Below are 115343 nucleotides of genomic sequence, written 5' to 3'. Positions count from 1 at the left end.
AGAGTACTGAAAATAACTCTTGATAGCAGACGTCAAACGCCAAAGATGCGTACTGCAGCACATTTGTGCAAAAATCAATGTCTGTGTTCGTCAATTGGTCAGAAAGCAGGTTGGCCATATTTTTATGTTCGAGCAGCACACCCTTCGGTTTCCCTGTCGTTCCCGATGTATAAATCATATAAAGGAGGTCGTCTGCCGTATTAATGGATTGCACATTGCTTCCGTCCGCTTCCGTCCCGGCCTCTTCTATGTATGTAACTTGCAGCGCTTGTTCCACGGGGACGGACTGATGCCGCTCTGTTACAACATGGACGCAGCCGCTGTTTTCAATAACATATCGGATACGCTCCTTTGGACTGCCCGGATCTATCGGGACAAAGGCGCCGCCCGCTTTTAAAATACCGAGAACGGCCGCCGCTAAAGAAGGGGAACGGCCAAGCATGACGCCTACCGGTTCCTCCCGCTTTAAACCGCGCTTTTTCAGCAGGCGGGCCAGCTTATTAGCCGATTCGTTCAGTTCTTTGTACGTCACTGACTCACATTCATACCGAATTGCGATTTGATTCGGCGTTTTTGCGGCCTGCCTTTCAAACATCGCATGAACCGTGTCATATTCAGGTTTTTCGGTCTCTTCAGAAATCGGCGCAAGCAGCTGCGCTTTTTCCCCTGGAGTGATGATTTCAAGCTTGTCCGGCGTGATGTCCGGTTTGTCGAGAACCTGGGAGACGATGTGTGCCAAATGGCCTTTGATATTTTCGATAAATTGGCGGTCATACACGCTTGAATCGTATCTCATTTTCAAATGAATCTCGTCACCCGGCGCCACCATCAGGTAAAAACTGTAGTTGGTTTCGTCTTCCATGCTGAAATCATGGATGTGAAAAAGGTCTTTCGTGTCTCCCTTGCTGTTCAGCACATCAAGCTCCTGTTCAACCGGATAATTCTCAAAGACGAGAATGTGGTCAATTAAGCCTTGTTTTACCTGTGAATTCGCCTGTATGTCATAAAGCGGGTGATAGCTGTATGCCTGTCCTTTCAAAGCGTCCTTTTGCACGTTTTTGATCAGCTTTTGAAACGGGATGTCCGCCCCGCTGATCCGGACAGGCACGGTATTAATAAACAGGCCGATCATTCGCTCGATGCCTTCGATTTCAGACGGCCTTCCCGAAATGACAGAACCAAAAACCGCATCTTCTGTCTGGTTATACGCCTGAAGCAAAATGCCCCAGAGCGTGTGGAAAATGGTGCTCAGCGTGACCTCTTCTTTCACGGCCAGCTCTTTCAGCTTAGCCGTGTCCTCTTTTGAAAAGGAAAACGTCACTTCCTCTTGTCTGCTTTCGCCGGCTTTTTTCTGCTTCGGCAGAACAGTCTGCTGCTCAAAGCCTTCAAGGTATCGCTCCCAGTACGAAGCGGCTTTTTCTTTATCTTGCTCCATCAGCCACTTGATGTAGGTCCCGTACGGCACAGCGGGCTCAAGCGTTAACGGTGTCCGGCGGAGCCGCGAGGCGTATATCTGGAAGAACTCTTTCAGCACGATTCCGAGACACCAGCCATCCATAATGATGTGATGGAAACTCCATATGCACGTATATTCACATTCACCGGTTTGAAGCAGCGTCACCCGCATCAGCATGTCTTTTTGCAGATGAAACCCTTTCTCACGGTCTCTTCGTTTGGCTTCTTCAATATACTTGATTTGATCAGCCTTATTTAAATTAGTGAGATTTTCCTCAATAATGCTGACGTTCCGCTCTTTTAATACGACCTGCTGCGGCACTGACACGTTCTGGCTGATAAAGATCGTTCTGAAAATATCATGTCTTTCGAAAAGGGCATGAACGCTCTCTTCAAACACGCGGGTGTCAACCTTCCCCGTTATTGAAAAGGAGGCCTGCTCGGCGTAAGCCTGTGATTCCTTTTGCAGGAGGGAATGAAAAAGCATTCCTTCCTGCATATAAGACAGCGGATAAATATCCTGAATTGCATTCTTTTTTGTCATGTTATAATCTCCCTGTCGCCTTTTTCTACAGTTCCTCGACAAAACTCGCTATGCTGTCCAAATCATCAGATGTTAACGTTTTGCTGCTAAAATCACTAACGGTTTTTTCTGCTTCCTCTTTCCCTGTGCAGTGCGCCATAATATCACGCAAATATTGCTGTAAGGTTTGCAGCAGCTGTTCCATCGTTTCTTTGCGGAAGCGGCTCGGCGGATAGCTCAAACTGAAGTGAAGTTTGTTTTGTGCGGCCATCGCGCTCATTTCCACCGCTTGTTCCCGCTGCCATGTCGGCGTGATGTCGTGCCCGCTTGCAAGACCGGACAGACTGAACGTGTGCTGATCTTCTGTATCATTGAATTGCCCTAAATAGTTAAAGCTGATTTCAGGCGCTTGTCTGAAGCGGATTGTTTTTTGTTCAGGCGGTGTCATGTATTTTAAAATGCCGTAGCCTATTCCTTTATCCGGTATTCTTCCGAGTGTGTCTTTGACCGTTTTTACCGCCGTTCCAAGCTCAGCGCCTGCTGTGTTCAAGTCAATGAGCACCGGATACATGGAGGTAAACCAGCCTACGGTGCGGCTGATGTCGAGCTCCGGCATGATGTGCTCTCTCCCGTGCCCTTCCATCGCGATGCGCAATCTGCCGCCCCCTGTCCAGTCCCGTAAAGCCAAAGCTGCGGCAGTCAGAAGAATATCTTGCGTATCGGTATGGTAGGCCCGGTTGACCTGCTGAAGCAAAACGGACGTTTCTTCTTCTGTAAGCGTAAAGCTTACCGTTTGCCGAATGCTGTCGGCTCCCGTCTGATGCTGCGGTTTTTCATAAGGAAGTTCGGCGGCTGTTTCTTCTTCAATAAAACGCCAATATTCTTCTTCATGCATCAGCTTGCTGCTTTTTGCGTATTCTGAAAGCCTTACGGCGTATTGTTTAAACGAATCGGTCTTTGGCGGAAGCTGGACCGGCTGACCTTTTACGGCTTGAGTGTAAGCGGCAGATAAATCCTCCAGCAGAATACGCCATGACACTCCGTCAACCGCCAGGTGATGTACGGTGATGAATAAATAATCCCCGGACCGGGTTTTGAACCAGCCGGCTTTTAATAACGGCCCTTTTTCAATATCCATCCGCTGTTGGAGCGCAGCCACTTCAGTTTCTATTTCTCTTTCCCAAGTATCTGTCTCAGACAGATCCCAAATGTCCAAGCTGTACAGTTCAGCATTTTGAATACCGTGATTGATTTGTCTGAAACTTTCGTTTTCTGCACTGACGGTGATCCGGAGTGCATCATGATGAATGACAAGATGCTTCAAGGCTTCTTTGAGCGGCTGTTTATGCAATGCGTCAGAGCTGAACATCATGACGGACTGATTGAAATGATTTCTGTTTTCCATCCGCTGTGATAAAAACCAGTGCTGAACGGGTGTCCAAGGTATGTCTCCTTCTACCGGCCGCTGATCGCTGACTCTTTCCGCTTTCCGGATAAGAGGCGCGAGCTCCTTAATGGACGGGTGCCGGAATAAGTCACTTGCCGTCATTTTCCACCCATAGCGTCCGAGCCGTGCGGAAACTTGCAGCGCTTTGATTGAATCGCCGCCCAACTCAAAAAATGAGTCCTCAATCCCGACTTGTTTTGTGCCGAGCACTTCCTGCCAGATCACGGAAAGCTGTTCTTCAAGCTCATTGCGGGGAGCTGTGTACGCGGTTTGAAGCGCGAGCTCCGGTTCGGGCAGATTTTTCCGATCCAATTTACCGTTCGGCGTAAGCGGCAGCTTCTCAAGTTCCATCATATAGGCCGGAACCATGTAATTCGGCAGTTGCCGAGAAAGTAAAGAACGCACTTTTTCTGTATCCATGTCCGCCTGCAGACTCATATATGCGATCAGTTCTTTATTGCCGGACTGCCCGGTTCTGACTGACACGGCAGCTTCTTTCACGCCGTCCAGGCTCCTCAGTGCGGCTTCAATCTCTCCCAGCTCGACCCGATAACCGCGGATTTTCACTTGATCATCCATCCGCCCGGCATATTCGATCGTTCCGTCCGGCAGCCAGCGGGCTAAATCTCCGGTGCGGTACATCCGTTCTCCGGGAACAAAAGGATTAGGGACAAATTTTTCTTCCGTCAGCTCAGGGCGGCCGAAGTATCCTCTTGCCACACCGTCTCCTCCAGTGCATAATTCGCCGATGACGCCAATCGGCTGCGGTGTTCCCCTGCTGTTTATGATATATGCGGTTGAATTTCCGACTGGGCGGCCGATCGGGATTGAATGATCGTATGATTGTTCAATCAAAAAGCAAGTCGAGAACGTCGTGTTTTCAGTCGGTCCGTATCCATTCCATACTGAGAGATGCGGCAGCGCACTCCGAACCCGGTTTACATGGCTCGGGGACAGTGCTTCCCCGCCGATAATCAATCGGGATAATCCGGAAAACACGTGTTCATTTTGTTCTGATAAATGGTTGAACAGAGACGATGTCAGCCACAGTGTCGTAATGCCGTTTTGCTGTATAAATGTTTCCAGAACATCAGAGTCGAGATAGGTTTCCTGGTCACTTACATATAAAGAAGCGCCGTTTAAAAGCGGACCGAATATTTCAAATGTCGTAACGTCAAATCCTAATGATGAAGTAAACAACAGTCTATCTTCCGGCGTAAAATCAATATAATTGCTGTTTTTCACAAGGCGGATCACGCTTCGCTGTTCAATCATGACGCCTTTTGGCGCACCTGTTGACCCGGACGTATAAATCATGTAGGCCAACGATTCAGGTCCGCCGAGCGGTTCGGGATTTTCCGAACTCAATCCGGCCTTTGTTTGAATATCCTCTATGAATAAACGTTTTCCTGAAAGCGGCAGACCGTCAAGTTTATCAGATTGGAGAAGAATATCAGCTTTACAGTCTTTAAGCATCCATTCAGCCCGTTCCCGCGGCACATCGTCACCGATAGGCAAGTAGGCGCCCCCCGCTTTTAATATTCCGAGGATTCCGGAGGCAAGCTCTGTTGTGCGGCCGGTTAATAAGGCGACAACGCTTTCCGGACCGACGCCATTTGATCGGAGAGCCGCCGCTATTCTGTTAGCCCGTTCGTTCAGCTCACGGTATGTCAAGATTTGTCCATCATAAACAACTGCCCGGGCATCGGGAGTTTCTTTTGCCTGCCGCTCAAATAAACGGCTGATGGTTTCGTGTCTTGGGTAATCGCTTTTCGTCTGATTAAACTGATAAATGACGCGATTTGTTTCAGCATTATCCAGTACGTGAATGTCACCAAGCGGTATCGCTTGGTTTTCAATTACTTTTGTAAGAATACGGGTAAAATAAGATAGCCATTTTTCAATTGTCTGTTTTTGATAGATATCTGTATTGAATTCAAAATCAAAGCTGATGGAACCGTCAGACCCTTCTGACGCGTAAAGCGTGGCATCAAACTTTGCGGTTTTATGACTTGTATCCGCAGCTTGAGCCAAATGCAGCTTATTTAACACCAGGGATTCACGCTCCATATTTTGGAGCACAAACATAACGTCAAACAGCGGATTTCGGCTCATGTCCCGCTGTACGCCGAGCCGTTCCACCAGCTCTTCAAACGGGTAGTCTTGATGCTCATACGCCTCAAGCGCCGCCTGGCGGACTTCCGCCAAGTAATCGGTAAACCGTTTGTCTCCTTTCGGCTCCGTTCTGATGGCCAGCGTGTTGACGAACATGCCGAGAATCGGTTCAAGGTCTTTGTGCGGACGCCCGGCAATCGGTGAGCCGACGATGATGTCTTCCTGCCCGCTCAGGCGCGCGAGTAACGTATTGTACGCGGCGAGAAGCACCATATACAAAGTAGAGCCGTGATCCCGGGCGATGCGGTGAAGGCCGGATGCCGTTTCAGCGTCAAGCGTGCACGATACGCTGCCGCCCGCAAAGCTTCTGACCGCCGGACGGGGCTTGTCAGCCGGAAGCTCAAGCACCGGGAGCTCTCCTTCTAGCCGCTTCAGCCAATACGCTTCCTGTTTCTGGTACCCTTCTTTCTCCTGAAACGACCGCTGCCAGACGGCATAGTCTTTATATTGAAGGCGCATCGGCGCAAGCGAACGGCCTGCGTACAGCTCGCCGAATTCTTTTATCAAGGTGTTGACGGACACACCGTCAGAAATAATATGATGCATATCCGTTAATAAAAGATGACGTTCGTCGGATTCTTTCACGAGAGCCGCACGGAAGAGCGGCGCTTCCTCCAGACAAAACGGCCGGACGAATGCGTCAGCTGACTCGGCCTCATCCAGCTGAAACGGTACGCTGTCATGGATGCGCTGCACCGGTTCGCCGTCAGGCCCCGTTTCAAAGGACGTTCTGAGCGACTCATGCCGCTCCACAAGCTGCCGGAACGTCTCCTCCAGCCGGCTGCGGTCAAGCGGGCCCGTCAGTTCCAGCACAGCCGGCATATTGTAGCCGACACCGCCATCTTCAAGCTGCTGGAGCACATACATCCGTTTCTGCGCCGAAGACACCGGATAGGTGTCCTGTTTTTTCGCAGGCTGAATCGCTTCATACGGGCTCTCTTCCAAGTCCTGAATAACCGAAGCAAGCTCTTCCACCGTCGGCCGGGCGAAGATGTCCTGTAACGGCACCTGAACACCGAACTCTTTGGCGATGCGGGAGACGAGAGCCGTCGCTTTTAACGAATGGCCGCCCCGCTCAAAAAAGTGATCCCGGATGCCGACGGGGCCGTTTTTTAGCACCTCTTCCCAAAGAGCGCAAAGCTTCATTTCCGTGACGTTCCGCGGGGCGGTGTCTGCCGCTCCGCCGGGAGCCGGCAGCGCGCGGCGGTCAAGCTTTCCGCTCGGCGTGACCGGCCATTCGCTCATCTTTATGAACTGAGCCGGCATCATGTAGGCCGGAAGGCGTGTCGCAAGCTCTGCCCGCACGTCATCGCTTTCCCGTCCTTCGATATAGGCGTAAAGCGCGGTTTCGCCGTGTTCGGTCCGGGGGGTGACCGCCGCCTCACGAATGCCGTCGATGCGCCGGATCGCCGCTTCGATTTCTCCCGGTTCAATCCGGTAGCCGCGGACTTTCACCTGTCCGTCTGAACGGCCGAGCCATTCAACAAGGCCGTCTTCTGTCCAGCGTGCGATATCACCCGTCTGATACATGCGTTCTCCCGGGTAAAACGGATCATCGAGAAAACGCTCCTCTGTCAGCTCAGGCCGGTTCAGATAGCCCCGGGCCACGCCGGTCCCCGCGATGTACAGCTCTCCTGCCACGCCCGCAGGCTGGATGGTTCCCCCGCTATCTAATACATACAGACGGGCACCCGGAACGGGTTTTCCGATCGGAAGCCTTGTCCGTCCGCTGTCCCGTTTTCGGTCACAGACGTAAAACGCCGCATCAACCGTCGCTTCCGTCGGTCCATAGCCGTGAATAAGCATCGTCTCCGGCAACAGATCTGCAAACCGGGCAGCCGTAAGCGGGGAAAGAGCTTCGCCTCCGGCAAACACGCGTGTCAGTGTTCTGCCGAGGCGTGTTCTTGTTTCCTCAGGCTCCGTTTCCAGCGCGTCTAAAAAGCTGTTGACCATTGCCGGAATAAAATGCGCGGTCGTCACCTTTTCTGAGGCAAACGCTTCAATCATCCGCACAGGATCTTTCTCCCAGCCGGCAGGAAGCAGATACACGGAGGCGCCTGACATCGTCCACCAAAACAATTGCCAGATAGAGGCGTCGAATGAAAAGGATGATTTCAGCACGATAACATCCTCTTCCGTTAACGGAAACTGCCCTTGCATCCCTGATAAAAAGGCGGCGGCCTGACGGTGTTCAACAGCCACTCCCTTCGGTGTTCCCGTCGAACCGGACGTATAAATGATATAAGCGAGCGAAGCGCTATCCGCTTCTTCAGAGACAGCCCCTGTCTCCGTCTCGCCTGTCAGAGCAGAAAGAGACACTTCTAGCGTTTCTCCGGAAAAACCGGAAACGGATAATCCCGGCTGTGCAAGCAGAAGACAAGCGCCGCAGTCGTCGAGCATATAGCGCAGCCTGTCCTCAGGATAGTCAGGGTCAAGCGGCACGTAGGCGCCGCCCGCTTTTAACACGGCAAGCACTGAAACCACCATCTCCGGCGAGCGTTCAGCGAGTACGCCGACCATGCTTTCTTTGCGGATGCCTTTTTGGCGGAGCCGAACGGCGAGCCTGTCTGTGTACTGGTCGAGCTCAGCGTACGTCAGCATGCCGCCCGGAAAACGGAGCGCCGGACGATGCGGCGAAAGCGCGGCGCGGCGGGCAAACAGCCCGTGAAGCGTCGGAGCCGGCGGTTCAACCGTTTCTGTACGGTTAAACGCATCCAGCATATTTCTGGCTTCACACGCATCCAGCAATGCGATCTCGGAGGCGCTCATTTCAGGGTCGGAAATGACTGACTTCATCATATGCCGTAAAAATGTTTCAATATTCTTCATAAAAACACGATCGTATATACCGGTATCAAAGTTTAAGCGGATATAAAGAGAATTTTCCGGAATCACCTTTATGCTGCATCCGTAGTTTGTGACTTCCTCCATCGTGAAATCTTCTACCGCAAAATCAAATGAACCGGCCTGACTCACATTTTCAATTTCACGCTGGGCCGGCACATTTTCAAACACGATAATGTGGTCAAACAGCGCTTGCTTCAGAGGGCTTTGCGCCTGAATGTCATACAGCGGATAATAGCTGTACGCTTCTGCTTGCAGCGTCTCCTGCTGCAAATGCCTGACGAGCTCCAGAAAAGAAAATGAACCGCTTTTCACCCGCACGGGAATCGTATTGATAAACAGTCCTACCATTTTTTCCACGCCTGCGAGATCCGACGGCCGGCCGGAAACGACAGAACCGAAAACGGCGTCATCACAGCGGCTGACACGCTGCAGCAACATGCCCCACAGTGCCTGGAACACTGTATTCAGCGTTGCTCCCGCCCTTGCCGCAATGTTCTTCAGCCCATTTGTCTGCTCTTCCGAAATGGTGAAAACCGCCTGCTCAAGTTCGCCATTTGGTTCCGCGGATTTTTTCGGAAGAGACGCCGATTGCTCAAGATCGGCAAGTCTCATATTCCAAAAAATCTCGGCTTCTTTACGATCCTGCTTCATGAGCCATTTAATATACTTTCCATATGGCTGAACAGGCTCGAGAGACGGGAGCCGTCCGTCTCCGAGAGATTGATAGATCATCAGAAATTCCTTCATGACAATTCCGAAGCACCAGCCGTCCATGACGATATGATGATGGCTCCATATACAAACATAGCGTTCAGGCGCTTTTTTCAAAATGGAGACTCTCATGAGAGGGTCTGATTGCAAATCAAAGCCTTTATCTTTATCTTCTTTTCTGAACCGGTCGGCATATTTGTCTTGTGCCTTCTCGTCCAAATGAGAAATATCATGAAACTGAACGCGGCTTGGTCTGTTTTTCAACACGACTTGGCGGGGCTTCGCCACATTCTTATGAATAAATGTCGTACGGAAAATATCGTATCGTTCAAAAACAGCATCTATACTTTTTTGGAATCGTTCCCGGTCAAGCTGTCCGTTGATCGTAAACACCGCTTGTTCGAAGTAGGCTCTTGAGTCATGATCCAACAGAGAATGAAAAAGCATGCCCTCCTGCATAAAAGATAAAGGATATATATCTTGTATTTCCGGTTGCTGCCCCATTGCGCCACTCCTTTTCTATAGTTTGTTGACGGCTCCCATAATGTCACTCAGATCTTCCAGCGTTAACTCCTCGTCACTGAAATCAGCGGCGCTCCATTCACGCTCCTCTTTGCCTGTGCAATGCGTGATGATCTGCTTGAGAAAGGCATGAAAATGTCCCGTCAAAACTTCAATCGTTTCTTTTTGATACTGAAAACGGTTGTACACGACATGCATGCTGAGACATTCCGACGATACGGAGCCGCTGATATCAAGTGTGTACGGACGTTCCCAGTCCGGGCTGACTTCATTTCCCGCTTTTACGGGAGAAACACCGAAGCCGCTGGAACGGATTTCCCGGTCGAACTGCCCCAGATAGTTAAAACTGATTTCAGGAGCATCAGATTCAGTCTCTTCCCAGAGTTTGCTTATATACTTCAGCACCCCGTATCCCGCTCCTTTATGCGGAATGCGGCGCATCATGTCTTTTGTCCGCTTAATGTGATAGCCGAGCTGCTCGCCGTCATCAGTCTGATCTTGAAAACTTGCGTCAACCAATACCGGATAAATTGACGTAAACCAGCCGATGGTTCTGCTGATATCAAGATGCTCCAGATGCTCTTCCCTTCCATGGCCTTCCATGCTGATTTTGAATGTCTCGTTTCCAGTCCATCTGTTCAGCGCAAGGCTTAACGCGGCAAGCAATAATTCACCCGTCTCTGTTGTGTATGCTCTGTTCGCTTCCGTTAACAGCTGCTCAGTCTCCTGTTTTGTCAATGTAACGGTCATCACATCTGTATCTTTCAGAAGATTGGAAGAGATGCGGGCATCTTTCGGAAGCGGTTCGACCGCCGCTTTTTCTCTTTCGGACCAGTAGTCTGCTTCCTGTAACAGCCGGCGGCTTTTTGCATAATCAGAGATTTGCTTCGCGTAAGTCTGATAGGAATCGGTTTTTGCCGGAAGCGCGGTTTCTTTTCCTTCGAGCGCCTGCCTGTAGCATGCGGTGAGATCTTCAAATAAAATCCGCCATGACACCCCGTCAATGACAAGGTGATGAATGGAAAGCAGCAGATGATCGCCATCATTAGCGTGAAATAATCCGACAGCTACGAGCGGACCCGTCTCCAGCCGAATGGAAGTTTGAATAAGGGCGGCCGCCTGTTCAATTGCGGCGTGCTCCTCTTGTAATGACCCTTTCCCTCTCACGTCATGCGTTTCAAACATAAAGAGTTCTTCTTCAGAAAGGTTTTCCGCTCTGTTATATTGAATCACCGATCCGTTTTGCGTGCCGCATACCATCCGTAATGCGTCATGATGAACCGCGAGCTGTGCCAGCGCTTTTCTCATAGCAGATTCATTGATTCTGTCCGCACTGCGGAGCATAACCGACTGATTAAAATGATCATGCGGCAATGATTGCGACAAGAACCAATGCTGGATCGGCGTCAGCGGCACGTCTCCCGTGACGGGAGCCTGATCAATCACGCGGCGGACTTTCCGGAGCCGCATCGATACTTCTCCCAGTGTCTGATGCTCGAACAGCTCGCGGACGGTCGTTTCATAGCCCTGCTGTTTCAGCCTCGCACATACTTGCAGCGCTTTAATCGAATCCCCGCCGAGATGGAAGAAATGAGCATTGGGGCCGAGTCCTTCAACACCTAAGAGTTCTTCCCAGATGTCAGCCATCATTTCTTCAGTTTCATTTCTCAGGCTGATATCATCTCCAAGGCTATCATTTAATTCAGGCTGCGGGAGCGCCTTCTCGTCCAGCTTCCCATTCGCCGTCAAAGGCAGTTCATCAAGCTCTATCAAGCGGGCGGGAATCATATATTCCGGCAGAAAAGCTCTGAGAGAGGCCTGAATCTCTGCTTCTTTTATCTTTTCGTTTCCGTGTAAGACCGCGTATGCGTAAATGGAGTGCTGACCATGCTGATCAGCACGTGTGATCACGGCGGCCTCTTTCACGGAGGAAAGCTCTTGCAGCGCTGATTTAATTTCTCCCAGCTCAATTCTGTGGCCTCTGACTTTTACTTGCGCATCTTTACGCCCGACATATTCCAGCTCGCCATTTGAGAGCCTTTTGGCGATATCGCCCGTCCGGTAGAGCCGCATGCCGTGCGGATTCGTGATGAAACGGGAGGCGGTTAAATCATCCCTGTTTACATACCCCCTCGCGACGCCTTCCCCGCCGATATAAAGCTCACCGGGAATTCCGATCGGCTGCAGATTCATATAGGCGTCCATGACAAAAGCATGAAGGGTTCCCAGCGGTCTGCCGATATTGCTTTTGTTTCTCTCAATATCATCCATATTCAGTTTTTTGCATGTGACGTGAACCGTGGTTTCCGTAATGCCGTACATATTAACAAGCTCCGTCTCCGGGTACTTTTCTTTCCAGCTTTTCAGCATGCCGGGCTGAAGCGCCTCTCCGCCGAAAATGACATATCGAAGCTGTAGCCTGTCCGTATGCCCGGCCTCTTCATGAATGAGTCCTGAAAAAGCCGTCGGCGTTTGGTTCAGCACCGTTACGCCTTCACTTTGCAGCAGCTGCCGGTACAAATGCGGATCACGGGCAGTTTCTTTCGGCACGATAACTACCTTTCCGCCGTATAAGAGCGCGCCGAATATTTCCCATACAGAAAAATCAAAGCAATAGGAGTGGAACAGCGTCCAGACGTCTCCAGAGCCGAAATCAAACGGCAGTCCTTTATGTGTGATAAGGCTGATGACATTGCGGTGTTCCGTCATAACGCCTTTCGGTTTTCCTGTTGTGCCCGATGTGTAAATCACGTAAGCCGGCTGTTCAGGCGTTATCATTTCTTTCGTTCTGTCTGCTGAAACGGATTCAGGCTTATCGATGTATAAAACCGGCAGCCCGTCCATTCCGGATATCCCAAGACCCGATTGCGTCAACAGAACACGCGCGCCGCTGTCAGTCAGCATAAATGAAATCCGCTCGTCAGGATAGTCAGGATCGATCGGCAGATAAGCTCCTCCCGCTTTTAAAATACCGAGAATCCCAATCAGCATATCCGGAGATCGATCGGTCATAATTCCGACAATCTGTCCGGAGCGGATGCCATTTTCCGACAGCATATCGGCGATTCGATCCGCCTTTTCATTGAGCTCGCGGTAGGTGAGACGCTCATCAGACATGACGGCTGCAATTTGATCCGGCATTTTTTCCGCCTGTGCTTCAAATAAACTGACGATCGTTTCATGCCTCGGATACTCCGCCGTTTGATTTCCCGCTTGAAGAAGCATCTGCCGCTCGTTTGTGTCCAGCAAATGAATGTCAGACAGCTTCCGCTCATCATCCGATGCGATTTGTCCTAAAAGCTCTTTAAAATGACCGGCCCACCGTTCGATCGTATCCTTTTCAAACAAGGCGGTACTGTATTCAAAATGAAAATCCAGTGAGCCATCCGGCCGTTCCTCGGCATGAAGCGTCAAGTCGAATTTTGAAATGTCATGCTTCACTGCATGTGAAGAAACGGATAAGCCCGGAAGGTTCACTTCGAAATCATCACTGTTTTGCAAAACGAGCATGGCATCAAACAGCGGATTGCGATTGACTTCCCGGTGTGTATCAAGCTTTTGGGCAAGTTCTTCAAACGGGAAGTCCTGATGTTCGGCCGCGCCGAGGGCGAGCATTTTCACCTCTTCTAAATAAGCGCGGAATGTCTTATCCCCTTTCGGCCTGCTTCTCATTGCCACGGTATTTACAAACATGCCGATGACCCCGTCAAGCTCAGCGCGGCTTCTGCCGGCCGCAGGTGAACCGACGACAATGTCTTCCTGCCCGCTCAATTTAGAAAGGAACAAGGAGTAGCTTGCCAAAAGAATCATATACAGCGTCGAACCTGTCTCATCCATGAGCCGGCGCAAATTCTCCGCCGATTCCTTTTGAAGGCGCGTTCGAACAACGGACCCGCTGAAATCAGGAAGCTGCGGGCGCTTTTTATCGAGCGGCAGATCAAGTACGGGAATGTTTTCCCCGATCGTCTCCAGCCAATAACGCTCATGTCTTTTGAATTCTTCAGCGGCAAACCGCTCATGCTGCCAGACGGAAAAATCTTTGTACTGGAGTTTTAACGGCTGCAACTCCTTTCCTCTGTATAAATCCGTCAATTCTTGAATCAGAACGCTCATTGACACACCGTCTGCGATAAGATGATGCATATCAAGCAGCAGAAAATGACGTTCTTCAGTGACTTTGGCTAAAGTCACTCTCAAAAGCGGCGCTTTTTCCACATCAAACGGTTTGACGAAAGTTTCCATCACCTCTTGAAGAAGGTTCCCGGATGGCATGTGAATCTCTGTGAGGTCAAGATCGACATGTGAATGTATGTGCTGCATCGGCTCCCCGTTTCGTAAAACAAATGAAGTGCGTAACGCTTCATGCCTTTGTAACAGCGCTGAAAAGGCTTCGTGCAGCCGATCCCGGTTGAGTCTGCCGCTCAGTTCCAGACAAGCGGGCATATGATAGCCTGTACTGTCCGCTGCAAGCTGATGAAGGGCATAGAGCCTTTTTTGCGCAAAAGATAGCGGGTACAAGTCCTTTGCCACAGCAGGCGTGATTTCTGCATATTCTCCTCTTTTCCTCTGTTCAAGGAAGCGGGCCATGCTCTCGATGGTCGGATGTTCAAAAACATGGCGGACGGCAAGTTCAATTTGGAGCCGTTTATGTATGTTTGAAACAAGCGACGCGGCTTTCAGCGACTGTCCGCCGATTTGGAAGAAATCATCTCTCATACTGATATGTTCCCGTTTCAGCACTTCTTGCCAAATAGACAGCAGCTCGGTCTCAAGCATTGTGCGCGGAGCTTGATAATCACCGGTTCTCTCAGCTTCTTTCGGCTCAGGAAGTGCGGCCCGATCAAGTTTTCCGCTCACAGACAGCGGCATTTCCGTCAATTTCGTAAAGCTTCCCGGTATCATATAAGCAGGTAATCTCCCGGCCAATTCGGCATGAGGGTCAAATGTCACACCCGCGTTTTGCAGTACGACATAAGCTGCAAGCTCCTGTTCCCCGTCCGCCGTTTTGCGCACGGTGACTGCCGCCTCTTTTACCCCGGACAGACTTCTGAGTGCCGTTTCGATTTCTCCTAATTCAATTCTGTAACCTCTTACCTTGACCTGATCGTCAAAGCGTCCCATATATTCAATCGTTCCATCCGGTAAAAATCGGGCTGCATCTCCCGTTCTGTACAGCCGTTCACCTTCACGAAACGGATGAGGGGTAAAGACTTTGTCCGTCAGCTCTTTTTGCTGAAAATATCCGTCCGCCAGACCTTTTCCGGAAATACACAGTTCACCGACGGCTCCGACCGGCTGCAGCCGATCTCCGTGCATCATATAGACAGAAGTGTTGGCAATCGGGCGCCCGATCGTAATCCGGCTGCTTTTTTGCAGGTTGCGCAGAATCGTCGTGGCCACACTGTTTTCCGTCGGGCCGTATTCATTCAGCAGCTCGGCATTCGGGCATATGTTGCGGCTCGCTTCCACGATATCAGGGGTGGCCGCTTCCCCGGCAAATGTCACCGCCCGAAGCGTCTGCGCATCCTTTTTCGTCAGCGAATCAAGCAGAACGCGATACAGAGACGGAACGATCAGAAGATGGCTCACTCCGTGGCGGGTGATTTTCTGTTTTATTGAAAGGACGTCTTTCGCATCATCTTCATCAGTTAACAATACACAGGCGCCCGACAGAAGCGGAGTGAAAAGACTCGTTAATGACCCGTCAAATACGTATGAAAAAAGATGAAGCGCTATGTCCCCTTCTGTCATCCCGTATTCTTCACGCCGCCATTGCAATGTATTGCTGATCGCTTTGTGTTGTACAAGCACCCCTTTCGGCCGGCCTGTCGTTCCGGAGGTGTAAATGACATACGCCCAATTTCCGCTGTCAGAGACCGGCGGAAGCGGTGCGGTCTGCTGGGAAACCGTTTCCTCCATGATGACGACGCTGCCTTTAAAATGCGGCGGGATGAGGGGGAGCAGGTCTTTTTCAGTCACGAGCAGTGAGGCTTCACTGTCTCTCAGTAAAAATGAAATCCGTTCAGGCGGAAATTCCGCATCAATCGGCATATAGGCGCTGCCCGACTTCCAAATTCCGAGCAGAGCGGCAACCGTACTCATTGATCGGCGCAGCATAACAGCGGTGATCTGGTCGGGGCGTGCGCCTTTTTCCCTTAACGCATGCGCAATCTGATTCGCCCGCTGATTTAATTTCTTGTAGCTCCAGCATACCCCGTTATATCTCAACGCCTCTTGGTCAGGCGTTTTTGCCGCCTGTTCTTCAAACAGCCCATGAACGGTTGTCTCAGGGTACGGACGGTTCGTTTCGTTAAACGAATGAATCAAGGCTTCTTCCTCCGGAGGCACGAGACTGATGCTTGATAAAAGCCTGTCCGGATCTTCCGTTACACAGGAGATGACCTCCAGAATATGCCCTTTGATCCGTTTCATCTCTTCCCGATCGTAGATGCCCGCATTGTAGCTGAATTTTACATAAAACTCTTCTCCCGGAACGATGACGACGTTAAGATCGTAATTGGTTTCCTCCGCCATCGAAAAGTTTTCAAGTGAGAGCGCACTGCTTTCCGTTTGCTGCCAGCCGTTTACCGCAGCCTGCATCTGAACCGGATAATTCTCAAAAACCAGGATATGGTTCAAGAGATCTTTTTGCAGACCGCTCTCGTTTTGAATGTCATAAAGCGGATAATAGCTGTGCTCTTCCGCAGCGAGTGACTCTTTTTGCACCTTTTTGAGAAGAGAAGAAAAAGTCATATCCCCAGCCGCGCGCACCCTTACCGGCACGGTATTGATAAACAGTCCAGCCATGGATTCAATGCCGCTGATAGCAGACGGCCTGCCGGAAACAACCGAACCGAAGACCGCATCTTCAGTGCCGTTGTAACGATGGAGAAGCAACCCCCAAATGCCCGTAAATAAAGTATTCAGCGTGACCCCGGTGCTTCGGGCAATGTCTGTCAGTTTTTGTACGGTTTCAGGCTCAAGGGAAAATTGAAAATGCTCAGATGCATAACCGTTTTGCGCCGGCTTATGCTTCGTTTGCGGAACGGAAACGACTTCTCCGTAATCTTCCAAGCAGCGCGACCAGAACGCTGACGTTTCTTCTTTATTCCGGCTTCGGAGCCATTTGATATAAGAGCTGTACGGAGCCGGACTGCCGAGGTTTACAGGCCGCCCGTTCCGGATCGCATAATACATGCTGAAGAAATCTTTCAGCACAATGCCCAAGCTCCAGCCGTCCATCATAATGTGATGGTGAGTCCAAACGCACGTATGGCGGTTTTCTCCCGTTTGAAAAAGAGTCAGGCGCATTAAGGGGCCTTTTTGCAGATCAAACCCCTTATGCCGGTCGGTTTCCTTGAATTCCTCAATGATGCTTTGCTGCCGTTCTTCCGAATAGTCTGAAATGTTCTCAGTCTGTACGGCTGTGTCACGGCGTGAAAGGACAACCTGCTGCGGACCTTCAAGGTCAGGCACTTCTTTTATGAAAATCGTTCTGAAAATATCATAGCGGCTGACAAGCATATCCAGACTTTTTTGGAATGTATCAATGCATAAATCCCCGCTGACTGTAAACGAAATCTGCTCGACATATGCGTTTGATCCGGAATCCAGAAGCGAATGAAACAGCATGCCTTCCTGCATATATGATAAAGGGTAAATATCTTGAATTTCTGTCGCTTGTGTCACGAATGCCACACACCTTTTTATGAAATTAAAGTCCTTTTACGAGATCTTCAATGCTCGATAGTGCTTGAGCGGTCAATTCTGTATGGCTGTAATCCGTTAATGTTTTTTCCCGCTCTTTTTTGCCGGAACAGTGGGCGATGATGTCCTCGAGGTGAGTATGGAAACGATTCATGAAGAACTCGATTGCCCCCGGTGCAAATACATCGGTATAAACGGCTTTTACCTCCAGTTGCCCGGCCGCCACCATCGCGTTAATATCCAGATCAAACTCGCGGATGCGCCCGGCCGCTATATCATGCTGCGGCTTGAACGGTGACATCTTCAGCGTTCCTTCAAGACCGTCAAACGCACCGAGATAGTTAAAGCTTATTTCTGGGTCTTTATAAAGAATGTTTCGCGAATATCTCAGCAGCCCGTAGCCGGTTCCGTGGTGAGGAACCCGTCGCATCATGTCTTTTACCGTCTTTATGCGGTGCGCGGTTGTTTCGCCTGAGCCGTCCGGCACTCTCATATCCAAAAGCACCGGGTAAACAGATGTAAACCAGCCTGCCGTTCTTGACATATCAATGTCAGGTATATGCCCCTGGCGACCGTGCCCCTCAGTGCTGATAAGCATCTGTTCAGAACCCGTCCACTCATGAAGCGCCATTCCAAGCGCCGTTAAAAGCAATTCATGAACATCCGTTCCGTATGCCTGCTGTGTTTCCAACAGCAGCTGTTTCGTGACTTCGCTGCTTAATATCCACGATGCAGTGCACGCGTTTTCCTGCAATCGTCCGGCGTTTTCATCAGTTATTTTCGGCAGCGGCGCTGTTTCACTAGACATCACGCTGTCCCAGTATGCGGCTTCCTCCAGCAATGCTTTGCTTTTGGAAATGTCAAAAAGTTCTTCGGCATACTTTATATAAGAATCGCTTTTCGGCGGCAGTTCGATTTGTTTGCCGTCCAATGCCTGCTGATAAGCTGTCTGCAGATCTTCAAGCAATATCCTCCATGACACGCCGTCCACGATAAGGTGATGAATCGTTATAAGCAGATGGTCGGCTTCCTTCTGCCTGAACACTCCGAGATGAAGCAGAGGCCCCTGATCAAGACGCATAGCCTGCTGTATTTCTTTTTCCTCAGCGGCTATCCGTTTTTCGGGCTGCGTTTCTTCTGAAATATCTATGACGTTAAGCGTAAAGATTTCTTCATACTGCTTTGTGATTCCGCGATTATATTGAACCGTTTCCCCATGCTCATTTTCAGTGAAGGTCATTCGCAGCGCATCATGATGTTCTGTCAGCGCGCAAACCGCCTGATACAGCGCATCTATTTCGAGGCTGTCTTCACTGCACAGCATGACCGCTTGGTTATAATGAAGCTCAAACGCACCCGGCTCCTCAAAAAATCTCTGCTGGATCGGTGTCAGCGGAGCGCTTCCTTCTATCGGCCCCTGATCAGCCGTTGCAACAGCCGGCGTGAGGTGCTTTGCGAGTTCTGCAATCGTTGGGAATTGAAACAAATCGCGGATCGACATGTTCCAGCCTTCTCCGGCGAGTCGGGCTGACACTTGAAGCGCCTTAATGGAATCTCCCCCAAGCTCAAAGAAAGAGTGATGAATTCCCGCTTTCTGAACATGAAGCACATCTTCCCAAATCCGGCATAACATCTCCTGTTTTTCATCGCCGGGCGCGACAAATGCCTGTGATGAATGTATCTCTTCTGCCGGCAGTGCCGATTTATCAAGTTTGCCGTTCAGTGTCAGGGGCATGCTGTCTAAGCCGATAATATGAGACGGCATCATATAAGCCGGGAGCTCCTGCATAAGAGACTGGCGAAGTGATGAGATATCGGCCTCTTTAGGAACGATGTATGCCGCTAATCGGGCTTGTCCTTCAGCATCTTTCATCACGGTAACAGCCGCTTCTTTGACTTGATCGTGTTTCAAAAGCACACTTTCTATTTCTCCCGTCTCAATTCTGTATCCTCTGATCTTCACCTGCTTATCGATCCGCCCTTTAAAACGAAGAGTTCCATCCGGAAGCCAGCAAGCCTGATCTCCAGTTCTGTAAAGCGTTTCTCCCGTTTGTAACGGGTCACTGAATGCGCCCTTTGTCAGCTCAGGCTGTCCCCAATATCCTTTGGCGACGCCGGCGCCCCCGATATACAGCTCTCCGAAAACACCGATCGGCTGGACCTGTTTGTCTTTGTTTAAGACGTACATTTGCACATTCGGAAGCGGAACACCGATCGGCACATCATCTTCCCGCGGCTCTTCGCTCATTTTAGCTTCATAATACGAAGAATCAATTGTCGCTTCTGTTACACCGTAGCTGTTAATGATCCGCATTTCTTTTCCGAAGCGTTCTTGAAGCGTATAAAAATCCTGCGACTTGATCATATCTGAACCCAGTACAAGTATTTTTACACTTTGCAGCGCGAGCTTCCGGCGATATATATATTCCATAAACGGAACAATCAGCGCGGGTGTCGACTCCATAAACGTGATACGGTGCTGATCAATGAGCTGATAAAGCTGTTGTGGCTCAAGCCGGACGTCATCCGGACAAATGACAAGCGTTCCTCCGTTTAGCAGGGCGCGTGCAAGATCCCCTGAAAATACATCAAATGAGAAACTCGCCATCTGCAGCACTCGGACTGGTTTACGATCAAGCTCATAAATTTTCCGCCATGCAAGTGCTGCATGCGTAAAGCTGAGATTTCTGACTTCGACTCCCTTCGGCGTTCCCGTTGTTCCCGAAGTATATATGATATATGCAGTATCATCCGGAGACGCTGCCGGCTGAATATTCTTTGCACAAATATCGTATTGATCTTCATGATCGAGCTGAATGAGAAATAAATTGTGATCCGTCAGCTGTGAAGCAAGTTCTTTGTATTCTGACTGCACCATCAAGACGGATGCCGCGCTGTCTTTTAATAAATAGCGAATCCGTTCTTCGGGATAATGGGAGTCAACCGGTATATACGCCCCTCCCGATTTCATGACGGCAAGAACGCTGACGATCGCTTCAATCGAACGGTTTGCCAATATAGCTGCTCTTTTTCCCGGACCGAATCCATTTTTGTGTAATGTTCGCGCAAGCCGATTTGCCCGCTCGTTAAGCTGCGAATAGCTGATCTGTTGTGTTCCTTCAATAACAGCGGTCTGATGAGGCGTTTCTTCTGCTTTCTCTTCAAACAACTGGTGAAACAGTTTGTGTTTTTCCATGAATTCGGTTTGTGTGTTATTAAACTCAATCAGTAACTTTTGTTTTTCTTCTTCATTCAAAATGTCAGTTTTCGATAGTGTGACTTCCGGTTCGGCGGCAACATGGCGCAAGAGATTCAGTAAGTGGCCCATCCAGCGTTCAATCGTTTCTTTCTTAAAAAGCTCGGTGCTGAATTCCATTTCAAAGCGGATGTTTCCATCGGATTCAGCCGCTGATAAGGTCAGGTCAAAACTTGATACATCATGTTCGGTATGCTCTGATCGTGACGCCTTCAGACCGGCCAGATTTATCTCCTCTCGCTCCATATTCTGAAGAATAAACATCGCATCAAACAGCGGATTGCGGCTCATGTCCCGCTGCACGCCGAGCCGTTCCACAAGCTCCTCAAACGGATAGTCCTGATGCTCATACGCCTCAAGCGCCGCCTGGCGGACTTCCGCCAAGTAATCGGTAAACCGTTTGTCTCCTTTCGGCTCCGTTCTGATGGCCAGCGTGTTGACGAACATGCCGAGAATCGGTTCAAGGTCTTTGTGCGGACGCCCGGCAATCGGCGAGCCGACGATGATGTCTTCCTGCCCGCTCAATCTCGCGAGTAACGTATTGTACGCGGCGAGAAGCACCATATACAAAGTGGAGCCGTGATCCCGGGCGATGCGGTGAAGGCCGGATGCCGTTTCAGCGTCAAGCGTGCACGATACGCTGCCGCCCGCAAAGCTTCTGACAGCCGGACGGGGCTTGTCAGCCGGGAGCTCAAGCACCGGGAGCTCTCCTTCTAGCCGCTTCAGCCAATACGCTTCCTGTTTCTGGTACCCTTCTTTCTCCTGAAACGACCGCTGCCAGACGGCATAGTCTTTATATTGAAGGCGCATCGGCGCAAGCGAACGGCCTGCGTACAGCTCGCCGAATTCTTTTATCAAGGTGTTGACGGACACACCGTCAGAAATAATATGATGCATATCCGTTAATAAAAGATGGTGTTCGTCGGATTCTTTCACGAGGGCCGCACGGAAGAGCGGCGCTTCCTCCAGACAAAACGGCCGGACGAATGCGTCAGCTGACTCGGCCTCATCGAGCTGAAACGGTACGCTGTCATGGATGCGCTGCACCGGTTCGCCGTCAGGCCCCGTTTCAAAGGACGTTCTGAGCGACTCGTGCCGCTCCACAAGCTGCCGGAACGTCTCCTCCAGCCGGCCGCGGTCAAGCGGGCCCGTCAGTTCCAGCACAGCCGGCATATTGTAGCCGACACCGCCGTCTTCAAGCTGTTGGAGCACATACATCCGTTTCTGCGCCGAAGACACCGGGTAGGTGTCCTGTTTTTGCGCAGGCTGAATTGCTTCATACGGGCTCTCTTCCAAGTCCTGAATAACCGAAGCGAGTTCTTCCACCGTCGGCCGGGCGAAGATGTCTTGTAACGGCACCTGAACACCGAACTCTTTGGCAATGCGGGAGACGAGAGCCGTCGCTTTTAACGAATGGCCGCCCCGCTCAAAAAAGTGATCTCGGATGCCGACGGGGCCGTTTTTCAGCACCTCTTCCCAAAGACCGCAAAGCTTCATTTCCGTGACGTTCCGCGGGGCGGTGTACGCCCGTCTGTCTGCCGCTCCGCCGGGAGCCGGCAGCGCGCGGCGGTCAAGCTTTCCGCTCGGCGTGACCGGCCACTCGGTCATCTCTATAAACTGAGCCGGCATCATGTAAGCCGGAAGGCGTGTCGCAAGCTCCGCCCGCACGTCATCGCTTTCCCGTCCTTCGATATAGGCGTAAAGCGCGGTTTCGCCGTGTTCGGTCCGGGCGGTGACCGCCGCCTCACGAATGCCGTCGATGCGCCGGATCGCCGCTTCGATTTCCCCCGGTTCAATCCGGTAGCCGCGGACTTTCACCTGTCCGTCTGAACGGCCGAGCCATTCGACAAGGCCGTCTTCTGTCCAGCGTGCGATATCGCCTGTCTGATACATGCGTTCTCCCGGATAAAACGGATCATCGAGAAAACGCTCCTCCGTCAGCTCAGGTCGGTTCAGATAGCCGCGGGCCACCCCTGTCCCAGCGATGTACAGCTCTCCTGCCACGCCCGCAGGCTGGATGGTTCCTCCGCTATCTAATACATACAGACGGGCACCCGGAACGGGTTTTCCGATCGGAAGCCTTGTCCGTCCGCTGTCCCGTTTTCGGTCACAGACGTAAAACGCCGCATCAACCGTCGCTTCCGTCGGTCCATAGCCGTGAATAAGCATCGTCTCCGGCAACAGATCGGCAAACCGGGCAGCCGTAAGCGGTGAAAGAGCTTCGCCTCCGGCAAACACGCGTGTCAGTGTTCTGCCGAGGCGTGTTCTTGTTTCCTCAGGCTCCGTTTCCAGCGCGTCTAAAAAGCTGTTGACCATTGCCGGAATAAAATGCGCGGTCGTCACCTTTTCTGAGGCAAATGCTTCAATCATCCGCACAGGATCTTTCTCCCAGCCGGCAGGAAGCAGATACACGGAGGCGCCTGACATCGTCCACCAAAACAATTGCCAGATAGAGGCGTCGAATGAAAAGGATGATTTCAGCACGATAACATCCTCTTCCGTTAACGGAAACTGCCCTTGCATCCCTGATAAAAAGGCGGCGGCCTGACGGTGTTCAACAGCTACTCCCTTCGGTGTTCCCGTCGAACCGGACGTATAAATGATATAAGCGAGCGAATCAGCATCCGCTTCTTCAGAGACAGCCCCTGTCTCCGTCTCGCCTGTCAGAGAAGAAAGAGACACTTCTAGCGTTTCTCCGGAAAAACCGGAAACGGATAATCCCGGCTGTGCAAGCAGAAGACAAGCGCCGCAGTCATCGAGCATATAGCGCAGCCTGTCCTCAGGATACTCCGGGTCAAGCGGCACGTAGGCGCCGCCCGCTTTTAACACGGCAAGCACTGAAACCACCATCTCCGGCGAGCGTTCAGCGAGTACGCCGACCATGCTTTCTTTGCGGATGCCTTTTTGGCGGAGCCGAACGGCGAGCCTGTCCGTGTACTGATCAAGCTCGGCGTACGTCAGCATACCGCCCGGAAAACGGAGCGCCGGACGATGCGGCGAAAGCTCGGCGCGGCGGGTAAACAGCCCGTGAAGCGTCGGGGCCGGCGGTTCAGCCGTTTCTGTACGGTTAAACGCAGTTAACACCCGTTTCTTTTCTTTTTCATCCGCCATATCAATATGCCGAATCAGCCGGTTTGGATTTCTAACGGCATTTTCAACGATCGTCAGCAAATGAGTTTGAATTCGTTTAATCGATGTTTTAGTAAATAAAGCGGATTGATAATCAAAATTCAGCTCAATCAATCCCGTATCTGTCCGCTCCTTAATTAAAATGGACAGCTCATTTGCCGTATGCCCGCTGAAAAACATCGCCGTTTCATAATCGAAACCTTCTGCCTGACGCCACGCGAGAGGCTGGTATTGCATCGAAATCCCGATGATATTTTGCAGGTCGTGATGAATCTGCCTTAATTCATTGACAAAAAGATTGTAAGGATATTTCTGGTGCCGCATAACAGACAGCTGCTCTTTTCCTACGCTGCGGACAAAGGACAGGAACTCCGCATCAGGATCTGCCGTCATTCTGATCGGCAGTGTGCTGACGAACATGCCGAGCATATCCTTTTCGAGCCTGGAGCCCCGGTTTCCGTAATAAGTACCGATGGCAATATCCTTTTTAGCCGTCAGACGGCTGATGCATATGTATAACGAAGCCATAAACAGAGAGATGATGCTGACATTATGATCTTTGCAAAAACGCCGGATTGATTGTTCTAAGGAGTGGGAAAGAGTGATTGTATCTCTTGAAGCCGCAGTGCTTTGTCTAAGATGAGAGGTTCGTTCCGCCAGTGAAAGGTGTTCCGGAACGGTTCGGTATGTTTCAGTCCAAAATGAACGGTCTTTTTGAAAACGGGAAGACTGTAAGTATTGCTGTTCTTTTTCCATGTAGCTGAGATAGGAAGGGCTTTGGTGTTCGGCCAAATCCTCGCTTCGCATGATTTTTTGGTAGATTTCAATGAGCTGATTGCCAAGCAGATTGAGCGAGATGCCGTCCATAATAATATGGTGAAATTTTGAATAAAGCCAAACTTCTTCGTCTGACATGACAAGCAGAGTAAATTGATACAGCGGTGAATGAAACAGCTTGAACGGAACACGCGTCTGTTTGTCAATCCATGCCTCCCGCTCTGATTGATCAATATGAGTAAAATCAACGGTCTCTAAAGAAATCGGCCGATGCCCGGCCAGATACAGCTGGGGTTCTGAGCCGTCCCCTTCCGTCAGTTGAAACCTGAGCGAATCATTTTGCAAGATAGAGAAATCTAAAGCACGGCGCAATACGTCAAAGTCGATATTCCCCCTGAATTTGACGCACGCCGCGAGATTGCAGATACTTGTGCCCGGCTCGAGCAGCTCTGTAAACCAGACTCTTCTTTGGGCGTGAGTTAAAGAATAAACAGTGTTCTTCAATGGAATCCCTCCATTTCAATTTAAGAGGATAAGAAAGTGAAATAATTACAATTAAAATTCGACAGCATATGACTAAATCATCCATATAGCATTATTTTAAAACATATTTTAGAAATCACAATAAAAAATTAAATTTTCTCTAACATTTTTTAGAATATAGTATATATTCCTCACTTCATTTATTCATTTCTATAATCTTTATACCATGTAAAACGGTATGTATGCACACTGTAAACTGGTTCTTAAACACTATAATAAGGAATAAAATGTATAATTAATTGCACTTTTAAAAAGGTTTTGCCTTCTGAAAAGAAGTTTTACGTTTAAAAATGAAAAATCAGTGCCATGTAAAAAAAGGAAGTATATTGCCGTATTACTTTTTGAAAAGATTGATTCATAATCGCAATATAATGTTTTACAGACATCAAAAAAGCCGAATCCTCTAAGGATTCGGCCCTTCTTATTGATTTGCCAGCACGACTGCGATTTTGTCTTCAATGTCTTTTCCGTCATCTTCGTCAAGCAGCCCGTTTTGAAGCACGGAAAAAATAAGCGTATCTCCTGTTTTTGTGTCTGCATAGCCGGCAATCGAACTGACAGACGTTAATGACCCGGTTTTCGCTTTGATTTTGCCCTCCGCCGGGGTGCCCTTCAGCCGATTCCGGAGGGTTCCTCCCGTCATTCTGTCACTTGCGCCCGCGACAGGGAGCGAACGAAGGAAAGCCGGGTACCACTTTTCTTTCTGAACCGCATACAAAAGCTCTCCGATTTGGCCGGCGGATACGCCGTTAACATGAGAAACGCCGGATCCGTCTCTTGCAATCAATTCATCCGGATTCAGCCCGAACGATTTGAGCTCCGATTTCATCACGTCCGAGCCCTTTTCCCAGCTTCCCTCTCCTTTTTTCACTTTTCCCATTTCCTTGATCAGAATTTCGGCGTGCCCGTTGTTGCTCAGTTTCATAAACGGGATCAATAATTCTGAAAGAGGCATGGATGTCCGTGATGTGACAAGCTGGGTGCGGTGCGGCATTCGCCCTGTTCTGATTTTCCCTTTTACAGTTATACCCTGTTTAGTAAGCGCTTGTTTCCATAAATCTAAAGCATAGGACGACGGATCCCACACCGCCGCCCATTCTTTTGCCTGTGCCGAGCCGGCAGGTATAGTTCCCTTTATCGTAATCACATTGCCACCGTGCTCCCGTTCAACCGTCAATTCTTTCTTTTCATCAGAAGCGACGGTTTTCACTTCATTTTTCACACGAACGACGTCCGTATGGGGAGAAATCGAAATGCGCGGCTTTTTACCGGGCTGTTTTGCCGGGCTGATTTCCGCAATCACCGTTCCGGTATCATAATCCTCATTTGGGGAAGCGGTAAGAGCTGATACTTGCGCGCCATAATATTGGCCTTCATCGCTCCACGGAAGATCAACTGAATACCTGGTATCGTCATACCACGAGTCATCCCCGACCAGATCTCCTTTAATGACATGGATGCCTCTGGCTTTGACCTGTTTAGCCATCTTCTCAAAATCAGAAGCCAATAGGGTCGGATCGCCTTTTCCCCTGAGATAAAGGTTTCCGCGCAGCTGTTTTCCTTTCACGGCGCCGTCTGCCCGTACTTCTGTCTTAAAGGTGTAATCTTCTCCGAGAACGGAAAGCGCCGCAGATGCCGTCAGCAGCTTCATCAGTGATGCAGGCCTAAGCCGCATATCTTCCCGGCTGCCGAACAGCACCTCCCCTGTTTTTGCTGACCGGACACTGACGCCCGCTGAAGCTCCCTTTAAAGCAGGTTCTTCATCCAGAATGTGTTCCAGCTCTTTTTGCAAAGTATTTTTTTGTTCAGCCGCCTTAGCCGCATCATCAATATAAGGAACTGCGGCAATGATCAAAAGCAGAATCACCGCGCTCAAGCGTTTCACATATGTTTTCAATGTTATCCCGCCTCTTTCCTATTCTTCGTCATGCAAAATGGTGATCCTGGATGACGCAGCCGCTTCTTCGCCCGGTTTCAGAATCTGAAGCCCTGTCAGTGATGCAGGCTGATTCAGATTAAATGCATCTGTAACGGAAGTATAAGGCTCAAGACTGACAAACCCCTGCTTTCCGTCACCGTTATATACCACCCAATGCTTGAAAGACGTGTCTGCCTGATACAAAACGGATAATTTCTCATCCGGATGATAAATAACAGCTTCGTTATTGCCGCCGTTCCGTCCGGAAGAAAGAAAAACATCGTCAAACTGTTTATTTTTCAAAGACATCCCATGACGGAACGCTTCTTTATCAGGCACATCCAATAAACGGCCCGTCGGCACGAAACGTTCATTTAATTCCCACATGCGGTCAGCCGTCAAAAATAGACGGGATCGCTCTTCATTGAAAACAAAAGTTGAATGATAGCCGAGCCCCCAAGGAAAAGCCTCCGTTCCCTTGTTGATAATCAGCGCCCGCTGCGTAAACACATTGTCTTTTAATGTATAGGTCATCCGGACAATGACATCGTGCGGAAATTGTTTGTGAACACGGGGAATCTTTGAAAGATCAATTTCTGTTTCGACTTTCATTCCATCCCCCTCTTCTTTCGCTGCCGCCGCTTTCCAATGCTGATTGTGAAGAAAGCCGTGAATATGATTATGTTTATCCTCTTCGTTTATCTCAAATTGATACGCGCGGCCGTCAAAACGAAACGTCCCATCCGTAATCCGGTTCGGCGGGAATAAAACGGGAATGCCGTACAGCATCGGTTTTGCGCGGAATTGCTCCGCAGTTTCCGGTTCTCTAAGAAGCCGCATACCGGTTCTTTTATCCCGAAGCGATATGACATTTGATCCCCACTCCGGCACAATGATGCATTCAGCCTGATCAGTCTCCGCTTTAATGGCTGAAACCCCTAAATAAGTCGTATGTTCAATCGTCATAAGCACCTGCCCTTTCCTTGTTTTCTAGCATGTATAGGAATTCCATTTTCTAAACTCATTTTCCTTCTCTAAAAAAACATCGCCCGTATGAACTGAGCGATGTGCGGTAAAACCTTATTGAATCAGCCGGGTAATCTGTTTTTTCTTCCATACAAACCGGTAATATCCGTATTGCAGCAGCAGGCTGACGACAAAAGCCGCCGGATAACCGACCCAAATGCCTAGAATGCCGAGATTCGTATAATGAGAAAGAATAAAGGCCACAGGCACTTCAATTCCCCAAATCGCAAAAATGCTGATAATCGTCGGCCATAACACCGTACCGCTCGCCCGCATTGTTGCTGAAACAATCTGAGCGTGACCGAAAATCAGATAGCTCCAAAGGGTAATCATAATCAGATTGCGGGCAATGTGGAGTGTATCCTGATCTGTTAAAAACAAAGCCAGTATCTGCCGGGAGAAGGTATAAATCAGCACAATCAAAACCCCGCCGATCAAATAATTCAGGCCGATGCCGACTTTGATGACCTGCTTCAGCCGGCCGAATTGATTGGCGCCAATGGATTGGGCGGCAAAAATTGAAACGGCGATACCGAGGCTTACCGCCGGCATCTGCACATAACTCGCCACTTGGTTGACGACCCCGTAAGCAGCCGTCGCGTTTGATCCGTAATGATTGACAAATGAAATGACCGCAATTTCAGAAAGTGAAACGAGAATCATATTGATGCTCGACGGAATACCGAGACGGAGTAAAAGCGCAAGCAGCTTTTTGTCCATTTTAAGAGAACGGAGCGCAGTCCGGTCAAATGCCAATGGATGTTTCCTTTTCCGCAAATAAACCATGAGTACGATAAATGTCACGATGTTTGAAATTACGGTTGCATACGCCGAACCGTAAATGCCGAACTTCGGAAGTCCGAAAAGCCCGAGAATCAATAAGGGCAAAAGCCCGATGTTTATGACTGTACTGACGATTAACGTATAAAACGGAGTCTTTGAATCTCCCGTTCCGCGTAAAAATGTCGTATACGCAAAATATAAAAACATCAGCGGCATTGCGCAAAACAAAATGCGCGCATATCGGACACTGACATCTATTACGTTTTCCGGCGTTCCCATCAGCCGCAGAATATCAAGCGTAAACACACTGCCGACAACTGCCAGAACAACACCGATCATAAAGGTAAAAGTCAGTGTAGTGCCGACAATCGCCTTCATCCTCTCTTCGTTTTTCGCGCCGTAAGCCTGCCCGATCAGAATGGAACTTCCCGAACCGATTCCGATCGTAAAGGAGATCAGCAGAAAAAACAGCGGAAAAAAAGACGATACGGCGGCAAGCGCATCGACTCCGAGCCACCTTCCGACAAATACCATTCCGACCAATTGGCCGACAGATTGCAATACATTGCTTAAAAGCAGCGGCACTAAAAACAGTGACATCGATCGCCAGACAGACTGGCCGCGGCCTTCCGCTGTTTCTAAATGATCTTGTACTTCCATATGTAGGACTCCTTTTTTGATTTTCTTCCATTTTATTATTCAGCAGACAGCTTGTAAAAACCTTTTGTTCAATGAAACTCTTTATCTTTTTCTCACGTCTTACATGGAAATAAACCATAAAAATAAAAAGTCCGGAAAATATTTCTGAAAAGGTATTGTAATCTTACCGTAATTATTGTAACATTTGTAACATAAGAGAAAGAGATTGATTGAAGGAGAGATTATATCATGAAAAAATGGCTATTATTCCTCACTACTATTACATTGATTCTGTCATTGGGCACTGCGGCGACCGCAAAAAATGCACCTAATGACCTTACACAAAAACAAGCACTTCAGCTGGCCCTGTCAGCGAGAGAACATTTCTGGAACACAATGAGCGGCGGTGCTCTTAAATCAAACACAAATTGCACATCTGAACCGTTTGAATATCAAAATCTGCAATATGTATTTATGTGCAAAGACCTCGGAACAAAAGCGAAAGCCGTAAAATATCTGACACCCGCTTTTACAAAGCAAGCGATTGACAAAGGGTTCAAAGATTACCACTTCACTGTAAAAGACGGCAAATTGGCTGTTCCTGTCGGCGACGGAGATAACCTCCTGAATTGGAAAAAAGCAAAAATGACTCTTCTTTCTAAAAAAGGAAGCGCTCAAACATACCGCTTCACTGTACCGACTCTTGACGGTTCTCCGTCAGCAAAACGCGATGTAACATTCGTAAAAGAAAACAACGTTTGGAAAGTCAATCAATTTGATGCTGTCATATAAGAAAAAGCCCGCTTGCTTACAGCGGGCTTTTTTCACATCATTTCCACCAGGTTCTCACAAAATATTCAACTCAAAACCCCCTTGTATAACAAGGGGGTTTTGTTTTACCGACATTATTAAGCTGCGCCTATCTCATACAAAAAACGCTCTAGGAGAGATTCGAACTCCCGACCTGCAGTTTAGGAAACTGCTGCACTATCCGCTGTGCTACTAGAGCCTGCTTCTATTATAGTAACGCTGGCGGCCGTTTTTTTCAAGTCTACAGCCCTCCGAACACTTTATAGGCGGCTCTCGTCGTATCTTCATCTATTCCGATATAACGCATTGTAATAGACGGAGAAGAATGATTCAAAATCCTCTGCAGTTCAGCAATGTCTTTTGTCCTCTGATAAAAATGATACCCGAACGTCTTTCTAAGCGTATGCGTCCCGATTTCCTCCAACCCGCAAGCGGCAGCCGCTTCCTTTAATATTCTGTATGCCTGAATCCGGGATATGGGCTTATTCGTACGTTTCGATTTAAACAAATAGTCATCCTCTTTCATGTCTTTTGTATAAGCGTATATGTCGGCCTTTAAAGACTCCAGTATCAGAATTTTTCTTTTCTTTCTCGTTTTGCTTTCGGTTGCCCACACATGATCTTTGTTCCTGACATCCCTCACGCGAAGCGGCAGAACATCAGAAATCCGCAGTGCGCTGTTCATGCCGAAAATAAATAAAAAATAATCACGATCACTTTTCTTCATTAAATACTGTTTGACTTCCTGGATCTTCTCCAAACTTCGGATCGGCTGTACGATATGCATTAAAAAACCCCTTATAATTGGTAAAGTAACATATTGAGAGTTATGTTACTATTATAGCCGAAACCCGTTGAATGATAAAGGGTAAAGGGTCTTATGTAACATAATATACATAGTGTTACATAAGGTGAATCAGATACACAGTTTCAACAAATTACTCAAAAACATCATTTTCAGACCGATGACAAGCTTTTAAACAAATCGATACTTTAGGTATTAAAAAATGAAAACAACAGCCTTAAAATGAAATCTGAGCATCCGTTTTTTTGTGAGCAACCGAAAAAATGCAAAAAAAAGACACAATATGAAATTGTGTCCTAGTCTTCATCTTTTACATCAATGTCTTCAGGAAGCGGCTCATTTAAAAACTCTTGAATCATTTCCTTATATTTTTCCAGCTGTTCGAGATGGGTTTGAAATTGTTCCTTGTTGATTAAATATTGCTGTCCGTCATGGACGGCCCTTATTTTATTCGTCAAAACAAGATTGTGCACATATTCTTCAGGAAGACTGGTAAACTCAGCTGTCTCTTTGATCGTTAAATACATGGCTCACGTTCCTTTCATATGTCATGTGAGTGAATTCTGTTTTGTTTATTGTAGCTTATTTTTTGTCTTTATGCTTGTTTCACAGCTTTTTCAGTCCGGTTTCCCATTTAGCCTATTTGCGACTGATTACATTCACACAGAAACCCCAACTTTTTGCACACCGGACTATTCCGTTTGTCACTTGTGAAAACAGCACATTTTACTTACTCTATAATTGTAAGCGGAAAACAAAGGAGGCAGACTATGAAAAAGAAAAAGTTTATGAATCTCTGTTTTATCGTTCTGCTCAGTACTTTGCTCGCGGCCGGAAGCATCCCTTATCACGCTCAGGCTAAGAAACACCCGTTTTCCTATGACGACTACAAACAGGTAGATGTCGGCAAAGACGGCATGGTTGCCACCGCCCATCCTCTCGCTTCACAAATCGGTGCCGACGTGCTGAAAAAAGGCGGCAATGCAGTTGACGCCGCGGTTGCCATTCAATTCGCATTAAACGTAACTGAACCTATGATGTCGGGAATCGGCGGCGGCGGATTTATGATGGTTTATGATGCGAAGACGAAAGACACCACCATTATCGACAGCCGGGAACGCGCACCGGCAGGCGCAACGCCGGATATGTTCCTTGACGAAAACGGCAAAGCCATTCCTTTCTCCGAACGCGTTACGAAAGGGACTGCAGTCGGTGTTCCGGGAACATTAAAAGGACTTGAAAAAGCGCTCGACAAATGGGGCACACGCTCCATGAAACAACTCATCACCCCTTCCATTAAACTTGCCTCAAAAGGCTTTCCGATTGATTCGGTTTTAGCTGATGCCATCTCAGATTATAAAGACAAATTATCACACACTGCTGCAAAAGACGTGTTTCTTCCGGACGGAGAACCTCTGAAAGAAGGAGACACACTCATCCAAAAAGACTTAGCCAAAACATTTACAGCTATTAAGTACAAAGGCACAAAAGCATTCTATGACGGTGCATTCTCCAAAAAGCTTGCGGAAACAGTGCAGGAATTCGGCGGCTCAATGACAGAAAAAGACATTAAAAACTTCAATGTGACAATTGACGAACCGATCTGGGGAGATTACCAGGGCTATCATATCGCAACTGCTCCTCCTCCAAGCTCGGGCGGTGTTTTCCTGTTGCAAATGCTGAACCTCTTGGATGATTTTAAGCTTTCTCAATATGATATCCGTTCTTGGCAAAAATATCAGCTTCTCGCAGAAACGATGCATTTGGCTTATGCTGACCGCGCCGCATTTGCCGGGGACCCAGAATTCGTCAACGTCCCTCTCAAAGGTCTCTTGAATCCAGATTATATCAATGCCCGCAGACAGCTGATAGATATTGATAAAGTCAATAAAAAACCGAAAGCCGGCGATCCTTGGGCCTATCAGGAAGGTTCTGCAAACTATAAACAAGTGGAGCAGCCGACTGACAAACAAGAAGGCCAAACGACTCACTTCACGGTAACTGATCGCTTCGGCAATGTCGTATCTTATACGACAACAATTGAACAGCTGTTCGGTTCCGGCATTATGGTTCCCGGATACGGCGTTGTGTTGAATAATGAGTTAACAGACTTCGATGCGGTGCCTGGCGGCGCAAATGAAGTGCAGCCGAATAAACGTCCGCTCAGCAGCATGACTCCGACTATTTTATTCAAAAATAACGAACCCGTCCTGACTGTCGGCTCCCCCGGCGGAGCAACGATTATTTCTTCCGTCCTGCAAACGATCCTGAACAAAGTTGAGTATGGCATGGATCTGAAAGCGGCGGTCGAAGAGCCGAGAATTTACACAAACAGCATGACATCCTATCGATATGAAAAAGGAGTGCCGGAAGAAGCCCGCACAAAACTGAACGAAATGGGGCATAAATTCGGCAGCAGCCCGGTTGATATCGGGAATGTGCAAAGCATCCTGATCGACCGTGAAAACGGCACCTTCACCGGAGTTGCCGACTCAAGCCGAAACGGAGCCGCAATCGGCGTAAACTTGAAAAAATAACTAGACAAAAAGCCTCGTTTCTCAAGCTGAGAAATGAGGCTTTTGTTTATTCTGCACTGTATTCAGTTGAGGTTTTTTCAGACGTTAATGACGCAAGCGAAAGCACGCCGCACATCGCGATGACAACACCCGCTGATCCGATCCATGTCACTGACGCAAGAGACAGATGAGTGACAACAATGCCCCCGATGCCCGCCCCGGCTGCCATAGCCAGCTGCATCACAGACTGGTTGAGGCCAAGTAATACACCCGATGATTCAGGCTCCATCGTTGCCAAATGATACTGCTGAGCAGGTCCTGATGACCAGGCGGCGAAGGACCAAAAAATAAGCACTGCCGCCGCTCCAAAAGCAGAATGTGTCACAAACGGCAATAACATGAGCATGATAGCATGAAGCGCCATTCCGCCGGTTAATGTCATACGCGCCCCCCATTTGTCTGCGCTGAAACCGCCTGCTTTAGAACCGGCAAGACTTGCAATACCGAAAATAAGCAGCAATGTACTCAGTATTCCGCTGCCGATATGAGTGACGTTCAGTAAATACGGAGAAAGGTACGTATACGCAACCGAATAGCCTCCGAGCCAAAAAAACGTAATGGCCAGCCCGACAGCCACCTTTCGTTTCTTCAAAAGAGAAAATTGCTGAATGAGCGGCACCGGTTTATCTCCTTTTATCTCAGGCAACGCGAAACGTATAATAAGCATGGCAATGATCCCGATTGCCGCAATTCCGGCGAAAACCACTTTCCAGCCGAAAGCTTCAGACACAGTTCTTCCCATCGGAACACCGATAATGAGCGCCGCCGTAAACCCCATAATGACGGTTGCGAGAGAACTTGCCTGTTTTCCCGGGGGAGCGATTTTTGCTGCGATCGTAAGCGCGGTGACCACCACGGTTCCTGCTCCAAGCGCCATAATCACCCGTGCTCCCGCAAATAAGCCGAATCCCTGCACAAGGAAAGAAATGATATTCCCGATAACAAACAGCCCCAGAGCATAGATCATGAGCTTCCTTCTGTCCAGTTTTGCTGTAAGGGCCATCATGACAGGCGTTCCGATTGCATAAACAAGCGAAAAAATCGTAATCAGCTGCCCTGCCGCTGCCACAGTAACTCCCAAGGAACCTGCAATTTTATCAAGCATCCCTGATATCACATATTCAGACGTCCCCACTAAAAAACTGATAATTGCCAAAATGTAAATCTTCCAGGTATTTTGCACCTGACACACTCCTTCATTGATGATTTATATAAAGATATATTGTGATATATCGATATAAAGAGTTGAACAAACAGAAACAAATCGCAATATGTCGATGTGTAGTCGGAAAAAGAAACTGAATCCCTCTTCTAAAGGATTCAGCCCTACATTTCGCGCTGAAAATAATCGGCCATCGCCTTTATCGCGTCTTCATCTCTTTTATAATAGGTGTATTTGCCAATCCGTTTTGTTTGGATAAGGCCCGCCCGCTGAAGGATGGAAAGATATTGAGACGCCGTTGACTGTGTCATCTGAAGCTTATCGGTGATCTGGCTGACACACACTCCGATCTCATTCATATCAATGCCATCATGCGGTGCGAAGTGACGGTCCGGCTCTTTCAGCCATTGTAAAATCTCAAGCCGTGACTCATTAGACAACGCTTTAAAAACATCAATAGGTTTCATACGCTTTATTATATCGTGATTTTACGATATGTCAATGTTGTTTTTATTAAATCTCTATTTTTTGTTTTGCCTCTCTTATGATCCGGGAAATAAAATCACTCACATTCTCTTCAAATGTGTCTTCCCGCCCGTATTGCCGTACATGTACAGATTGATGGCGGCACTCTTGATCCCCCACAACCGCAATATACGGTATTTTTTTCATTTGTGCTTCTCTGATTTTATAGCCGAGTTTTTCATCGCGCTGATCGAGCTCAGCCCGGATACCCGCTTTCTTCATTTGCAGGTGCACCTGTTCTGCGCAGTCCCGGTGTGCGGTGTTTGATACTGGGATGATTTTTGCCTGTACCGGTGCAAGCCATAAAGGGAACGCTCCCCCGAAATGTTCTGTAATGATTCCGAGAAATCTGTCGAGAGATCCGAATACCGCCCGGTGAATGACAACAGGACGGACTTTTTGGTTTTTTTCATCAATATATGTTAAATCAAATTTTTCCGGCATTTGAAAATCCAGTTGGACAGTGGCGCATTGATGGCTCCGGTTCAGCGCATCTTTTATATGAATATCAATTTTCGGTCCATAAAATGCACCATCTCCCCGATTAAACCGAAAACGATATCCCTGTTCTTTTAATACTTTTTCTAATGCGCTCTCAGCCCTGTCGCACAAGTGTTCGCTTCCCATGTAATCTTCCGGTCTTGTTGACAGCTCAATATCATAGGAAAAACCAAATGCGGTGTACACCTCGTGAATCAGCTGCAGCGCCGAAGCGATCTCACTCTCGATCTGATCCTGCGTTACAAAAATGTGTGCGTCATCCTGGCAAAAAGATCTGACGCGGAGCAGGCCATTAAGCCCCCCGCTGAATTCGTGACGGTGCACCTGACCGAACTCAGCCATCCGAATCGGAAGATCACGATAAGAACGAAGCTTTTCTTTAAATATGAGCATGTGGCCGGGGCAGTTCATCGGCTTTAACGCGAAGCGCTGATGATCAGCTTCTGAGAAATACATATTCTCTTTATAATGATCCCAGTGGCCGGATTGCTCCCAAAGACGCTGGTTCATCATCATAGGGGTGCGCACTTCCTGATAATCATAGTCATCCTGCTTTGAACGCAGAAATGATTCAAGCGTGTTTCGGATAAACTGACCGTTCGCCAGATAAAAAGGCATACCCGGCGCTTCTTCCGAAAACATAAAAAGTTGTAACTCCGCTCCCAATTTCCGATGATTTCTCATCTCCGCCTCTTTCAACACCTGAAAATGTCTGTTCAGCCCCTTTTCTGAGGAAAATGCTTTTCCATAGATGCGCTGGAGCATTTTTTGGTTGCTGTCGCCGCGCCAATAAGCCCCTGATACATGAGTGAGCGAAAAAGCTTTTATCTGTCCGGCAGACGCCAAGTGCGGACCCCGGCATAAATCAATGAATTCGCTCTGGCGGTATATACTGATTGTATCAGTCTGCGAAATACCCGCTAAGAGCTCAAGCTTCAGCGGTTCATGAGCAAACAGCTGCTCTGCCTCTTCTCTGGAGATTTCTTCTCTGATAATTTCCGGATTTTCCGAAATGATTCGGTTCATCTCTTTTTCAATGACTGCCAGGTCTTTTTCAGTAATTGTTTCATCCATATCAAAATCATAATAAAAGCCATTGTCAATAACGGGTCCGATCCCTAAACAAACCTTCGGATACAGACGTTTTACCGCTTGCGCCAATACGTGTGCTGCTGTGTGTCTCATCACTTCCAGTCCCGCTTCAGACTGAAAACTGCACAGTTCAATCGCCGCATCCTTATGAATGCTTCTTCTAAGGTCATATAACGATCCGTTTACCTTTCCGGCGGCAGACGTCTTTTTCAGACTCGGACTGATTGATTGAGCGATCTCTTCTAACGTAACGCCTTTCCGGTATTTTTTTTGTTTTCCATCAGGAAAAGTAATCACAATGTGTGGCTTCTTCACGGTCTGATCTCTCCTTTATTTTTAATAAAATAAAAAACACACTCATCCCAAAGCAAGGGACGAGTGTGTGTCAGACCCGCGGTTCCACCCAAATTCCCGCCACTTCAAGTGACGGCTCATTTTTGCCGTAACGCGGCTATACGGTATCGGCTGCTTTCGTTCACCGATACAGCTCAAAAGGCGGTAAGCTCATTCTTCGTGCCGGGAAGGTCTCAGCCGCGCCCTCCCTCTCTGTATGGCCGGTTAAAATGTCTCATGTCCTTATCATTGCCATTTTTCTTATATAAACATAAAAACACACTCATCCCAAAAGAAGGGACGAGTGTGTGTCAGACCCGCGGTTCCACCCAAATTCCCGCCACTTCAAGTGACGGCTCATTTTTGCCGTAACGCGGCTATACGGTATCGGCTGCTTTCGTTCACCAATACAGCTCAAAAGGCGGTAAGCTCATTCTTCGTGCCGGGAAGGTCTCAGCCGTGCCTTCCCTCTCTGTATGGCCGGTTAAAATGTCTCATGTCCTTATCATTGCAGATACTTTATCCGAAAAACTTTCTTTTATTATACATAAATTTTCCGAAAAAGAAAGTTTTTTTAAGAAAAACCAGAACGAAAAAAATTGGCGTACACAGCTGTCCTGTTTTCTCATCTTCCGTTCGGTAATGCTTTTAATCCATTTAGCAGTTCTTCAAACGCCGATGTCAAAAATAAATCACTCCGGTAGATGAATGATATATTCATATCCCGAAACTGTTCAGGAAGCTCATGAAGAAAAAGATTTTTCCTGTTTTGAAAATAACGGACGGCTGATGCAGGCAGAAAGGAAACCCCCATCCCCGCCTGCACCGCCCCAATAATGGCTTCCAACGTACCGAATTCAATGATTTTATGTGCGGGCATTGCCTCTTCTTTCAGTATGTTTTTTATTTTGCGGCGGTGCGAACAGCCCGCGGCAAAATACAGAATCGGATCTCGCAACAAGTCTTGCAAACTGCCTTCCCGCTTATTTGAAACCAAGACCAATTCTTCTTGAAATACAGCGACTTGCTCAAGATCTTCGTATTCGACCGGACCATAAACAAAAGCGCCGTCCAGCTCATAATGTAAGACGCGCTGCACTAAGGTATGTGTATCACCCGTTGACAGAGACAGCTGTACTTTCGGGTAACGGCTGTAATAGTCTGTGAAAAATTGAGGGAGATGGACGGCTGCCGCCGTTTCAAGAGAACCGATTCGAAGCGGGCCGTTCGGATCGCCTGCCTCTTGCGCCGTTTTTTGCGCCTCATGCAGCAATTGAAGGATTCTGTCTGCGTCTTTCAATAAGTTTTCACCTGCGGGCGTCAGCGTCATCCCCCGATTTGTGCGGTAAAAAAGCTGTGTTTGCAATTGCCGTTCCAGCTGCTGAATCCGGTTTGTCACATTTGATTGAACATAATGCAGGCTTTCTGCCGCCTTTGAAATACTTCCTTTGCGGGCGACAGCCTGAAAAATCTTTAAGTCTCCGCTTTCCATGTAAGGGCACCTTCTTGCTATGATTTTTATTGATAGCCGGCTATCAATTTTCATTTATTTACTGCAGCTGATACAGCCTGTAAAATCTTTCTCATCAATCATAAAGGAGAGAAGAATAATGAATGCCCTTATCATACACGAAAATGGCTTTGATTTCAGGCAGGCACCTGACAAAAGGCCAGGAAACGGCGAAGTAAAAATCAAGCTGAAAACAGCCGGATTAAACCATCGTGATTTGTTTTTAATGAAAAACCACGAAACCGGAAACCATGAATTTACTCTCGGTTCAGACGGCGCGGGGATCGTAACCGAAATAGGACACGGCGTCCGGTCTCATTTACTGCATGCAGAAGTCATCATCAACCCGGTGCTGAATTGGAAGACTGTTGAGGACGTACCAGCCGTCCCTGATATTTTAGGCGGTCCGAGCGACGGAACATTTTCACCTTATGTCATCGTTCCTGCGGAAAACGCCGTTTTAAAACCCGAACACCTGACTTGGGAGGAAGCGGGCGTGCTGCCGTTATCAGCATTAACCGCTTATCGCGCCTTATTTACAAAAGGACAATTAAAAAAAGGCGAACACCTTATCCTTCCGGGCATCGGAAGCGGCGTGGCAACTTACGCCTTATTAATGGCAAAAGCTATCGGAGCGACAGTCAGCGTCACCTCCCGCAGTGAAAACAAAAAACAAACCGCACTGTCATACGGTGCAGACCGGGCGATTGACAGCTACGGTGATTGGAATGAGGCACTGAATGGCGAAAAAGCAGATATCATACTTGACGGTGTAGGCCCCGCCTTGTTTCAACACTATCTTGACATTATTAAACCGAATGGCCGGATCGTAACATTCGGCGCCAGTTCAGGCGATCAGCTCGGATTTCCTATTCGCTCGCTGTTTTTTCCGCAGATTCATATTCTCGGTACATCAATGGGAAGCAATGAGGAATTCGCGGATATGCTGGAATTGATAAACCGCTGCGGCATCCGTCCCATTATCGACCGCATGTACCCTCTCAGTGAAGCAGCTGCCGCTTTTAACAGAATGCGGGAAGGACGGCAGTTCGGCAATATCGGCTTTCGTATAGATGTCTAAAAAAGGAGGAGCGGACCCGTCCGTTCCCTTATTTGTTTATAAGCGTTTCTGCTTGAAATTCAATATGTTTTTCTTCATCAATTAAAATCTGCCCGCAAATCGACTGCAGACACACAGAGCCCGTCAGCAGCACCGTGATCGACTGCTCAAGGCTTGCAAATCGTCTCAGTCTGCGGGAGAAAACAATCTCTCCACTCTGATAAACAAAATTCCATATGTTATCTTCCTTTCCACGTTATCCTTATATACTCATTTCAATACGAAAAACCGGCTGATCCCAGCCGGTTTTATAAATAAACCCCTTTATTTACGGTAAAACAGTGCTCCCCATTAAATAACTGTCGACTTCGCGCGCTGCTTCCCGGCCTTCATTAATCGCCCATACAATCAGGCTTTGGCCCCTTCTCGCATCCCCTGCGGCGAAAACACCGTCAACATTCGTTTTATAATCCCCATATGCCGCCTGAATTTTATGATTTGCCGAATCGACACCGAACTGTTTCAATAATGGCTGTTCTGTCCCTTCAAAACCGATGGCGATGAACACCAGCTGAGCAGGCCATACTTTTTCTGTCCCGGGCAGTTCATGAAATTCATACTTTCCGAATTCGTTTCTGACTTTTTCCATTTGAATGGTGTGAATCTCTTGTAAGCGGCCCTGCTTATCGGCCACCATTTTTGTCGTCTGAATTGAATATTCTCTCGGGTCTTTGCCGAACTTTGCCTGCGCTTCTTCATAGGCGTATTCAAGGGTAAAGACGTGCGGCTGTTCAGGCCACATATTGTCGTTCGTGCGCGTCTGAGGAAGTTTAGGATGTTTCCCGAACTGGTGCACACTGCGCGCTTTTTGGCGCAGCGCGGTTGCCACGCAGTCAGCTCCTGTGTCTCCTCCGCCGATCACGATGACGTCTTTCCCTTTAGCGTCTATAAATTGTTTGTCTTTGAAGTTGGAATCTAAATAGCTTTTCGTCGCCAGTGTTAAATAGTCCATCGCATAATGGACGCCTTTTGCTTCCCGGCCTTCAATCAGCAGATTGCGCTGCTTTTGGGCGCCTGTGCACAAAATGACGGCATCAAATTGTTCTTTCAGCTCATCAGCTGTTATGTCAACGCCGATTTCGGTATTTGTTACAAAATCTATACCTTCCTGCGTCAAAAGCTTAATACGGCGTTCGACGACATTTTTCTCAAGCTTCATGCTCGGAATGCCGTACATCAGCAGGCCGCCGGCTCTGTCGGCACGCTCATAGACTGTTACGGAATGACCGGCTTGATTCAGCTGATCAGCGCTTGCCAGACCTGCCGGGCCTGAACCGACGACAGCGACTTTTTTACCTGTGCGTTTCGCGGGAATTCTCGGCTGAATCCATCCGTTCTCAAAACCTTTGTCAATGATCGTCCGCTCGATGTTTTTAATTGAAACAGCCGGATCTGAAATAGCCAGCGTACAAGATCCTTCACAAGGAGCGGGACAGACCCGCCCTGTGAATTCAGGAAAGTTATTCGTTTTCAGAAGGCGCTCCAAGGCTTCTTTCCAGCGCCCCCGATAGACGAGGTCATTCCACTCCGGTATCAGATTATAAATCGGGCAGCCGGACGTAAAACCGTTGATATCAGCGCCGATTTGGCAAAACGGTGTGCCGCAATCCATACACCGCGCCCCCTGCCGCTTTGACGCTTCATCTGAAAATGGAGCCGAATACTCTTTCCAATCCTTTAAGCGAGTGAGAGGGTCCCGCTCAGCCGGTTTTTCTCGTTTTTCTTCCATGAATCCAGTTGGTTTCCCCATGTTCCTCTCCCCTTTCTTACTGTACTACCGCTTGTTTTTGATCTTTGGCAGGCGTTTGGTGAACCTTTGTATTGGCTTCAAAAGCATACATAATTGCGTCTTCTTCTGATAAACCCGCCGCTTTTTGTTCTTCGATGCTGAGGAGCATTTGTTTATAGTTTTTCGGAATGACTTTGATAAAGGTTTCTGCGGCTTTTTCCCAATTGTCCAGGAGATCTGCGGCTTTTTTGCTGTTTGTCAGCGCTGCATGCCGTTTGACCATTTCTTGTACTTCTTTGATCTCCGCCTCATCCGTCAGCTTTTCAAATGAAATCATTTCCATATTGCATTTGCGTTTAAATGCTTTGGCATCATCACTCAGGACGTATGCGATACCGCCTGACATTCCCGCCCCGAAGTTTTTGCCGACTTCGCCGAGGACGACAACCCGGCCGCCTGTCATGTATTCACAGCCGTGGTCTCCGATACCTTCTACAACGACATTGACTCCGCTGTTACGGACTGCAAAACGTTCACCGGCGCGCCCGTTAATGTACGCTTCCCCGCTTGTTGCTCCGTAAAATGCGACGTTCCCGATAATAACGTTATCGTGAGTTTCACAATTGAAGTCATCAGGCGCTTTCACGATGATTTTTCCGCCTGAAAGCCCTTTGCCTACGTAGTCATTTGAATCCCCGTTCAAATGAAGCGTCATCCCCTTAGGAACAAATGCCCCGAAACTCTGTCCGGCTGATCCGGTAAAATGAAGTCTGATCGTATCATCCGGCAGGCCTTCCGCTCCGTAGCGTTTAGAAATTTCACTTCCCGTCACGGTTCCGGCTACGCGATTTGTATTATTAATCTTGATTTCAGCTTCCGCTTCCTGACCGGCTTCAATTGCAGCCTGCACCGCCGGAAGAATAACCGTCATATCAAGCGACTCGTCGATTTTATGGTTTTGCGCCGTACGGAAAGTGCGTACGCCTTCAGGCTGGTACAGCAGTGTGGATAAATCAAGCTGGCCCGCTTTCCAATGCGCTTTCGCACGTTCACTGACATGAAGAACGTCTGTCCGTCCGATCATTTCATCAAGCGTCTTAAAGCCTAACTCTGCCATATATTCACGCACTTCTTCTGCGACAAACAGCATGTAATTTACGATATGGTCAGGGTCGCCCATGAATTTTTTGCGGAGCTCCGGGTTTTGCGTCGCGACACCTACAGGACATGTATCTAAGTGGCAGGCGCGCATCATAACGCAGCCGAGAACGACAAGCGGCGCTGTAGCAAAGCCGAATTCCTCCGCACCGAGCAAGGCGGCCATTACGACATCTCGGCCTGTCATCAGCTTACCGTCCGTTTCCAATACCACGCGATCCCGTAAACCGTTTAGCATCAGCGTTTGGTGAGCCTCTGCAAGACCAAGCTCCCACGGAAGACCCGTATGTTTAATACTTGTTTTCGGCGACGCGCCCGTTCCGCCATCGTAGCCGCTGATGACGATGACATCCGCCGTGCCTTTTGCCACACCGGCCGCAATCGTGCCGACACCGGCTTTTGACACGAGCTTGACGCTGATACGCGCGCTTCGATTTGCATTTTTCAAATCATGAATCAGCTGCGCCAAGTCTTCAATTGAATAAATATCATGGTGAGGAGGCGGTGAGATCAGCCCTACACCTGGTGTAGAACCGCGGACATCCGCGACCCAAGGATATACTTTGTTGCCCGGAAGCTGACCGCCTTCTCCCGGCTTCGCCCCTTGCGCCATTTTGATCTGCAATTCATCCGCATTGACGAGATAATGGCTCTTTACGCCGAAACGGCCGGAAGCGATCTGTTTAATCGCACTTCTTCTGTCGTCGCCATTTTCATCCGGAACGAAACGTTTCGGGTCCTCGCCGCCTTCTCCGCTGTTGCTTTTTCCGCCAAGCCTGTTCATCGCTATCGCTAAAGCCTCATGGGCTTCCTTGCTTAATGAACCGAATGACATCGCTCCTGTTTTAAAACGTTTCACGATGGACGCAGCTGATTCAACTTCCTCTAATTTTAAAGGCTTGCGGTCTTCTTTGAAGGCGAACAGATTGCGTAAAAATCCGATTCGTTCTTCATCCGCTGCATGAGAATACTGCTTAAACAGGCTGTAATCATTCTTGCGGCACGCCCATTGCAGGGTATGGATGGTTTTCGGATTGAAAGCGTGGTGCTCTCCCCCGTTCCGCCATTGGAATTCACTTCCCGGATCAAGAGTTTGGCTGTAATCATCCTTGTACGCCGCTTGATGGCGCTGTTTCGCTTCTTGCGCAATCGTTTCGATATCGATTCCGCCAAGCTGAGATGCAGTACCGGTAAAGTATTTGGCGATAACGTCTTCACCGATGCCGACCGCTTCAAAAATTTGGGCGCCCCTGTAACTTTGCACAGTTGAAATCCCCATTTTTGACATCACTTTCACGACGCCTTCTGTTACGCTCTTTCCGTATTTGCTGACAGCTTCTTCATACGGAATATCAAGCCGGCCTTCATCGATTTCCTGCTTATACGTAGCGTAAGTCAAATACGGATTGACAGCATCGGCACCATACCCGATGAGAGCCGCAAAGTGATGAACTTCACGCGCTTCCCCGGATTCAACGATAATGCTTGCTTTTGTTCGCAGGCCTTGGCGGATCAAATGCTGATGCATCGCACTGACGGCCAAGAGCGGCGGAATCGGCGTCAATTCCTTACTCATTGCCCTGTCAGATAAAATTAACAGAGATACGCCTTCCTTGATCGCTTTTTCCGCCTGCTGAAACAAATCCTTCAGGCCTTTTTCCAGGTCATCGGAAAACAGCGCGCGGATGTTCTGGCTCTTAATGTCAGGGTGCACAAGTGTTTTCAGCGCATAAAACTGTTCGTTTGATAATACAGGAGTATACAGTTTAATGCGGCGGGCATTTCTTTCACTTGGATGCAGCAGATCGCCTTCAGCTCCGAGCCATGTCACCGTGGAGGTCACAAGCTGCTCGCGGATCGCGTCAATCGGCGGGTTTGTGACTTGAGCAAACAGCTGTTTAAAGTAATGAAACAGTGATTGGGCGCGATCGGATAAAACGGCGAGCGGCGAATCATTTCCCATAGAGCCGAGCGGGTCCTTGCCTTCTTTAATAACAGGAATTAAATACTTCTGGATATCTTCATACGTATAGCCAAACGCTTTTTGACGGACGAGAAGATCATCGAATTGTTCCTCTTCCCGGATTTCCGGGTCAGGATTCACTTGAACCAATTCTTCTTCAAGCCATTTTTGATACGGGAATTCATTGGCGATTTCTGTTTTTACTTCTTCATCTGAAATAATCCGGCCTTCCTCTAAGTCAATGAGCAGCATTTTTCCGGGCTTCAGACGTTTTTTATGAAGAATGTTCTCCTGCTCAACTTCAATAACGCCGGCCTCGGATGAGAAAATAATATGGTCATCTTTTGTCACATAGTAACGTGCCGGACGCAGGCCGTTACGGTCAAGGATGGCGCCGATCTGTTTTCCGTCCGTAAACGAAATGGCGGTCGGCCCGTCCCACGGCTCCATTAAAGAGCTGTGATATTCATAAAAAGCCCGTTTCTCTTTAGACATGTGAGTGTTTTCCGTCCATGGTTCCGGAATCAGCATCATTGCCGTATGTGCCGGTTTCCGCCCCGCCATCACGAAAAATTCAAACGCATTATCAAGAATGGATGAGTCACTGCCCTCAGCATTTAAAATCGGCAGCACTTTGTGAAGATCGTCTCCGAAGCTTTCTGAAACGAACTGCTGCTCCCTCGCTCTCATCCAATTGATGTTGCCCCGGAGCGTATTGATTTCTCCGTTATGGATCAGATAGCGGTTCGGATGGGCACGTTCCCAAGTAGGAAAGGTATTTGTGCTGAATCTTGAATGCACGAGTGAAAATGCAGATACGAAGGTTTCATCCTGCAAATCCAAATAAAAAGCGTCAACTTGCTCAGGCGTTAACAACCCTTTATAAACAATAGTCTGGCTTGACAAGCTTGCGAAGTAAAAATCAAGCTGTTCTTGAAAGCCCCAATTTTCCGCCTGCTTCCGGATGACATACAGTTTGCGTTCAAAAGCAAGGCTGTCTTTCAAATCGTTTGCGGCGCCGATGAATACTTGACGCACATACGGGCAAGTGCTTTGTGCCACTGTTCCGATTTTTCCGACATTTACAGGGACGGTTCTCCAGCCAAGAACGATCTGTCCTTCCTGCTCAATGAATGTATTCACCTGTTTTTCGATCTTTTTTCTTTCCTCTTCATTTTGCGAGAAAAAGACCATTCCTACCCCGTAACGGCCTTTTTCCGGCAGTCTCATTTCTCCGCACTCTTTCTTAAAAAAAGCATCAGGGATCTGAACCATCAGGCCGGCGCCGTCACCCGTATTCGGATCACTGCCCTGTCCTCCTCTGTGATCCAGCTGGCAAAGCATCTTCAGTCCTTTTTTGACAATGTCATGTGAAGGTTTCCCTTTTAAATGGGCATACAAGCCGATTCCGCATGCATCGTGCTCAAATTCCGGACGGTAGAGACCTTGTGCTTTCGGCATTTGATTGTAAGTCATAATTCCTCTCCCCCGATCAGTTTCCGTTAATTATCGGTCATAAAATCTGACAACTTTAAATTAATTGTAAGTTTTCAAAACAATATAAACAATATATAATTTAGATCAAATACATCTCAAAATGAGATAGATAGGTGTGAACACAATGGAATTACGCCAGCTTCGGTATTTTATGGAAGTAGCAGAACGGGAACATGTGTCAGAAGCGGCTGATCATCTGCATGTCGCACAATCCGCCATCAGCAGGCAGATTGCAAATCTTGAAGAAGAGCTGAAAGTCACTTTATTTGAACGGGAAGGCAGAAATATTAAATTAACGCCGATCGGCAAACAATTTTTAGAACATGTTAAAACAGCGATGAAAGCAATTGATTACGCGAAGGAACAAATTGATGAATACCTTGATCCGAATCGCGGAACCGTCAAAATAGGATTTCCGACGAGCCTTGCAAGCCAGCTTTTGCCGACGGTGATTTCGGCATTTAAAGAGGAATACCCGAACGTTGAGTTTTTGCTCCGCCAGGGGTCTTATAAGTTTTTAATTGAAGCCGTAAGAAACAGGGATATAGATGCGGCGCTGCTCGGCCCCGTTCCGACGGAATTCCCCGACATAACAGGCAATATCTTATTCACGGAAAAGATTTACGCGCTTGTTCCGCTGCACCACCCGCTTGCCAAACAGAAAAATATTCATTTAATTGATCTGCGCGGCGACCAATTTGTTTTATTTCCTGAAGGGTTTATTCTCCGTAACATGGCGATTGACGCTTGCAGACAGGCCGGCTTTGCGCCGCTTGTATCGACGGAAGGCGAGGATTTAGATGCCATTAAAGGATTAGTCTCCGCGGGGATGGGAGTTACTTTATTACCTGAAAGCACCTTTGCAGAAACCACACCCCGGTTCACGGTCAAAATTCCGATTGAATTTCCTCAAGTGAAGCGTACCGTAGGTATTATTAAACCAAAAGGAAGGGAACTGGCTCCGTCTGCAAATGATTTCTATCATTTCGTCATTCAATTTTTCTCCAAACTTGAACAATATCAATAAAAAACAAACCCGAGCTTCAAAACGAAGCCTCGGGCTTTTTCATATTTTTATAGATCTTTCTCAGCCGATCGGAATGGATAGTTCAACGTGGCAGACAAACGCTTCCGGATCAATGACTGATTGATCGGTCTGTTTATGCGGCGTTTCTTTAAAAGTCTTCAGCTGGGCTGAGGAATAGTTGACGATGCCGAGTCCGAGCTCTTCTCCCTGCTGATCAAGCAGCCTGACAACCGCTCCGCTGCTGAATCTGCCCTTAATCTGCTCGATGTCCTGCGGTGACAGCTCCATATTTCCGTTCGCGACATCGCGGCTGCTTTCTTTTTCCATCACAATTTCGCCTTCGGGGCCGGAATTAAATGCAAGCCATTGTTCTTTGTGGTTTAACGGCAGGGTTCCTTCCGCTTCAAAATAAGTTCCTTCAGCCTTCTCATCTACCGCTTGAAGCAGAATGTCCGGAATGTTGGCCTGCCCGAGAAAGCCTTTAATACCGGAGGCCATCACAATTTTAAAAGCATCCAGTTTCGAACGCATTCCGCCGGTTCCCATTTCACTCCCGGCATCTCCCGCGCTTGCTTCTATTTCCGGAGTGATGTCACTTACATGTCTGATTCTTTTCGCTTTCGGGTTGCTGCGCGGATTATCATCATATAAACCGTCAATGTCTGATAAAATCACAAGCATGTCGGCATCAATTAAACCTGCCACCTTCGCTGCGAGTGTATCGTTATCTCCGAATTTCAGCCGATTGACTGTGACCGTGTCATTTTCATTAATAATTGGAATAATGCCCCGTTCCAAAAGGACGTTCATCGTATTGCGCACATTATGGTAGCGGTATTCATCGGAAAAGTCGCTTCTTGTAATTAAAATTTGTGATGCGACATAACCGTGCGCTAAAAACAGCTTTGAATAAGCCTCCATTAATAATCCCTGCCCGATGGAAGCGGAAGCCTGTTTTTCAGGGAGGCTTTCCGGTTTCTGAATAAATCCGAGCTTCCGATAACCTGCCGCCACTGCGCCGGAAGATACTAAAATCACTTCATAGCCGCTGTCTTTCAGCTGTGCGATTTGATCCACCAATGCTTCCAGCTTTCTTCTGCTGATTTCCCCGTGCAGGCTCGTCAGTGAGCTGCTGCCGATTTTCACCGCGACTCTTTTGATCTTCGTCCGAGACGTCACTGTATCACTCCTGTTTTTTAACGATTATAGTGCTGCCGTTTTTTCAATTGTTTTGCTGATCTCAATAGAACGTTCGGTCGCGTGTTTAATGGCTTTGGCAATGGCTTCTCCGCCGCCTTCTGACCTGAGCGCATCGAGGCCGGCTTCCGTCGTGCCGTTTGGAGAGGTGATGTTTTCCCGAAGCACATCCGGTTTTTCACCCGTTTCCATCAGCATTTTAGCTGCGCCCAATAACGTTTGCGCGCCGATTTTGCGGGACAGCCGTTTGTCTAAGCCGGCTTCTTCACCTGCTTTTTCAATAAACTCCATTAAATAATAAAAGTACGCCGGTCCGCTGCCTGCAATGCCGGTGAAAATGTCCATCTGATCTTCCTTGATCACGTACACTTCCCCGAGGCATTCCAAAAGGGATACCGCGGTTTTTGCTGAACCGTAAGAGACATGGTCTCCGAAAGCCGCAGCTGTTGCCGATTCGCCGATCATGCTGGATGTGTTCGGCATCACTCTTACAACAGGCTGACGATCATGTAATGATTGTTGTATAAATGAGGTTGTTATGCCTGCCAGAACAGACAGGATAATTTGATGAGGTTGAATACGCCGTTTCAGCGTAGCCAGAGCGATTTCGGCATCCTTCGGCTTCATGGCTAAAATAAAGACATCAATATCTTCGGTTTTCATGCTGTCAAAAGCAATGCCCTGAATTCCGTACTGATGTTCCAATTCAGCGAGTCGCTCTGTATTGCGGCGGTTTGTCACGCAGATGTTTTGGTTGGGAATTTTTTTTGCGCGGACCATGCCTGATATCATTCCTTCAGCCATTGATCCTGCTCCGATAAAAGCAACTTTCTTTTGATCTAAGATCGGTAACATCTCCCTTGTTCGTATTTTGTTCGTATTTTTCACACGTTTTTTATGTTACCACTTCAAGAGTCGATGTCAAGTTTGAAGGTTCTATTGATATGTATTGTTCCGAGCCTGCTATTATGTATAATGAATCACAGAACATACCTTACAAACCTTTTGAGCCCGGGAGGCCGGCTGCGTTCCGGCCGGATTTAAAAATTATCTGAAATGGCTTTTTCAATCAGCTTTTTGCAGCGGTCAAGCTCTGTCTTCAGCTGTTTTTTGTAAAGCTTCGCAGCTTCATAGTCTTTAAATTGATAGAGAACGACTTCCTGGAGTTTGGCTCCCTCTTTTTTCACTTTTACTTGCTTTAAAATCCCGTCATCCAAAAGTTCGTGAAGCGAACGGTATACCTCGGTATGATTCGGCTTAAAACCGATGGGTTTAAATTCCGAGCGGAGCACCTCGAGAAGCTTCAGTCCGTAAAGCCGTTCCTGCTCTGTCATTGTAATCATGTAAAGCTTTAAAAAAGCTCTTTGTTTCACTAAAAAACCGGTTGAACTTCTTTTTTCTTCTTTCAATATGTGCACACCCTTCCTTCTAACAAATTATTCCATGTACTAAATATTCTCTTTATATCCCGTTTTCCCTTTTATCGTTCGGACAGTTTGGTTTGTATAGATTTGTTTTTTGGAGGCGGGGAAAATAATCTTAATGAACATTTGGTACATAGTTTATTTAGTTTAATTATAGCTGATAGCAGTTTCTTTTTCACTCTTTTTTCTGCAAAAACGGATTTTTATGCCTATTTATTCGGGTTTGCGGGAACAAAAAAGACCCGTCGTGAAGACAGGTCCCCTTTTGTTTAAGGATTAGTTGACCACAAACCGGCAGTTTTGATGAAAATGCGCGGATGTAATTTCAATTGAGCAACCATATATTCTGCAAGATCCTCAGGCTGCATGACTTTTTCCGGATTGCCGTCTGTCAGATTTAATTCAATAGACATGTCGCTGGCAACCGTGCTCGGAGTCATTGCGCTGACACGGATATTGTGTTTTCTGACTTCCTGCATGAGAGATTCAGTCAGACCGAGAACGGCAAATTTAGAAGCGCTGTACGCACTTGTCGCCGCGGCGCCTCTTTGGCCCGCCGTAGAAGAAATATTAATGATATCTCCTGATTTTCTCTCAATCATTTCAGGAAGAACGGCGCGTGTCACGTGGTATACACCCATTACATTAACTTGTATGATGTCTTCCCACTCTTCAGGCGTAAGATCCAAAAATCCGCCGAATTTGCTGATTCCGGCATTGTTAATCAAGATGTCAATCTCACCGAGTTCTTCTTTAATAGAGGAGACGGCTTGTTCAACCTCTTTTTGGTTTTTTACATCGGCAGCAGCGAATGATGCCTTTACACCAAGGGCTTTCACTTCTTCCGCAACCTTTTCGACATTTGCTTCTGTGCGGCCGATTAAACCGATATTGACTCCTTCTTTGGCTAAAGCGATAGCGGCGGCGCGGCCGATTCCTCTGCCCGCACCCGTGATAAGAGCCGTTTTGTTTTGTAAGCTTTCCACGTCTTTCACCCTTTCTGAATGTCCTTATGTACGATTTCACATTATAAGCAGAAAAAAAACAATTAGCAAATAAAATGATTCAACACGATCCGTAAAGGGTATCAACTGAAAAAAAGGAGTGAAAAGCAGATGATCATCATTTTGTATATCAGTGCTGCCGTTGCGGCTGCCGCATTCATTTATGCAGGCGTATCCGCCGTGCGTTTTAAAAGAAACACAGCGCCTGATATAAAGAAGATTAACACCACAGCAGCGTCCATGCAGACGTCCGTTGATGAAATCAAAACAGAAACCGTTCTGTTATCGCAAAAGCAAAAAGAACTGCAGGAAGATTTTCTCACTAAAAAAACAGCCGTGCAAACGACGGCGGCCGAAGTTAAAGGAACGCCTCACGCCTTAAAAATGCTCTGGAACGCCGGTAAAAGTGATGTATGAGCCTGCATGTCATCCGACGTTTTTGATGACACTAAGAGAAACTGGCGGATTCAAGGAGGCATAACATGATTTGCGATCGTGAGCGGCTTGCGCATTTTTTGCAGCAGCTTAAAGCACTATCATATTCGGGAGGGTTTACAAAATCGGATTTGCTGACTCCGGCTTTCCATTTAGCCAAGGACGGAGATCTGGATTTGTATTATTCGCCTCATAATGAATATATTAACCCTCATGCAGTCGTTGCCATTTCCGGAATCACACCCGGTTTTTTTCAAATGCAGCTGGCTTACAAAAAAGCGGCACAGCTTTTAAAAGATGGCGAAACGCTTGAAACGATAGCGTATGAAACAAAAGAAGCGGCCGGACTTTCCGGTTCAATGAGACAGAACATCATCGAAATGCTTAATGAATGCGGTCTGCCGGCCGCGCTTCACGTTGAGGATTCATCCCGGTTATTTGATTCAAAACGGGAGCTTCTTCATACAACGTCCGTTATCAAACACCCTGTTTTTTATAAACAGAAAAACTATACGGGACATCGGCCGGCAATCAGCAGATCAGCTCTTCTCAGCCGTTACGCGCTGAAATGTTTTCCGGATGAAATAGAAATGATGGAAAAGGACATTCTGCTTATCCCTCTCGGCAAAGCAGCAGAATCAGCCTGCCGCATGCTGAAGAAGAACGGCAGAATGAGTCATGCGGTCATTCTGGAAGGTTTCCCGCATCCGTCCGGAGCAAACGGACATCGTTTCAAACAATTTCACAAAAACAAACAATCGTTACGTGAACAAATTCAGCGCTTTGCCGGGTTTCTTCAGCAGCTGTAAAAAAACGCCCCGAGTTTTCGGGGCGCTGCTGTTAAGAAGCGTATTCAGGCAATGCTTTATTGTGTTTTGCCGTTTTCTCTTCAGGCATTTTGATTTGATTTGTCAAGATTGCACTTACGAAATAGAGCGCTGCGAAAATCCATACAACGCCTTGTGCGCCGACAAGCCCGATGAACGCCCAGGCAAGCGCGGGGCCGACAAATGCCGACAGGCCCGCAGCCAGATTTAACACAGACATGGCAGCACCTTTATCGCTGCCGGCCGCCGTCGGCACGATAGCCCCGATCGGAACGAACCCGGCGAGGAGCCCTCCCCATATAAAACCGACAATGCTGACGAAAAGCAAGTTCCCATGTGATACAACAGGAGCATAATATAATAAAAGAGTAAAAATGCCGCAGCCTACTCCTCCGAACCACATGACAGTCTTTTTCCAGCCGAAGGCATCACCGACTGCGCCGAAGATTAAGTTAAAGACGATATTTCCGAGAAAGATCGTTCCCCAAATTTGAAGCCATACATTTGTAGAAATGCCGTGCTGCGCCATATGCATCGGAAGAAATACCGGAAATCCGTATGTACCAATGCTGTTAATGATCCGAATGATCCCCCCAGAGAGCACGCGCGGATTTTCAGCAAGGATGGTGATTCCCTTCATTAATTCCTGCGCCTTTTCCCGCTTATCTGCCTTTTTCTTTTCAAAGCGGTCCCTATTTAAAATCAAAGCAAAAAACGCGCCGAGGCAGACCCAGAAAATTGAACTCCACAGTGTATTCAAATAGCCGAAGGATTTGATGGCCCAGCTTGAATACCAAGCACCGAATACAAACATCCCGCAGCAATATGCAATCCAGAACCAGCCGACTGCCGTACTGAGCCTGTTTTTCGGCGACCGGTAAATCACCCATGTCAAAAATGAATAGGCAAACAGCGGATAACCCAGCCCTTTAATAAAATACGTGACATACATCACCGGCAAATTAAGATTTTCAAATCCGTATGCGATAAACGCGGCTGTTCCGATAACGTAAAACAACAGCCCCATAAACATCGTCCGCTTTGCGCCGAAGGCTTCGAGGCAGACCCCTGAAAACCAAGACGCCACAGCGAGAGAAATACCGTAAACCGTAAACAGGGATGCTGATTGCTGTACCGTCAAGCCGTTTTCAACTAAAAACGGGCTGAGCCAGCCTTGTTCAAGGCCATCCCCCATCATAAACAGCACGACTCCCAAAAATCCCCAGGCGAGCTGTTTCGGAATTCCTATTTTATTAAGCATTTTTGTTCCTCCTCAGCAAACTTTCATGTTGTCATCTCATCCCCAAGTCAGGCTTTCACCGCCGGCTGAAAACGAGTAAATAACTTTTGCGTATATTTCCATTCTTCATATAGGAAGAGATCCGTCTGATCCGCTTCCGGCTCAATTACCTTTGTGCGGCTCGAAAGCTCTGCTTTCACACCGAGAGCTTCGTTGCAAATCATCGCCGCTCCCATTGCGGATGCCTGGCTGAACCCCTCTCTCTTATAAATTTTCTTTTGGAGAAGGTTAGCAAGAAACTGTGTCAAAGCATCACTTTGGAAACCGCCGCCGCACACCTTCACATAATCTTTTGAAAAGGAAGCCACCTCTGTTAACGCCTCATAGTTCCATTTGATTGAAAAAGCGATTTCCAGCAGTGCGGCTTTGACAAAATGGGCTCTGCTTAAGTTTTGGGACAGCGGGGCGTCAAAAATAAATCCGCCTTTTGCCAGTGCGTTTTTCTCTGGCGATAAATAGGAGCCTAACGCAGAAATACAAGCATGATCATGTTTCGGCAGACTTGCGATTTCCCGTTCCATGACGCCGTAGGATTCATTCGGATAAAAAATGGATTTTAATTTTTGATAATTGAGTCCTGTTACACCCGGATTCGTTTCAAGAAGCCATTGACCTTCTTCTGTATGGCAATTCAGCCATGCATTCTCTAATCTTTCGGTTCCGGTCTCAGCTGTTATCTTTATAATCGGCGTCGTCGTGCCGGATACGATGACGATATCTCCCGGCTTTGCATCTGCACTTTTGATGGCAAGCTGTGTGTCTCCCCCGCCTGCAATCACAGGCACTCTTTCAGAAAGACCGAGAACCGCCGTTTTCTTAAACGTTAACATTCCGACAACCGTCCCAGATCGGACGAGTGAAGGAAGAATGGCAGAAGGCACACCGAAGATGTTGCATAATGTCTCTGACCACGCCTTTTTCCTTACGTCAAACAGCAGTGTTTCAGCAGCCTGTGACGGTTCATAGCTTAAAATACCGCTCAGCTCAAATGTCACCCAGTCACTGATGCTTGTGATGTACTTCACTTCTTTCCATAAAGACGGCTGTCTAGCTTTTAATCCGACAAGTTTCATGGCGGAAAATAAAGCGCTCGGAAGACGTCCGGTTTGCTGATGCACTTCTTCTTTTGCCTCAATCCCGTCTTCCCATTCACGCCCTCTGTTATCAATGTTGGGCAGACCGAGAAATGCCTTTTTATCTTTATTGATCAGAACAATTCCCTGCCTCTGGCTTGTTGAGGTGATTCCGATTAATGTAATATGAGGGCTTTTGCCAATAACCTTCCTTGCCATAGCGCTGATTTGCTTCCATAACTCTTCCGGTGAGAAATATCGTCCGTCCGGATAAAGCGGATCCGTCACATATTCAATGTCTTCCCTTTCAAGCGCGGTCACATCGCCGCCGGCAGTCACGACCGCGACTCGCGCATTCCCCGTCCCGATGTCAAATACAAGGTAGCCTTTTTGTTCATCCATTACAGCCTCCTCCTTCCGGTTCAAGTTCTCTTTTGTTATAAAGTTCACGTATTGAGCAGGTTTGATCTTGTTTCCATTTGAAAAGCGCTTCATTTAAAATCTTCACATGATGATCTTCCACTTCAAATGTTGCGCCCGCTAAATGGGGAGTCGCTAACACATTCGGCAAAGAGATCAATTCATAATCAGAAGATTCAGGCGGTTCGTGATAAAACACGTCAAGGATCGCTCCCTTAATCCGCCGTTCTTTCAGCACCCGCAGCAGCTCTTCCCTGTCTGTAACCGCCGCTCTTGACGTATTGACAAAAACAGCTTCCTGTTTCATCAATTGAAAGTGCCGGGCGCCGATAAGGCCGATGGTTTCTTCTGTGCGCGGCAAGTGAACGGAAACAATATCACTTTCAGAAAATACCCGTTCAATCGTCGTTTTTTCATACTCCCGGTTTTCATGACGGACAAATGGGTCATAGTAAAGCACCTTGCAGTCAAAAGCGGCCAATAGCCGGGCGATTCTCTGTCCGACAGCTCCGAAACCGATAAGGCCGACTGTTTTCCCCGTCAGCTCATTTCCTCTGAATTTGACGTAAGCCTGCAAATATTCACCATTCCACTTCCCGTCCTTCAGCCACTGAAGGGAAGAATACGTATGACGTAAAAATGAAATCACATTTCCGATAAACATTTCAGCAACAGCCTGGGCATTGCGGGCCGGTGTAAAGAAAACGGGGATTTTTCTTTTAGTCGCCGCCGCAATATTCACATTAGACGGCGTTCCTCTGCAGACACCGATAAAAGCGGAATCGGGCAATATGTCAATAACACGCTCAGACACCTCATCAAGTTCAGTAATAAGCCCCGACGCGTTTGTCTCTTGAATCATTCGGATTAATTCATCTTCCCGATAGGCCCGGCCGTTCTTCTTCCACGGCCGGTGCACAGTCCGGCCGAACAGCTCAGTCAGCTCCTTCAGCCCCTCGTCGTGATATGGCGAGGTAATTAAAACCGTCATGGTGCAAAACATCCTTTTCACATAAATTTTTTCATAAAAAAATCTCTTTCCCCAAAGAAGGAAAGAGATTCATATACCGTCTTTATGCGCTTGAAGCGCACAAATATGTATAGATCATTCTTTCCTATCTTTCAAGCATGCGCTTGCTGGAATTGGCACAATAAATGTTGCCGAGGTTTCATAGGGCCAGTCCCTCCACCTCTCTGGATAGAAAATAAAATGATGAAATTGTCAGGCTGTTTAAAAGAATAAACTCATCATAGAAAAGTCTTTCCGTGATGTCAACACTTTTTTTCTGAATTGACGTTCGATTTTGAAATGTTATAATGCTTACAATATAAACAAAGAGGAGAAATGGGCTATGAATTCTGCTGCAACACAGCCGAACGGGGTCTTTAAGTCGGTATGCTCACTAGACTGTCCCGATCAATGCGGCTTGCTTGTGACAAAAAAAGACGGAAAAATCGTTAACATTCAGGGAGACCCCGATCACCCGGTCACATCAGGGAATATTTGCAACAAAGTCAGACACATGGCTGAGCGTATTTATGATGAGAAGCGCTTAACCGTTCCGTTAAAACGGATCGGTAAAAAAGGTGAAGCCGCGTTTGCGCCTATTTCCTGGGAGGAAGCGTTCAATACGATCAGTGCGCGCTGGAAAGAGCTTATTGCCGAAGAAGGAGCGGAAAGCATTCTTCCGTACAGCTTTTACGGCAACATGGGAAAACTGGCGGCAGAGGGAATGGACCGCCGTTTTTTCCATCGTCTCGGAGCGAGTCATCTCGAACGGACGATTTGCAGCAAAGCCGGATCTGAAGGCTATAACTATACAATGGGTGAAGGAGCGGGTACTGATCCGGAGGAGACCATACATGCAAAGCTCTTTATTTTTTGGGGGATCAATGCCGTCAGCACGAATATGCACCAAGTCATGATTGCTCAAAAAGCCCGGAAAAAAGGGGCTAAAATTGTCGTTATCGATGTACATAAGAACCAAACCGGCCGGCTTGCCGATTGGTTTATTCCCATTCGGCCCGGCACAGATGCCGCACTCGCCCTCGGTATCATGCATGTCTTATTCGACGAAAACCTTCACGATGAAGCATTTCTCACAGAATACACCGAAGGCAGTGACGAATTAAAAGCGCATGTTCAACACTATGATCCGGAAACAGTTTCTGCTATTACAGGCGTTAAAGCCGACGATATCAGACGCCTTGCGAGAATGTACGGGGAAACCTCCCCTTCCCTTATCAGGATCGGAAACGGCATTCAGCACCATGACAATGGCGGAATGATCGTCCGCACAGTTGCCTGTCTACCGGCTGTTACAGGACAGTGGCTCAACACCGGTGGAGGCGCAATCAAGCACAACAGCGCGGTATTAAACTATAACAGACAAGCGCTCCAGCGGCCTGATCTGCTTTACGGCAAAAAGCCACGATCATTTAATATGAACAGGCTCGGAAGCGTTCTGTTAGAAACAAAACCGCCCGTGCGCTCCCTGTTTATTTACGGTACGAATCCCGCAGTGGTTGCGCCGGAAGCGAATAAAGTCAGAAAAGGCCTGCTGCGTGAGGATTTATTTACAGTCGTTCACGATCTGTTTTTAACGGAAACCGCCAAATATGCGGATATCGTGCTCCCTGCTGCATCCGCTTTTGAAAACACGGATTTTTACACGTCTTACTGGCATCATTTTATTCAGCTGCAAAAACCGGTGATCGAACCCTACGGGGACAGCAAATCGAATACGGAAGTGTTCCGTTTGCTTGCCGGGGCAATGGGATTTACCGAGCAGGAGCTTCAGGATTCCGATGAAGAATTGATCAGACAGGCGCTGGACTTTCCCGACAATCCGTATATCGAGGATATTGATTACGAAGCGCTCTCACGCCATTCCTTCATGAAAGCCAAACGGAAAAAACCGCTTTTTCCGGGAAAGCTCAAGACACCGAGCGGAAGAATTGAATTATATTCGGAAAAGATGAAACAGGACGGTTATCCCGCGCTGCCGACACATATCCCTCTTGAGAGCGATGACGATTTTCCGCTTTTATTTGTCCCGGGACCGAATCATAATTTTTTAAATTCGACATTTTCGAATAATGAAAAACACGTAAAACTGGAAAAAGCGCCAAAGCTTTTTATTCATACAGAGGATGCTGTACGCCGGAACATAGAAGACGGGGAAACCGTTAGAGTTTGGAATCACCGCGGCGAGTGTGAATTAACAGCTTCGGTCGGCGAACAGGTGCTTCCCGGCGTTGCAGTCAGCCAAGGTCTTTGGGCCGATATGGATGATAAAAAACAGCTCGTCAATTCGCTCACGCCCGATCGGCTGGCGGATATGGGCGGAGGCGCTGTTTTCTTCTCCGGAAAGGTGCAGGTGGAAAAGCTCAGCAATCAAAACCGTCCGCAATAAACGCCCGACGGTTTTGCTGAAGGCTGAATCCAAAATGATAACGTTTATTGGAGGTTTGGATATATTACCGGCATTGGAATCGCTTTAGCCGGATATTTCATCGGAGACGGATTGAAAAACTTTAAATCACCTGATCCTCATGAACACACTGACCACATTCTCATTAAAGAAAAAGATCTGCACTTCTATATTGGTTATTATTTAGGAGTTACGAAGGAAGAAGCAAAACAAATCGTGCCCGACACCTCTGACATTCCGCATATCACGAGAAACGGAAAGCGGTATGTGCAGAAGAATACATTAAGAGAATGGCTGACTTCCATGCTGGAAAAAGAATAACAGCTGCCATGAAAAGCGGGAAGAGTTTTTCTCTTCCCGTTCATTAAGATTTGCCGCCCTGCCTCTCTTCAACCCCAAACATACGACAGATATCGTTCTTACGTAACGAAACATCCCCTTCTTTTGATTTCAAATAAAACCCTTTCATATATAACCGTATGACTTCCTCATATGTAAGCTCATGACGAAGGAGCGCCATTAAACACCCGTCTTTTTCATCTTGTTTATTGAACCATTCATACTGTTCTGACCAGTTCACTTTCTGCATGCCAAACACCTTCTCACTTTAGATTAATGCCCTTTTCGCATTTATTATACTTATTTCCCCTTTTGTAAACACTCCGACTGCCTGTGACATTTTTGAAAACAGCCGTAGCCGCTACTATTAGTCACCATGTTGACTTGTTTTTCATTTCAATGTATATTGTCATTGTCAACATGGTGACGATTTAGATAGGAGATAACTTATGGATATTAAATTATTAATGAAGGAACTGCATGTTATGCAGCAAAGTTACGCATCATTATTTTCGGTTGTCAATAAAGTGCAGGCTCGGGGGGACGAATACTTAGAAATGCTGACTTCCCGACAGCACATGACTCTTATTGCTATTGCCCATTTACCGACGGAAGATACCACACTTATGAATATCGCTAAAAAGCTGGGCACAACAAAACAAACCGCTAACAAATTAATTTCAAGCCTCGCGAAAAAAGGATATGTTCACACTGTGCCAAGCAAACTGGATAAACGTGCAATCAATATTGAGATTACCCCTGAAGGAAAAAAAGCGTTAATTTCCTGTTCAGAAAAATCCACCTATTTTTTAGCGGATATGTTTCATGACTTCACAACTGATGAAATTGAAACATTCTGGAGGCTATTGCAAAAACTTTATCGTTTTGATGGTGAAGAACAGGATGGTTTTGAAGAAAAAGTACATTTGAAAGTTGAAGATCAGGCACAATTCATCTCAGATGACTATGAAGAAAAAATCATGGCTGAATTTTCAAAACGGCGATATGGGAGTGCAGACGATGAATAATATGCTTTATCGAAAAGTAAAAGAAACAGAGGATACGATAAAGGAAAAATGCTATGAGCTGAAAGATAAAATTGATCAATTTATTTCTCATGCTAAATATAAATTTCATCGCAAACGCAAACTGGACCGAGCCGGCAATTATATATCAATTGCCATTGGACTCTTTATCCTAACTGCCTCATGGCTGACCGCAACACAATGGCTGCTTTGGATAGGCGCGGCGAGTATTTTGAGTAATGCCTGTTTGCTCATTATAAAGCCTGTTAAAAATTGAAAACCTAAAAAAAGCTCTCTAAAAGAGAGCTTTCTTTATTAATCGTCCCAGTCTTCATCTTCTTCCCAGTTTTCTTTTTTTTCAAGCAACCTTCTGTAGAAAAATTCAATAAAGCTGTCGGCTAGCTTGTCTTGATATCCAAGCACTCTATCCCAAATAAAAACAGGGCATTCATTATTACTGTTCATTTTATTAGTATCTAAGGCATAAGCAAAAAAATCAATATCTTCTAGTATCACAAGTCCATCAGATAAATGATAATAATTACGATATTCCTCTGTGGTTTCAACTACCGAAGCCCCGCCAAAGTCATACCCTAAAATATCAATTCCATATAAGCCGCCAGAGCCAAAGTTTCTCAGAAACCATTTATAACTATCAGGAAGGTGTAGTTGGAGCTCCTTCTCTATATTAATAATCTCTTTTTCACTTATTCCTCTAGTAAAATAACTGTCTGCTTTATTTTCAGTTATAAACTCTATAGTTTTTTCATATAAGTCCATTGATATCTCTCATTCCTTTTTTATTTTTCATATTGTTTTGCTCTCCATTTCCAATACCTGTCTCGGAAATTATCATACTGGGCTTTTAAAACCGGATCGTTTCTAAAGCTTTCACCATCAGATTTAAGCCTATGGATAATGCCGCTATATTTAGTATGTAAGCTATTTGGAATTTCAAGCATTGGACCAGGTTCCTCTTGAATTAAATGGTGTAGATTTATTTGTGTCCCATCTTTCGCAAAAGGTGCATTTCCACTTTTCATTAATTGAAGATTCGTAAGGCCTTTACGATTTTTTTGGTTCATATCAATATCTTTCATAGTATACACTCTGCGGCTTATGTCTTTAACTTTTCCCTTTGCTTTTACCTTGCCCTTAACCTCAAAGGCACCATACTTTTCTTTATTTAACCAAGGAAGGTTTATTTCTTGACCAGTAAACGGCTTTCTCGTTCCATCCGGGATTTTCTTTGCATTGGTCAAAAGTTTATTTTTAAGGTTTTGGCTGTCAACCACATTGTATGGTACGTCACCCGCCAGAGCAAGATCATACTTAGAGTTATAAGGAAGCAAATCTGCAATCTTAACGTCTTTAATTTTCTTCCCTGCCTGTCCTGCCTTGTTTATGACCTTCCCCGCCGCATCAGCTTTGTTAACGGCTCCTGCGCCTTTCGTTCCGACGACAGCCACAGCTGCTGAACCAATTGCATATGCCACCCATCTTGATCGGGAATACGCATCTCCATTTACCATATCTTTTTGATACGATTCCTCAATAGCTGTTGAAATGGCATTATACGTGTTAATTGGATGAGCAACTGCCCCTATGATACCTTCAACAACTTCATCAGGCTTATTGATCAGTTGCCATAAACCTGTTACCGTGTCTTTCCCGACATCATAAAGACCGACGCCGGCTCCTTTTAAAATATCCCAAGTCACTTCTCCGGCTTCTTCCATCTGTTTTGCTTGTTCAAGCTGCATCACATACTGCTGCTGGGAAGGTTCAAGGTTCTCGTAACCGATCTTCTTCGCAATCTCTAAGTATTCATCCGGATCAGTTACTCCATCGGCGAGCTTTTTCTTCAAATCCTTGATTTCCCGCTCTTTTGCTTCTTCCTTCTTAAACGTTAAATATGTGTCTGAGTGTCTTGCAATCTCGCCTTTTTTCTTATGTATGTCACTTTCTCTGTACGCCTTGGCGTTATAGTGAAGTGGTGTTGCATTTTTTCCCTTACCCGTGGCATTTTGAAGCTGTTGAAAGTCAGCTTGGATGAAATGTTCATTTGCCTCGGTTTCTGCGTATTCTTTCGTTAGATCGTGATCAAGTTTGCCGAGTTTATGTATGGTCTCATCCCGTTTTTTATCTGCTGAATCCAGCTTTTGATCAACATCTTCTGTCGAGAAAACTTCTAGATGAATGATATCTCTGATTTCATCAAGGATACCTTTCATTTCATTGCGCTGCTCCTGCATGATAGCTTGTGATTTATTCTTCGCATGGATCAGCTCGTGTTCTAAAAAGGACTCTTCCACAAACGAATCGGCTAATCCCGCATCAGTTACTTTTCCTGAGATACTGTTAAGAAAAGCAATCTTCATATCGATCAGATTAAGCCAGCTGTCTGTAACGCCTGCGTGGTCTTGAAAAAAGGCTTTGATATTGTCGGCGCCTTTGCCTGAAAACTCACTGTCGTCTAAGTCAGCCATCCCCTGAAAAGCTTTCCTGAGATTGATAAATTGTTCTCTAATCTGATCGTATTGTTTTGCCCGCTTTTCTGCGGCTGAGATTAACGAGGATGCTTCAAATACTTTCATTTACGTCTCCTTTCCGCTTCTTTCTCCCTAAATTTTACCACGAGATATAAGGTTAGATGAATCTCTTGCATTTGTCGAACTGCTTTATTCAAGATCATAAAATTTCAAATGAAACCTTACACGAAAGATCGGGGATCGGCAAAACAAAGCCAGATATAACATATATTAAAAAATCTCTTGCATTTCCGCACACGCCATGCTATATTGATATAGCGATGAGCTGAATTGTGTAAGCCGATGCACATGCCCTTGCGGCACACACGAATGTGGCGTGTGGTGTATCGCCTCAATACGCAAAAGACGTTTGCTTCTGCAAACGTCTTTTTTTATTATCCGATTTTCGTTCCGTTCGGTACTGTCTGCTCTGGCGTAAGCAGGACAACGTCTCCTTTTTCCGGGATGCCGCCGAGTACGAGAACTTCTGACTTAAATCCGGCGATCCGCCGCGGCGGAAAGTTGACAATAGCGGTAACCTGTTTGCCCGTCAGATCACCCGGTTCGTACCGTTTTGTAATCTGGGCGCTTGATTGTTTCATGCCGATCTCTTCGCCGAAATCTATTGTCATCTTAATGGCCGGCACCTTTGCTTCCGGGAATACTTCCGCTTTTACGACCGTTCCTATTCTAAGATCAAGCTTGATAAAATCTTCGATGACTGCCATATCAAAAACTCCTTTTTTACAATCATGATACCAAAAAAAGAAGCAGTTTATTTAACCGATTTTCAGAATTATTTATCAGATTGAAAGGTGTTTCGGAAGACGCGCGGCGTTATTCCCTTATGTCTGACAAACCATCTGGTAAAGGAAGACAAATTTTGAAAGCCGACCTCCTGGCTGATGTCTGTCAGCCGGCATTTTGTTTCAATAAGCATTTGTTCCGCTTTCTTCATACGGAGCTCAGCAATATAAGCTTGCGGGCTTTTCCCCGTCTGCTTTTTAAACCAGTCGGAATAATACGCCGGGTGGTAATGTTCCATTGCGGCAAGCTCTTTAATTGTAAAAGCCTTTGATAGATTTCGGCGGATATACGCAATTGAATTATTCGTACGGTTTTCTTGTATCTTTTCAGCAATATATTCTGCAAGCAGACTCAATGAATGAGCCGACTGCTGCTTTGTCTCTTCTGTCAGCAGAAACCGAATCGATGTCCAAAAGGGATCAAGCTTATTCAGAATGCCGGAGTCAAAGGAACTTTTGAAAAAGTATGCCGGTATGTCGAGAACGAGACATTCATTTCGCTCCAAAGAACGGAACCGATGTTCATGCCCGGGCGGAATATACAGCATTTGATCAGGTTTTAATCTGATTTTACGTCTTTCTGTCTCCAGGTCCAGCTGTCCTTCGAGCGGAAAGAGCATTTGGCAGTATGTGTGTGCATGAGAATCAAAAATATGTGAATAGGTGCGCCGCTCACAAATGATATGTTGTAATGAATCCATTTGTCCCTCCTTTTTACATGATGCGTCTTTTATTTAGTTTACATAATAATATTATTGTCCCCTATTCTGCAAACCTCTTAGGAAAGCAACAACTGCAAACTTCCGGCTTTCCTTAATTGATTCGGTTAATTCAAATGCACTCTGTTTTCTCAACACGACAAATCCGTGAAGAAGGCTCCTCAGTCCTCTCGCAGCATGAATCGCAGTGTCAGACTGTGCATAACCGTTAGCTGTCAGCTGCCTGACAACAAGCTCTACAAGCAGGCTTGACAGATTCTCAATCCGGCCGTCTTTTATCTTTTGAAATGTTGCGTCATATAATCCTGGATTGGCTTCGGCGAAATTGATATAGGCATCGGCAAGACTGAGCAAAGCCGTTTCGCCCGTCAGTCCTTCTGCAGAGGCCGCCATTCTTTCATATAACATAGTTAAACCGGAGACAGCCAGCTCTGTTTTAATTCCTTGAAGGCCATTGACAAAATTGTAAAGGGAAGGCGGTTTTACGTTTAAGGACTTTGCAACAGCCGCAAGCGTCACTTCATTCAGCCCTTTTTCGTCAGCGATGCCTGCTGCGGCTCTCAATATCATGTCAAGGCTCATTCCGACTCTCGGTGACATTATGATCGGCCTCCCGGCAGGCTTCGTTCGGCTTCCTCAGCAGCCTCAGCCATCATTTCAACGGGATTGCAGAGAACATTTCCATGTCCGGCGGCCAGACTGCTTGGTTGATGAGCGATAAGCGTTCTTGCTGTTTTTACAGCTTCTTCTTTATTCCACGTAGCAAAAGCCGGAAACGGAAATTTCCATTTCAGCTTCCCTGAAACAGCAAGGCCGCCCCGTACTTGAAAGGCATCTCCGACGATCAGCATATCATTTCTCATATCTTTAAAAGCGAGGCTTCCCGGCGTATGACCGGGAGCGGGAATGACAAGTAAAGATCCGATCCGCTCGCCGCCTTTCAGCAGGCGATCAGGTTCGGTCTGAACATTTTTCGGCACTCCCCCCTTTATCGGCGTTTGTGCTTCATGCTCAAATAATGAAGTGTCACCTTTCAGCAAGAAAGAATCCCGCTCAGAAATACAGACGGAAGCATCCGGAAATTCCGCAGCTAATGAGTCAAGCGAACCGATGTGATCCCCGTGCGCGTGGGTGAGTAATATGTCATTCAGCGGCTTCCCAAGCTGCCGCAATGCTTGTTTGATTCCTTTATGACTGTTAGGCAGTCCGGCGTCAATCAGGGTTACTCCTTCTTCTTCTTCAACCAAATAACAATTCACCGGGAAAAGCGCTGGAAAAAAAGTCAGCTGCCAAACACTTCCGTATTGTAAGATTCTCATCAACATCCCCCTAAAACTAATATCATTAGTTTTATTATAACTAACACCGTTAGTTTTTCAAGAGTTTTATGTTTAAATCCTGAAAAAGGCGCGGGCGATTCTCTTATGCCAAAAAAAGAAACGTGCATAATGTGATAAAAGATGCTTTCAGCCTGTGAATAAATCAGACTACTAAAACCAGCCGGATAAGCATACACTACTCAACGGAGGGGGAGTTCCACACCATGCATATCACACTTCAAAGCATCTGCCCTGTCTTAATGATTGCCTTTTTTCTGTATAAAAAGGTGAAACGGTCCGTCGGCTTTCAGCCTTTGAAACCCCGCTGGCTTTATACAAGAATGATTTTGTTTTCATTGCTGGCCGCAGCTCTGGCGTTTTTCAGCATCACACACCCGGCTTTATACGGCCATCTTATATTCGGCACTTTTTGCGGCTGGCTTCTGGTCCTGTTTGCTAAACGGAACATTTCTTTTGAAGAACGCCGCGGAAAAATATATTTTCGCACTCACCTGTGGATTGAACTTATTCTATTAACGTTATTCCTATCGAGATTTGTTTATCGCGTTATTGAGATTTACCGGGTCACAGCGGACTTTACCCATCCGGAGGCATACAGCCAAACGGTCGGCGCCGATCCGCTGACCATCAGTATCTTTTATTTCATCGCAGTTTATTACAGCGGCTTCTCTTTTTATGTTTTAAAAACGAGCAGAGACCAAACCAATAACAGTCAGTACGGCTGACATCCCTGTCTCAAAAGCAGGGATGTTTTTAATCGTGCCGCGTATGGTGAATCATTTGCTGAAGCACATCTAACACATGTTCATCCTCAGGAGAATAATAGATGGATGTTCCTTCTCTGCGTGATTTGACGAGGCGCAGATTTTTAAGAAAACGCAGCTGATGAGAAACGGTAGACTGCAGCAAATTCAGCTTTTCTGCGATATCATTTACCGCGTGCTCACCCTGTGACAGCAAATGGAGAATTCTGATTCTGGTCGGATCAGACAGCGCCTTAAAAGTCTGGGCAACCAAAAATAAAGTTTCCTCATCTAAATCGACAGCGGGGTCATTTGTGTTTCCGGATTCGTGAAATTCAGTCATATACCTCACCCTTCTTTTCTCAAGTAGCCCAATTATACCAAATGTCAATTGATGCAGATACATCCTGCGCCTGACAAAAGAACCGTTATTTTAAATTTATGTTTCAAATACGGGTTTCCGCTTGGTTTCGCGCATTCATCTGTGTCATAATGAAAAAGTCATAATGCTCCTGAAATTGAGGGTGAAACACAGTGGAGAAAAAGAAAAAAGGCTGTTTCGCTGCCGCGGGTCTTATGATGATATGTGTTTTTGTCATGGTTTCCTTCTTCCTCATTCTGTTATTTTCAAATAATGAATGGCTCAAAAGTCTTCCGTTTGATGTCAAGCCGATCGTGCTTGAACGGCTGACAGATTACAAACCGCTCGTTGAAGACGAGCTGGATGAAAAAGGACTCACCAAATATACATCGCTTGTACTCGGCATGATATATCAGGAGTCAAAAGGAAGAGGAAATGATCCCATGCAGTCTTCAGAATCTCTGGGTTTAAAGCGAAATGAGATTAAAAACCCTCAAACCAGTATCAAACAGGGAATCAAACAATTCACTCTCATGTACCAAACAGGCAAGAAAAAAGGCGTAGACTTGGATACGATTATACAAAGCTACAACATGGGAGCCGGCTATATTGATTTTGTAGCTGAACATGGAGGATCACATACTGAGGAACTGGCAAAACAATACTCCGAGCAGCAGGTCAAAAAGAATCCGAAACTTTACACTTGCGGAGGGAACAAAGACAATTTCCGTTATCCCTACTGCTATGGTGATTACACGTACGCAGAAAAAGTAAAAGCAAAAACAAAAACCGTTGAACAATCCTTAAATGTAACAACACTTGAAACGCTTGAAGAGTAAAAGGCGCCCTGTATGAGGCGCCTTTTTTCAATCAATAGAAAAAAGCCGCGCGGAGCACGGCTTTTTTTAATAATACGGCGAGATCATTAAGTATACAATGACACCCGTCAGACTGACATACAGCCAGAGCGGCATCGTCCATCTCGCGATTTTTTTGTGGCGCTCCACTTGCATGCTGAATCCTCTGATCAGCGTAAACAGCGCAAGCGGCACGATGATGAAGGAAAGGCAAATATGCGTAATTAAAATAAAGAAGTAAATCCCGCGCATGATGCCGTGGCCGCCGAATAAAGTATTCTCAGCTATCGAGTGGTACACGACATAGCAGATCAAAAACAGCAAAGTCGTCGTAAACGCCGCCAAAATAAAGCGTTTATGCGCTTGAATATTTTTTTGCTTAATCATAAAGAGCGCTGCCAGCAAAAAGATAAAAGTAAAGCTGTTAAAAATGGCATTTAACATCGGCAGAATATGAATATTGGCAATGCTGACCTGTCCCGACTTCGGCATAAAAAACAGCACCGCAATTAACCCGTTGATCAGAACGGTCAATGTCAGCACGATACCGGTATAACTTTTAGGTTTGTTTTCTGTCTGATTCATCTTATGACCTCTCTCAATTTTACTGACTATCCAAATGGTATGAGAATTCAGCTTTGATGTCAACGGTTTCGCCCGCTTCGTCAGAAATTAGACAAACTTAAGCCCTAAAAAGACCGGGTGTTTGAGACCCGGCCTTTCGTCATATTATGCTTCCTTCAACAGTTCTTCTATCACCTTATGTTCGTTTTCATTCAACAGATTTTTTGGAATGATCCGATCAATCGGTTTATTCATGTGCTGATCGAGAATATCGGCTGTTTCTTTGTCCCCTGCGATTACGAGACGCTCCCATTGGTGTGAAGCGGCCTTCTGATCAAGGTTCGAAGCCAATCGTTTATACAGCCTGTTTTGGTTTTCTTCGACGTGGGCTTTGGCGGCGTCCTCGTCCATCGATGCGAAGTTTCCGCTTACATCCTGCGGTTTCCACGATTCATTGATGACGTCGTATTGATAATGCTCCACCCCTTCAATTTTTCCGAGTACGGTTTCTATGATCTTCACTTCATTCTGCTGGGTGAGAATAAAAGCCGTGCTCGGAAATTGTTCACGGAGAAGTTCTAATTGATCAAGGACAGCCGTTTCTTCCCAATAAAATCGTGTTTCGACAGGCACCTGCAATTCAATCGTCTCCCAGATACCGCCTTCTCCCGATGCAAAAAACACGAGACTACGCGGCATCTCTTTACCAAGCCCATCGATATATTGATAGACACGTTCCATGATGCGGACGAGAGATTTTTCTTCTTCCGGATCACTTACAGACAGATACTCTTTTAATCTCCGAAAACCGGTTTTCAAGGCGATTTTCCACTCTCCCCCCTGCTGATCCGGATTTCTCATATCCGTATTTACATATAAGGAAAGCATTTTATCAGGAGATTCCGTCATTACGTACTTCAATTTGCCGATGAGTGAGTCAATTGCCATTATAGATTCCTCCTTTTTCCGCTGCTCACTGTTCCTTTCCCTATCCGCACCGCCTTAAAAACGTTAATCCACATATAAACGGCAGACTTTTCTAAAAAAGTTTTTGCAAAACCTATTTACAAACCAAGACATCATTTACTAAAATGGATACTTGTGTTTGACTAAGACTTTTACGCTGTGAAAGGAGTATGATTTTGTTTACTGCAGAAGAAAGAGATCAGAAAGAGCTGGAAAAAGAGCTTCATAAACTTGAATTTCAGATTTTCAGAATGCGGGAAAATCTGATAGATGTATCAAAAGACGCGCGAGTGCTTGGTATTGATCAATCGAACAATGACGATTGGATCATTGTTTCCTCGATTGATGATGGCCAAACATGTAAGATTATGCTGACTGACTGTGAGTCAGCCTACCGGGGAAGAGGCTGTTTTTCACTGATCGCCTCTTATTATGACAATGCCATTCATATCGGGGACATTAAAGGCCCGCCGAACCACGGCTACGGCTCGATCTGCATGAAATTTTTAAAACATATCGCCAGAGAGCAGAATATCCCGAAAGTGACGGGCGACATCGCTAAGCGTGATTGGGATCATGTCGACAGACTCATTCATTTTTATGAAAAGCATCACTTTGATGTCTGGATTGACAATGATACGCAATCAGGCGGCATTAAATGGGTCGACCTGTAAAAAATGATAGATAAACCCTCGTTAATATGGTGTAATAGATTAAACCATTTAAGGAGGGTTTTTTTTGTATCCGGAAAAATTGAAAAAAGGTGACGGCATTCGTATTGTGTCTCCGGCCACAAGCATGTCCGTTATGTCAGATGAAAATATAAATGCCGCGAAGACAAAATTGGAGGAGCTGGGCTTTTGTGTCTCTTTTTCAGAGAATGCGAAAGAAATAAATGAATTTGATTCATCATCCATTAAATCGCGTGTACGGGATCTGCACGAGGCTTTCGCTGATCCTGACATCAAAGCGATTTTGACGACACTCGGCGGGTTCCAATCAAATCAGCTGCTCCGCTATCTTGATTATGGAAACATCAAGCGGCATCCGAAAATCCTTTGCGGCTATTCAGATATTACCGCTCTCTGCCATGCCATATATCAAAAAACCGGCCTTATTACATATTCCGGTCCCCATTTTTCTTCATTTGCCATGAAAAAAGGGCTGGACTATACGATTGACTCTTTCTTGGCCTGCTGTGCTTCTGACAACCCGTATGAGGTAAAGCCTTCATCCGAGTGGAGTGATGATAAATGGTATTTGAACCAGGAGGACAGACGTTTTTATCGGAATCCGGGACCGCTCGTTATTCAACCCGGATATGCGGAAGGAACACTGATCGGAGGAAATCTATGCACGCTGAATCTTCTGCAGGGCACCGAATACTTTCCGGAGATGGAACAAGTGATTCTGTTTATAGAAGATGATCATATGTCGGACATTCATATGTTTGACCGGGATTTGCAGTCACTCATCCATCTTCCCGCTTTTTCAGCCGTGAAGGGAATTGTCATCGGACGTTTCCAGCATGCTTCAAATGTGTCTGAGGAGGCTCTCTGTGCCGTCATCCGTACAAAAGAAGAACTGTCATCCATGCCTGTTATCGCAAATGCTGATTTCGGCCATACCTCCCCTTTGATGACATTCCCGATCGGAGGAACATGCAGGATAGAAGCCGGCTCAGAAGGCGGACGGATATGGATCGATCGGCATTAATACATAAAGACGGGAAAACCGCCCCGTCTTTTTATTTTGACGCCTTATGCCGCGGCGTGCGCGGAGCGATCATAATTCGTCCGCCAGCCGCTGCCGTCACCCATACGGAAGCTCCTTCATAAAAACGGCTGATCTCTTCATTATATACGGCGTGTGTCAGTTCACGTTTATCATGCGTTCCGTCTTGGTTTTTTACGTTTAAAATAAGCACAAGCTCGTGCCTGCCATTCTTCATCACGCCAGTACGTCTCACCTTTTCAATAACGGCCGGCCTTCCTCTCCCTCTGTCAAGCGCCTGAAACAGCCTGACAGCAGGCATAGACAGTCCGATAACGAGCACAATGGCGAAAGCGGTGCATATACCTGCTTGAAACACCGGTGATTCTGTGAAGGCATTCCATAAACATATAAATTCCGGCTCCATCAGTTTCATACATCCCTTCAGATTCCGTTTTCACATCCATTCCTTATTATATTAGAGAAACGCTTTTTCTTTTTCCGCATATAACGATTATATACAGTCAAAAAAGGGAAGAAAAAAAGAACACAAAGCATTTCGCCTTGTGTTCTTCATCTCTATATGAAACTAGTCTAATACTTTAACGTTTACTGTTCTGACGCCCCAGTTGTTAGCGTCACTTTTCTTTGCAACAAATACGTCAATTTTATTTCCTTTAATTGCGCCGCCTGTATCTGCTGCTGTTGCCACTCCATAACCTTCAACATAAACCTTAGAGCCAAGCGGAATGACACTAGGGTCTACCGCGATGACTTTTGCATCAGGGTTTTTGTTTAAGTCAACACCGGTTGCCGTTACACCGGAAATGCCGCCGTCGTTAGCAGAGTAAGCAGTTGCAGTCATTGTCAGCTGCTTTTTAGGCTCTTGTTGGTTTGTATTTGATTGAACAGGCTGCTGTTTTGCTTCGACAGCCTTCGCTTCTTGTTTAGGTTGTTGTTCTTGAACAGGTTCTTGTTTAGGCTGCTCGTTTTTGACAGCTTCTTGTTTCGGCTGTTCTGTCTCGGCAGCTGGTTTTTGTTCAGTTTGCGGCTGGCTGGCTTCTTGAGCCGGCTGTGCAGCCTGAGCCTGACCTTTCACATTTAACGTTGTGCCTGCGTAAATTATATCTGATTGCAAGTTATTCAAGCTTTTCAGATTGCCGACTGATGTTCCGAATTTCTGAGCAATTTTCCAGAGGCTGTCGCCCTGCTTCACTGTGTACTGCCCAGATGTGGTTGTTTCTACTGAAGAAATAGTCAGTTTCTCTCCTTCAATGATTAAATCAGAAGATAACTGATTCCATTCTTTTAAGTCCTTTAGGTTCACTCCGTTTTTTTGCGAGATCCCCCAGAGCGTGTCACCCTTTTGCACCGTGATTTCTTTAGCAGAAGCGTGAGCTCCAAATGCAGTTGTTGAAATTGCTGCAACTGCGACAAAGGACATAATCGTCTTCTTCATAAGTAAATCCTCCCTTGTTAGCTTTTTATTGGCGGCTAACAGGTGATATCGTAACATATGAAAATGTCAGTTCAATAACAAAACGATTTGAATTAGATTACAGTTCCTTTACATGAAACATTTCTCTCGCTTGGTAAGTCTTGCTGAAATCTTGATACAGCAAGGGTTTTCAAGCCTCTGATTTTTCCGGCGCCAATGAAAAACACAATGTGCAAATTTCTAAAAAAACTTTTTTTCACTCTGTTTCTCTTACATAATTTCGGATTTCTTCTAAAAAAACCGCTCCGTATTTCAATCTTTTTTGTTCCCCGACCCCTTTTACGGAAAGAAGATCCTGATCCGTTTTCGGAAGTTTCGCCGACATTTCTTTTAACGTCTGATCTGAGAACACGACAAATGGAGGCACACCCTGTTCAGCTGCAATCTCTTTGCGGAGACGCCGGAGAAGCTCAAATAATTCATCATTTTCGGTAACGGCGGCGGCCTGTAAGGCTTCTTTTCTCGCGACTGCGCTTTTTCCAAGCAGAACGTCCCTGCCTTTTTGGGTGACCATAAGCGTCGGAAATGTGCCGTCCGCCATTTTGATATATTCATCTGAAATAAGGAATTCGATAAAATCACTGATTTCCGCTGCGGATTGATGCTTCATAATGCCGTAAGTGGACAGGCTGCTGAAGCCGTTTTCCAGCACTTTTTTATTTTTTGAGCCGCTAAGCACCTGCGCCACCATCGTTTTTCCGAAGCGCTCATTCATTCTGATAATACATGACAATACCATCTGCGCTTCTTTTGTGACGTCATGGGCGGTCCTTGTATCAGTGCAATTGCCGCATGCTCCGCAAGCTGCCGCCTCATTCTCGCCGAAATACTTCAGAATAAACCGCTGCAGGCAATCTTCCGTATGACAGTAATCCACCATCTGTCTCAGTTTTTTGAGATCCTGCTTTTGTTTTTCTTCTCCGGCGGCCGATTGGTCTATTAAAAAACGCTGCACCATAATATCCTGCGGCGAAAACAAGAGCACACACTCGCTGTTAAGACCATCGCGCCCGGCCCGTCCGGCTTCCTGGTAATAGCTCTCCATATCTTTCGGAATCTGCGCGTGTAAAACGAATCTGATGTTGCTCTTATCGATTCCCATTCCGAAAGCGGACGTAGCTACCATCACTTGTATCTGATCGTTAAGAAACCGCTCCTGCTGGTCTTTTCTGTCATCATCCGCCAATCCGCCGTGATAACGGCCGGCATTGATGCCGCTGCGTTTTAATTTCTCATATAAACGGTCGGTTTCTTTTCTTGTCGCTGTATATATAATGCCGGCTTCGTGTTTATTTTTTTCCAGATACCGCTCGATAAACCGGTCTTTGTTTTCGCCCTTTACTACTTTAAACGTTAAATTCTCTCTGGCAAAACCGGTATATACAGTTTGTTCTTTCTTAATATGAAGCTGCTTGCAGATGTCATCATGAACCTCAGGCGTAGCCGTCGCCGTTAATGCGATGATGACGGGCGGTTCTTTTAATTCATTAAAAAGGATTTCGATATTCCGGTAACTCGGCCTGAAATCATGTCCCCATTGCGATATACAGTGAGCTTCGTCAATGGCGACAAGAGGAACCGTAATATTCTGCAGGATGTGAATGAATTCAGAAGAAGTCAAACGCTCCGGTGTGATGTAAAAGAGCCGGTAAGCCCCTTGTTTCAAACCGGTCAGGCGCTCATGAATGTCACGGCTTGTCTGGGTGCTGTTAATATAAGCTGCCGCGATACCCGCTTCTTCAAGCGCGTCGACTTGGTCTTTCATTAAGGAAATAAGAGGGGAAATAACGATTGTGGTTCCTTCAAACAGCAGTGCGGGAATCTGATAGCAGATTGATTTTCCGCCCCCCGTCGGCATAATGCAGACCGTGTTTTTTCTCTCCTCTGCAACTGATTGTATCGCCTGCTTTTGGCCCGCGCGAAGACTGTCGTAGCCAAAATAATGCGCCAGAAGGGATTGGGCTTTATCCAGCATATGTTGTAAAACCTCACTTTGTCTTTGATTCTTTTATTTTATCATACTGATAAAGTACGCTGCTCAAGGGCAATGCAAAATAAAAAGCCATCTCCGCAAGGGAAATGGCTTTCGCTACGTATGCCGTACGCAAGTAAGAAAGTTTTAAACCACCACTCCTCAAAGTGGGTGTTTGCAGAAGCGTTCCTGTCGTCCTCTGCAATGGAGGCATGACATTCCGGCTTCGATATAAAACTCCCTATTACAGCTTAAAGGTTAAAACTTAATTAACAATACGAACAATGTAGCTTCTCTTATATCCTACACCATCAGTCGTATTTTGGCAAGAGGGTTAATTCTTTTACAGAAAACCTTTTTTCTTTGTGAAAAATGCTTTATTCTACATAAAAATTGTTTTTTCGACAAAATATCAATATATCAATATAAGATCAGATCGAAAGCTGCCGCCAGTTTCTTCTATAATAGAAAAAACTCTCACACCCTGTATGGGCGCAAGAGTTAATGGAAATTAGAATTTTGCAGCCAGATCTTTCGCTTCTTGCAGTCCTTTTTCAATGATCGCTTGAGCGTTATCCGGTGCAGCATTATGGCCTTCAACGACAACAGTGTGAAGATCTTGGACACCCCAGAAACCGAGGACGGTTTTCATGAAGTTTAATGACATTTCAAGAGATGCCATCGGTCCTTCAGAATATACGCCGCCGCGTGCGTTTAAGAGCGCTACTTTTTTATCTCCCATCAGACCTTTTGGTCCTTCAGGCGTGTATGTGAAAGTAACTCCTGCGCGAGACAGGTAATCAACATAAGTATGAAGCACAGCAGGCACTGTGAAGTTCCAAAGCGGGAATGCAAACACGACTTTGTCAGCTTTGACGAATTGATTTAAGTAAATGTCAGCAGTTGATGCTTGTTTTTTCTCTTCGTCTGTCATTTCAATTCCTTTTGAAGCTTTGAATGTTCCGTTAATCATATCTCTTCCGAGGTAAGGAAGGTTTTCTTTATGAAGATCAAGTTCGATCACTTCATCATTCGGATTGTTTTCTTTATAAGCAGCCAGAAACGCTTCGTATAATTTTACGGATACGCCTTCTTCAGCCGTACGATCACTTGATTTTACAAATAATACTTGAGACATTCTAAATTCCTCCCGGTAATCTTTTAATATTTACTTACAAATAGTATGTTACTTTCTTTTTTATATAAAGTCAATGATTTTATTTCGATTTTGAGATTTTTTATGGAATAAAAAAACAGGTACATATGAATGTACCTGCTGCTATTATTGTGAATCCTGCTCGCGATCCAGGATTTCGTAAGTTTGTGAGCTTTTTTGATCAACGGTTTCTTTATTTGAGAGGTCTTTCACCTGCTCGTGAAATTCCCTTTCATATGACGGAGCGTCTGTTTTCACATCCCCTTCTGTTTCTCGCTGCGCTTCGACGGTCATTCTGGCGTACGGCACGGCTTCAAGTCTTTCATAAGGAATTTCTTTTCCCGTTTTCTCGCAAATCCCGTATGTTCCTTTTTCCATTCGTTCAAGCGCGGCATTCACCTCATCTAAAAGATTCTGATCGACACCGTCCAGCGTCTGATTCGTGACCCTGTCCAAATAAATGCTTCCGTGATCAGCTAAGTGATTATCTACTCCGTTCGATAGTTCTCCTGTGTCTTCGCTCATTGAATGATTTTCTTTTGATTCTCCCTGAAGACTTTCCTTTAAATCGATTAATTTATGATAAAGGCTGTCCTGCTGTTCTTTTGATAATGACATATTCATCATCTCCTTTTTCGTCTGTATTCTTCGCTGCATCTGTTAATACATACCCTAGAAAAAGGAGGCTGAAACAACGGAGGTCAATGCTTTCTCCCCCTGATGGTGACATTGGGTGTCTGCTGCTTTGTCTGTCTTTTTTCTTTCGCAGCATCATTTTGCCGGTTGTCCCGAAATTCTTCAGCGCAGGCTTGTTTAAGCCTATGCTCCGGTGTATGGTAAGTGGCGCCGATATTCAGCATACCGCTCAGCTCTTCTATACTCAGCTTTTCAAAATCAATATTGTATTCAACCTTGTCCACTTTGACATGCTCAATATGGACATATGTTTTTTCCCCTTCAACCGTTTGCGGCTCAAAATGACACTTATCCTGAAGCTCATCAAGCTGTTGTTCCACTTTCTTAAGCCGGTCTAATTCTTCTTCACACACTTTTTTGAAAATCTCTTTCATTATTTTTTTCAAAGAAAATCACTTCTTTCCCCGTCACTCTTGGAAAGTTCTATGCGTCCCGCATTGCGAATATATAAACATGATATACAAAAAGGAGGCGAATCATGATGTTTTTTCCATCCGTTATCAACTTTGAGTATATAAAAATGAACGGAATCAGCGGCGGAGCAGCTTTTAACACCGGCTCTTCCATTATGGTGAGAAACACAGCAGCCAATAAAAGAAATGAAGGGTACGGTGAACAAAACGGTGATTGCACCGTTGTCGTCATCCCTATCATGAGTATCGATGATTCAGATTTAATAGATGGCACCGCGAACAAGATCAGCCTTCGATAATGATCTGGCTTGCATCCCCCAGATGTTTAGCAATCGATATATATAAAATCCCGTCTTTGAATACCGCCTGCATTCCCTTCGTCCCCTGAGCGGAATGCGGAAGGTCGAGTTTTTTTTCAAAATCGCCGTATTTTCCGGTCTTCTGTTTAAAATCCTGTTCATTAAAAAAGGATTTTCTCGTGCCTTTTACGACGATATATTCTCCGTAGGACAGCAGCTGAACATCTTGTTTCCGGTAGCCGGGCAGATACAGTAAAAATTGGAGCTCATCATGGGTTTCCACAATATCTATAAGAGGAAAAGCATCCTCATTTCTTCTCATTTGCCCATCTCCCTGTTGAAAGGGAAAATGAGAATGGCCGTTTTGAAATGATTTCAGTTGTTCATCATCAAAAACGTTTTTCCAAAAGTCGCCGCCGGACATGTTTTGCGCCATTTCCATCCACTGCTTCATCTTATCGAAATCCATTTTTATCGCCCCCTGTCTAAGCATACGGTCATAACAGCCGGCATACACCTGTATTAAAGGAGGTTTGCCTGTGGTTCAACCAACTCCATATATCAATATTAATATTTTCATGTTGAAAATTAATTCCTTTGAAAATGCTTCAGCGGTGAATGTCGGACAAAATTTACTGGCGGAATGGCAGAATTCTGATAAAAAGAATCAGGGATACGGACAGAACTTCGGAGATGCAAGCGGCTTCATCGGCACGCACAGCAAAGTGGATGACCGGGATCAAATTGATTCTCCATCTGCCTTTGAGTCTGCATGCGATAAAATCCCTGCCGGAAAAGGAGGCCCATTATGATGTTTTCGCCGGTTTTGGTAAATGTAGGAGGATTTAAAGTAAATGCAGTCGACCGCGGTTCTTCCATTACGATCGGCCCGTATCAGCAAATCGATTATTTTTTATCCAATAAGATCAACTACGGATTCGGTGAAGAAAATGGTGATTTGGCGCCGATTTATATCCCCATCAGTTCTATTGCTGATCCGGATCTCATTGATTCGAACTCCGGAAAAACGAGCATTATATAATAAAAAGGCCATCCGCATGCATTCGGATGGCTTTTATGTGATATTTAACTGCATAAGTATTTTGTTAAGATGGCTTGAACCTCAGTCAAGTCCGTTTCTTTTGCAAATTCCAATTCGAAAGTTTTTCCCCTTGTCATTAATACAAGCCCGGTATCGGGATCAAACATCCCCGCTTCTTGAATGGCGAAGCTTTCAATTGTTTTATATGGAAGAAATACGCGCACTTTCTTTTTGGAGAACATTTTATTATCAAAGAAAATCACTCGTTTATTCGTAAAGCATATTTGGTCAACCCGCAGTTTATAAATCGTTTCGATCCGTTCTCCCTCAACGAGCAAAGCCTCCAGCTTTTTTGTGTCGGTTGATCTGCTGACAGAAAAAATTCCCAATGAAGAACCCCACTTTCTGCTTCTATACTATTGTTTTATTACAATCATAAAAAAATAAGTTCTTTATCCCTATATAAGAATACGACATAGACGGCATTTAAACCATTACGAACAGATTACATTTTTAGAACGTTCATCAAAAAAGCCCTTCGCGAAAGGTGCCGCTGTTATGAAGTAGTACGGTTCAGCGAAAGAAAAGGTTTCAAGAAAACGGTATTTTTTTCGAAAAGTCAGTTTTTTATTTTCGCCATAAAAAACCGCGGCTTCTCCAATGCCGCGGTTTTAACAAAACATCAACGATCCGTATCTTCAATTGTTCCTTCTTTATAGGTATCTGAAATTTGTTCCATCGTCGTGTCGGTGCCTTCTTCAGGTTGCACTTGCTGAAGCTGATCTAATGTTTTATTTTGTTTGTCTTGCTCTGTTTTTTTCATTTTGCAGCCACCCTTTATATGTAGTCTTTTTTAGTATGGCTCAGGCAAAATAAATTCATTCAGCTTTAAACTTCTTCAAAATACTCTTTGTAGAAGCCTCCGACTTTGTTTGTATTGTCTACAACAAAAATGAATTCTTCTGTTTCATTTTTGACTTCATACTCTTTACCCGACGTCAGCACATTTTTGACAATGTATTTTTTCGCATCTGTATGTACGCATTTGACCTTTTTGACGCTTTCTTTTGTCTGCCAATTATTATGAATCATTTATAAAACTCCTTTTCTTAATCGATAAGCTTATTGTAGCCGTTTTTTCTTGTGAATTGCAATAACGGTTATCGATTGATTTTACCGGAGGTGTTATTATAAAATGACTGTATGCGCTTACTTCGCGCGGACATCAAGATGCTCAAAACAGACCATAAAAAAATTTCGGGAGGTTTGTTACGAATGAGTTCTTTAACGATGCAGATCACAAAAAGGCTGGAAACATTTTTACAGGGCACGAAGAAACTTTATATTGACGGAAAATTTGTTCCGAGCGCTTCAGGATCAACATTTGTCACACCGAATCCGGCAACCGGAGAAACGCTGATGACGCTTTACGAGGCACAGTCAGAAGACATTGACAGTGCAGTGAAAGCGGCACGCAAAGCCTTTGATCACGGCGAATGGCGCACTATGCCGGCCGCTTCCAGAAGCAGGCTGATGTATAAGCTTGCCGATTTAATGGAAGAGCACAAAACGGAACTCGCGCAGCTTGAAACACTTGATAACGGAAAACCGATTAATGAAACGACGAATGGGGATATCCCGCTCGCAATTGAGCATATGCGTTATTATGCCGGGTGGTCTACAAAGATAACCGGACAAACGATTCCGGTCGCCGGCTCATATTTTAATTACACCCGCCATGAGCCTGTCGGCGTCGTGGGGCAGATCATCCCTTGGAACTTCCCGCTCCTTATGGCGATGTGGAAAATGGGCGCCGCCCTTGCCACAGGCTGCACAATCGTTTTGAAACCGGCGGAACAGACACCGCTGACCGCCCTCTATTTAGCGGAATTAATAGATCAGGCGGGCTTCCCTGACGGCGTCATCAATATTGTCCCAGGGTTCGGCGAGACGGCCGGGGAAGCGCTGACCAACCATGACGATGTCGATAAACTCGCTTTTACCGGTTCTACAGAAATCGGCAAAAAAATCATGGAAAAAGCCGCAAAAAAAATTAAACGCGTGACACTGGAGCTTGGCGGAAAGTCACCTAATATCATTTTGCCTGACGCCAATTTAAAGAAAGCCATTCCCGGCGCTTTAAACGGGGTCATGTTTAATCAGGGGCAGGTATGCTGCGCAGGCTCCCGTGTCTTCATTCACAAAGACAAATATGATGAGGTCGTCAGCGAAATGGTTTCATATGCGAAATCGCTTCAGCAAGGCGCCGGCCTTCACCAAGATACACAAATCGGCCCGCTCGTCAGTCAGGAACAGCATGAGCGCGTGCTTTCATATATTGAAAAAGGAAAAGCGGAAGGAGCCAAAGCTGTCGCGGGCGGCAGCTGCCCGTTTGAAGAAGGGTATTTTGTCTCCCCGACTGTATTTGCGGATGTGGATGACAGCATGACCATCGCAAAAGAAGAAATTTTCGGCCCTGTTTTAGCCGCCATTCCGTATGATACGGTAGATGAAGTCATTGAGCGGGCGAACCGCTCGGAATACGGCCTTGCAGCCGGACTTTGGACTGAGAATGTGAAAAACGCCCATTACATTGCTGACCGTCTCCAAGCCGGCACTATTTGGGTCAACTGCTACAATGTTTTCGATGCTGCATCTCCTTTCGGCGGCTATAAGCAATCCGGCCTTGGGCGGGAAATGGGCTCTTACGCGTTGAATAATTATACAGAAGTGAAAAGCGTCTGGATCAATCTGGAAGATTAAATCAAACAAGAAACTGCTGCCTGTCAGCAGTTTCTTTCTTTTGTCATGCCGCCTTTTACATATGAATATATATGCTTCTGAAGGAGTTGAGCGAGTGTGAGCACAATTCATGAAAACGTCAGAAGCCGCCAAAAGAAAACCATCTCCCTATTAAGAGAAACGCAAAATGCAGACGGCTCATGGTCATTTTGTTTTGAAGGACCGATTTTGACAAACGCCTTTCTGATCCTCCTTCTCACTTCTCTTGGAGACAATGATAAAGAACTGATCGCTGAGCTTGCAGAAGGCATTCGCGCTAAACAGCGTCCGGACGGAACTTTTGCCAACTATCCTGATGACCGGAAAGGAAATGTGACCGCCACTGTACAGGGCTATGCCGGCTTGCTGGCTTCCGGTTTATATAGCCGTTCTGAGGCGCATATGATTCAGGCCGAACGCTTTATCATCTCAAATGGCGGCTTGCGCAACGTACACTTTATGACAAAGTGGATGCTTGCGGCAAACGGCCTTTATCCATGGCCCGCGCTGCATCTGCCATTATCTTTCTTAGTCATTCCCCCATCCTTCCCGCTGCATTTTTACCAGTTCAGTACATACGCCCGTATTCATTTTGTACCGATGGCCGTGACGCTTAACAAAAGATTTTCGCTGAAAAATCCCAACGTTCCGTCTCTCGCGCATTTAGATCGGCATATGACTAAAAATCCGTTTACATGGCTTCGTTCCGATCAGGATGAGAACAGAGACCTCTCTTCTCTTTTCGCGCACTGGAAGCGGCTTTGGCAGATTCCTGCCGCTTTTCACCAGCTCGGTCTGCGTACGGCCAAAACGTATATGCTTGACCGGATTGAGGAAGACGGCACATTATACAGCTATGCGAGCGCCACTATTTTTATGGTGTACGGCCTGCTCGCTCTCGGTGTATCGCGCCACTCCCCCGTTATCAGAAAAGCACTTGCCGGCACGAAAGCTTTGCTCACGTCTTGCGGCGATATACCGTACCTGGAAAATTCAACGTCGACCGTTTGGGATACGGCGCTTCTCAACTATGCGCTTATGAAAAGCGGTATCTCAGATAACGATCAGATGATAACCAGCGCCGCCCGGTTTCTGCGTGAACGGCAGCAGACGAAAGTCGCTGATTGGGCCGTTCACAACCCGCATGCTGAACCGGGAGGATGGGGTTTTTCAAACATTAATACAAATAATCCTGATTGTGATGACACAGCCGCAGTGCTCAAAGCCATTCCGCGAAAACTTTATCCCGCCTCATGGGAACGCGGACTGAGCTGGCTTTTGTCCATGCAAAACAGTGACGGCGGCTTCTCTGCTTTTGAGAAAAATGTCAATCATCCGCTGGTCCGCCTGCTGCCGCTGGAATCGGCTGAGGAAGCTGCCATCGATCCTTCAACAAGCGACTTAACTGGACGGGTGCTGCACTGTTTAGGAGAAGCGGGGCTTTCTTCTGATCACCCTCAGATTGAAAAAGCCGTCCAATGGCTGATCCGCCATCAAGAAGAGGACGGATCGTGGTACGGCAGATGGGGTGTCTGCTATATTTACGGCACATGGGCGGCGCTGACAGGGATGAAGGCTTGCGGCGTGAGCCAAAACCACCCGGCCGTAAAAAAAGCGATCCGCTGGCTGAAGTCCATTCAAAACGAGGACGGAAGCTGGGGAGAATCCTGTAAAAGCGCAGAAGTCAAAACCTATGTTCCGCTTTATTACGGGACGCTTGTACAGACGGCTTGGGCGGCCGAAGCTTTGCTGCAATACGAAAAAACTCATCATCAAGCCGTCACAAAAGGCATATCTTTTCTTATTGAAAACCGGCATTACGAAGGCGCCGCTTTCAGCTATCCGACCGGAATCGGCCTGCCGAAGCAGTTTTACATCAGGTATCACAGCTACCCGTATGTGTTTTCTTTGCTTGCGCTCAGCACTTTTATGAAAGTGAGTGAAAAGGAGGAAGAAAAATGAAACGGCACGCTTATCAAACCGAGATGCTGAATTGGTGTGAAACCTTGAAGGAACAAGTCATTCAGCAAGGCCGGTTCGATCGCTTCGCGGCACAAATCGACCGGATTTTTCACACCCTTCAGGATGATGGATTAACGGAGGCGGAATGGTATGAACAGGCATCGGCACTTTACCGGGACATTACTGAACCCGAAGAGCCGGATGAGCGCAGAGCTTATGTGCCGATCGGCAAGCATGTCCTCCCTAAACTGCCTTACAGTTATTCCGCACTGGAACCGTATATTTCAAGAGAGATTATGAAACTCCACCATACCAAACACCATCAGAGCTATGTTGACGGTCTGAATAAAGCAGAACTGGAGCTCAAAAAAGCGAGACAGACGAAACAGTACGACTTAGTGGCGCATTGGGAGCGGCAATTGGCGTTTCACGGCGCGGGCCATTATTTGCACAGTATTTTCTGGTTTTCGATGAATCCAAACGGAAAAAGACGGCCGACGGGTGCGCTCTTTCAAATGATTGATGTGTCATTCGGAAGCTATTCCGCTTTTAAAGAGCAATTTTCTCAAGCGGCGAAAAAAGTCGAAGGAGTCGGCTGGGCTATCCTAGTCTGGGCGCCGCGCGCCGGGCGGCTGGAGATTTTGGCCGCTGAGAAGCATCAGCTCTACAGCCAGTGGGACGTCATTCCTTTGCTTCCGCTGGATGTGTGGGAACACGCTTATTATTTACAATATAAAAACGACCGCGCGGCTTACGTGGATCAATGGTGGAATGTCGTTGATTGGCGGGAGGCGGAGAAACGGTTCGAACAAGCGCACCGCGTGATATGGCCGCTTTATTAAAAAAGCCCCCGTCCTGAACGGGGGCCTGCTTCTTTTGGTTTAAAAAATACCAAGCACGTGCAGAAAAACGATAATAATGGCTACAGGAGCCAGATAACGGATTAATAGGAGCCAGACTGCAAACCATTTTCGTTTTATACCGGAACCGCTTTTCAGTTCGTCAAACAGCATCTGTTTCGGAATTTTCAGCGGTACGAAAACGGCAATTAAAAGCGCACCCAGCGGCATTAAGACATTGCTGACCAGAAAATCCGCAGCGTCAAAAATACTGCGGTGAAAAATAGAAACATCACTCAAAATTCCGTACGACAGCGCCGAAGGGACCCCGACAATAAATATAGCAAGTCCCCCGATCCATGCATACCGCTTCCGTTTTGCCGAATCGCCTTTTGACAAAACAGCAACTAAAATTTCAAGCATTGAAAAAGCCGATGTCAGCGTCGCAAATAAAAACAGCAGCAAAAAGGCGAGTAAAAACACGATGCCCAACGGCATTTGGTTAAAGACGGTCGGCAGCACGTTAAATAAAAGCTGCGGGCCTTGATCCGGCTTGAGGCCGAATGCAAACACCGCCGGAAAAATCGCCACTCCCGCCATCACAGCAACAAGGACATTTAATACCGTCACCGATACGGCGGATTGAACAATATTTTCTTCTTTTTCTAAATATGCGCTGTATGTAACCATTACGGACACTCCGACGCTTAACGAGAAAAATGATTGTCCCATCGCATATAAAATGGTATTGGCATCCATCGCGCCAAAATCAGGCATAAAGAAGAATTTTAATCCCTTCGCTGCATCATGCAGCGTAACGGAGCGGATCATTAAGAGAATAAACAGAATAAACAGAGCCGGCATCAGCACCTGGCTTACCTTTTCGATTCCGCTGCTCACCCCTTTTGCCACAACTAAAATCGTCAGCACGATAAACAGCAGCTGACCGAAAACCGCTGCATAAGGGTTTGAAATGGTATCGATAAATAACGTATCAAATCCCGAAGAAAGCGATAAGCCGCCTGTAAAGCCTTTTATAATGTAGATTAATATCCATCCCCCCACTACGCTGTAGAAGGATAATAGAATAAAACACGTAATGATTCCGAGATATCCGATCCAGTGCCACTTTTTCCCCGGCGCGAGCGCCTTATAGGATTCAACGGCGTTTTTTTGTGTTTTTCTGCCGATAATAAATTCAGCAAGTAAAAGCGGCAGTCCGATTAAAACAGTAAATAAAATAAAAACAAGCAGAAAAGCGCCGCCTCCGCTGGTTCCCGCTACGTAAGGGAACTTCCATATTGCGCCGAGCCCGATTGCAGAGCCGGCCGTAGCTAAAATAAATCCCAGCTTAGATGACCATTGATTAGCTTCTTTCACTTCAGCACTCCCAATTCATTTCAGTATAAAAATCAATTGTAAGAATATATGTCTGAATAGTCAAGAAGATGTTAGTTTACATAATAATTTTATTGAAAACTTATATTTAATATTGAATTATTCAGAAAATTATTTATAATGGAATACAGAAAAGTCAGTCATATTTTCTGACTGATTGATTGAATGTAAAAGGAGCTGTGTTTATGGAATGGCTGAAAAAAATAAGCGGGTTTGCAGGCCAAACCTTTGGCTTGTGGGTTATCGTCTTTGCCGGTTTAGGATTCGCCTGCCCTGATTTGTTTTCTTGGATCAGTTCTTATATGACGATTTTCCTTGGTATTATTATGTTTGGGATGGGGCTAACTCTTCAAGCAGACGATTTTAAAGAATTAATCAGAAAGCCTTGGCATGTCGTGATCGGAGTCGCTTGCCAGTTTACGATTATGCCGCTTACGGCTTTCTGTTTATCAATCGGGCTCCGCCTCCCCGCAGAAATCGCCGCGGGCGTCATTCTGGTCGGATGCTGTCCGGGCGGTACGGCATCAAACGTCATGACGTTTTTGGCGAAAGGCAATACTGCGCTTTCTGTTGCGGTCACCACGATCTCAACATTGCTTGCTCCTATTGTAACGCCGGCACTTATTATGCTGTTTGCGAAAGAGTGGCTCCCCGTTTCTTTCGGTTCACTGTTTGTTTCCATAATGCAAGCCGTGCTTTTGCCGATCGTCCTCGGGGTGATTGTGAAGCTGTTCTTCAAAAAACAGGTCGGACAAGCCGTGCACGCGCTTCCTCTCGTGTCGGTAATCGGCATCGTAGCGATTGTATCCTCTGTCGTCAGCGTAAATCGTGAGCATCTGCTTCAATCAGGACTGCTGATTGTGTCTGTCGTCATCTTACATAACGGAATCGGATATTTGTTAGGATTCCTGACTGCAAAGCTGTTCAAAATGGATTATGCTTCACAAAAAGCGATTGCGATCGAAGTCGGAATGCAAAACTCCGGACTGGGTGCAGCGCTTGCGACAGCGCATTTCTCCCCTTTGTCAGCCGTGCCGAGCGCAATTTTCAGCATATGGCACAATCTGTCGGGGTCTGTTCTTGCCACCTACTGGTCTAAGAAAAAAGAGAAAAACAGCACCGAAGAAGAAGAAACGGCAAAGATTCCGTTTTCATAACTGAACAAGGATAGGATAGGCTGGCCGCTCCTATCCTTTTTTATTCTGCAGATCACGAAACAGACGCAAAAGCGCTTTTTTCACATCCCCCTGAAATAGACCTCCATGATAACAAATCAATTGGCGGATATCGTAATCGAGCAGCCGCCGCACAGAACGGACCGCATCATCCATATGTAACGTATAGCTAGGATTAGCAAGGTTCAGCTTTCCGTCTTCAATGACGACCGCATCACCTGTGACCATAGTTTTTTCGGCAGGCAGATAAAGACTGATATGGCCGGGTGTATGACCCGGTGTGGCTACAACGCGAATGCCTCCGCACCAAGGCAGCAGCTCGCCGTCAGTAACTGTCCGGTGAACTGGAGCCGATTCGACTGATTGAAGCGAGCGGATGAACTGTTTTGCATAAGGCTTTGCATCCTCTGGCAATGAACAAAACGTTGATTCAGCCTGCTCAAGCCGTAAAGATTTTTTAGAGCCGTCAATATACGGCGCTTCACGCTCATGTACTGTCACGCTGATATCCGGATGCAAACGGTGTAATGCAGCGAGTGAGCCGATATGGTCTATGTCGTGATGCGTTACAATGATTTTTGTCAATGAATGAAGCGACATACCATGCCGGGCAGCAGCGTGTTGAAGATGGTTTGTAAAACCGGGATATCCGCAGTCTATTAATATCGTGTCATGTTCGTCTTGCAGAAGAACCGGAGTGATAGAATGCAATTCTTCATTATATTCAAATTCGATCTCAAGCGGATAACAGCTTTTCATATACATTCTCCCCTTCTCTCAATAAAAAAAGTACACTGCTTGTAAGGGCAGTGTACTTTTTGTCTGTCTCAAATTATCCTTCCAGCAACAGCTGTTCCGGATCTTCAAGCAGGTTTTTAATGGTGACAAGGAATCCGACCGCTTCTTTACCATCTACAATTCTGTGGTCGTATGATAAAGCGATGTACATCATCGGACGGTTTTCAGAGCGCTCCGCATCAATCGCTACTGGGCGCAGCTGAATTTTGTGCATACCTAAGATCCCAACCTGAGGGCTGTTTAGGATCGGTGTTGACATAAGCGATCCGAATGTACCTCCGTTTGTAATCGTGAAGGAGCCTCCTTGCAGCTCACCTAATGTTAATTTATTATTTCGCGCTTTTTTCGCAAGTTCGCCGATCTCTCTTTCAATGCCGGCAAACGTCAGGCGGTCAGCGTCACGCACGACTGGGACGACAAGCCCTTCTTCAGCCGCGACAGCGATACCGATGTCATAGAATTTTTTCACGATCAGCTCATCGCCTTGAATTTCAGCGTTAAGGAGCGGGAATTTTTTCAATGCAGCCACGACGGCTTTTGTAAAGAACGACATGAAACCGAGTTTTACATCGTTTTGCTCAAGGAATTGGTCTTTACGGCGTTTTCTTAGATTCATAACGGCCGTCATGTCAACTTCGTTAAATGTAGTCAGCATCGCAGAAGTCTGCTGCACTTCAACCAATCGTTTCGCGATCGTTTGTCTGCGGCGGGACATTTTTTGCACTTCGACAGGTTTGTCAAAGCTTTGCTGTGTTTTTTGAGCCTGCTGTTTCGGCTGTGCCGCAGGTTTTGAAGCCGGTTTTTCATAAGCTTCTACATCTTGTTTGCGCACGCGGCCGAGCGGGTCTCCCGTCGGAATTTGTGATAGATCAATTCCTTTTTCCCTTGCCAGCTTGCGTGCAGCCGGAGACGCTACCGTTCTGGATTTCGCTTCTGATTGTGCTTCCTGGCTGACTTCTTGTGCAGCAGGTTCAGCTTTTGCTTCCTCTTTCGTTTGTTCATTGGCTGGAGCACTTTCTGAAGGGGCGGGTGCAGAACTTTCGCCAGCGCCTTCTGTAATGGTACCGATAATTTCTCCTACTTGGACGGTATCACCCGAATCTTTCAATACCTCTTTTAGAACACCCGATTCTTCTGCTGTCAATTCAACATTTACTTTGTCCGTCTCCAGTTCAAGCAAGTACTCACCCTGTTCTACATAATCACCGGGCTGCTTTAACCATTGGGCTATCGTTCCTTCTGAGATTGATTCTGCTAATTCAGGTACCTTAATTTCCGCCATTTTTTCATTTCCCCCTTAGTTTTTGCGAGTCAAGCTATCAGATACAATGCGTTCCTGTTCTTTTTTGTGGACTGTCGGATCTCCTTCTGCGGGACTGGATCGTCTTCTTCGGCCGATGTATTGGACATTTACTCCTTTTGGCGCGATTTCCGTCAGATACGGGCTGATATAACTCCATGCCCCCATATTCTGCGGCTCTTCCTGAACCCAAACGATCTCTTGCAGGTTCGGCAGTTTGGCGAAAAGCTCCTTCGTATCTTTTGCCGGGAACGGATACAGCTGTTCGATTCTGGCAATATGAAGCCAATCCTTATCGCCTTCCATTTTGTTGAAGTGATCGCTGATATCAATTGACACTTTTCCGCTTGATAATACGACGCGAGTCACTTTTTCGTAAGCATGGGAAAGACCGGACTGCTCATAGACAGGCTTGAATCGGCTTTCGCTCAGTTCCTGCACTTCAGATACCGTATTCGGGTTGCGCAGCAGGCTCTTCGGCGTCATGATCACAAGCGGGCGGATTTCCTCACGAAGCAGCATTTTCGCTTGTCTTCTTAAAATATGGAAATACTGAGCCGCACTTGTCAGGTTGGCCACCGTCCAGTTGTTTTCCGCCGCCAGCTGCAGGAACCGCTCGACGCGGCCGCTGGAGTGTTCAGGGCCCTGCCCTTCGTAACCGTGAGGCAGCAGCATGACCAGTCCTGATTTTTGTCCCCATTTTGCCCGTCCTGCAGATATGAATTGATCAAAATAGACTTGAGCCGCATTGGCAAAGTCCCCGTATTGCGCCTCCCACATCACGAGCGTTTCAGGCGAATACACGTTGTATCCATATTCAAAGCCGAGAACCGATCCTTCAGAGAGCGGGCTGTTATGCACCGTAAATGAAGCAGCGCAGTCGTCTAAGTGATGGAGGGCAACAAATTCTTCTCCTGTTTCGCTGTCATGCAGCACAAGGTTTCTTTGAGCGAACGTTCCGCGCTCTGAATCCTGTCCGGTCAGCCGGATCGGCGTGCCGTCTTTCAAAATGGAAGCAAACGCAAGCGATTCAGCCAATGACCATTCAACTTTACGGTCATCATCAAACGCTTTTGAACGTCTTTCCAGGATTCTTTTCAGCTTGCCGAACACGTTAAAAGATTCCGGCCAGTTGATAAGTTCGCCGTTCAGCTTGCGGAGAACATCAAAATCAATGGCTGTGTCAACGTCTGGAAAACCGTTGGACACCGGTTCCGGCAATTCAATTTCCCGTACGGCGTCTTCTTTTTTGGCGGGCACCTTTTTATAGGCGTCTTCAATTCGTTTTGTCACTGCCGTTTCGATGTTTTGCGCTTTTTCCTCGCTGATCAGACCTTCACTTACGAGTTTTTCCGCAAAGATCCGCTTGACAGTCGGGTGTTTTCTGACGGCGTCATACAGCATCGGCTGTGTCGTTGACGGCTCATCCATTTCATTGTGGCCGTACCGTCTGTACCCGATTAAATCGATTAAGAAATCTTTATTGAACCGCTTCCGGTATTCAACCGCAAATTTAACGGCTGACAGGCATGCTTCCGGATCATCCGCGTTGACGTGAACGATCGGGATTTCATAGCCCTTCGCCAAATCACTGGCATATTTCGTGGATCGTGATTCATCGCTTTCAGTTGTAAAGCCGATCATATTATTGGCGATGATATGAATGGCCCCGCCGACCTGATAGCCTTTCAGAGAGCTTAAGTTCAGCGTCTCGGCGACAATGCCTTCTCCCGGAAACGCTGCGTCACCGTGAATTAAAATGGCGAGCGATTTTGTTTCGTCTTGAACCGGGTACCCCTTTTGCGTTCTTGTTTCCTGTGCCGCCCGCGTGCTTCCTTCAACAATCGGATTGATGAATTCCAAGTGGCTCGGGTTATTTGCAAGCGTAATCCGCGCGCTTTTGGTTTCAGCATCCTGAAGCTGTCTGTCTGCACCGAGGTGATATTTTACATCGCCCGTCCAGCCGTAGCTGATGCCGGTCGATCCTTCAGACGGCACAAGGTCTTTATTCGGCGCGTGCTGGAATTCTGAGAAAATAATCTCATACGGTTTGCCGAGCACATGCGCAAGCACATTTAAACGGCCTCTGTGCGCCATCCCGATATTGACATTGGTTGTGCCCGCTTTCACAGACTGGGCGATAATGTCGTCAAGAACCGGCACAAGCGCGTCTAACCCCTCAATTGAGAAACGCTTCTGACCGACGAATGTCCGGTGTAAAAATTGTTCAAATCCTTCTACTTCCGTCAGTCTTTCTAAAACGGCTGACAGTTTTTCCGGTGAATTTTTCCGGAACAGTTCTCCGGATTCGACCATTTTTGTAATCCATGCGCGCTCTTCGAAATCATGCACATGGTCAAACTCGAAGGAGATGGTTCTTTTATAGGTATTGCGTAAATGCTGGATGGCTTCTAAGCCGTTTGTTATATTGGCAGGTGCGTCTTTACAGATGACAGACGCGGGTATTGCTTTCATTTCTTCTTCTGTAAGCCCATACTCGGATAACGGAAAGAGCTCGCTCTTTTTCGGATCCTTTCTGAGCGGATTGACGGAAGCGTTCAGATGGCCATAGGTTCGAATATCTTCTGCAAGTTTAACTGCTGCTGCGATCTTTTGAATCAGATCTGCGGTGACGCGTCCCTGTTCCTTTGTTCCCGATGCCTCTTTTATTTGGCTTGGCGGAGCGCCGAGTTCGTCAAACATGTCTTTCAGATCCGGATCAATGCTGTCTGGATCTTCAGCATATTGGTCGTACAGCTCCAGTGCATAGCCGAGGTTCGGTCCGTAAAAATCTTCCCAATTCATTCTTTGTTTCATATTATTTTGAAACATTTGAATATTACCCCCAACCTAGATAATCAAGTGATCAATTCACTATCTTGAAATAACTTTTGAACGCTGTGCCCAAAATTATGTAATAAAAACGCTTCCAAGGATATTTTACCACTGATTGCGTTTGGATTCTACCTTGATTGTTCACAAAATAGTAAAAAAAACAGATCAATACCGAAAAAATTAAATCATTTTAAAATAAAAAGCGAAAAAGCATAGGAAAAAGCCTATCCTATGCTTTTATGAAGCAGTTTTTTCAAGAGCGGATACAGCACATCGGGCAGCTGATCGACATCCGGAACAAAAATACTGTACTTTCCGTACATATCCTGAATGGTTTTCATCTGTGATTCTTCTATCGCAGTATTGGACAGAAAAACATTTATGACTTCTATCCCTTTTTTTCTCGCTTCGATGACAGCCTCGCTCGTATCGACGATGCCGTTTTGTTCGTATCCGAATGCTGCCGGCTCTCCGTCTGAAAACACGATTAAAAATTTTTGCGCCTCACTCCGCCGCATCAGCTGTTTCGTCATTTGTCTGATGGCGTATCCGTCTCTGTTATCTTCTTCAGGCGCAAGCTGCATGATCAGCGGACCCGCCGCCTGCAGCAGCGACTCTTCAAACGGAATGACGGTATTGAAGAAATTCGGCTGACTCGTTTCAGTCGCTTCGTTCGTATCCTCCCAAAACCCGACGATCTGGTGCGGTACGGACACTGATTTCAAGGCTTCATGAAAAAGAACGATCCCTCTTTTTGTTTCATCCATTTTGTCGAACATGCTGGCCGAACAATCGACAAGCAATGTAAAAACGGCGTCAATGTCTGAAGACGGGTCCTGCTTTTTATAGAAAAGGCGCGGGTTCCGCTCCGTAAAATAACGGATCAGTTTGCGATTCAGCCGGCCTGCGTGAAGGTCGGTCCGCGGGAGCGTTTTTTTGTGCTCAAGTGTTTTTTGTATCATCTGCTTCAGGCGTTTTTGATATGATTCTATCGTTTTTGCCTGTTCTTTATAAGACTGCTCCTCTTCAGGAGACGCTTTATGAGGCGTTTGATAAACCGGGAAGGCAAATTTGTTTTCTTTTCCGTCAGCCAGCCCCGCGCCCTCATGTTGATCCTGAATGGATTCAAGCGCTTCCAGTTTGGAGTAATCCTCTCTTTTCGTCTGACGTGCGGAACCTTGAACGGAGCCGAGCGCCTGGTCACCGTCATCGCCTTCTCTGGCCGCGTCTTTCCCAAGATCTGATTTCGCGCCGTGCTCAATATCAAATTGAAGGAAACTTTTTGCCGGCGCTTCGGTTTCCCGGTGCCACGTATTCATTTTCTCTTCAAGGATTTCTTCATCTCCGTCGGAAGACTCAGGGAGCGTGAGATCGTCACTTAACGAAGGCGCTTTTTTTACGCTTTCGAATAAAGGCTCTTCAGCCGCTTTTTCGTAATCAAGTTCCGGCAGAAAAAAGTACGTGTTCAGCATATCTTTCTCAAGCACTTCATCAAGGCCTTCCATGAGGTCTTCCGTTATTCTTGCAATCTGTTCCGTAGAATCCGCTTCATACACCCGGATGAGCTGACGTTCAATATACGGTATCATCATATCAATATGTTCATGCATGGAAGGAATGCCTTCAAGCGGAGACTCAGCCGTCAGCTTGACAAACATCCCGCAATACAAAGCGTCGGTGAAAATGCTCCGTTCTAAATTCAATGTCAGCTGCGTCGTGAAATATTTCCTGTACATCTCCCTCCGCTTCTGAAAAACACGTTTCGTTCCCGGCCGTTCTTTTTTGATCAGCTCTTCAATTCTGATATCCTCAAGCAGCATAAACAGCTGCTTGGCAAAGCTTTGGCGGGTAAAGTGCCGGTGAACGTCATTTAAAAACCCCGCAAATTCCCGAAATGAGCTGCTGCGTGTTCCGACAGCGCGCAAATAGACATCGCTTTTCAGGCCGGCTTCCATATCCCCGGCTGATCGGTCTTTCCAAAAGTGGCTCATGTAAATTTTCTTTTCAAAGGGATTGTAGTAAGACTGCACGCCGTATTCCACTTCAACTTCACTGCTTCTGGTCAGTGTTTTGGCCAGGTCAGTCAGCATCATGAACAAAAACGAATCAATCGTGCTGTCATTAAATTTGATAAACTTCATTGTATGTCCCTCATTCGAACAGCGTTTCTGCAATATTTCTGACAGCGGCTTTTTCCCTGTCGTCGTCAAGTTTTTCCACGATGCCTCTTTCAATCGCCCGTTTCGGCGGGATGTACGCAGCCAAGTCGCACGTGTCAATGAGAGCCCTGATGGACGCCGCTTCTTCTGACACTTGTCCGTTATGCGCTTGTGCGATTAAATCAGAAGACAGCGTCATAAAACGCTCAATTAATTTCTCATCTTTTAAGACAGACTGAGAGGTCAGCACCTGTTTCAGGAGGCTTCCTTTAATATACGGAACATCAATGATGACAAAACGGTTTTTAAGGGCTTCGTTCAGCGGAACGGTGCCGACGTAGCCTTCATTAATCGCGGCGATAACACCGAATCCTTCGCTTGCCTTAATCACTTCTCCTGTAAAGGGATTTGTCATCATTTTTCTGTAATCAAGCACGCCGTTTAGAATCGGAAGGGTTTCAGGCTTTGCCATATTGATTTCGTCAATGTATAAAAAATGTCCCTCGTTCATTGCGGTTGTTACAGGTCCGGGAACGAATTCAATTGTCGCCTGTCCCTGTTCATTTTCAATCGTTTTATAGCCGACAAGCGCTTCTGCATCGAGGTCTACGGAGCAGTTGACGCTGTGCATCGGTTTATGAAAATAGTTCGAAAGCGTTTCCGCCAATTTTGTTTTCCCTGAACCCGTCGGTCCTTTTAATAAGATATTTTTTCCCATTGTCAAAGCAATGACGGCATCGAATACAATCGCTTTATCTTCGGCCTCATAGCCTGATGATCCGATTAAATCCCGGAATTCTTGGGAAATGGGATGATTTTGATAAGCCTGCAGTTTGTTTTGTATATCTTCCGGAAGTGATAGGTGCTGTAATTCTGAAGTCATAGGTGATGTTTCCTTTCCATTTGTATTCCATAACCGAGTATACTAAAAAAGCCCTTGTATACTCAATACAAAAGGGCTCATTCCCTGCGGGCGCTTTTTGTCAGGGGAGCGCAGGCGATTCTGGCTCCGGAATTTCCGCTCGGGTTTGTTAAATAATCGTCCGTATGTTCATGAATGACGAACGCACTTCCGTCCCGGTCGAGCAGGCTGAGTCTGCTCCCTTCTTTTAATGAAGTTTGCGGCGCGTTCATAATGACATCCACTTTACCGTCAGCCCCCACTTCAAGATTGGGGAGATCCCCGGCGTGATGACCCATCGGATTGTTGAAGCCGTGCTCTTTGTTCAAAGGGTTGAACGGTCCCCCGGCTGATTCAAAATCAGGTGCCTGACAAGTCCCTTTTTCATAAATATGAAATCCGAGAGAAGCGCCGGGCGGCAGATGCCCCGCTGATATATGAATGTCTGACCCTTCATCATCAGATTCCCTCACTTCGATATATCCGATCGTTTTTCCGTTTTGATTGATGAGTCCGCCATGCTCACGGTATGCAGATGCTTCCAATGCGCGGCTTTCCCCATGTTTTTTGGGCGGAACAGGAGCGGGTCTCCCCCCGCAGCCGCAAAGCGTAATTGATGCGAGCATGAGAAAAAGCAAGAGACGATTCATGCTTCCTCCCCCTTATTTTTTTACCCATCAGTCTTGTCAAAACGTGAAAATGGTAAACAAAAAAAAGCCCCGAAAGGCTTTTTTTAAAAATAACTGCGCGCTCCTAAATACGCTTTTTTCCAATATGGATTGCTTAAGTTTGAAATTTCAACCCCGGAGGAGCTTGCGTGAATAAAATCTCCTCCGCCTAAATACATTCCCATATGAGAAGGACCCGCTTTATATGTCGTAAAGAAGACAAAGTCGCCTGCTGACGGCTGGCTGATATGTTTCATCGTATTCCAATATCCGGCCGTGCTCAGACGGGAAACAGAGCTTACCTTATTTAAAAGGTAATAGATGTAACCGCTGCAATCGAAGCCCGCAGGCGTATTGCCTCCCCAGCGGTAAGGAACGCCGACATGTTTTTTCGCCTCGCCTATCATTCTGTCAATCTTTGACCCTGTCACCGGAGGTTCGGGAGTATTCGGCTTGTTTGGCTTTGCCGGTTTGTTATCCGGCTGCCGCGCAGGATCTTCTGTTTTTCCCGTTCCGTTAATCACCAGAACTTGTCCGATTTGAAGCACATCAGTTGTCAATTTATTTTTTTCTCTGATGAGCTGAGCGGTGATGCCGAACCGATTAGCAATTTTCCAGAGGGAGTCGCCTGCTTTTACTTTGTAAGTGGATGGCTTCTCAGAAGGGTTTGAATGAGATGGCGGTGTTTTGCCGCTGTTTCCGTTATGTGAAGAACCTTTAATCTTTAACACTTGATTCGGATACAGCATGTCTGATGTTAATTGATTCAGCTTTTTCAGTTCGGCGATGGTGATCCCGGTTTGATTGGCGATTTTCCACAGCGAGTCACCCGGCTTCACAGTGTAAGTCCCTGATGCGCCTTTATCAGGCTTTGTCTGTCTGCCGCCTCCGTCCGTGCCGCCGGCAGACCCTTTAATTTTCAGTTTCTGGCCCGGATAGATGACATCTGAACTCAAACGGTTCAGGCTTCTCAGCTCAGAAACGCTCATTTTGTATTTTTTTGCGATCACCCATAATGAGTCTCCGTATGTAACTGTGTAAGCACCCGTGCTTCGTTTTCCCTTTTGTCCGGTTTTGCCGCTGCCGTCAGGAATGTGCAGCCGCTGTCCTGGGTGGAGTATCGTTGATTTCAGTTTATTTTCCGCCTGCAGGGCCGAAATACTTGTATGATATTGCCGGGAAAGTTTCCAAAGAGAGTCGCCGCTTTTTACTTGAATGGTTTTTGCTTCAGCGGGATGCACGGCGAAGGTTGAAGTCATTACTGCAGATACAGCCAGTCCGGCTGCGATTTTTTTCTTCATATAACGAAAAACCTCCTATTTATCATTACTGAAAGGGACGTTCCTTTTCTTTGGACGCCGCCTGTTATGCAGGATTCATTCAGAAGTCGACATTAATTCCGATTCATTTGGCCTTAGATCATCACCAATGCCACACATTTTACATAAATTGAGAACATTTCACAAAAGACTTTGGAATCATTTTCATAACATGGCTTTTTTCCGCGACATTCCACCTTTCTTGTCTGTTTTTCATACAATTCTCTTTACGGCGTGAAAAATCCTCCCGAAAAACAATCAAAAAAAGCCCGCTTCCTTTAGGAAGCGGGTGACGGCTGATTACAGAACCCGGGTCTCGGCTGTTTTCACGTCTTCTGCTATCAATTCCGCTGCACGCTGTGCTCCGCCGGCCGCTTTCAGGGATTCTCCGATTTCAGAAGCTTTTGTCTGATATTCAGGATTTTCGCTCAATTCTTTTATTGCTTCAGTGAGCAGTTCCGCTGTTACATCTTCTTTTTTAAACATCTTGCCCGCGCCCGTGTTTTCCACTTGGCTTCCGACGGCGAACTGATCTGCGCCCATCGGAATGACGATCATCGGGGTTTTGTAGTAAAGCCCTTCGCTCGTACTGTTCATTCCGCCGTGAGTGATAAATAAGTCCGCTCTCTTCAGGATCTCAAGCTGCGGAACATAAGGCTTGACAATGACATTCTCAGGAATTTCATCAAGCTCCGCCGGATCAAGATGTTTGCCGATTGACATGACGGCTTTTCCGTTAAAGTTTCTGACCGCTTTTAAGCATTTATTAAACAATTCCTTCTGATTGTTAAAAATCGTGCCCATGGAAATAAACAGGACGTTTTCTCCTTCAAGCTGTTCAAACGGGAAATCTTGAGCCGTCGCCCTTTCGGTAATGGACGGGCCGACAAAAAGATAAGAATCGCCAAACTCTTCTTCTTTCGGCTGAAACGCTCTTGAAGTAAATACGATGGTTTTTCTGCCGTCATTTGAGAAAATATCATACGGCGTTTTAATGTCTGCGCTGAATTCTTCATTGAGCCGGCTGACCGCTTCAGTATAAGCCGGATAATGAGATGATTCCTCTGATACAAGGTTTGTATTTGAAAACACTTCTTTAATAAATGCTTCATTCATTGCAAATGTCGTACAAAGTGAATATGCCGGCAGTTTCAGCTGGTTTCTCACGAGCCTTCCTGCCAGAAAATGATGATCATACAGGATGTAGTCGTAGGATTCATCCTTTACTTCCTCAAGAATACGGAGTGCGGCTTTTTTGGAAGTCTCAATCATTAATAGTAAAAACTCGGTAGCGTCCCGCTGTTCATCTTTTCGGAAATCTTCATATTCACGGAATTCCGCTCCGCTTGACGCGATTTTGTTCTCATATTCCTTCACGCCGTAATATACGACATGTTCCCCTTTTGCCTTCAGTTCTTTTACGACGCCTAAAGACGGATTGATATGGCCTTCTCCCGGAAAGCCGATCATCAATACATTTGCCATCTTTCCACTCCCTATTCTTTTAAATTTTATGTATATTTAAACGATAACACCAATACAGAAAAAGGTAAAGATGTTCACCTTATTAATATTAAATGGGTACAATATTCCCATTTTCTTATTATTTCGCATGAAGCGCCTGCGGAGAAACAAGCGGATACAGTCCGCCGTCTTTAGCAAAGGACATTTTTCCCGTTTCTTCTGAAACAACGAGCACGAGTGCATCAGTCACGGCCGAAAGTCCCATCGCGGCCCTGTGGCGCGTCCCGTATTTGAGATCGACATGTTTTGTTGTGAGCGGTAGCACATTGGCTGCTGATACAACCCGATTTTCTCTGACCAATACGGCTCCGTCGTGAAGCGGATTGCCGGGATAAAAAATACTCTCAATTAAAGCCGCACTGATCTCGGCATGCAGGCTGGTCCCTTTTTGTATTATTCCGTCCAGCGGATCTGCACGTTCGATCACAATCAGCGCTCCGTGCTTTTCTTCAGCCAGATGCTGCACGGCCCTCGCCAGCTCTGTATAGGAAGGCGTAAAATGTTCGATATATGTCTGCAGGTAAAACGACGAAGCGACAGCCTGCATTTCCTGAAACGTATGTCCCAGTTCATCTAATTCGCAAAGAAGGCATTGGTCTTTTTCATCCAATGTCCGCAGTATCATTCCGGCATCCTCCGTAATTTGTTTCAAATACGTTTGAACGGCAGCGGTAAACGCGCTTTCCGTCATTTGAGTGTGGCGCATGTCACATCAGCTCCTTTCCCTTATTTTCTGCATCGCGCGCATGGATATGCGCCGCTGTGTGCACCATAATCATGAAAGGAGGCGTACATCATATGGAATTCGCACGGCTGATGCAATATATCTGCACCTTTTTAGGGGTCATTTCACTTTCATTCATTTATGCCAAGATGTTTAAAAAGCCGAAACCGGATAAAAAAGAGTAGGCCGGCTTTCATTGCTTTTTATACATAAAATGTTATAATTTCTCTCGTTAAAATAAAGAAACGGGGAACCTAACTTGAGAGAAACGAACACGATCGGCCAAAAGGTCAAACAGCTGTTACATATCTTCATTCCGATTTTAATCACACAGGCGGGCCTTTCCCTGATCACCTTTTTGGATACGGTGATGTCAGGGAAAGTGAGCGCTGCCGATTTAGCCGGGGTTGCAATCGGTTCAAGCCTGTGGACGCCGGTTTATACGGGCCTTGCAGGAATATTAATGGCCGTTACGCCCGTTGTTTCGCAGCTGTTTGGAGCCGGCAGACAAAAGGAAGTGCCGTTTTCCGTCATCCAGGCCGTTTATGTAGCGGCCGTTCTCAGTGCGGCGGTTATCCTGATCGGCTTTTTCACCGTTGATATGATCTTGGGACATTTGGGGCTGGAACCTCGTGTCCGGACGATCGCCAAACACTTTTTAGGCTTTTTATCCCTCGGTATTTTTCCTTTGTTTGTGTACACCGTTTTGCGCTCGTTTATTGATGCACTCGGCAAAACGCGAGTCACAATGCTTATTACGCTTTGCTCATTGCCTATTAATTTTGTTTTAAATTATGTATTTATTTTCGGGAAATTCAACATGCCGGCATTGGGCGGAGTCGGTGCGGGGCTCGCTTCCGCCCTGACTTACTGGTGTATTTGCGCCATCAGCTTTTTTATCGTCTGCAGATTTGAGCCGTTTGCCGGGTACTCTATATTTCGGAAACTGTACCGTTTTTCTCCGTCTGAATGCAGAAAGCTTTTGAAAATCGGTTTGCCTATCGGTTTTGCGGTATTTTTTGAAACGAGCATTTTTGCGGCTGTCACACTGCTTATGAGCCATTTTCAGACGGTGACGATTGCAGCCCACCAAGCGGCAATGAATTTTGCTTCCCTCTTGTATATGCTGCCGCTCAGCGTATCCATGGCCATGACCATTTTGGTCGGCTTTGAAGCAGGCGCAAATCGCTACAGGGATGCCCGCTCATACAGCTATATCGGGATCGTGATGGCGCTTAGTTTTTCTTTATGCACGGCGGCTTTCATTTTACTTTTCAGGCCGCAAATCGCCGGAATGTATACATCAGATCCGGCGGTGCTCATGTTGACGCAGCACTTTTTAATCTATGCGCTGTTTTTCCAGCTTTCTGATGCCGTAGCAGCTCCGATACAAGGCGCTCTGAGAGGATATAAGGATGTCAACTATACACTCGGCGCGGCTTTTGTGTCGTATTGGATTATCGGGCTTCCGGTCGGTTACGCAGTCGGCACTTATACGGGCCTCGGGGCATACGGCTACTGGATCGGGTTAATTGCGGGACTTGCCGCAGGAGCTGTCGGTTTATTCTTCAGACTGATGAAACTGCAAAAGCATTATGTGAAAAAAATGATGATTTCATAAAGGAGGAGCAGCAATGCCAAAACATAAACTGCTGTACGATTATTTAACTGAACGGGCGGAGGACATCAGTCAGACATGGTTTGATACCCTTCATGATACGGATCCTGATTCTGTTTATGCTTCTACTGACCCGGCTGTACTCACGAATCTGAAAAAACAAAATCTGGCGTTTAATTATCAGCTCAATCGGATTTTTTCTGAAGAGAAGGAAGTATATGCAGCGGCATTGGAAAAGTGGGCGTTTGAAGCCGCACGGGATGAAGAACATTTAAAAACGCCCATCCATTATATTATTCGCGAGTTTATCAGAGTTCGTGATTTGTATGTCGGCCATGTCAAGCAGTTTACCAGACTTCATTCAGACACCTTGACAGAAGAAGATGCCGAAGATATATTCCATACGCTGATTAAATCGTTTGATGTGGTGATTCATATTTTCATAGAGGAAATGTATAAAAACACAAACATTCAGCTTGAAGCGCAAAAAGAATTGATCACCGAGCTGAGCTCGCCGGTAATTGTGCTTTTTGACAATGTCGGACTGCTGCCGTTGATCGGGGATATTGACACGGCAAGAGCCAAAATAATTTTGGAGAATACGCTGCACCAGTGTTCAGAGAAGCGCATCACGCAGCTGTACATTGATTTATCGGGCGTAGCCATGATTGATACGATGGTTGCCCAACAGCTTTTCACCTTAATTGAATCACTCGGAATGCTCGGCGTGAAAGCGACATTATCCGGAATCCGTCCTGAAATCGCCCAAACCGCGGTGCAGCTCGGACTGAGTTTTTCAAATTTATCAATACGGTCTTCGCTTGCGGAAGCGATCGCTTCCGATCTGACACAAAAAAAGGGATAAGGCATTTCAGCCTTATCCTTTTTTTTATCAGTCTTTCCACGGATATGTCCAATACACTTCTTCTTCAAACCATGTCTGAAGAACCGGCTCGTTATTTTTTATTTTTTCTTCCAGCTCTCTCAGCATGCCTTCCGTTTGGGTGCGGTGCGCTTTTAATGCATTCATTTTAATATCGGCAACCTCTTTAATATCAAGAATAACATCAGGCTTGCCGACGGCTTCCTCCCTGTTGCGGGTGATTGCCATGCAAAGCGTGCGCGGGCGGTCCTCTTTTTTCTTTCTGTAAAGCGCTCTGATAACCGCTTCGCCGCATGCATCATGATCCGGATGGACGCCGTGCTCCGGATAGAATGTAACAATCAGACTCGGTTTTACATCGTCGATAATCTCTTCCATCATATCCGCGAGCCACTCGTCATCTTCAAATTCAAGTGTTTTATCACGAAGCCCGAGCATTCTCAGGTCAGTAACGTCCATTGCTTTGCATGCGTCGATCAGCTCTTGTTTTCTTAACAGCGGCAGTGTTTCACGGTTCGCGAAAAAAGGATCTCCCATGTTCCGGCCCATTTCGCCAAGCGTTGCGCATGCATACGTAACGGGAATATCTTTTTGTCTGTGTAAAGCAATCAGCCCTGCCACTCCGTATGATTCATCATCAGGGTGAGGCAGGATGACGAGTACATGTTCTTTCATGATTTTCACCCTTTTCTTTAAACTGTAAACGGCTTTTCGCTGATTTGAAGCGAAATCGCCAATTTTCCGCCCGGCAGATGCCCTGCCATTAACAAGCGGTCTTCGTCATCTACTGTATACTCAGTTAAACCTTCTGCGTAAATCCAGCCCTCTTCTGTTTTCAAACCGACGCGGTACGGGCCGTTTCCTTTGATTTTCGCCTGATGGTACGTCACTTTTGCATTGCGTATATAGGCTACAACCGTCATGTTTTTCTCATTCAGATGCGCTGAATAAGAACCGGTCGTTGTTTCCAAATGGATATATACAGGACGATCGGCATATCGCTCTAAAGAAGTTTGCACATCTTCTTTTATGATCGCTTTCATAGCTGCTCCCCTCTTTCTTCTTTTAAAAATTGCAAACGCTTCGTATGTAGTTCAACCAATTCATATTTCTCAATCGGCCGCAGCCGGGAATCTACAATTCGCTGCACCGCCAGAGCAAACTTTTCCTCGGGTGTCTTCCGGAGCCTCGGATGTGTTCTTTGATCAAGCAGTTCAAGATCAATTGCCTTCTCCGCTTCTTCAAGGGTTGAAGCCGGGAGAGTGCGGTTATTCCACAGTGCCTGATAGGCTTTTGCTATGTCTTTATCAGTGCCCATTGTACAGCTCCTTTACATACTCGTAATGATTATACATAATTTAAGCTATCGCTGGAAAGCGAAAGGCTTAGCGGCTTTTTATCGGCCGCTTCCATTTGATCTGTGAAAAGGTAAACAAAAGCAATGCTGCCCATATACAAATGAAGGTGAACGCTTTTTGCCCGGAAAACGGTTCATGATACACAAATACGCCGAGCATAAGGGTAATGGTCGGCGCTATATATTGCAAAATGCCGACTTGATACAGCGGCAGACGCTTTGCCCCCTCTGCAAACAGCAACAGCGGCAAGGCCGTAAATACGCCTGCGAAAAATAGGAGCGCCCATGTTCCTGCCCCCAAGGACCCGGAAGCGCTCCCGTCAGCTGTATATCCTAAATAAATAAGTGCAGCCGGGGTAATCAAAAGCGTCTCCAGCGTCAGTCCGATCGTGCTGGACATGCGGGTTCTTTTTTTGCATAAACCGTACAGGCCGAAGCTGAATGCAAGCAGCAATGCGATATAAGGAACCGCGCCATATTGAAACGCAGATATGATCACGGCCGCCCCGGCAATAGAAACGGCTGCTGTTTGCACCTTGTTAAGCTTTTCTTTTAAGAATAGGATGCCCAAAAGAACGGAAACGAGCGGATTAATGTAATACCCGAGACTTGCTTCAAGCAAAAAGCCGTGATTGACGGCCCATATGTACACAAACCAATTAACGGAAATTAAAACGGAAGCGAAAAAAAGCGCCAGCAGGCCCCCTTCCGATTTCAAAAGACGCAGTTCACGCCATCCGGTTTTCCACTTCTTAAGCACAGTTAAAAGCACACACATGAAAACAAATGACCATAAAATCCGGTGAGCTAAAATGTCCAATGCGGGTATTTGTTCAAGAAGTTTCCAATAGACCGGAAACAGCCCCCACATGGCGAAAGAACAAGCGGTATAAATGATTCCTTTTCTTGCGTTATTCCCTTGCACGGCCTTCCCCTACCTTTCTGTAAACAGATTATATTATATCACGGGAAGCTTCCGGCGGGCATATACTATGTTGTCCGTTAAGAAAGGGTGAGATGCCGTGTTTGATTGGAACAAATATTTTCCCTTCCAAAATCAGTTCTCTAAAGAAACGTTTAAAAATGCTGATCCGAAAGATGTCGAGACATATGTCAACCGAGTAATGGAAAGCGTATTCGGCGCCGGTTATGCCGGACAGTTCCCTTTTCGCGATCCCATGTCCAAAAATGCCGAGCCGGTCGAAGCGGAACCGCCCAAGCCGGAAATTGACCTTTTTGAAACATCCGATCATGTTTTTGCGAAAATTCCTGCCGAACAAGAAGAACTCGACCGTATCAGGATTAAGCATACGTCACACAGCCTCGTTGTAGAGAACAGCAGTCTGGGAGAAGGAAAAAAAGAAATCGTCCTTCCGAGCCTCGTCAAACGAAAAGGAACAAAAGCAGTCTATAAAGACGGGATGATTGAAGTTATGTTTTCAAAACAGGAAGACTACAATCTATCGGAAGTGGAGATTTTAAGATAAAAAAACGGCCCGCGCGATGCAGGCCGTTTTTTCTTTAATAAAATGGCGGATAACCGCCGGCTCCCGGCCCGAAACCGCCGTATGGGACGCCTCCGTATCCGTAACCGGCGAACCCGTATGGATAGCGGGGTCTTGTAAAACCTGTGGCAATCACGCCTCCGAGAAGACCGCCTAAAAATCCGCCGAATAAAGGAGCGCCGAACAAAAAAGGACTTCTCGCCGGAAATCCGGCAGGACCGAAATTCCCGCGATACAATGCATGACGAGGGTACATGTTTTTCCTCCTTTATGTCTGCCTATTCTTAAGCGTATTCATAAAATGAGGAAATTGATTGGGCGATTGTAACAACATGTGCCTCTCTCTGATATTGCATTAACGCATAAACATTTTGGTTATAATTTGATTATATTTTGATTAACTGTTATACTTTTTTACAAGTTGCGACATGATATAAAACCATCAGGGGGAATAAAATATGCCATTACTTCGTTTTGACGTTATTGAAGGCCGGGATGACGCAGCATTAAAAAAATTACTGGATACCGCCCATTACGCCATGGTTAAAGCTTTTGACGTCCCTGTAACGGACCGTTATCAGATCGTTCACCAGCATCGGCCTCATGAGCTTATCATTGAAGATACCGGGCTCGGTTTCAAAAGAAGCAAAGATCTTGTCATCATCAGCATTGTCAGCAAAGCGCGCACCGAACATCAAAAAGAAACGTTATATCAACTGATGGCTGATCAGCTTGAAACAGAATGCGGCATATCACCCGAGGACGTCATGATTTCCATTACGGAAAACGGGAACGCCGATTGGAGCTTCGGGCTTGGTGAGGCTCAGTTTTTAACCGGGAAACTGTAAAAGGCCTCCCCGCTTGTTCTGAATGATTGCAAACTGAGTAAAAGAGGGATGTATGTTGGTTAGTGAGTTGTATCCTTGTTTGATATGCGGATTTAAAGGATTAGAGACAAGTCCCGTTTATAACGGCGAATATCAAAAAACATTTGATATTTGCCCCTGCTGCGGGTTTGAATTCGGCTACAGCGAGGACCATGACGTAAGCTTAGGGTTTATTGTAACGCCTGATCATTTAATTGAAGCAGCATTTCAGTTATACCGGAAACAGTGGATTGAGGGAGGAATGAAACTATTTTCTCCAAATGATGTTCCGGCGGAATGTAAAAATGATCATTTCCTTACATTCGATGCTTTATTAAAGCAATTAAAAGGCTTGAACCTCAATCTGAACAATTTTGATATTAATGGTTTTTATGACGAGTAAACCTTATCATTAAGAAAAGGCTGCCTTGGGCAGCCTTTGTTATTCATCACATGTGTCGTTGGCAGACCCCCCGGGCTCGCAAAAACTGTCTGCCCATTTTTGCATTTCCTGAAAAACGGCTTGCAGGGCCAAGCCTTTATCAGTCAGTTTATAAATGACTTTGACAGGTGTTTCAGGCAGCACCTGACGCTCGACGATTTCATTTTGTTCCAGCTCTTTGAGCCGCTCCGCGAGCATTTTTTGGCTGATTGTCGGTATCGTTTCGGTCATATCTTTAAATCGTTTCGGCCCGTCCATCAGTACATGGATAATGAGGCCGTTCCAGCGCTTTCCCAAAAGGGAAAAAGCAGATTCCATTTTAGGACACATTGTATATCCCACGTGAGTTCATCCCTTCATCTATGAATTGACAAGTTTTTTGTGATCCATTAAAATTAGTTTCCGAGTTACATTTAGTAAGCTTCTAACTTTTCTATTATGATAACACGTTTATCCGAAGGAGGAAACATGATGACATCCGTATTAGACGTTTTAAAAGAACGCGCATCTGTTAAAGAATACGATAAAGACGCGGTCATTACAAAAGAGGAGTTAACAGAACTCCTTGAAATCACAACGCAAGCGCCTTCCGCCTGGAACCTTCAGCATTGGCATTTTCAAGTCTTTCACAGTGATGAAGCAAAAGCTGCCCTGCTTCCGGTTGCTTTTAATCAAAAACAGATTATTGATTCATCAGCAGTTATTGCCGTATTAGGCGACTTAAAAGCAAATGAAAATGGTGAAGACGTTTATGCTGAACTGGCTGAGCAAGGCAATATCACAGAAGAGATTAAACAAACGCTTTTAGGCCAGATTAACGGTGCATACCAAAATGATCAGTTTGCCCGTGATTCAGCATTTTTAAACGCTTCTTTAGCAGCGATGCAGCTGATGCTTGCCGCTAAAGCAAAAGGCTACGACACTTGCGCGATCGGCGGATTCAATAAAGAGCAATTCGTTAAGGAATTCGACGTGAGCGAGCGTTTCGTGCCCGTCATGCTGATTTCAATCGGTAAAGCCGTTAAGCCGGCACATAAAAGCAACCGGCTGCCTGTATCTAAAGTGTCAACTTGGCTGTAAGATGAAAGAAACCCTTAGTCCGCTTAAGCAGACTAAGGGTTTTTTATAGGAATCGCTCACTGTACCAGGTTCGTGCCTGCTCTGCTTCCTGCTGTGTGAGCTGATGACCGCCCTCCTGCCATTCAAGAGCGACGGATGCATGAGCATCTGTCAGATACTGATAAAGCTCCTCCGATTCTTCTTTTGTACATAGGGGATCGCGTTTTCCCGCACCGATAAACACAGGCAGACCTTCCATATCAGGCAGCTTCACTCCGCGTATCGGCACCATCGGATGATGCAGAACCGCTCCTTTCAGTACATCTTTATAATGAAACAAAAGACTTGCTGCAATATTGGCGCCGTTTGAATAGCCGGCAGCAATCACGTTTTCTCTGCTGAATCCGTACATTTGCGCCGCTTCCTCAATAAAATTCTTTAATTCTTCCGTCCGTTCAATTAAATCTTTCTCGTCAAATACGCCTTCTTTCAGCCGCTTAAAAAAACGGGGCATGCCGTTTTCCGACACTGATCCTCTGACCCCAAGCAGACTTGCGTTCGGATCGATAAAACGTCCGAGCGACAGAAGATCATGTTCATTTCCTCCCGTTCCGTGCAAAAGCAGCAGAACATTTTCTGACGTTCCCTGTTCAAACACATGTTTCATCATCATTCTCCTTTCTCCATTTTGGGCAGAACAGCTGTAATCTGGCTGCGATGCTCTTCCAGCCATTCCGGAAGCTTCAGCTCTGTTCCGAGATTTTCAAAGGATTCATCCGTCATAAAGCCCGGTTCATCGGTTGCCATTTCAAATAAAATGCCGCCGCTTTCCCTGAAATAGATTGATGTAAAGTAAGACCTGTCAAGAATGTCAGATGAAGCAAGATGAGAATCAGCAAGAATATCCTTCCACTCCGCCTGCTCTTTTTCGCTAGTGCGGAAAGCGACATGATGAACTGTCCCGTAACCGCCGATACCTGTTTCTTTCGGCGCAAGGTCAACATCTATAATATGTCCGATCCGCGCCTCCGATTGCAGCCTGACAATCTGATGTTCTTCTCCTGTCTTTGAATAACCAAAGCGTTCTATGAGAAATTGAATGGTTGCTTCAGGACGGTACGAGTACAGAAGAACACCTCTCATGCCTGTGATCGCTTCTTTTTCGGTAATGCCCGGAGGCGTCCATTCACTCTGTCCGCTTCTTTCATCTTCCATTATGGCAAGCGGCAGGTCTTCTGTATCATTAAAGAGAAGCACTTGTTCAGACAGCATGATCTGTTCTTTTACAGACAAGCCGTTTTCTTCAAGCCGGCGCTTCCAAAACGCGAGTGCTCCTTTCGGCACAGAGAAATAAATTCTTCCGGCCTGCCCTTTTCCCACGGTTCCCGGGCGGCTTCCCTGAAAAGGAAAAAATGTAATAATCGTGCCCGGCTCTCCGTTTTGGTTGCCGAAATAAAAGTGATAAGTGGCCGGGTCGTCAAAATTAACGGTTTTTTTAACGAGCCGCAAACCCAGCACTTCAGTATAAAACCGTAGATTTTCAGCAGGATCTTTTGCAAATGCGGTAACATGGTGCAATCCTTGTGTATCCAACGTATTCACTCCTAAATATCTTGATTTCGAGATATTAACTATTCTAATTTAATATGAATGAAGATGCAACTAAAGTGTTTCAGTTAAAAAAGTAATAGAATTCTTTTTTTTCTGAAAAATATCTTGTGATCTTATCTGACACCTGCTATGATAAGGAGCATTATCAAGTTTCAGGAGGAAAGTAAATGGTCAGAAAAGCACTAATTTTCGTTCTCATCTTAATCCCTTTCAGCCAGCTGGCCCTGCTGTCAGTCGCTAATCGGGTTCATCCCATCATTATCGGGCTGCCTTTTTTTCATTTCTGGCTGCTTTTATGGATCGCAGTCACTCCATTATGTTCGTTTCTTATTTATAGGCTGCAGAAGAAACAAGGAGGACTGGACTGATGCCCGCAAATATAACAGCATTGATCATTACAGCCATCATCGTTTTAACCGTTGTCTGCATCGGCTTTATAGCCGGGAGAGACAAATCATCACGCACTTCTGTTGAGGAATGGTCTGTCGGCGGCAGACGGTTCGGGGGGCTCCTCGTCTGGTTTTTAGTCGGCGCGGATCTTTATACGGCTTATACGTTTTTAGGCTTAACAAGCACAGCCTACACAGGGGGAAGCGTTGCTTTTTTTGCAATCCCGTATTCTGTTTTGGCGTATTTTATCGCTTATTTCTTTCTGCCGAAGCTGTGGAAAGTGGCAAAAATACACAAATTAACGACGCTTGCCGATTATGCCCGTGAGCGTTTTGACAGTAAACTTTTGGCCAGTCTTGTCGCCATTGTCGGCGTTCTTATGCTCATTCCTTATATTTGTCTCCAGCTGAGCGGAATTCAAGATACGCTTCAGGTGGCCGGAACGGGTGTCATTAATGTCAATATGGTCGTCATCATCTCTTTTATTCTTGTAGCGCTGTATACTTTTTTCAGCGGAATTAAAGGGCCGACCTTTACGGCGATTATTAAAGACATTCTGGTGTGGGTGATTATGCTGTTTATGGTCGTCTCACTCCCGCTGATCCATTTTCACGGCTGGACGCCGATGATTCACACTCTGGCTGAAAAAGCGCCGCAAATGCTGACGATCCCGGATTCGGGGCCGAAAGGAATTCCTTGGTTTATCACAGCTTCGATCGTATCTGCGCTGGCGCTCTTTATGTGGGCGCATGCGGCAACCGGCGTATTTACGGCAAAAAGCGCAGATGCCGTCCGCAAAAACAGCATGTTTCTGCCGCTTTATAATATTGTTTTGATTCTTGTTATTTTTCTCGGCTTTATCGCGTTTCTTGTCCTGCCGGAAGATACCAATCCGCGGCTCGCTTTATTGAAGCTGATTCAAACGTCTTACGGCGGAGTCGCGCAGGGCTTTGCTTACTCCACGATTGCCCTTGCGTCATTGATTCCCTGCTCTATCATGGCCATCGGAGCATCAAACTTATTTGCGAATAACTTATATCGGGATTTGATTCACCCGAATGTGTCACCAAGCAAGCTGACGATGATCACCCGTTCAATGGTATTTGTCGTCATCGGGCTCGCGCTTTTATTCGGCATGCTGTTCCCGACTGCGCTCGTTACCCTTCAGCTTCTCGGTGTTTCCGGCATGGTTCAGATCTTTCCGGCTATCGCCGTCAGTCTGTTTTGGAAGAATCAAACGAAAGAAGCGACAATTATCGGTCTTCTCGTCGGTCTTATCGTGACATTCACGGTAAATATCACCCAATCCGCCCACGGTATATATGAAGGCTTTTGGGGTTTGACCGCTAACATGGCAGCCGTTATTATCCTTAACCCGTTTTTTGTAAAAAAAGCGGCTTCAAACGCCGTCAAAGACGGTTTATTCAATCAAGCGCCTTCTGATCAACTGAACCAAAAAGGCGCTTAACAGAAAGAAGCCGGCACGTAAATGTGCCGGTTTTTTACTTTTTTCACTTCCATTTGTAGGTAGCCACAGTTTTAGCCGGGATGACAGCTTCAAACTGCCGATTTTCTGAAACGACATGGAATTTTTGATCGGCGGATGTCTGGTTGATTACGACTGTCACAATGGATTGATCAGGATTAAGGAACGATACATTCGAGACTGTGTTTTTGGAGCCATAATTACTTTCTATCCGCTTTGCTCCCCGGTCGATAAATTTTGAAAAGTTGCCTGTCATATGAAAGATCGGGATATTCCAATAGCGGTCAGGGTTTTTAGCATCCTGAATAAACAGCGTCGGGTCTGGGGTGCCTATCCAATGATGCGTCTTGATTTGACTGTCGAGCATCGTCACCCACGCATTGTAGCTCGACGCGCCGTTGCGGAAATACTGCGCGATCCGGTCCGCCCCTGCCGTCCCCCAGACAGACCGCTCCGTTAAGTGAATAGATTGATCAGGATATCTCTTTCCGATTTCCGACATGACGGAAAGGTCACCGTCATAATCGTGAAAAGCGATGCCGTCTGCCGCCCGGTTTCCTTTTTTATCATCTAAAATCGGCGGAATATAGTTCCACGCCCCGCTCGCATTGTGATCATAAATCCAAATTTTCGTGTCAATTACGTGTTTTTTCATTTCTTTTTTTAAGGCCAGTGCCAGTTTGCGCTGCTGAGACGGCGGCATAAACATGCTCGGATAGTCGATTTCCAGCAAAGGTTCATTTTGAAGGGTCATGGCATAAATCGGAATTCCCTGCTTTTCGTACGCCTCAATAAATTTGCGGAAGTAAACGGCCAGTTCGCCGATATATTTATCTTTCAGCTTTCCCCGCTTGAGGTTTTCATTCGTTTTCATCCAAGCCGGCGGGCTCCACGGCGAGGCGATGATTTTCAGTTCCGGATTTATCGCCAGCGCTTCCTTGATGGTTGCTGTAATGTGTAAATCAATATCCTTTTGAATCGAGAAATGACGGAGCTTAGGATCTGTTTGGCCTTCAGGCATATCGTCATACGTATAAAATTCCTGTGCCGTAAAATCAGATGTCCCGATCGTTATGCGCATAACGTCCATTCCGATACCATCTTTGGGATCAACCAGTTTTTTCAGCACTTCTTTTCTTTTTGCGGGTGTCATTTTTGATAAGTTATGGATTGTGGATTCTTCCAGGGACGATCCTACGCCTAACACACTTTGATAGCGGCGCGACGAATCAATATACACAGCGGCGGAGTCAGAAGCCTTCTTTTTTGTCAATGTAAGCGGTGTTTGTTCGTCTAAGGCGTATTTCACTTCCAGCGGCCCGTCATACCACGTACGGGAAGCCGGATCTTTTTCAGAACTGAACCACACCCTTACTTTGTTTTTGTCTGAAGCCCTCTGATCAGCCGCATACACTTCGGTTTCCATGCTGCTTGATATGAAAAAGAAAAACATAAGAAAAACCAGCGTCATGTGCAGACCTTTTTTAAAAAACATGAACCACCATCCCTTTCCTTATTTTTATAAGCGATTCTAAATGAAAAGCCGGACAGTCACCTCCTTCCCGCTTAAATGAATGCGCTTTCAAAATTACTGATAAAAAGCAGGCTTCACACGACGGTGAAGCCTTCCCTTTTTACACCTTTAGGATACATATGAACCGTTTGTTTCAATCACTTTTTTATACCATTCAAATGAGTCTTTCTTAAGCCGCCTCATTGAACCGTTGCCTTCATTATCCCGATCAACATAAATCATACCGTAGCGTTTTTTCATTTCTCCGGTTGTAAATGACACGATATCAATAATTCCCCATGGTGTATAGCCCATTACATCCACACCATCATATGTGATTGCTTTTTTCAAAGCTTTTATATGTGACGATAAATATTCAATTCTTGCTGTGTCATGAATTGAACCATCCTCTTCTAATGTGTCGATGGCGCCGAATCCGTTTTCCACGATAAATAATGGAATCTGATAGCGGTCGTATAAGCGGTTTAATGTGTACCGTAAACCGGTCGGGTCAATCGCCCAGCCCCAATCACTCGCTGTAATATAAGGATTGTCCACGCCGTTTGGCAATCCTCCGTTTACGACATCCCCGGTATTATCGTTTGATACATCACTTTTTACGGTTGTAGACATGTAATAGCTGAATCCGAGGTAGTCCACTCGGCCGTTTTTCAAAATCTCTTCATCACCGTCTTCAAAGTGTATCTGATAGCCTTCTCTTTCAAATTCTTTTAACGCATAGCTTGGATAATATCCGCGAACCTGCACGTCCGGGAAGAAAAAACGCTGTCTCATCGTTTCTTCAGCCAGCATCACATCATCGGGATGAGATGAGTACGGGTAAATCGGAACATGTGATACCATGGCGCCGATCCTGAACTCGGGATTGATTTTCCTTCCCTTCGAAACAGCCAATGCGCTTGCCAGCAGTTCGTGATGGCCGGCCTGATACATGACTTCTTTTGCGTTTTCGTTTTCTTTGACGGCGACGCCTGAGTTCGTCCATAAAAAGATCGGATTATTCACATCCATCTTATTATTGATTTCGTTAAACGTCATCCAATACTTCACCTTATGTTTATAGCGTTCAAAACACACTTCAGCGAATTTCACAAAAAATCCGACTGTTTTTCTGTTTCTGAAACCGCCGTATTCCCTCGCCAAATGCAGCGGCATCTCAAAATGTGACAGCGTGATTACCGGTTCAATCCCATGTTTCAGCAATTCATCAAACACCCGGTCGTAAAAAGCCAATCCTTCCTCATTGGGCTCGGCTTCATCACCTTTAGGAAAAATTCTGCTCCAGCCGATGGACGTTCTTAAACATTTCAGGCCCAGCTCGCTGAATAACGCGATGTCTTCTTTATAACGATGATAAAAATCGATCGCTTCATGATTCGGATAAAATTCCCGCTCTTCAATTGTATCTGTTATTTTCCGGGGCACACCATGCGCCCCTGCCGTCATGACGTCCACTACACTCGGCCCCTTGCCGCCTTTATTCCATCCCCCTTCAAATTGGTGGGCGGCGAGAGCGCCTCCCCATAAAAAATCTTTTGGCAATGTCCCCATCGTTTATATCCTCCTTTATTTGACTGCCGCTTGCATGCCGAATAAATGCACTGCAGCCACTTCAAGCATCCGCTTCGCAAGTGTAGAAGAAATCCTGCCTTCACTTTCATATTATACGTTTATATTATAATTGTACCGGTATAATTTATCAATACATAAACAATTATAGTTAATTTACGAAATGGCTTTTAAAAACGATTATGCTATAATTCTGAAAGAAGCGGGACAATAAATGAATGAGGAATGTATATGTTAAAATACCAGCAAATCGCGATAGATATTGAAAAATACATAGAAGAACATCAGCTGCAGCAAGGGGATAAACTGCCTGTGCTGCAAACCTTAATGACCCGGTTTAACGTGAGCAAAAGCACGATCACCAAGTCCTTAGATTTATTAGAAAAAAAGGGGATTGTGTTTCAAGTGAGGGGAAGCGGCATTTTTGTCAGACGGAATAAAAGAAAAGGGTATATCAGTCTGCTTTCTAATCAGGGATTTAAAGAATCACTTGAAGATTTTAATGTCACTTCTAAATTATTAGCGCTGGAAGTGAGAAAACCCACGTCTGAGGCTGCCCAAAATCTGAATATGCCGCCTGACGGCGACGTGTATTATGTCAAGCGAATCCGATATATTGACGGGCTGACATTGTGTATCGAAGAGTCATTTTACAACAAATCGATTATTACGTATTTGAATAAAGAGATCGTGGCAGAATCAATATTTGATTATATTCGAGAAGGTCTCGGGTTAAAGCGCGGTTTTTCAGATTTATATCTGTACGCGGGGATGTTAAATGAAGAAGAAGCGGAGTACTTAGGTCTGTTTACAGGAGCGCCTAAGCTTTGCGTTGAAACGATTTTTCATTTAACCAACGGCCAGCCGTTTGACTACTCAAAAGTCACCTATCACTATGAGCAATCACAGTTTTTCATTCAGGCGAACAGCCACCTTTTTGAACAGGAAACGACATAAGACGGGCTTTTCGCAAACAGAAAACACCCAATGCGCGAGCGACGCATCGGGTGTTTTTTACTATTTCATATTCTTATTTAATGTTTCAACGGCTTTTTTCATTTGTGTATCGTTGTCCGCAAGCTGTTTTTGCAGATCCGTCATCAATTTTGCCGTTGTGTCTCCCGTTACAATGCCTGTTTGTTTCAGTTTCTCTTTTGCTTGGAATTGTTTAACGGCTTGTTCAAATGCTTTATCATACGTGCCGTTTACTTTCACGCTGTACCCCAGCGCTTTCAGCATTTTTTGCGCATTGGTGACGGTGGTTCCGGAATCCCCGTATTTGTATGTTTTTTTCGCATCTAAATACGGCAGGTTCGCATATTCAGGAAGCTTAACCTGATATTGCGGTTTGATGCCTTTTTTATGAATCCACTCTCCGTCCGCTGTCAGCCATTTAGCGATTGTCAGTTTAACGGTAGAACCGTCGCTGTAATCTTTTGCCGTCTGCACGGTTCCTTTTCCGAACGTTTTTTCGCCGATCAGCGGAATGCCCGATGATTCATGCAGCGCAGCCGACATGATTTCCGCGGCGCTCGCGGTGCCGTCATTGACGAGGACGACTGTCGGTTTTGTCACTTTGCGCTCTTTCGTCGCTTTCATGACCTCTTTCGTGCCGTCTTTGTATTCGACCTGCATGATATTTTTCCCTTTATCAATAAACATGTTGCTCATTTTGATGGCTTCATCCATCAGTCCGCCCGGGTTGCCCCTTAAATCGAGAATGTATCCTTTCGCTCCTTGTTTTTCGAGGCTGTCAATGGCTGAATTCAGCTCTTTTGCCGTCGATTCGGAGAAGGATGTGATTTGGATTTCGCCGATGTCTCCTTTTTTCATTTCAGAGTACACCGTTTCAACCGGGATGGTGTCACGTTTGATCGATAGGTTCAGATCGCCGACACCCGCTCTGTGCAGCACAAGCTTGACGTTTGTTCCCTTTTTGCCGCGGATTAATGCGACGGCTTCGTTTACATTAAGGCCTTTAACGCTTTTGCCGTTGACCTTCAAGATCTGGTCATTCGGTTTAACCCCCGCTTTTTCTGCGGGTGACCCTTTAATCGGCGATACGATCAGGATGCTTCCGTCCTTTTCTTCCACTTGTGCGCCGATGCCTTCAAACGAAGCGGAAATTGTTTCTTCAAAAGACTTTCCTTCCTGCGGGTCCATATAAGAAGAATATGGATCATCCAGGGAACTGATCATGCCTTTTATCGCTCCGTCTACTAATTTGCTGTCATCTGTTTTTTGATAGTAATCACTTTTAATCTGCTCGTAGGCTTTATTGAATTTCTCAAATTTGCTGTTCGTCAAAGCAGCCGAGCCTTGTCCGAAAATGGTCGTATTGCCCGTGATAAACAGCGTAAGCGCCGAGGCTGCGACCGCAGTGATCAATATAATAAAAAACAGTTTAAATTGCCGCTTCAAGAAAACACCACCTTTTTATTCTTACATTATTATCATAGACGAACGCTCATTCGTCAACTTCAAACGTGAGGCGCCCTTCTTTCCCGTTTACCCAAACCTATGCTTTTCTCTCAACATATGCTGAGGAAAAAAGGAGGATTCGGCCTTTGAGCAAATATTTAGAAATGCTGTCCTTATTCGGAGTCGGAGGGGCTCACCCCGGCGGGCTCGCTTTTTCCAAAGCCGTTCTCACAAAAGCGGCTCCTCCTCCTGGCGAACCGATTCTTGACGCCGGCTGCGGAACGGGACAGACGGCCGCTTATCTCGGCCACCTGCTGTACCCCGTCACCTGTGTTGATAAGGATCCCCTTATGCTTGAAAAAGCAGCAAAACGATTTGCCGCTGAAGGCTTAACCATTCCGGGCTATTTGGCGGAACTTGAGCGGCTTCCGTTTGCTGAAAATCAATTTTCCGCCGTTCTTTCCGAATCAGTTCTCACCTTTTCAAATCTTGATTCATCGCTGTCTGAAATCCTGCGGGTCCTTAAACCCGGGGGTATGCTGATCGGCATTGAAGCTGCTTTACAAAAGCCCATGCCGGAAAACGCCATCACGCAGATAAAAGACTTCTACGGTTTTACCGTATTGCAGGATGAAACGGCATGGAAACAGAGATTGCTTCAGCAAGGCTTTCAGAAAGCGGATTTCATTCCCGCTCTCTATGAAAACAATGCGCAGGAGCCGACTACAGAAATGGATTTATCGCCCGTTATTCAGCCGGTTCACTACGATACGCTGACGGCTCATTACGAGCTTATGCA

Annotated in this window: 94 protein-coding genes, 1 tRNA gene, 1 other RNA gene, 1 riboswitch and 1 other annotated feature (2 of these 98 running past the window's edge); of the genes, 31 read left to right on the top strand and 65 right to left on the bottom strand. The window is 46.3% G+C overall.

The window, feature by feature from the left end; all coding sequences use genetic code 11:
- The 7 genes from ACWHAR_RS04995 to ACWHAR_RS04965 form a co-directional block, all read right to left on the bottom strand.
- Positions 1-1999: the 5' end (the start) of a non-ribosomal peptide synthetase gene (locus tag ACWHAR_RS04995; RefSeq protein ID WP_057766235.1), read on the bottom strand. It extends 8777 nt beyond the left edge of the window; 1999 of the gene's 10776 nt are visible here — the first part of the coding sequence; it begins with the start codon at positions 1997-1999; its stop codon lies beyond the left edge, outside the window.
- Positions 2000-2024: 25 nt separating this feature from the next.
- The gene (locus ACWHAR_RS04990) at positions 2025-9662 is read right to left on the bottom strand and encodes a non-ribosomal peptide synthetase (protein WP_045555043.1); all 7638 of its coding nucleotides are present in this window, start codon (positions 9660-9662) and stop codon (positions 2025-2027) included.
- Positions 9663-9677: 15 nt separating this feature from the next.
- The gene (locus ACWHAR_RS04985; protein WP_032872262.1) at positions 9678-17369 is read right to left on the bottom strand and encodes a non-ribosomal peptide synthetase; all 7692 of its coding nucleotides are present in this window, start codon (positions 17367-17369) and stop codon (positions 9678-9680) included.
- A 25-nt stretch (positions 17370-17394) separates the two neighbouring features.
- The gene (locus ACWHAR_RS04980) at positions 17395-25053 is read right to left on the bottom strand and encodes a non-ribosomal peptide synthetase (protein WP_045555042.1); all 7659 of its coding nucleotides are present in this window, start codon (positions 25051-25053) and stop codon (positions 17395-17397) included.
- Between the two features lie 460 nt (positions 25054-25513).
- On the bottom strand, positions 25514-26989 hold the full coding sequence (dacB, locus tag ACWHAR_RS04975) for a D-alanyl-D-alanine carboxypeptidase/D-alanyl-D-alanine endopeptidase (RefSeq protein ID WP_032873498.1): 1476 nt from the start codon (positions 26987-26989) through the stop codon (positions 25514-25516).
- An 18-nt stretch (positions 26990-27007) separates the two neighbouring features.
- Complete coding sequence (locus ACWHAR_RS04970; RefSeq protein ID WP_032873517.1) at positions 27008-27976, bottom strand: aldose 1-epimerase; 969 nt, start codon at positions 27974-27976, stop codon at positions 27008-27010.
- Between the two features lie 114 nt (positions 27977-28090).
- On the bottom strand, positions 28091-29479 hold the full coding sequence (locus tag ACWHAR_RS04965; protein WP_032873496.1) for an MATE family efflux transporter: 1389 nt from the start codon (positions 29477-29479) through the stop codon (positions 28091-28093).
- A 228-nt stretch (positions 29480-29707) separates the two neighbouring features.
- Between ACWHAR_RS04965 and ACWHAR_RS04960 the strand changes: the two genes are divergently transcribed.
- On the top strand, positions 29708-30250 hold the full coding sequence (locus ACWHAR_RS04960; RefSeq protein WP_032873494.1) for an IseA DL-endopeptidase inhibitor family protein: 543 nt from the start codon (positions 29708-29710) through the stop codon (positions 30248-30250).
- Positions 30251-30394: 144 nt separating this feature from the next.
- Here the strand turns inward: ACWHAR_RS04960 and ACWHAR_RS04955 are convergent.
- The 3 genes from ACWHAR_RS04955 to ACWHAR_RS04945 form a co-directional block, all read right to left on the bottom strand.
- Positions 30395-30467: transfer RNA gene (locus ACWHAR_RS04955), tRNA-Arg, on the bottom strand.
- Positions 30468-30509: 42 nt separating this feature from the next.
- Positions 30510-31055, bottom strand: a complete 546-nt coding sequence (locus ACWHAR_RS04950) for a site-specific integrase (protein ID WP_003153850.1) — start codon at positions 31053-31055, stop codon at positions 30510-30512.
- Positions 31056-31369: 314 nt separating this feature from the next.
- Complete coding sequence (locus ACWHAR_RS04945; RefSeq protein ID WP_003153848.1) at positions 31370-31600, bottom strand: excisionase family DNA-binding protein; 231 nt, start codon at positions 31598-31600, stop codon at positions 31370-31372.
- A 243-nt stretch (positions 31601-31843) separates the two neighbouring features.
- On the opposite strand from ACWHAR_RS04945, the gene ggt reads away from it, so the two are divergent.
- The gene (ggt, locus tag ACWHAR_RS04940; RefSeq protein WP_032873491.1) at positions 31844-33610 is read left to right on the top strand and encodes a gamma-glutamyltransferase; all 1767 of its coding nucleotides are present in this window, start codon (positions 31844-31846) and stop codon (positions 33608-33610) included.
- A gap of 46 nt (positions 33611-33656) precedes the next feature.
- Here ggt and ACWHAR_RS04935 read toward each other — a convergent pair whose 3' ends face one another.
- The 4 genes from ACWHAR_RS04935 to ACWHAR_RS04920 all read right to left on the bottom strand — a co-directional run bounded on the left by ACWHAR_RS04935 (position 33657) and on the right by ACWHAR_RS04920 (position 38754).
- Entirely contained in the window at positions 33657-34832 is a 1176-nt protein-coding gene (locus tag ACWHAR_RS04935; protein ID WP_032873488.1) for an MFS transporter, read from the bottom strand.
- Between the two features lie 143 nt (positions 34833-34975).
- Positions 34976-35278 (bottom strand): ArsR/SmtB family transcription factor, encoded by a 303-nt coding sequence (locus ACWHAR_RS04930; RefSeq protein WP_003153841.1) that lies wholly within the window; start codon positions 35276-35278, stop codon positions 34976-34978.
- Between the two features lie 46 nt (positions 35279-35324).
- The gene (thrS, locus tag ACWHAR_RS04925) at positions 35325-37244 is read right to left on the bottom strand and encodes a threonine--tRNA ligase (protein ID WP_032873485.1); all 1920 of its coding nucleotides are present in this window, start codon (positions 37242-37244) and stop codon (positions 35325-35327) included.
- A 52-nt stretch (positions 37245-37296) separates the two neighbouring features.
- Positions 37297-37521 (bottom strand) — a binding site (T-box leader).
- Between the two features lie 366 nt (positions 37522-37887).
- A complete protein-coding gene (locus ACWHAR_RS04920) occupies positions 37888-38754 on the bottom strand; it encodes a LysR family transcriptional regulator (RefSeq protein ID WP_032873482.1) in 867 nt (288 codons plus the stop codon).
- Between the two features lie 118 nt (positions 38755-38872).
- Here ACWHAR_RS04920 and ACWHAR_RS04915 point away from each other — a divergent pair, with 118 nt between their 5' ends.
- Positions 38873-39853 (top strand): zinc-binding dehydrogenase, encoded by a 981-nt coding sequence (locus ACWHAR_RS04915; protein WP_032873479.1) that lies wholly within the window; start codon positions 38873-38875, stop codon positions 39851-39853.
- A 307-nt stretch (positions 39854-40160) separates the two neighbouring features.
- Here ACWHAR_RS04915 and gltD read toward each other — a convergent pair whose 3' ends face one another.
- Both gltD and gltB read right to left on the bottom strand, forming a co-directional pair.
- Positions 40161-41642, bottom strand: a complete 1482-nt coding sequence (gltD, locus tag ACWHAR_RS04910) for a glutamate synthase small subunit (protein WP_003153838.1) — start codon at positions 41640-41642, stop codon at positions 40161-40163.
- 16 nt (positions 41643-41658) lie between these two features.
- Positions 41659-46218 carry a glutamate synthase large subunit gene (gene gltB, locus ACWHAR_RS04905; protein ID WP_032873476.1) on the bottom strand — a complete coding sequence of 1520 codons (4560 nt, stop codon included), beginning with the start codon at positions 46216-46218 and terminating at the stop codon, positions 41659-41661.
- Positions 46219-46363: 145 nt separating this feature from the next.
- On the opposite strand from gltB, the gene ACWHAR_RS04900 reads away from it, so the two are divergent.
- Positions 46364-47266: a LysR family transcriptional regulator gene (locus tag ACWHAR_RS04900; RefSeq protein ID WP_003153836.1), complete on the top strand. Its 903-nt coding sequence runs from the start codon at positions 46364-46366 to the stop codon at positions 47264-47266.
- Between the two features lie 60 nt (positions 47267-47326).
- On the opposite strand, the gene proB is transcribed toward ACWHAR_RS04900, so the two are convergent.
- From proB to ACWHAR_RS04880, 4 genes are all read right to left on the bottom strand, one after another.
- Positions 47327-48445 (bottom strand): glutamate 5-kinase, encoded by a 1119-nt coding sequence (proB, locus tag ACWHAR_RS04895; RefSeq protein WP_032873473.1) that lies wholly within the window; start codon positions 48443-48445, stop codon positions 47327-47329.
- A 24-nt stretch (positions 48446-48469) separates the two neighbouring features.
- Positions 48470-49318, bottom strand: coding sequence for a pyrroline-5-carboxylate reductase (gene proC / locus ACWHAR_RS04890; RefSeq protein ID WP_014418088.1), 849 nt, complete (start codon positions 49316-49318; stop codon positions 48470-48472).
- Positions 49319-49503: 185 nt separating this feature from the next.
- Positions 49504-49872 carry a replication termination protein gene (gene rtp, locus ACWHAR_RS04885; RefSeq protein WP_003153833.1) on the bottom strand — a complete coding sequence of 123 codons (369 nt, stop codon included), beginning with the start codon at positions 49870-49872 and terminating at the stop codon, positions 49504-49506.
- Positions 49873-50156: 284 nt separating this feature from the next.
- Positions 50157-50873 carry a 3-ketoacyl-ACP reductase gene (locus ACWHAR_RS04880; RefSeq protein ID WP_007407344.1) on the bottom strand — a complete coding sequence of 239 codons (717 nt, stop codon included), beginning with the start codon at positions 50871-50873 and terminating at the stop codon, positions 50157-50159.
- A gap of 129 nt (positions 50874-51002) precedes the next feature.
- Here ACWHAR_RS04880 and ACWHAR_RS04875 point away from each other — a divergent pair, with 129 nt between their 5' ends.
- A complete protein-coding gene (locus tag ACWHAR_RS04875) occupies positions 51003-51308 on the top strand; it encodes a DUF948 domain-containing protein (RefSeq protein WP_032873471.1) in 306 nt (101 codons plus the stop codon).
- A gap of 65 nt (positions 51309-51373) precedes the next feature.
- Entirely contained in the window at positions 51374-52135 is a 762-nt protein-coding gene (locus ACWHAR_RS04870; RefSeq protein WP_032873468.1) for a hypothetical protein, read from the top strand.
- 31 nt (positions 52136-52166) lie between these two features.
- Here ACWHAR_RS04870 and ACWHAR_RS04865 read toward each other — a convergent pair whose 3' ends face one another.
- Genes ACWHAR_RS04865 through ACWHAR_RS04855 form a run of 3 tightly spaced genes read right to left on the bottom strand, consistent with a single transcriptional unit; the run spans position 52167 to position 55937 of the window.
- Complete coding sequence (locus ACWHAR_RS04865; protein ID WP_022553238.1) at positions 52167-53414, bottom strand: RbtT/DalT/CsbX family MFS transporter; 1248 nt, start codon at positions 53412-53414, stop codon at positions 52167-52169.
- A gap of 47 nt (positions 53415-53461) precedes the next feature.
- On the bottom strand, positions 53462-54928 hold the full coding sequence (locus ACWHAR_RS04860) for an FGGY-family carbohydrate kinase (RefSeq protein WP_032873466.1): 1467 nt from the start codon (positions 54926-54928) through the stop codon (positions 53462-53464).
- On the bottom strand, positions 54921-55937 hold the full coding sequence (locus tag ACWHAR_RS04855; protein ID WP_032873464.1) for a 2-hydroxyacid dehydrogenase: 1017 nt from the start codon (positions 55935-55937) through the stop codon (positions 54921-54923). Before ACWHAR_RS04855 ends, ACWHAR_RS04860 begins: the two co-directional genes overlap by 8 nt.
- Positions 55938-56058: 121 nt before the next feature.
- Positions 56059-56151, bottom strand: a riboswitch (SAM riboswitch).
- A gap of 147 nt (positions 56152-56298) precedes the next feature.
- Here ACWHAR_RS04855 and ACWHAR_RS04850 point away from each other — a divergent pair.
- Positions 56299-58362, top strand: coding sequence for a molybdopterin oxidoreductase family protein (locus ACWHAR_RS04850; RefSeq protein ID WP_032873462.1), 2064 nt, complete (start codon positions 56299-56301; stop codon positions 58360-58362).
- Between the two features lie 111 nt (positions 58363-58473).
- Positions 58474-58701, top strand: coding sequence for a hypothetical protein (locus ACWHAR_RS04845; RefSeq protein WP_045555079.1), 228 nt, complete (start codon positions 58474-58476; stop codon positions 58699-58701).
- Positions 58702-58744: 43 nt separating this feature from the next.
- Here ACWHAR_RS04845 and ACWHAR_RS04840 read toward each other — a convergent pair whose 3' ends face one another.
- Positions 58745-58969 carry a hypothetical protein gene (locus ACWHAR_RS04840; RefSeq protein WP_032873457.1) on the bottom strand — a complete coding sequence of 75 codons (225 nt, stop codon included), beginning with the start codon at positions 58967-58969 and terminating at the stop codon, positions 58745-58747.
- A gap of 199 nt (positions 58970-59168) precedes the next feature.
- Here ACWHAR_RS04840 and ACWHAR_RS04835 point away from each other — a divergent pair, with 199 nt between their 5' ends.
- Both ACWHAR_RS04835 and ACWHAR_RS04830 read left to right on the top strand, forming a co-directional pair.
- Positions 59169-59747 (top strand): MarR family winged helix-turn-helix transcriptional regulator, encoded by a 579-nt coding sequence (locus ACWHAR_RS04835; RefSeq protein ID WP_032873455.1) that lies wholly within the window; start codon positions 59169-59171, stop codon positions 59745-59747.
- Positions 59740-60021: a hypothetical protein gene (locus tag ACWHAR_RS04830; protein WP_032873454.1), complete on the top strand. Its 282-nt coding sequence runs from the start codon at positions 59740-59742 to the stop codon at positions 60019-60021. The genes ACWHAR_RS04835 and ACWHAR_RS04830 overlap by 8 nt, the downstream gene beginning before the upstream one ends.
- Before the next feature lie 38 nt (positions 60022-60059).
- Here the strand turns inward: ACWHAR_RS04830 and ACWHAR_RS04825 are convergent, their stop codons facing one another.
- From ACWHAR_RS04825 to ACWHAR_RS04800, 6 genes are all read right to left on the bottom strand, one after another.
- Complete coding sequence (locus ACWHAR_RS04825; RefSeq protein ID WP_032873451.1) at positions 60060-60524, bottom strand: SMI1/KNR4 family protein; 465 nt, start codon at positions 60522-60524, stop codon at positions 60060-60062.
- A gap of 20 nt (positions 60525-60544) precedes the next feature.
- The gene (locus ACWHAR_RS04820) at positions 60545-62341 is read right to left on the bottom strand and encodes a T7SS effector LXG polymorphic toxin (protein WP_032873450.1); all 1797 of its coding nucleotides are present in this window, start codon (positions 62339-62341) and stop codon (positions 60545-60547) included.
- 329 nt (positions 62342-62670) lie between these two features.
- Positions 62671-63003 carry a chaperone CsaA gene (csaA, locus tag ACWHAR_RS04815; RefSeq protein WP_032873448.1) on the bottom strand — a complete coding sequence of 111 codons (333 nt, stop codon included), beginning with the start codon at positions 63001-63003 and terminating at the stop codon, positions 62671-62673.
- Between the two features lie 68 nt (positions 63004-63071).
- Positions 63072-63782: an AraC family transcriptional regulator gene (locus ACWHAR_RS04810; protein ID WP_032873446.1), complete on the bottom strand. Its 711-nt coding sequence runs from the start codon at positions 63780-63782 to the stop codon at positions 63072-63074.
- A gap of 51 nt (positions 63783-63833) precedes the next feature.
- Positions 63834-64400 (bottom strand): TetR/AcrR family transcriptional regulator, encoded by a 567-nt coding sequence (locus tag ACWHAR_RS04805; protein ID WP_032873443.1) that lies wholly within the window; start codon positions 64398-64400, stop codon positions 63834-63836.
- A complete protein-coding gene (locus ACWHAR_RS04800) occupies positions 64400-65119 on the bottom strand; it encodes an MBL fold metallo-hydrolase (protein WP_032873441.1) in 720 nt (239 codons plus the stop codon). Before ACWHAR_RS04800 ends, ACWHAR_RS04805 begins: the two co-directional genes overlap by 1 nt.
- Positions 65120-65343: 224 nt before the next feature.
- Between ACWHAR_RS04800 and ACWHAR_RS04795 the strand changes: the two genes are divergently transcribed.
- Positions 65344-65865 carry a hypothetical protein gene (locus tag ACWHAR_RS04795; protein WP_032866232.1) on the top strand — a complete coding sequence of 174 codons (522 nt, stop codon included), beginning with the start codon at positions 65344-65346 and terminating at the stop codon, positions 65863-65865.
- A 28-nt stretch (positions 65866-65893) separates the two neighbouring features.
- Here the strand turns inward: ACWHAR_RS04795 and czrA are convergent, their stop codons facing one another.
- Entirely contained in the window at positions 65894-66226 is a 333-nt protein-coding gene (gene czrA / locus ACWHAR_RS04790) for a Zn(II)-responsive metalloregulatory transcriptional repressor CzrA (protein WP_007407993.1), read from the bottom strand.
- Between the two features lie 191 nt (positions 66227-66417).
- Between czrA and ACWHAR_RS04785 the strand changes: the two genes are divergently transcribed.
- Positions 66418-67083, top strand: a complete 666-nt coding sequence (locus ACWHAR_RS04785; RefSeq protein ID WP_003153802.1) for a lysozyme family protein — start codon at positions 66418-66420, stop codon at positions 67081-67083.
- Positions 67084-67149: 66 nt separating this feature from the next.
- Here ACWHAR_RS04785 and ACWHAR_RS04780 read toward each other — a convergent pair whose 3' ends face one another.
- Both ACWHAR_RS04780 and ACWHAR_RS04775 read right to left on the bottom strand, forming a co-directional pair.
- Complete coding sequence (locus tag ACWHAR_RS04780) at positions 67150-67686, bottom strand: DUF420 domain-containing protein (RefSeq protein ID WP_007611945.1); 537 nt, start codon at positions 67684-67686, stop codon at positions 67150-67152.
- Positions 67687-67830: 144 nt separating this feature from the next.
- On the bottom strand, positions 67831-68613 hold the full coding sequence (locus ACWHAR_RS04775; protein WP_032873440.1) for a VLRF1 family aeRF1-type release factor: 783 nt from the start codon (positions 68611-68613) through the stop codon (positions 67831-67833).
- Positions 68614-68801: 188 nt separating this feature from the next.
- Here ACWHAR_RS04775 and ACWHAR_RS04770 point away from each other — a divergent pair, with 188 nt between their 5' ends.
- Entirely contained in the window at positions 68802-69305 is a 504-nt protein-coding gene (locus tag ACWHAR_RS04770) for a GNAT family protein (RefSeq protein WP_007611949.1), read from the top strand.
- A 64-nt stretch (positions 69306-69369) separates the two neighbouring features.
- Positions 69370-70347 (top strand): S66 family peptidase, encoded by a 978-nt coding sequence (locus ACWHAR_RS04765; RefSeq protein WP_032873437.1) that lies wholly within the window; start codon positions 69370-69372, stop codon positions 70345-70347.
- 31 nt (positions 70348-70378) lie between these two features.
- On the opposite strand, the gene ACWHAR_RS04760 is transcribed toward ACWHAR_RS04765, so the two are convergent.
- From ACWHAR_RS04760 to gerPC, 7 genes are all read right to left on the bottom strand, one after another.
- Positions 70379-70771 (bottom strand): hypothetical protein, encoded by a 393-nt coding sequence (locus ACWHAR_RS04760; protein WP_025284849.1) that lies wholly within the window; start codon positions 70769-70771, stop codon positions 70379-70381.
- Between the two features lie 162 nt (positions 70772-70933).
- Complete coding sequence (locus ACWHAR_RS04755; protein WP_007407985.1) at positions 70934-71803, bottom strand: 3D domain-containing protein; 870 nt, start codon at positions 71801-71803, stop codon at positions 70934-70936.
- A 235-nt stretch (positions 71804-72038) separates the two neighbouring features.
- Entirely contained in the window at positions 72039-73817 is a 1779-nt protein-coding gene (gene recQ / locus ACWHAR_RS04750; protein ID WP_032873435.1) for a DNA helicase RecQ, read from the bottom strand.
- A gap of 107 nt (positions 73818-73924) precedes the next feature.
- Positions 73925-74110, bottom strand: a non-coding RNA gene (gene ssrS / locus ACWHAR_RS04745) — 6S RNA.
- 215 nt (positions 74111-74325) lie between these two features.
- Positions 74326-74952, bottom strand: a complete 627-nt coding sequence (locus tag ACWHAR_RS04740) for an FMN-dependent NADH-azoreductase (protein WP_003153791.1) — start codon at positions 74950-74952, stop codon at positions 74326-74328.
- A 144-nt stretch (positions 74953-75096) separates the two neighbouring features.
- Positions 75097-75588, bottom strand: coding sequence for a TraR/DksA family transcriptional regulator (locus ACWHAR_RS04735; RefSeq protein WP_015417624.1), 492 nt, complete (start codon positions 75586-75588; stop codon positions 75097-75099).
- 83 nt (positions 75589-75671) lie between these two features.
- Entirely contained in the window at positions 75672-76052 is a 381-nt protein-coding gene (gene gerPC / locus ACWHAR_RS04730; protein ID WP_032873433.1) for a spore germination protein GerPC, read from the bottom strand.
- Between the two features lie 92 nt (positions 76053-76144).
- Between gerPC and ACWHAR_RS04725 the strand changes: the two genes are divergently transcribed.
- A complete protein-coding gene (locus ACWHAR_RS04725) occupies positions 76145-76378 on the top strand; it encodes a hypothetical protein (protein ID WP_032873431.1) in 234 nt (77 codons plus the stop codon).
- On the opposite strand, the gene ACWHAR_RS04720 is transcribed toward ACWHAR_RS04725, so the two are convergent.
- Positions 76365-76847: an Hsp20/alpha crystallin family protein gene (locus ACWHAR_RS04720; protein ID WP_003153787.1), complete on the bottom strand. Its 483-nt coding sequence runs from the start codon at positions 76845-76847 to the stop codon at positions 76365-76367. The two genes, ACWHAR_RS04725 and ACWHAR_RS04720, sit on opposite strands and share 14 nt — an antisense overlap.
- A gap of 70 nt (positions 76848-76917) precedes the next feature.
- Here ACWHAR_RS04720 and ACWHAR_RS04715 point away from each other — a divergent pair, with 70 nt between their 5' ends.
- Both ACWHAR_RS04715 and ACWHAR_RS04710 read left to right on the top strand, forming a co-directional pair.
- The gene (locus ACWHAR_RS04715; RefSeq protein WP_032873428.1) at positions 76918-77190 is read left to right on the top strand and encodes a hypothetical protein; all 273 of its coding nucleotides are present in this window, start codon (positions 76918-76920) and stop codon (positions 77188-77190) included.
- Positions 77187-77420, top strand: coding sequence for a hypothetical protein (locus tag ACWHAR_RS04710; protein WP_003153785.1), 234 nt, complete (start codon positions 77187-77189; stop codon positions 77418-77420). Before ACWHAR_RS04715 ends, ACWHAR_RS04710 begins: the two co-directional genes overlap by 4 nt.
- A 44-nt stretch (positions 77421-77464) precedes the next feature.
- Here ACWHAR_RS04710 and ACWHAR_RS04705 read toward each other — a convergent pair whose 3' ends face one another.
- From ACWHAR_RS04705 to ACWHAR_RS04695, 3 genes are all read right to left on the bottom strand, one after another.
- Entirely contained in the window at positions 77465-77809 is a 345-nt protein-coding gene (locus ACWHAR_RS04705; RefSeq protein WP_003153783.1) for a PH domain-containing protein, read from the bottom strand.
- A 293-nt stretch (positions 77810-78102) separates the two neighbouring features.
- On the bottom strand, positions 78103-78243 hold the full coding sequence (locus tag ACWHAR_RS04700) for a DUF4025 domain-containing protein (RefSeq protein ID WP_108017290.1): 141 nt from the start codon (positions 78241-78243) through the stop codon (positions 78103-78105).
- A 65-nt stretch (positions 78244-78308) separates the two neighbouring features.
- Complete coding sequence (locus ACWHAR_RS04695; RefSeq protein ID WP_032873426.1) at positions 78309-78512, bottom strand: DUF6501 family protein; 204 nt, start codon at positions 78510-78512, stop codon at positions 78309-78311.
- A gap of 183 nt (positions 78513-78695) precedes the next feature.
- On the opposite strand from ACWHAR_RS04695, the gene ACWHAR_RS04690 reads away from it, so the two are divergent.
- The 3 genes from ACWHAR_RS04690 (at position 78696) to ACWHAR_RS04680 (ending at position 83005) form a co-directional block, all read left to right on the top strand.
- On the top strand, positions 78696-80183 hold the full coding sequence (locus ACWHAR_RS04690) for an aldehyde dehydrogenase family protein (protein WP_007611960.1): 1488 nt from the start codon (positions 78696-78698) through the stop codon (positions 80181-80183).
- 96 nt (positions 80184-80279) lie between these two features.
- On the top strand, positions 80280-82163 hold the full coding sequence (locus tag ACWHAR_RS04685; protein WP_032873423.1) for a terpene cyclase/mutase family protein: 1884 nt from the start codon (positions 80280-80282) through the stop codon (positions 82161-82163).
- Positions 82160-83005, top strand: coding sequence for a superoxide dismutase (locus tag ACWHAR_RS04680; RefSeq protein WP_007611962.1), 846 nt, complete (start codon positions 82160-82162; stop codon positions 83003-83005). Before ACWHAR_RS04685 ends, ACWHAR_RS04680 begins: the two co-directional genes overlap by 4 nt.
- Before the next feature lie 39 nt (positions 83006-83044).
- On the opposite strand, the gene ACWHAR_RS04675 is transcribed toward ACWHAR_RS04680, so the two are convergent.
- Complete coding sequence (locus ACWHAR_RS04675) at positions 83045-84382, bottom strand: sodium-dependent transporter (RefSeq protein ID WP_032873420.1); 1338 nt, start codon at positions 84380-84382, stop codon at positions 83045-83047.
- A 203-nt stretch (positions 84383-84585) separates the two neighbouring features.
- On the opposite strand from ACWHAR_RS04675, the gene ACWHAR_RS04670 reads away from it, so the two are divergent.
- Positions 84586-85557 (top strand): bile acid:sodium symporter family transporter, encoded by a 972-nt coding sequence (locus ACWHAR_RS04670; protein ID WP_032873418.1) that lies wholly within the window; start codon positions 84586-84588, stop codon positions 85555-85557.
- Positions 85558-85587: 30 nt separating this feature from the next.
- On the opposite strand, the gene ACWHAR_RS04665 is transcribed toward ACWHAR_RS04670, so the two are convergent.
- From ACWHAR_RS04665 to cdaS, 9 genes are all read right to left on the bottom strand, one after another.
- The gene (locus ACWHAR_RS04665; protein ID WP_032873416.1) at positions 85588-86334 is read right to left on the bottom strand and encodes an MBL fold metallo-hydrolase; all 747 of its coding nucleotides are present in this window, start codon (positions 86332-86334) and stop codon (positions 85588-85590) included.
- 73 nt (positions 86335-86407) lie between these two features.
- Entirely contained in the window at positions 86408-87655 is a 1248-nt protein-coding gene (gene odhB / locus ACWHAR_RS04660) for a 2-oxoglutarate dehydrogenase complex dihydrolipoyllysine-residue succinyltransferase (RefSeq protein WP_003153764.1), read from the bottom strand.
- Positions 87656-87670: 15 nt separating this feature from the next.
- The gene (gene sucA / locus ACWHAR_RS04655; RefSeq protein ID WP_032873414.1) at positions 87671-90505 is read right to left on the bottom strand and encodes a 2-oxoglutarate dehydrogenase E1 component; all 2835 of its coding nucleotides are present in this window, start codon (positions 90503-90505) and stop codon (positions 87671-87673) included.
- Positions 90506-90732: 227 nt separating this feature from the next.
- Positions 90733-92649 (bottom strand): vWA domain-containing protein, encoded by a 1917-nt coding sequence (locus tag ACWHAR_RS04650; protein ID WP_032873411.1) that lies wholly within the window; start codon positions 92647-92649, stop codon positions 90733-90735.
- A 10-nt stretch (positions 92650-92659) separates the two neighbouring features.
- Entirely contained in the window at positions 92660-93550 is an 891-nt protein-coding gene (locus ACWHAR_RS04645) for an AAA family ATPase (RefSeq protein ID WP_032873408.1), read from the bottom strand.
- Between the two features lie 77 nt (positions 93551-93627).
- Complete coding sequence (locus tag ACWHAR_RS04640; RefSeq protein WP_032873406.1) at positions 93628-94218, bottom strand: superoxide dismutase family protein; 591 nt, start codon at positions 94216-94218, stop codon at positions 93628-93630.
- An 83-nt stretch (positions 94219-94301) separates the two neighbouring features.
- Positions 94302-95537 carry a C40 family peptidase gene (locus tag ACWHAR_RS04635; protein ID WP_032873404.1) on the bottom strand — a complete coding sequence of 412 codons (1236 nt, stop codon included), beginning with the start codon at positions 95535-95537 and terminating at the stop codon, positions 94302-94304.
- Between the two features lie 318 nt (positions 95538-95855).
- A complete protein-coding gene (locus tag ACWHAR_RS04630; RefSeq protein WP_032873402.1) occupies positions 95856-97040 on the bottom strand; it encodes a macrolide family glycosyltransferase in 1185 nt (394 codons plus the stop codon).
- A gap of 118 nt (positions 97041-97158) precedes the next feature.
- Complete coding sequence (cdaS, locus tag ACWHAR_RS04625) at positions 97159-97785, bottom strand: sporulation-specific diadenylate cyclase CdaS (RefSeq protein WP_032873400.1); 627 nt, start codon at positions 97783-97785, stop codon at positions 97159-97161.
- A gap of 277 nt (positions 97786-98062) precedes the next feature.
- Here cdaS and ACWHAR_RS04620 point away from each other — a divergent pair, with 277 nt between their 5' ends.
- Both ACWHAR_RS04620 and ACWHAR_RS04615 read left to right on the top strand, forming a co-directional pair.
- Positions 98063-99424 (top strand): MATE family efflux transporter, encoded by a 1362-nt coding sequence (locus ACWHAR_RS04620; protein ID WP_032873397.1) that lies wholly within the window; start codon positions 98063-98065, stop codon positions 99422-99424.
- Between the two features lie 13 nt (positions 99425-99437).
- The gene (locus ACWHAR_RS04615) at positions 99438-100286 is read left to right on the top strand and encodes an STAS domain-containing protein (protein ID WP_032873395.1); all 849 of its coding nucleotides are present in this window, start codon (positions 99438-99440) and stop codon (positions 100284-100286) included.
- Between the two features lie 27 nt (positions 100287-100313).
- Here the strand turns inward: ACWHAR_RS04615 and bshB2 are convergent, their stop codons facing one another.
- The 4 genes from bshB2 to rarD form a co-directional block, all read right to left on the bottom strand.
- On the bottom strand, positions 100314-100979 hold the full coding sequence (bshB2, locus tag ACWHAR_RS04610; RefSeq protein WP_007407961.1) for a bacillithiol biosynthesis deacetylase BshB2: 666 nt from the start codon (positions 100977-100979) through the stop codon (positions 100314-100316).
- 17 nt (positions 100980-100996) lie between these two features.
- Positions 100997-101347, bottom strand: a complete 351-nt coding sequence (locus tag ACWHAR_RS04605) for a YojF family protein (RefSeq protein WP_007611980.1) — start codon at positions 101345-101347, stop codon at positions 100997-100999.
- Positions 101344-101622, bottom strand: coding sequence for a hypothetical protein (locus tag ACWHAR_RS04600; RefSeq protein ID WP_007611981.1), 279 nt, complete (start codon positions 101620-101622; stop codon positions 101344-101346). The genes ACWHAR_RS04605 and ACWHAR_RS04600 overlap by 4 nt, the downstream gene beginning before the upstream one ends.
- Before the next feature lie 67 nt (positions 101623-101689).
- The gene (rarD, locus tag ACWHAR_RS04595) at positions 101690-102586 is read right to left on the bottom strand and encodes an EamA family transporter RarD (protein WP_032873393.1); all 897 of its coding nucleotides are present in this window, start codon (positions 102584-102586) and stop codon (positions 101690-101692) included.
- Positions 102587-102683: 97 nt separating this feature from the next.
- Between rarD and ACWHAR_RS04590 the strand changes: the two genes are divergently transcribed.
- Positions 102684-103148: a hypothetical protein gene (locus tag ACWHAR_RS04590; RefSeq protein ID WP_012117757.1), complete on the top strand. Its 465-nt coding sequence runs from the start codon at positions 102684-102686 to the stop codon at positions 103146-103148.
- A gap of 34 nt (positions 103149-103182) precedes the next feature.
- Here the strand turns inward: ACWHAR_RS04590 and ACWHAR_RS04585 are convergent, their stop codons facing one another.
- A complete protein-coding gene (locus ACWHAR_RS04585; protein WP_003153736.1) occupies positions 103183-103422 on the bottom strand; it encodes a hypothetical protein in 240 nt (79 codons plus the stop codon).
- A gap of 202 nt (positions 103423-103624) precedes the next feature.
- On the opposite strand from ACWHAR_RS04585, the gene ACWHAR_RS04580 reads away from it, so the two are divergent.
- Complete coding sequence (locus ACWHAR_RS04580) at positions 103625-104014, top strand: tautomerase family protein (protein WP_007611992.1); 390 nt, start codon at positions 103625-103627, stop codon at positions 104012-104014.
- Positions 104015-104066: 52 nt separating this feature from the next.
- On the top strand, positions 104067-104435 hold the full coding sequence (locus ACWHAR_RS04575; RefSeq protein ID WP_012117758.1) for a hypothetical protein: 369 nt from the start codon (positions 104067-104069) through the stop codon (positions 104433-104435).
- A 39-nt stretch (positions 104436-104474) separates the two neighbouring features.
- Here the strand turns inward: ACWHAR_RS04575 and ACWHAR_RS04570 are convergent, their stop codons facing one another.
- A complete protein-coding gene (locus tag ACWHAR_RS04570) occupies positions 104475-104816 on the bottom strand; it encodes a winged helix-turn-helix transcriptional regulator (RefSeq protein ID WP_012117759.1) in 342 nt (113 codons plus the stop codon).
- Between the two features lie 129 nt (positions 104817-104945).
- Between ACWHAR_RS04570 and ACWHAR_RS04565 the strand changes: the two genes are divergently transcribed.
- Positions 104946-105554, top strand: a complete 609-nt coding sequence (locus ACWHAR_RS04565; RefSeq protein WP_003153727.1) for a nitroreductase family protein — start codon at positions 104946-104948, stop codon at positions 105552-105554.
- A gap of 43 nt (positions 105555-105597) precedes the next feature.
- Here the strand turns inward: ACWHAR_RS04565 and ACWHAR_RS04560 are convergent, their stop codons facing one another.
- Positions 105598-106200: an alpha/beta hydrolase gene (locus ACWHAR_RS04560; RefSeq protein WP_032873391.1), complete on the bottom strand. Its 603-nt coding sequence runs from the start codon at positions 106198-106200 to the stop codon at positions 105598-105600.
- 2 nt (positions 106201-106202) lie between these two features.
- Positions 106203-107126, bottom strand: coding sequence for a ring-cleaving dioxygenase (locus ACWHAR_RS04555; protein ID WP_032873388.1), 924 nt, complete (start codon positions 107124-107126; stop codon positions 106203-106205).
- 185 nt (positions 107127-107311) lie between these two features.
- Between ACWHAR_RS04555 and ACWHAR_RS04550 the strand changes: the two genes are divergently transcribed.
- Positions 107312-107512, top strand: coding sequence for a DUF3311 domain-containing protein (locus ACWHAR_RS04550; RefSeq protein ID WP_003153716.1), 201 nt, complete (start codon positions 107312-107314; stop codon positions 107510-107512).
- Positions 107512-109002: a sodium:solute symporter family protein gene (locus ACWHAR_RS04545; RefSeq protein WP_032873386.1), complete on the top strand. Its 1491-nt coding sequence runs from the start codon at positions 107512-107514 to the stop codon at positions 109000-109002. Before ACWHAR_RS04550 ends, ACWHAR_RS04545 begins: the two co-directional genes overlap by 1 nt.
- Positions 109003-109045: 43 nt before the next feature.
- Here ACWHAR_RS04545 and ACWHAR_RS04540 read toward each other — a convergent pair whose 3' ends face one another.
- Both ACWHAR_RS04540 and bglA read right to left on the bottom strand, forming a co-directional pair.
- Positions 109046-110515: a glycoside hydrolase family 30 protein gene (locus ACWHAR_RS04540; protein WP_032873382.1), complete on the bottom strand. Its 1470-nt coding sequence runs from the start codon at positions 110513-110515 to the stop codon at positions 109046-109048.
- A 147-nt stretch (positions 110516-110662) separates the two neighbouring features.
- Entirely contained in the window at positions 110663-112105 is a 1443-nt protein-coding gene (gene bglA, locus ACWHAR_RS04535; protein ID WP_032873380.1) for a 6-phospho-beta-glucosidase BglA, read from the bottom strand.
- Between the two features lie 249 nt (positions 112106-112354).
- On the opposite strand from bglA, the gene ACWHAR_RS04530 reads away from it, so the two are divergent.
- Positions 112355-113080, top strand: a complete 726-nt coding sequence (locus tag ACWHAR_RS04530) for a GntR family transcriptional regulator (protein ID WP_032873378.1) — start codon at positions 112355-112357, stop codon at positions 113078-113080.
- Positions 113081-113140: 60 nt separating this feature from the next.
- Here ACWHAR_RS04530 and ctpA read toward each other — a convergent pair whose 3' ends face one another.
- Positions 113141-114544 (bottom strand): carboxy-terminal processing protease CtpA, encoded by a 1404-nt coding sequence (ctpA, locus tag ACWHAR_RS04525; protein ID WP_007612009.1) that lies wholly within the window; start codon positions 114542-114544, stop codon positions 113141-113143.
- 146 nt (positions 114545-114690) lie between these two features.
- Between ctpA and ACWHAR_RS04520 the strand changes: the two genes are divergently transcribed.
- Positions 114691-115343, top strand: partial view of a class I SAM-dependent methyltransferase gene (locus ACWHAR_RS04520; RefSeq protein ID WP_032873377.1) — the 5' portion only. 49 nt of this gene lie beyond the right edge of the window; only the first 653 of its 702 coding nucleotides appear in the window; the start codon lies at positions 114691-114693; the stop codon falls past the right edge of the window.

The sequence above is a fragment of the Bacillus sp. LR--39 genome, from assembly GCF_053613335.1.
The sequence above is the reverse complement of the archived record's forward strand: the minus strand, read 5'-3'. Positions and strand labels throughout refer to the sequence as shown.

Coding starts and splice junctions, on each gene's coding strand:
- ACWHAR_RS04805 (WP_032873443.1), bottom strand. CDS start 64,400: ATGTCACCGAGAGTCGGAATGAGCCTTGACATGATATTGAGAGCCGCA.
- czrA (WP_007407993.1), bottom strand. CDS start 66,226: ATGACTGAATTTCACGAATCCGGAAACACAAATGACCCCGCTGTCGAT.
- ACWHAR_RS04970 (WP_032873517.1), bottom strand. CDS start 27,976: ATGACGATTGAACATACGACTTATTTAGGGGTTTCAGCCATTAAAGCG.
- ACWHAR_RS04915 (WP_032873479.1), top strand. CDS start 38,873: ATGAATGCCCTTATCATACACGAAAATGGCTTTGATTTCAGGCAGGCA.
- ACWHAR_RS04720 (WP_003153787.1), bottom strand. CDS start 76,847: ATGGATTTCGATAAGATGAAGCAGTGGATGGAAATGGCGCAAAACATG.
- ACWHAR_RS04865 (WP_022553238.1), bottom strand. CDS start 53,414: ATGCTTAATAAAATAGGAATTCCGAAACAGCTCGCCTGGGGATTTTTG.
- ACWHAR_RS04875 (WP_032873471.1), top strand. CDS start 51,003: ATGATCATCATTTTGTATATCAGTGCTGCCGTTGCGGCTGCCGCATTC.
- recQ (WP_032873435.1), bottom strand. CDS start 73,817: ATGCTGGATAAAGCCCAATCCCTTCTGGCGCATTATTTTGGCTACGAC.
- proC (WP_014418088.1), bottom strand. CDS start 49,318: ATGTTACCGATCTTAGATCAAAAGAAAGTTGCTTTTATCGGAGCAGGA.
- ACWHAR_RS04740 (WP_003153791.1), bottom strand. CDS start 74,952: ATGTCTCAAGTATTATTTGTAAAATCAAGTGATCGTACGGCTGAAGAA.
- ACWHAR_RS04540 (WP_032873382.1), bottom strand. CDS start 110,515: ATGTTTTTTAAAAAAGGTCTGCACATGACGCTGGTTTTTCTTATGTTT.
- ACWHAR_RS04855 (WP_032873464.1), bottom strand. CDS start 55,937: ATGACGGTTTTAATTACCTCGCCATATCACGACGAGGGGCTGAAGGAG.
- ACWHAR_RS04760 (WP_025284849.1), bottom strand. CDS start 70,771: ATGGAGCCGGAATTTATATGTTTATGGAATGCCTTCACAGAATCACCG.
- odhB (WP_003153764.1), bottom strand. CDS start 87,655: ATGGCGGAAATTAAGGTACCTGAATTAGCAGAATCAATCTCAGAAGGA.
- ACWHAR_RS04860 (WP_032873466.1), bottom strand. CDS start 54,928: ATGGATGAACAAAAAGGCTACCTTGTATTTGACATCGGGACGGGGAAT.
- ACWHAR_RS04600 (WP_007611981.1), bottom strand. CDS start 101,622: ATGGGCACTGATAAAGACATAGCAAAAGCCTATCAGGCACTGTGGAAT.
- bglA (WP_032873380.1), bottom strand. CDS start 112,105: ATGGGGACATTGCCAAAAGATTTTTTATGGGGAGGCGCTCTCGCCGCC.
- ACWHAR_RS04585 (WP_003153736.1), bottom strand. CDS start 103,422: ATGTACCCTCGTCATGCATTGTATCGCGGGAATTTCGGTCCTGCCGGA.
- ACWHAR_RS04695 (WP_032873426.1), bottom strand. CDS start 78,512: ATGATTCATAATAATTGGCAGACAAAAGAAAGCGTCAAAAAGGTCAAA.
- ACWHAR_RS04755 (WP_007407985.1), bottom strand. CDS start 71,803: ATGAAGAAGACGATTATGTCCTTTGTCGCAGTTGCAGCAATTTCAACA.
- sucA (WP_032873414.1), bottom strand. CDS start 90,505: ATGTTTCAAAATAATATGAAACAAAGAATGAATTGGGAAGATTTTTAC.
- ACWHAR_RS04575 (WP_012117758.1), top strand. CDS start 104,067: ATGTTGGTTAGTGAGTTGTATCCTTGTTTGATATGCGGATTTAAAGGA.
- ACWHAR_RS04615 (WP_032873395.1), top strand. CDS start 99,438: ATGCCAAAACATAAACTGCTGTACGATTATTTAACTGAACGGGCGGAG.
- ACWHAR_RS04920 (WP_032873482.1), bottom strand. CDS start 38,754: ATGGAAAGCGGAGACTTAAAGATTTTTCAGGCTGTCGCCCGCAAAGGA.
- ACWHAR_RS04800 (WP_032873441.1), bottom strand. CDS start 65,119: ATGAGAATCTTACAATACGGAAGTGTTTGGCAGCTGACTTTTTTTCCA.
- ACWHAR_RS04770 (WP_007611949.1), top strand. CDS start 68,802: ATGATTTTGTTTACTGCAGAAGAAAGAGATCAGAAAGAGCTGGAAAAA.
- ACWHAR_RS04710 (WP_003153785.1), top strand. CDS start 77,187: ATGATGTTTTCGCCGGTTTTGGTAAATGTAGGAGGATTTAAAGTAAAT.
- ACWHAR_RS04820 (WP_032873450.1), bottom strand. CDS start 62,341: ATGAAAGTATTTGAAGCATCCTCGTTAATCTCAGCCGCAGAAAAGCGG.
- ACWHAR_RS04775 (WP_032873440.1), bottom strand. CDS start 68,613: ATGGCAATTGACTCACTCATCGGCAAATTGAAGTACGTAATGACGGAA.
- ACWHAR_RS04665 (WP_032873416.1), bottom strand. CDS start 86,334: ATGAAAAGCTGTTATCCGCTTGAGATCGAATTTGAATATAATGAAGAA.
- gltD (WP_003153838.1), bottom strand. CDS start 41,642: ATGGGGAAACCAACTGGATTCATGGAAGAAAAACGAGAAAAACCGGCT.
- ACWHAR_RS04960 (WP_032873494.1), top strand. CDS start 29,708: ATGAAAAAATGGCTATTATTCCTCACTACTATTACATTGATTCTGTCA.
- bshB2 (WP_007407961.1), bottom strand. CDS start 100,979: ATGAAAGAACATGTACTCGTCATCCTGCCTCACCCTGATGATGAATCA.
- ACWHAR_RS04990 (WP_045555043.1), bottom strand. CDS start 9,662: ATGGGGCAGCAACCGGAAATACAAGATATATATCCTTTATCTTTTATG.
- ACWHAR_RS04840 (WP_032873457.1), bottom strand. CDS start 58,969: ATGCAGAAAGTGAACTGGTCAGAACAGTATGAATGGTTCAATAAACAA.
- ACWHAR_RS04950 (WP_003153850.1), bottom strand. CDS start 31,055: ATGCATATCGTACAGCCGATCCGAAGTTTGGAGAAGATCCAGGAAGTC.
- csaA (WP_032873448.1), bottom strand. CDS start 63,003: ATGGCAGTCATCGAAGATTTTATCAAGCTTGATCTTAGAATAGGAACG.
- ACWHAR_RS04850 (WP_032873462.1), top strand. CDS start 56,299: ATGAATTCTGCTGCAACACAGCCGAACGGGGTCTTTAAGTCGGTATGC.
- ACWHAR_RS04945 (WP_003153848.1), bottom strand. CDS start 31,600: ATGTATTTAACGATCAAAGAGACAGCTGAGTTTACCAGTCTTCCTGAA.
- ACWHAR_RS04550 (WP_003153716.1), top strand. CDS start 107,312: ATGGTCAGAAAAGCACTAATTTTCGTTCTCATCTTAATCCCTTTCAGC.
- ACWHAR_RS04645 (WP_032873408.1), bottom strand. CDS start 93,550: ATGACTTCAGAATTACAGCACCTATCACTTCCGGAAGATATACAAAAC.
- ACWHAR_RS04605 (WP_007611980.1), bottom strand. CDS start 101,347: ATGAAAGCGATCATAAAAGAAGATGTGCAAACTTCTTTAGAGCGATAT.
- ACWHAR_RS04835 (WP_032873455.1), top strand. CDS start 59,169: ATGGATATTAAATTATTAATGAAGGAACTGCATGTTATGCAGCAAAGT.
- ACWHAR_RS04900 (WP_003153836.1), top strand. CDS start 46,364: ATGGAATTACGCCAGCTTCGGTATTTTATGGAAGTAGCAGAACGGGAA.
- ACWHAR_RS04635 (WP_032873404.1), bottom strand. CDS start 95,537: ATGAAGAAAAAAATCGCAGCCGGACTGGCTGTATCTGCAGTAATGACT.
- ACWHAR_RS04565 (WP_003153727.1), top strand. CDS start 104,946: ATGACATCCGTATTAGACGTTTTAAAAGAACGCGCATCTGTTAAAGAA.
- ACWHAR_RS04640 (WP_032873406.1), bottom strand. CDS start 94,218: ATGAATCGTCTCTTGCTTTTTCTCATGCTCGCATCAATTACGCTTTGC.
- ACWHAR_RS04795 (WP_032866232.1), top strand. CDS start 65,344: ATGCATATCACACTTCAAAGCATCTGCCCTGTCTTAATGATTGCCTTT.
- ACWHAR_RS04560 (WP_032873391.1), bottom strand. CDS start 106,200: ATGAAACATGTGTTTGAACAGGGAACGTCAGAAAATGTTCTGCTGCTT.
- ACWHAR_RS04670 (WP_032873418.1), top strand. CDS start 84,586: ATGGAATGGCTGAAAAAAATAAGCGGGTTTGCAGGCCAAACCTTTGGC.
- ACWHAR_RS04530 (WP_032873378.1), top strand. CDS start 112,355: ATGTTAAAATACCAGCAAATCGCGATAGATATTGAAAAATACATAGAA.
- ACWHAR_RS04870 (WP_032873468.1), top strand. CDS start 51,374: ATGATTTGCGATCGTGAGCGGCTTGCGCATTTTTTGCAGCAGCTTAAA.
- ACWHAR_RS04830 (WP_032873454.1), top strand. CDS start 59,740: ATGAATAATATGCTTTATCGAAAAGTAAAAGAAACAGAGGATACGATA.
- ACWHAR_RS04780 (WP_007611945.1), bottom strand. CDS start 67,686: ATGAATCAGACAGAAAACAAACCTAAAAGTTATACCGGTATCGTGCTG.
- ACWHAR_RS04810 (WP_032873446.1), bottom strand. CDS start 63,782: ATGGATTCATTACAACATATCATTTGTGAGCGGCGCACCTATTCACAT.
- ACWHAR_RS04735 (WP_015417624.1), bottom strand. CDS start 75,588: ATGTCATTATCAAAAGAACAGCAGGACAGCCTTTATCATAAATTAATC.
- ACWHAR_RS04580 (WP_007611992.1), top strand. CDS start 103,625: ATGCCATTACTTCGTTTTGACGTTATTGAAGGCCGGGATGACGCAGCA.
- ACWHAR_RS04825 (WP_032873451.1), bottom strand. CDS start 60,524: ATGGACTTATATGAAAAAACTATAGAGTTTATAACTGAAAATAAAGCA.
- ACWHAR_RS04545 (WP_032873386.1), top strand. CDS start 107,512: ATGCCCGCAAATATAACAGCATTGATCATTACAGCCATCATCGTTTTA.
- ACWHAR_RS04650 (WP_032873411.1), bottom strand. CDS start 92,649: ATGAAGTTTATCAAATTTAATGACAGCACGATTGATTCGTTTTTGTTC.
- ACWHAR_RS04700 (WP_108017290.1), bottom strand. CDS start 78,243: ATGAAAAAAACAGAGCAAGACAAACAAAATAAAACATTAGATCAGCTT.
- ACWHAR_RS04630 (WP_032873402.1), bottom strand. CDS start 97,040: ATGGCAAATGTATTGATGATCGGCTTTCCGGGAGAAGGCCATATCAAT.
- gltB (WP_032873476.1), bottom strand. CDS start 46,218: ATGACTTACAATCAAATGCCGAAAGCACAAGGTCTCTACCGTCCGGAA.
- ACWHAR_RS04690 (WP_007611960.1), top strand. CDS start 78,696: ATGAGTTCTTTAACGATGCAGATCACAAAAAGGCTGGAAACATTTTTA.
- ACWHAR_RS04680 (WP_007611962.1), top strand. CDS start 82,160: ATGAAACGGCACGCTTATCAAACCGAGATGCTGAATTGGTGTGAAACC.
- ACWHAR_RS04930 (WP_003153841.1), bottom strand. CDS start 35,278: ATGAAACCTATTGATGTTTTTAAAGCGTTGTCTAATGAGTCACGGCTT.
- ggt (WP_032873491.1), top strand. CDS start 31,844: ATGAAAAAGAAAAAGTTTATGAATCTCTGTTTTATCGTTCTGCTCAGT.
- ACWHAR_RS04965 (WP_032873496.1), bottom strand. CDS start 29,479: ATGGAAGTACAAGATCATTTAGAAACAGCGGAAGGCCGCGGCCAGTCT.
- cdaS (WP_032873400.1), bottom strand. CDS start 97,785: ATGCGCCACACTCAAATGACGGAAAGCGCGTTTACCGCTGCCGTTCAA.
- ACWHAR_RS04725 (WP_032873431.1), top strand. CDS start 76,145: ATGATGTTTTTTCCATCCGTTATCAACTTTGAGTATATAAAAATGAAC.